General features: G+C 41.0%; 108 protein-coding genes (2 of these 108 only partly in view). 27 read left to right on the top strand and 81 right to left on the bottom strand.

Going from position 1 to position 115,343, the window contains the following annotated elements; translation table 11 throughout:
• The 5 genes from WDA22_03080 to WDA22_03060 form a co-directional block, all read right to left on the bottom strand.
• On the bottom strand, positions 1-578 hold the 5' portion of the coding sequence (locus WDA22_03080; protein ID MFA5832440.1) for a hypothetical protein. It extends 142 nt beyond the left edge of the window; only the first 578 of its 720 coding nucleotides appear in the window; the start codon lies at positions 576-578; its stop codon lies beyond the left edge, outside the window.
• Between the two features lie 4 nt (positions 579-582).
• Complete coding sequence (locus tag WDA22_03075) at positions 583-1,209, bottom strand: DUF5683 domain-containing protein (GenBank protein MFA5832439.1); 627 nt, start codon at positions 1,207-1,209, stop codon at positions 583-585.
• Positions 1,210-1,593 (bottom strand): RidA family protein, encoded by a 384-nt coding sequence (locus WDA22_03070; GenBank protein ID MFA5832438.1) that lies wholly within the window; start codon positions 1,591-1,593, stop codon positions 1,210-1,212. It lies immediately after the preceding gene.
• A 92-nt stretch (positions 1,594-1,685) separates the two neighbouring features.
• Positions 1,686-2,597, bottom strand: a complete 912-nt coding sequence (locus WDA22_03065) for a ParB/RepB/Spo0J family partition protein (protein ID MFA5832437.1) — start codon at positions 2,595-2,597, stop codon at positions 1,686-1,688.
• Between the two features lie 4 nt (positions 2,598-2,601).
• Entirely contained in the window at positions 2,602-3,420 is an 819-nt protein-coding gene (locus tag WDA22_03060; GenBank protein MFA5832436.1) for an AAA family ATPase, read from the bottom strand.
• Positions 3,421-3,528: 108 nt separating this feature from the next.
• Between WDA22_03060 and crcB the strand changes: the two genes are divergently transcribed.
• Positions 3,529-3,903: a fluoride efflux transporter CrcB gene (gene crcB, locus WDA22_03055; GenBank protein MFA5832435.1), complete on the top strand. Its 375-nt coding sequence runs from the start codon at positions 3,529-3,531 to the stop codon at positions 3,901-3,903.
• A 5-nt stretch (positions 3,904-3,908) separates the two neighbouring features.
• Here crcB and WDA22_03050 read toward each other — a convergent pair whose 3' ends face one another.
• The 14 genes from WDA22_03050 to WDA22_02985 all read right to left on the bottom strand — a co-directional run bounded on the left by WDA22_03050 (position 3,909) and on the right by WDA22_02985 (position 15,839).
• Positions 3,909-4,157: a type II toxin-antitoxin system HicA family toxin gene (locus tag WDA22_03050; GenBank protein ID MFA5832434.1), complete on the bottom strand. Its 249-nt coding sequence runs from the start codon at positions 4,155-4,157 to the stop codon at positions 3,909-3,911.
• Positions 4,147-4,383: a type II toxin-antitoxin system HicB family antitoxin gene (locus WDA22_03045; GenBank protein ID MFA5832433.1), complete on the bottom strand. Its 237-nt coding sequence runs from the start codon at positions 4,381-4,383 to the stop codon at positions 4,147-4,149. Before WDA22_03045 ends, WDA22_03050 begins: the two co-directional genes overlap by 11 nt.
• A gap of 21 nt (positions 4,384-4,404) precedes the next feature.
• Positions 4,405-5,346 (bottom strand): methionyl-tRNA formyltransferase, encoded by a 942-nt coding sequence (gene fmt / locus WDA22_03040; GenBank protein MFA5832432.1) that lies wholly within the window; start codon positions 5,344-5,346, stop codon positions 4,405-4,407.
• A gap of 142 nt (positions 5,347-5,488) precedes the next feature.
• Positions 5,489-6,073 (bottom strand): peptide deformylase, encoded by a 585-nt coding sequence (gene def / locus WDA22_03035; protein ID MFA5832431.1) that lies wholly within the window; start codon positions 6,071-6,073, stop codon positions 5,489-5,491.
• Positions 6,074-6,147: 74 nt separating this feature from the next.
• Positions 6,148-6,813, bottom strand: coding sequence for an NlpC/P60 family protein (locus tag WDA22_03030; GenBank protein ID MFA5832430.1), 666 nt, complete (start codon positions 6,811-6,813; stop codon positions 6,148-6,150).
• A gap of 127 nt (positions 6,814-6,940) precedes the next feature.
• Positions 6,941-7,765 (bottom strand): hypothetical protein, encoded by an 825-nt coding sequence (locus WDA22_03025; GenBank protein ID MFA5832429.1) that lies wholly within the window; start codon positions 7,763-7,765, stop codon positions 6,941-6,943.
• A complete protein-coding gene (locus WDA22_03020; GenBank protein MFA5832428.1) occupies positions 7,762-10,200 on the bottom strand; it encodes a carboxypeptidase regulatory-like domain-containing protein in 2,439 nt (812 codons plus the stop codon). Before WDA22_03020 ends, WDA22_03025 begins: the two co-directional genes overlap by 4 nt.
• A gap of 10 nt (positions 10,201-10,210) precedes the next feature.
• Entirely contained in the window at positions 10,211-10,534 is a 324-nt protein-coding gene (locus WDA22_03015; GenBank protein ID MFA5832427.1) for a hypothetical protein, read from the bottom strand.
• A 342-nt stretch (positions 10,535-10,876) separates the two neighbouring features.
• Positions 10,877-11,743 carry an RNA polymerase sigma factor RpoD/SigA gene (locus WDA22_03010; protein ID MFA5832426.1) on the bottom strand — a complete coding sequence of 289 codons (867 nt, stop codon included), beginning with the start codon at positions 11,741-11,743 and terminating at the stop codon, positions 10,877-10,879.
• Between the two features lie 45 nt (positions 11,744-11,788).
• Positions 11,789-11,998 carry a GDCCVxC domain-containing (seleno)protein gene (locus WDA22_03005; GenBank protein MFA5832425.1) on the bottom strand — a complete coding sequence of 70 codons (210 nt, stop codon included), beginning with the start codon at positions 11,996-11,998 and terminating at the stop codon, positions 11,789-11,791.
• Positions 11,999-12,000: 2 nt separating this feature from the next.
• On the bottom strand, positions 12,001-12,384 hold the full coding sequence (locus WDA22_03000; GenBank protein MFA5832424.1) for a PIN domain-containing protein: 384 nt from the start codon (positions 12,382-12,384) through the stop codon (positions 12,001-12,003).
• Between the two features lie 2 nt (positions 12,385-12,386).
• The gene (locus tag WDA22_02995) at positions 12,387-12,686 is read right to left on the bottom strand and encodes a hypothetical protein (GenBank protein ID MFA5832423.1); all 300 of its coding nucleotides are present in this window, start codon (positions 12,684-12,686) and stop codon (positions 12,387-12,389) included.
• 49 nt (positions 12,687-12,735) lie between these two features.
• The gene (locus WDA22_02990; protein ID MFA5832422.1) at positions 12,736-13,920 is read right to left on the bottom strand and encodes a phosphopentomutase; all 1,185 of its coding nucleotides are present in this window, start codon (positions 13,918-13,920) and stop codon (positions 12,736-12,738) included.
• A complete protein-coding gene (locus WDA22_02985) occupies positions 13,920-15,839 on the bottom strand; it encodes a diguanylate cyclase (protein MFA5832421.1) in 1,920 nt (639 codons plus the stop codon). The genes WDA22_02990 and WDA22_02985 overlap by 1 nt, the downstream gene beginning before the upstream one ends.
• Before the next feature lie 205 nt (positions 15,840-16,044).
• On the opposite strand from WDA22_02985, the gene WDA22_02980 reads away from it, so the two are divergent.
• The 10 genes from WDA22_02980 (at position 16,045) to WDA22_02935 (ending at position 27,422) form a co-directional block, all read left to right on the top strand.
• The gene (locus WDA22_02980) at positions 16,045-18,558 is read left to right on the top strand and encodes a sugar phosphate nucleotidyltransferase (GenBank protein MFA5832420.1); all 2,514 of its coding nucleotides are present in this window, start codon (positions 16,045-16,047) and stop codon (positions 18,556-18,558) included.
• 89 nt (positions 18,559-18,647) lie between these two features.
• Positions 18,648-19,118 carry a PTS sugar transporter subunit IIA gene (locus tag WDA22_02975; protein ID MFA5832419.1) on the top strand — a complete coding sequence of 157 codons (471 nt, stop codon included), beginning with the start codon at positions 18,648-18,650 and terminating at the stop codon, positions 19,116-19,118.
• Positions 19,119-19,190: 72 nt separating this feature from the next.
• The gene (gene hisS / locus WDA22_02970; GenBank protein ID MFA5832418.1) at positions 19,191-20,441 is read left to right on the top strand and encodes a histidine--tRNA ligase; all 1,251 of its coding nucleotides are present in this window, start codon (positions 19,191-19,193) and stop codon (positions 20,439-20,441) included.
• A 36-nt stretch (positions 20,442-20,477) separates the two neighbouring features.
• Positions 20,478-20,969 carry a hypothetical protein gene (locus tag WDA22_02965; GenBank protein MFA5832417.1) on the top strand — a complete coding sequence of 164 codons (492 nt, stop codon included), beginning with the start codon at positions 20,478-20,480 and terminating at the stop codon, positions 20,967-20,969.
• Complete coding sequence (locus WDA22_02960) at positions 20,969-21,790, top strand: prolipoprotein diacylglyceryl transferase (protein ID MFA5832416.1); 822 nt, start codon at positions 20,969-20,971, stop codon at positions 21,788-21,790. The genes WDA22_02965 and WDA22_02960 overlap by 1 nt, the downstream gene beginning before the upstream one ends.
• A gap of 1 nt (position 21,791) precedes the next feature.
• The gene (gene rlmB, locus WDA22_02955; protein ID MFA5832415.1) at positions 21,792-22,526 is read left to right on the top strand and encodes a 23S rRNA (guanosine(2251)-2'-O)-methyltransferase RlmB; all 735 of its coding nucleotides are present in this window, start codon (positions 21,792-21,794) and stop codon (positions 22,524-22,526) included.
• Positions 22,527-22,662: 136 nt separating this feature from the next.
• Positions 22,663-24,453, top strand: coding sequence for a hypothetical protein (locus tag WDA22_02950; protein MFA5832414.1), 1,791 nt, complete (start codon positions 22,663-22,665; stop codon positions 24,451-24,453).
• Positions 24,453-25,850 (top strand): hypothetical protein, encoded by a 1,398-nt coding sequence (locus WDA22_02945; protein ID MFA5832413.1) that lies wholly within the window; start codon positions 24,453-24,455, stop codon positions 25,848-25,850. The genes WDA22_02950 and WDA22_02945 overlap by 1 nt, the downstream gene beginning before the upstream one ends.
• Positions 25,851-25,947: 97 nt before the next feature.
• Positions 25,948-26,847, top strand: a complete 900-nt coding sequence (locus tag WDA22_02940; protein ID MFA5832412.1) for a CorA family divalent cation transporter — start codon at positions 25,948-25,950, stop codon at positions 26,845-26,847.
• A 152-nt stretch (positions 26,848-26,999) separates the two neighbouring features.
• Positions 27,000-27,422 (top strand): hypothetical protein, encoded by a 423-nt coding sequence (locus WDA22_02935; GenBank protein ID MFA5832411.1) that lies wholly within the window; start codon positions 27,000-27,002, stop codon positions 27,420-27,422.
• A 57-nt stretch (positions 27,423-27,479) separates the two neighbouring features.
• Here WDA22_02935 and WDA22_02930 read toward each other — a convergent pair whose 3' ends face one another.
• From WDA22_02930 to WDA22_02900, 7 genes are all read right to left on the bottom strand, one after another.
• Positions 27,480-28,202 carry a hypothetical protein gene (locus WDA22_02930; GenBank protein MFA5832410.1) on the bottom strand — a complete coding sequence of 241 codons (723 nt, stop codon included), beginning with the start codon at positions 28,200-28,202 and terminating at the stop codon, positions 27,480-27,482.
• Between the two features lie 54 nt (positions 28,203-28,256).
• Entirely contained in the window at positions 28,257-29,906 is a 1,650-nt protein-coding gene (locus WDA22_02925) for an acyl-CoA carboxylase subunit beta (GenBank protein ID MFA5832409.1), read from the bottom strand.
• Positions 29,907-29,991: 85 nt separating this feature from the next.
• Positions 29,992-31,143, bottom strand: coding sequence for an acyl-CoA dehydrogenase family protein (locus WDA22_02920; GenBank protein MFA5832408.1), 1,152 nt, complete (start codon positions 31,141-31,143; stop codon positions 29,992-29,994).
• Positions 31,144-31,526: 383 nt separating this feature from the next.
• Positions 31,527-32,177 carry an HpaII family restriction endonuclease gene (locus tag WDA22_02915; GenBank protein MFA5832407.1) on the bottom strand — a complete coding sequence of 217 codons (651 nt, stop codon included), beginning with the start codon at positions 32,175-32,177 and terminating at the stop codon, positions 31,527-31,529.
• A gap of 24 nt (positions 32,178-32,201) precedes the next feature.
• Entirely contained in the window at positions 32,202-32,969 is a 768-nt protein-coding gene (locus WDA22_02910; protein MFA5832406.1) for an HNH endonuclease, read from the bottom strand.
• Positions 32,966-33,178, bottom strand: a complete 213-nt coding sequence (locus WDA22_02905) for a hypothetical protein (GenBank protein MFA5832405.1) — start codon at positions 33,176-33,178, stop codon at positions 32,966-32,968. The genes WDA22_02910 and WDA22_02905 overlap by 4 nt, the downstream gene beginning before the upstream one ends.
• Before the next feature lie 233 nt (positions 33,179-33,411).
• Positions 33,412-34,311: a hypothetical protein gene (locus WDA22_02900; GenBank protein ID MFA5832404.1), complete on the bottom strand. Its 900-nt coding sequence runs from the start codon at positions 34,309-34,311 to the stop codon at positions 33,412-33,414.
• 233 nt (positions 34,312-34,544) lie between these two features.
• Between WDA22_02900 and WDA22_02895 the strand changes: the two genes are divergently transcribed.
• Positions 34,545-36,854 (top strand): GH92 family glycosyl hydrolase, encoded by a 2,310-nt coding sequence (locus WDA22_02895; protein MFA5832403.1) that lies wholly within the window; start codon positions 34,545-34,547, stop codon positions 36,852-36,854.
• A gap of 92 nt (positions 36,855-36,946) precedes the next feature.
• Here WDA22_02895 and WDA22_02890 read toward each other — a convergent pair whose 3' ends face one another.
• From WDA22_02890 to WDA22_02830, 13 genes are all read right to left on the bottom strand, one after another.
• Positions 36,947-38,800: an alpha-amylase family glycosyl hydrolase gene (locus WDA22_02890; protein ID MFA5832402.1), complete on the bottom strand. Its 1,854-nt coding sequence runs from the start codon at positions 38,798-38,800 to the stop codon at positions 36,947-36,949.
• Between the two features lie 59 nt (positions 38,801-38,859).
• A complete protein-coding gene (gene meaB, locus WDA22_02885) occupies positions 38,860-39,798 on the bottom strand; it encodes a methylmalonyl Co-A mutase-associated GTPase MeaB (protein MFA5832401.1) in 939 nt (312 codons plus the stop codon).
• On the bottom strand, positions 39,795-40,754 hold the full coding sequence (locus WDA22_02880; GenBank protein MFA5832400.1) for an NAD-dependent epimerase/dehydratase family protein: 960 nt from the start codon (positions 40,752-40,754) through the stop codon (positions 39,795-39,797). The genes meaB and WDA22_02880 overlap by 4 nt, the downstream gene beginning before the upstream one ends.
• A gap of 98 nt (positions 40,755-40,852) precedes the next feature.
• Positions 40,853-42,124 carry a phosphoribosylamine--glycine ligase gene (purD, locus tag WDA22_02875; protein ID MFA5832399.1) on the bottom strand — a complete coding sequence of 424 codons (1,272 nt, stop codon included), beginning with the start codon at positions 42,122-42,124 and terminating at the stop codon, positions 40,853-40,855.
• 3 nt (positions 42,125-42,127) lie between these two features.
• Positions 42,128-43,396, bottom strand: coding sequence for a glycosyltransferase family 4 protein (locus WDA22_02870; protein ID MFA5832398.1), 1,269 nt, complete (start codon positions 43,394-43,396; stop codon positions 42,128-42,130).
• On the bottom strand, positions 43,396-44,481 hold the full coding sequence (locus WDA22_02865) for a Xaa-Pro peptidase family protein (GenBank protein MFA5832397.1): 1,086 nt from the start codon (positions 44,479-44,481) through the stop codon (positions 43,396-43,398). Before WDA22_02865 ends, WDA22_02870 begins: the two co-directional genes overlap by 1 nt.
• Positions 44,482-44,483: 2 nt before the next feature.
• Complete coding sequence (gene guaB / locus WDA22_02860) at positions 44,484-45,944, bottom strand: IMP dehydrogenase (GenBank protein MFA5832396.1); 1,461 nt, start codon at positions 45,942-45,944, stop codon at positions 44,484-44,486.
• 79 nt (positions 45,945-46,023) lie between these two features.
• The gene (locus WDA22_02855) at positions 46,024-46,281 is read right to left on the bottom strand and encodes a hypothetical protein (protein MFA5832395.1); all 258 of its coding nucleotides are present in this window, start codon (positions 46,279-46,281) and stop codon (positions 46,024-46,026) included.
• The gene (locus WDA22_02850) at positions 46,278-46,478 is read right to left on the bottom strand and encodes a hypothetical protein (GenBank protein MFA5832394.1); all 201 of its coding nucleotides are present in this window, start codon (positions 46,476-46,478) and stop codon (positions 46,278-46,280) included. The genes WDA22_02855 and WDA22_02850 overlap by 4 nt, the downstream gene beginning before the upstream one ends.
• A 10-nt stretch (positions 46,479-46,488) precedes the next feature.
• Positions 46,489-47,658, bottom strand: coding sequence for an acyl-CoA dehydrogenase family protein (locus WDA22_02845; protein ID MFA5832393.1), 1,170 nt, complete (start codon positions 47,656-47,658; stop codon positions 46,489-46,491).
• Between the two features lie 184 nt (positions 47,659-47,842).
• Positions 47,843-48,244 (bottom strand): HEAT repeat domain-containing protein, encoded by a 402-nt coding sequence (locus WDA22_02840; protein MFA5832392.1) that lies wholly within the window; start codon positions 48,242-48,244, stop codon positions 47,843-47,845.
• 170 nt (positions 48,245-48,414) lie between these two features.
• Positions 48,415-49,788 carry a sigma-54 dependent transcriptional regulator gene (locus WDA22_02835; GenBank protein ID MFA5832391.1) on the bottom strand — a complete coding sequence of 458 codons (1,374 nt, stop codon included), beginning with the start codon at positions 49,786-49,788 and terminating at the stop codon, positions 48,415-48,417.
• A 39-nt stretch (positions 49,789-49,827) separates the two neighbouring features.
• Positions 49,828-50,199, bottom strand: a complete 372-nt coding sequence (locus tag WDA22_02830; protein MFA5832390.1) for a response regulator — start codon at positions 50,197-50,199, stop codon at positions 49,828-49,830.
• A gap of 145 nt (positions 50,200-50,344) precedes the next feature.
• Between WDA22_02830 and ispE the strand changes: the two genes are divergently transcribed.
• Positions 50,345-51,193 carry a 4-(cytidine 5'-diphospho)-2-C-methyl-D-erythritol kinase gene (ispE, locus tag WDA22_02825; protein MFA5832389.1) on the top strand — a complete coding sequence of 283 codons (849 nt, stop codon included), beginning with the start codon at positions 50,345-50,347 and terminating at the stop codon, positions 51,191-51,193.
• Complete coding sequence (locus WDA22_02820) at positions 51,193-53,157, top strand: putative porin (GenBank protein MFA5832388.1); 1,965 nt, start codon at positions 51,193-51,195, stop codon at positions 53,155-53,157. The genes ispE and WDA22_02820 overlap by 1 nt, the downstream gene beginning before the upstream one ends.
• Before the next feature lie 90 nt (positions 53,158-53,247).
• On the opposite strand, the gene WDA22_02815 is transcribed toward WDA22_02820, so the two are convergent.
• The 5 genes from WDA22_02815 to WDA22_02795 all read right to left on the bottom strand — a co-directional run bounded on the left by WDA22_02815 (position 53,248) and on the right by WDA22_02795 (position 57,966).
• Positions 53,248-53,616, bottom strand: a complete 369-nt coding sequence (locus WDA22_02815) for an MmcQ/YjbR family DNA-binding protein (GenBank protein MFA5832387.1) — start codon at positions 53,614-53,616, stop codon at positions 53,248-53,250.
• The gene (locus WDA22_02810; protein ID MFA5832386.1) at positions 53,616-55,463 is read right to left on the bottom strand and encodes a tetratricopeptide repeat protein; all 1,848 of its coding nucleotides are present in this window, start codon (positions 55,461-55,463) and stop codon (positions 53,616-53,618) included. Before WDA22_02810 ends, WDA22_02815 begins: the two co-directional genes overlap by 1 nt.
• 90 nt (positions 55,464-55,553) lie before the next feature.
• Entirely contained in the window at positions 55,554-56,759 is a 1,206-nt protein-coding gene (locus WDA22_02805; protein MFA5832385.1) for a hypothetical protein, read from the bottom strand.
• An 8-nt stretch (positions 56,760-56,767) separates the two neighbouring features.
• A complete protein-coding gene (locus tag WDA22_02800; GenBank protein MFA5832384.1) occupies positions 56,768-57,415 on the bottom strand; it encodes a hypothetical protein in 648 nt (215 codons plus the stop codon).
• A gap of 17 nt (positions 57,416-57,432) precedes the next feature.
• On the bottom strand, positions 57,433-57,966 hold the full coding sequence (locus tag WDA22_02795; GenBank protein MFA5832383.1) for a hypothetical protein: 534 nt from the start codon (positions 57,964-57,966) through the stop codon (positions 57,433-57,435).
• 460 nt (positions 57,967-58,426) lie between these two features.
• On the opposite strand from WDA22_02795, the gene WDA22_02790 reads away from it, so the two are divergent.
• The 6 genes from WDA22_02790 (at position 58,427) to WDA22_02765 (ending at position 68,057) form a co-directional block, all read left to right on the top strand.
• Positions 58,427-59,563, top strand: a complete 1,137-nt coding sequence (locus WDA22_02790) for a 1-deoxy-D-xylulose-5-phosphate reductoisomerase (protein ID MFA5832382.1) — start codon at positions 58,427-58,429, stop codon at positions 59,561-59,563.
• A gap of 20 nt (positions 59,564-59,583) precedes the next feature.
• Positions 59,584-60,945 (top strand): RIP metalloprotease RseP, encoded by a 1,362-nt coding sequence (gene rseP, locus WDA22_02785; GenBank protein ID MFA5832381.1) that lies wholly within the window; start codon positions 59,584-59,586, stop codon positions 60,943-60,945.
• Between the two features lie 143 nt (positions 60,946-61,088).
• A complete protein-coding gene (locus tag WDA22_02780; protein MFA5832380.1) occupies positions 61,089-62,231 on the top strand; it encodes a hypothetical protein in 1,143 nt (380 codons plus the stop codon).
• A gap of 20 nt (positions 62,232-62,251) precedes the next feature.
• Positions 62,252-63,343, top strand: coding sequence for a FecR family protein (locus WDA22_02775; GenBank protein ID MFA5832379.1), 1,092 nt, complete (start codon positions 62,252-62,254; stop codon positions 63,341-63,343).
• 141 nt (positions 63,344-63,484) lie between these two features.
• A complete protein-coding gene (locus tag WDA22_02770) occupies positions 63,485-65,851 on the top strand; it encodes a hypothetical protein (GenBank protein ID MFA5832378.1) in 2,367 nt (788 codons plus the stop codon).
• Position 65,852: 1 nt separating this feature from the next.
• Positions 65,853-68,057 carry a CHASE2 domain-containing protein gene (locus WDA22_02765; GenBank protein ID MFA5832377.1) on the top strand — a complete coding sequence of 735 codons (2,205 nt, stop codon included), beginning with the start codon at positions 65,853-65,855 and terminating at the stop codon, positions 68,055-68,057.
• 21 nt (positions 68,058-68,078) lie between these two features.
• On the opposite strand, the gene WDA22_02760 is transcribed toward WDA22_02765, so the two are convergent.
• From WDA22_02760 to ettA, 7 genes are all read right to left on the bottom strand, one after another.
• On the bottom strand, positions 68,079-68,699 hold the full coding sequence (locus tag WDA22_02760; protein ID MFA5832376.1) for a hypothetical protein: 621 nt from the start codon (positions 68,697-68,699) through the stop codon (positions 68,079-68,081).
• Between the two features lie 37 nt (positions 68,700-68,736).
• Complete coding sequence (locus WDA22_02755; GenBank protein ID MFA5832375.1) at positions 68,737-69,792, bottom strand: PorV/PorQ family protein; 1,056 nt, start codon at positions 69,790-69,792, stop codon at positions 68,737-68,739.
• A 518-nt stretch (positions 69,793-70,310) separates the two neighbouring features.
• The gene (locus WDA22_02750; protein ID MFA5832374.1) at positions 70,311-70,754 is read right to left on the bottom strand and encodes a nucleotidyltransferase; all 444 of its coding nucleotides are present in this window, start codon (positions 70,752-70,754) and stop codon (positions 70,311-70,313) included.
• Between the two features lie 186 nt (positions 70,755-70,940).
• Positions 70,941-74,612, bottom strand: a complete 3,672-nt coding sequence (locus WDA22_02745; protein MFA5832373.1) for a multifunctional oxoglutarate decarboxylase/oxoglutarate dehydrogenase thiamine pyrophosphate-binding subunit/dihydrolipoyllysine-residue succinyltransferase subunit — start codon at positions 74,610-74,612, stop codon at positions 70,941-70,943.
• Positions 74,613-74,761: 149 nt separating this feature from the next.
• Positions 74,762-75,058, bottom strand: a complete 297-nt coding sequence (locus tag WDA22_02740) for a type II toxin-antitoxin system RelE/ParE family toxin (protein MFA5832372.1) — start codon at positions 75,056-75,058, stop codon at positions 74,762-74,764.
• A complete protein-coding gene (locus tag WDA22_02735; GenBank protein ID MFA5832371.1) occupies positions 75,055-75,279 on the bottom strand; it encodes an addiction module protein in 225 nt (74 codons plus the stop codon). The genes WDA22_02740 and WDA22_02735 overlap by 4 nt, the downstream gene beginning before the upstream one ends.
• A gap of 130 nt (positions 75,280-75,409) precedes the next feature.
• On the bottom strand, positions 75,410-77,083 hold the full coding sequence (ettA, locus tag WDA22_02730; GenBank protein MFA5832370.1) for an energy-dependent translational throttle protein EttA: 1,674 nt from the start codon (positions 77,081-77,083) through the stop codon (positions 75,410-75,412).
• Positions 77,084-77,269: 186 nt separating this feature from the next.
• Here ettA and WDA22_02725 point away from each other — a divergent pair, with 186 nt between their 5' ends.
• Positions 77,270-78,994: an ATP-binding protein gene (locus WDA22_02725; protein MFA5832369.1), complete on the top strand. Its 1,725-nt coding sequence runs from the start codon at positions 77,270-77,272 to the stop codon at positions 78,992-78,994.
• 247 nt (positions 78,995-79,241) lie between these two features.
• On the opposite strand, the gene WDA22_02720 is transcribed toward WDA22_02725, so the two are convergent.
• From WDA22_02720 to hpnC, 6 genes are all read right to left on the bottom strand, one after another.
• A complete protein-coding gene (locus tag WDA22_02720; GenBank protein ID MFA5832368.1) occupies positions 79,242-81,500 on the bottom strand; it encodes a T9SS type A sorting domain-containing protein in 2,259 nt (752 codons plus the stop codon).
• Positions 81,501-81,606: 106 nt separating this feature from the next.
• Positions 81,607-83,847, bottom strand: a complete 2,241-nt coding sequence (locus tag WDA22_02715; protein MFA5832367.1) for a T9SS type A sorting domain-containing protein — start codon at positions 83,845-83,847, stop codon at positions 81,607-81,609.
• A 342-nt stretch (positions 83,848-84,189) separates the two neighbouring features.
• Entirely contained in the window at positions 84,190-85,641 is a 1,452-nt protein-coding gene (locus WDA22_02710; protein ID MFA5832366.1) for a peptidylprolyl isomerase, read from the bottom strand.
• Positions 85,642-85,644: 3 nt separating this feature from the next.
• Entirely contained in the window at positions 85,645-87,024 is a 1,380-nt protein-coding gene (gene hpnE, locus WDA22_02705) for a hydroxysqualene dehydroxylase HpnE (GenBank protein ID MFA5832365.1), read from the bottom strand.
• Positions 87,006-87,845 (bottom strand): presqualene diphosphate synthase HpnD, encoded by an 840-nt coding sequence (gene hpnD, locus WDA22_02700; protein ID MFA5832364.1) that lies wholly within the window; start codon positions 87,843-87,845, stop codon positions 87,006-87,008. Before hpnD ends, hpnE begins: the two co-directional genes overlap by 19 nt.
• Positions 87,846-87,847: 2 nt before the next feature.
• Positions 87,848-88,675, bottom strand: a complete 828-nt coding sequence (hpnC, locus tag WDA22_02695; GenBank protein MFA5832363.1) for a squalene synthase HpnC — start codon at positions 88,673-88,675, stop codon at positions 87,848-87,850.
• A gap of 287 nt (positions 88,676-88,962) precedes the next feature.
• Between hpnC and WDA22_02690 the strand changes: the two genes are divergently transcribed.
• The gene (locus WDA22_02690; protein ID MFA5832362.1) at positions 88,963-89,625 is read left to right on the top strand and encodes an HD domain-containing protein; all 663 of its coding nucleotides are present in this window, start codon (positions 88,963-88,965) and stop codon (positions 89,623-89,625) included.
• Positions 89,626-89,671: 46 nt separating this feature from the next.
• Here the strand turns inward: WDA22_02690 and WDA22_02685 are convergent, their stop codons facing one another.
• Both WDA22_02685 and wecB read right to left on the bottom strand, forming a co-directional pair.
• Positions 89,672-90,820 (bottom strand): metallophosphoesterase, encoded by a 1,149-nt coding sequence (locus tag WDA22_02685; protein MFA5832361.1) that lies wholly within the window; start codon positions 90,818-90,820, stop codon positions 89,672-89,674.
• Positions 90,810-91,979 (bottom strand): UDP-N-acetylglucosamine 2-epimerase (non-hydrolyzing), encoded by a 1,170-nt coding sequence (gene wecB, locus WDA22_02680; protein ID MFA5832360.1) that lies wholly within the window; start codon positions 91,977-91,979, stop codon positions 90,810-90,812. Before wecB ends, WDA22_02685 begins: the two co-directional genes overlap by 11 nt.
• 77 nt (positions 91,980-92,056) lie before the next feature.
• On the opposite strand from wecB, the gene nagB reads away from it, so the two are divergent.
• A complete protein-coding gene (gene nagB, locus WDA22_02675) occupies positions 92,057-92,869 on the top strand; it encodes a glucosamine-6-phosphate deaminase (protein MFA5832359.1) in 813 nt (270 codons plus the stop codon).
• A 332-nt stretch (positions 92,870-93,201) separates the two neighbouring features.
• On the opposite strand, the gene WDA22_02670 is transcribed toward nagB, so the two are convergent.
• Positions 93,202-95,043, bottom strand: coding sequence for a glycosyltransferase family 39 protein (locus WDA22_02670; protein ID MFA5832358.1), 1,842 nt, complete (start codon positions 95,041-95,043; stop codon positions 93,202-93,204).
• A gap of 81 nt (positions 95,044-95,124) precedes the next feature.
• Between WDA22_02670 and WDA22_02665 the strand changes: the two genes are divergently transcribed.
• The 4 genes from WDA22_02665 (at position 95,125) to WDA22_02650 (ending at position 98,071) form a co-directional block, all read left to right on the top strand.
• Positions 95,125-96,036, top strand: coding sequence for a hypothetical protein (locus tag WDA22_02665; GenBank protein MFA5832357.1), 912 nt, complete (start codon positions 95,125-95,127; stop codon positions 96,034-96,036).
• A 216-nt stretch (positions 96,037-96,252) separates the two neighbouring features.
• Positions 96,253-96,957 (top strand): hypothetical protein, encoded by a 705-nt coding sequence (locus tag WDA22_02660; protein ID MFA5832356.1) that lies wholly within the window; start codon positions 96,253-96,255, stop codon positions 96,955-96,957.
• 1 nt (position 96,958) lies between these two features.
• Positions 96,959-97,096 carry a hypothetical protein gene (locus WDA22_02655; GenBank protein MFA5832355.1) on the top strand — a complete coding sequence of 46 codons (138 nt, stop codon included), beginning with the start codon at positions 96,959-96,961 and terminating at the stop codon, positions 97,094-97,096.
• A gap of 159 nt (positions 97,097-97,255) precedes the next feature.
• Positions 97,256-98,071 carry a tetratricopeptide repeat protein gene (locus WDA22_02650; GenBank protein MFA5832354.1) on the top strand — a complete coding sequence of 272 codons (816 nt, stop codon included), beginning with the start codon at positions 97,256-97,258 and terminating at the stop codon, positions 98,069-98,071.
• Between the two features lie 71 nt (positions 98,072-98,142).
• On the opposite strand, the gene fbp is transcribed toward WDA22_02650, so the two are convergent.
• From fbp to WDA22_02545, 21 genes are all read right to left on the bottom strand, one after another.
• Positions 98,143-99,147 carry a class 1 fructose-bisphosphatase gene (gene fbp, locus WDA22_02645; GenBank protein MFA5832353.1) on the bottom strand — a complete coding sequence of 335 codons (1,005 nt, stop codon included), beginning with the start codon at positions 99,145-99,147 and terminating at the stop codon, positions 98,143-98,145.
• Between the two features lie 86 nt (positions 99,148-99,233).
• On the bottom strand, positions 99,234-101,003 hold the full coding sequence (locus tag WDA22_02640; protein ID MFA5832352.1) for an ABC transporter ATP-binding protein: 1,770 nt from the start codon (positions 101,001-101,003) through the stop codon (positions 99,234-99,236).
• Between the two features lie 43 nt (positions 101,004-101,046).
• The gene (locus WDA22_02635; protein MFA5832351.1) at positions 101,047-101,574 is read right to left on the bottom strand and encodes a transposase; all 528 of its coding nucleotides are present in this window, start codon (positions 101,572-101,574) and stop codon (positions 101,047-101,049) included.
• A 44-nt stretch (positions 101,575-101,618) separates the two neighbouring features.
• On the bottom strand, positions 101,619-103,379 hold the full coding sequence (locus WDA22_02630; protein MFA5832350.1) for an ABC transporter ATP-binding protein: 1,761 nt from the start codon (positions 103,377-103,379) through the stop codon (positions 101,619-101,621).
• A gap of 74 nt (positions 103,380-103,453) precedes the next feature.
• Positions 103,454-104,719 (bottom strand): serine--tRNA ligase, encoded by a 1,266-nt coding sequence (gene serS / locus WDA22_02625; protein ID MFA5832349.1) that lies wholly within the window; start codon positions 104,717-104,719, stop codon positions 103,454-103,456.
• Between the two features lie 8 nt (positions 104,720-104,727).
• The gene (locus tag WDA22_02620; protein ID MFA5832348.1) at positions 104,728-105,528 is read right to left on the bottom strand and encodes a hypothetical protein; all 801 of its coding nucleotides are present in this window, start codon (positions 105,526-105,528) and stop codon (positions 104,728-104,730) included.
• Between the two features lies 1 nt (position 105,529).
• Positions 105,530-106,441, bottom strand: a complete 912-nt coding sequence (gene rfbD / locus WDA22_02615) for a dTDP-4-dehydrorhamnose reductase (protein MFA5832347.1) — start codon at positions 106,439-106,441, stop codon at positions 105,530-105,532.
• Positions 106,438-107,343, bottom strand: a complete 906-nt coding sequence (locus tag WDA22_02610) for a carbohydrate kinase family protein (GenBank protein MFA5832346.1) — start codon at positions 107,341-107,343, stop codon at positions 106,438-106,440. The genes rfbD and WDA22_02610 overlap by 4 nt, the downstream gene beginning before the upstream one ends.
• Positions 107,340-107,729, bottom strand: coding sequence for a phosphoribosyl-AMP cyclohydrolase (gene hisI / locus WDA22_02605; GenBank protein ID MFA5832345.1), 390 nt, complete (start codon positions 107,727-107,729; stop codon positions 107,340-107,342). The genes WDA22_02610 and hisI overlap by 4 nt, the downstream gene beginning before the upstream one ends.
• 9 nt (positions 107,730-107,738) lie before the next feature.
• Positions 107,739-108,497 carry an imidazole glycerol phosphate synthase subunit HisF gene (hisF, locus tag WDA22_02600; GenBank protein MFA5832344.1) on the bottom strand — a complete coding sequence of 253 codons (759 nt, stop codon included), beginning with the start codon at positions 108,495-108,497 and terminating at the stop codon, positions 107,739-107,741.
• 1 nt (position 108,498) lies between these two features.
• Positions 108,499-109,263, bottom strand: coding sequence for a 1-(5-phosphoribosyl)-5-[(5-phosphoribosylamino)methylideneamino]imidazole-4-carboxamide isomerase (hisA, locus tag WDA22_02595; GenBank protein MFA5832343.1), 765 nt, complete (start codon positions 109,261-109,263; stop codon positions 108,499-108,501).
• Complete coding sequence (hisH, locus tag WDA22_02590) at positions 109,263-109,859, bottom strand: imidazole glycerol phosphate synthase subunit HisH (protein ID MFA5832342.1); 597 nt, start codon at positions 109,857-109,859, stop codon at positions 109,263-109,265. Before hisH ends, hisA begins: the two co-directional genes overlap by 1 nt.
• A gap of 81 nt (positions 109,860-109,940) precedes the next feature.
• Positions 109,941-110,525, bottom strand: coding sequence for an imidazoleglycerol-phosphate dehydratase HisB (gene hisB / locus WDA22_02585; GenBank protein MFA5832341.1), 585 nt, complete (start codon positions 110,523-110,525; stop codon positions 109,941-109,943).
• Positions 110,526-110,599: 74 nt separating this feature from the next.
• Positions 110,600-111,673, bottom strand: a complete 1,074-nt coding sequence (locus tag WDA22_02580; GenBank protein ID MFA5832340.1) for a TonB family protein — start codon at positions 111,671-111,673, stop codon at positions 110,600-110,602.
• Between the two features lie 9 nt (positions 111,674-111,682).
• The gene (locus WDA22_02575; GenBank protein MFA5832339.1) at positions 111,683-112,084 is read right to left on the bottom strand and encodes a zf-HC2 domain-containing protein; all 402 of its coding nucleotides are present in this window, start codon (positions 112,082-112,084) and stop codon (positions 111,683-111,685) included.
• The gene (locus tag WDA22_02570) at positions 112,081-112,557 is read right to left on the bottom strand and encodes a sigma-70 family RNA polymerase sigma factor (protein ID MFA5832338.1); all 477 of its coding nucleotides are present in this window, start codon (positions 112,555-112,557) and stop codon (positions 112,081-112,083) included. The genes WDA22_02575 and WDA22_02570 overlap by 4 nt, the downstream gene beginning before the upstream one ends.
• Positions 112,558-112,816: 259 nt before the next feature.
• The gene (locus tag WDA22_02565; GenBank protein ID MFA5832337.1) at positions 112,817-113,374 is read right to left on the bottom strand and encodes a DNA-3-methyladenine glycosylase I; all 558 of its coding nucleotides are present in this window, start codon (positions 113,372-113,374) and stop codon (positions 112,817-112,819) included.
• Complete coding sequence (locus WDA22_02560; protein MFA5832336.1) at positions 113,371-113,907, bottom strand: DinB family protein; 537 nt, start codon at positions 113,905-113,907, stop codon at positions 113,371-113,373. The genes WDA22_02565 and WDA22_02560 overlap by 4 nt, the downstream gene beginning before the upstream one ends.
• A 20-nt stretch (positions 113,908-113,927) precedes the next feature.
• A complete protein-coding gene (locus tag WDA22_02555) occupies positions 113,928-114,461 on the bottom strand; it encodes a dihydrofolate reductase family protein (protein ID MFA5832335.1) in 534 nt (177 codons plus the stop codon).
• 5 nt (positions 114,462-114,466) lie between these two features.
• Entirely contained in the window at positions 114,467-114,775 is a 309-nt protein-coding gene (locus WDA22_02550; protein ID MFA5832334.1) for an antibiotic biosynthesis monooxygenase, read from the bottom strand.
• A 224-nt stretch (positions 114,776-114,999) separates the two neighbouring features.
• Positions 115,000-115,343 carry the 3' portion of a GyrI-like domain-containing protein gene (locus tag WDA22_02545; protein ID MFA5832333.1) on the bottom strand. The gene runs 268 nt beyond the window's last position, so 344 of the gene's 612 nt are visible here — the last part of the coding sequence; its start codon lies off the right edge, out of view; the stop codon is at positions 115,000-115,002.

The following is a 115,343-nucleotide window of genomic DNA, read 5'->3' as shown; positions in this document are numbered from 1 at the left end:
GTAACGGTAAACTCTTCATCAAGTCCAAAAAAACTTTGCGGTAATCGAAATTTTCCTTCAACATCTGTTTTTGCCAGCGGACGTGTTTTTAACAAACTCTCCATATCGCCGTGCAGAAGATAGAAGAGTTTCTCTTCGAATATTTTATCAGAGATCAATTGATAGACATACAGGCCATTTGTCACCCTTCCGGCGTCAAACGTACGGCTATACATTCCTGCTTGTAATACTGTATCGGTTAATGTAGCTATCAATTCTCTTGAGCCAAGTCTGTAAATTCTCAGCGATGTCCATCCATCCTTCGAAATACTAAAACTGATTGTTATGCTCAACATCGATCTATTTGGCGCTTCTGTTTTCTCAGGACTGGATTGATGCAGCATGAACATATAGTGTATCTCGGCCCCGACCACCGGTATATTATTTACATCGACAACTTTGCCATCCAACACATAGGGAGAACGTTCGCTGACAAAACCGACCTTCCCGTTAATTGAACTTCCCGTGGAATATTCCTGGCAACTGCTGAGGAAAAAAAATGTTGCTGTACTAAAAAACACAATATTCAATTTCCTCATAGGCTCACTTCCGAAGAGGAATCCTAGCCCGCACCTGCCACTGACTTGTCCCTTGCAAATTTGGACTCACTTCAAAATTGTATAACGCTGCATCGACATATGCATCAATAATATTCAGAATGTATGTTATGGCTAAATACCAGCCGAACTCGTTTCTCTGCCGTTTATAATTATCCCGAAGGCCGCGGTATTGTTCAGCAAGATAGGCAAGATCGCTTTTTATGCCGGCATTACTTGATGTGTCCCGGGAATAGAGAGTACGCTCATACTGCGTTCTTGTCTGTTTGTACAGATCGTCCTGATTTTTGTAGACAGAATAAAAATAGTACCCCAATCCCCATATCACCGGAATTTTTATATATGATTCGTTATAGATTTGTCCGGCACCCGGAATCACCATTGAACTCAGCATGGCAAGCGTCGGAGATTTTGGGGGAAGAATAGTCGTATCGACAATGCCGATTTGTGCGGCAATCAAAGAATCTTCATTCAAATGAATGACCGTATCCGGAATGGGAATAAAAAAAATTGGAGTGCTTATCGGACGTTCGTATCTGGAAATATATTGCGCTGACCCGACCGAGAAGATTAACAGCAAACAGATCAGCGAATATAATGAGAGATGTTTCATTTAGGGAATAAGAGCTACCACTTCGATTTCGACTAACGCGTCTTTCGGTAGACGAACCACTTCAACAGTCGACCGAGCCGGGGATGCTTCACCGAAATATTTTCCGTAGACTTCGTTCATTGCTGCAAAGTCATTAAAGTTTTTCAAAAACACTGTTGTCTTTACTGCATGCTTGAAATCAGTGTGAGATGCCAACAGAATTGCTTTGAGATTTTCGCACACCTGTTTTGTCTGTTCTTGAATCGTTGTCCCGATCATTTGACCCGTTTTCGGATCCAGGGCGATTTGTCCCGCGGTAAATAATAACTCTCCTTGCGTTGCCACTGCTTGATTGTATGGTCCTATCGGAAGCGGCGCTTGTTCGGTTTTAATGATTGTTTTCATAGGTTTTTTTGTGGTTGTTTGTGCGGAAATCAATGTGCAGAAAATGAAAAAGAGAATGATGTGTTTCATCGGTATTTATCGTCTCATGGTATTCAACTATCTAACAGATCAATCAATCGTTCAAGATCGTCTGCATTGTAATATTCAATGCCGATCTCTCCTCCACCGCTCACATTTTTTCTGATACTGACTTTTGTTCCCAACTTGTGACGCAATCGCGTTTCAATCTGTTGAAATCCAACATCACCGCGCAGATTGGACGGCTTCCCTGAAGACTTAGACGATTTTTTTGCATCCCGTCCTTTGATCTCATCTTCAATTTTTCGAACAGACCAGCCATCTTCAATAATCTTATTATAGAGCTTTAATTGTTTCTTGTCATCCAATGCACCCAGAAGCGCGCGCGCATGGCCCATGGAGATTTTGTTCTCTCGAACACCTTGCCGAATCTTATCCGGAAGTTTCAAAAGACGTAAAAAATTGGTAATGGTCGATCGTTCTTTCCCGACTTTTTCTGCGACTTGATCCTGTGTGAGACTACATTCATCAATCAATCGCTTAAAGGACATTGCTACTTCAATAGGATTGAGATTTTCGCGCTGCAGATTTTCGATTAAACCCAATTCCAACATCTCGGCATCGGAATGGACGCTGATGATATATGCCGGAATGGTTTTCTTCCCCAATTCCTGCGAAGCCCGAACGCGACGTTCACCGGAAATCAATTCAAATGTTCCGCCGATAGTTCGTCGTACGGTGATCGGCTGGATAATGCCGTTCTGCTTGATTGATTGTTTTAATTCCTCAAGTGACTTTTGATCAAAATCCAAACGTGGTTGAAAAGGATTCGGAGAGATTTGCGCTACTTCAATTTCTAATGTGGAAGTTGTCTGCACTACTTCTTTGGAGATTGGCATTGCAGATTGAATGCTTCGTTCCGGTATCCGGGGAATGAGAGCGCTTAAACCTTTTCCTAACACTGATTTTGATTTTGGATCGGACATTATTCTATACTGAATGGGAAACGGATTTCAACGATGCATTCCGGTGGGAGGCCCGCTGTTGATCATAATTCTTCATCACTTCTTTTGCAAGATCGATATAGTTTTTACTACCGGACGAAACTGCATCATACAATAAAATCGGCTTGCCAAAACTTGGCGCTTCGCTTAATCGCACATTTCGCGTTACAATCACAGAAAATACTTTTTCGCCGAAATATTTCTTCACTTCATCAACAATTTGATTTGACAAACGTAATCGTGAATCGAACATCGTCATCAGCACACCTTCAATATCCAACGAAGGATTGAATGATTTTTTTACTCCATTGATTGTGTTTAATAACTGTCCAAGACCTTCGAGCGCGTAATATTCACATTGCACTGGGATCAGGACAGAATCCGCCGATGTCAATGCATTTAACGTGATCAAACTTAACGAAGGAGGGCAATCGATTATAATGTATTCGTATTTCTTTCTAATCGACGTGAGAGCATTTCGGAGTTTCTGCTCACGATTCTCTTCGTTCACCAATTCAACTTCCAAACCGACCATGTTGATATGTGATGGAAGAATAGAGAGGTACGGCATTGTTGTTTTTATGATCGCTTCTTCGGCAGGAATACTGCCATAGATCACTTCGTACGCACTTTTTTCCAGCATTTTGCTTTCAATGCCGACACCGCTGGTAGCGTTTGCTTGCGGATCAATGTCAATCAACAGCGTTTCATGTTCGGCAGCAGCTAGCGATGCGGCAAGGTTTACGGCCGTGGTGGTTTTCCCCACACCCCCTTTTTGATTCGCTATGGCTATTACTTTTCCCATGGAACGCTTTTTGTTTACTGAAAAATTCTTATTTTATTTCAAAACGTCTATTAATATACTTCATTTCAAAAATGGAAGCAACGAATTTGCATTGATTATCAATCTCTTATGGAACAGTATTTATTTATCGGTTTAGGTGGATTTTTAGGAAGTATTGCCAGGTTTGGTTTAGCTTCCCTCATACAAAATAGGACGGAGAGCCTGTTTCCTTATGGTACGATGGTGGTAAATATTGTAGGATGCTTTATGATCGGTTTGTTGATGACACTTTTTCAAGAAAGAATTGTTGTCAGCCAAAATATTCGTTTGTTTTTAATCATCGGTATCTTGGGAGGATTCACAACTTTCTCTTCCTTCAGTTATGATACGCTCGCACTAATGAAATCGGGAAATTTTTTAGGTGCAGGATTGAATAGCGGGTTGAGTCTGTTTGGATGTCTTATAGCTACGTGGATCGGGTTTTATATCGGAGAGAATTTTTAAAATATTTATTCAGAAAAAAATTCTGAATGCAAAAAGTTTTCGTTAATATATTTACTAGATTGTTTTATAATTGCTCGAAGTGTGCCCGGATCAATTTCTTTATGGTTTGGGACAATCAACGTTTGTTTTTCACCCTCTGAAATAATTCTTCGTAACTTTATGTGACTGCCACGCTGTGAATGAATAACAAATCCAAATTTCAACAAGATCGAAATAACTTCATTTCCTGATAGCCGTTTTAATTTAGGCGGCATATGCAGGTTCAACTTCCATTGTCACAATCAGCACTGGATTTTTTACAAAACCCATTTCTTCGTGATTTTCTCCTTCGAAATGCAGCGCCACTGCTTCTTGTAAGTTTGAAACAACTTCATCCATCGTAATACCCTGTGTGACGACATTTATTTCAACACATTCTGCCACAAAGTATTTTTCCCCACGACTGATGACAGCAGTAATCATATGTTTTAAGGTTTTCATACAGGTTCCTCCATAAGTAATCTAATCAAATCTACTATTCTCCGCAAATCTATATCCCCGTAAAAATTCTTCGGCGCTCATTCTCTTCTTCCCTTCCTGTTGAAGTTCAAGAATTTCAAGAACTGAATTCTCGGCGGCTACGAACAATTGCTTTTCACTTACCAGTATTTCACCTGCACCATGAATCTTGAATCCTGAATTCTGAATCTCATTTTCTGTTCTTCTGCTCTTGAATATCTTCACCACTTTTCCATTATGACTCGTCCACGCCGCCGGGTATGGTGAAAGTCCACGGATGAAATTATGGATTTTCTCTGCAGATCGACTCCAATCAATTCGGCATGTCTCTTTAAATATTTTCGGTGCTGGTGAAGCAAGTAGATCATTTTGTTTTTGAGGATTTGCTATCCCTTGTTCAATCCTTTGCACAGTTTCCAATACAGCTCTCGAACCGATATCAGAAAGTGCATCGTGCAATTCCCCGGCATTCATCTCATCTGTAATCGTCACCTTCTCTTGCAAAATGATATTTCCAGTGTCAACTTTATCCTGTAGGAAGAATGTTGTTACTCCCGATTCTTTTTCTCCATTGATAATCGCCCAATTGATTGGTGCTGCACCGCGGTATTTTGGGAGCAAAGATGCGTGTAGATTAAACGCTCCTTTATCTGGGATGGAGTACACTTCTTTTGGTAAAATTCTGAATGCAACAATCACAAAAAGATCTGGTTTGAGTTCAGCAAGTTGAGCGATGAATTGTGGATCTTTCAGCGATTGGGGTTGAAAAATCGGAAGAGAATATTTTTGAGCACATTCTTTTACGGGAGTAAAACTGACCTGCTGTCCTCTCCCGCGCGGTTTATCAGGAGCGGTCACCACTGCAGAGATCGTGTAATTGTTCTTCAGTAATATCTCCAGACTTGGAACAGCAAAATCCGGAGTGCCCATAAATACTATTTTCATTCAAACACCAATAATTTTGCGTCATTGCGAGGAGGAGTCCCGATACTTTGGGATGACGACGTGGTTCCGCTTTTTGTAATCCCGTCTTGCGGAATCCCATAAAACGGGATAATCTGCTTGCGCGCGGGGATAAGTATAATTTCTATAAAACAATTTTTTTACTTTTTGTTTTCGATTTATGCTCGCCTGCAATAACAACTTCATATTCCGTCTCTACATGTCCCTTCATAATTTTCTTCAATTTCGGACGAAGCAATGTTTTCTTCGTTGAGGTCAAATGATCGATAAAAAGGACACCGTTCAAGTGATCCATCTCATGAAGGATGACACGGGCAAGCATGCCATCTGCTGTCAACTCAACCTTTTCCATGTTCACATCGTTGTACTGCACGGTGATCTTTTCGGCGCGCCATACTTTTTCCCTAACCTCCGGTATGCTCAAACAGCCTTCTTCCATTTCCCATTCCCCTTCTTCATCCACAATTTTGGGATTGATAATGGCAAGCGGCTTCGTCCCTTTCCCTGCTTCCATATCGGAAATATCCACGACGAGAATCTGTTTCAAATCTCCCACCTGGTTTGCTGCTAAACCGATTCCATTCGACTCATGCATTGTTTCAAACATATCTTGAATAAGCTTAATGTCCGTATCAGTCACTTCGGCTACTTGTTTTGCTTTTTTCTTAAGAACTTCGTTGCCGTATAGGTAGATTGGTAATATTGCCACTGTTACTCCAAAATAAATTGATCCATTTGTTCATTAATACATTGAATCAATTGCACGATGATTCAATGAAAAAATTATTGTAAGACTCTTCTTGCTTCTGTATATCGTTTTTTATAATAAGATGAATATAATGAAGAAAGTGTCACTCCAAAACTAACGCTTGCGTGGGCGAACATATCGTCGCCGATATAAATACCAACATGTGATGGATTCTGTCCGGTTGTATTAAAAAAGATCAGATCCCCAAACTTCAAATTTTCCTGTTGTACGGATGAACCCAATTTCGCTTGATCTTCCGTTGTTCGCGGAAGTTCTTGGCCTGCGCTTGATCTGAAAATTTCTCTTGAAAAAGCAGAACAGTCGATCCCTCCTTTTCCCTCTCCGCCATATTCATACGGAGTCCCCATCCATCCAAGAATTGCATCCATCATTTTCTGTTGTTCAAAGCTTCCGGCGACAGAGCCACTCGGTTTTTTAGAATCCACACTCTCTTTTTTGGGTGAAACCGGACTTGTTGAAGACTTAGCACTACTAAAACGCTGTTCCACTTTTTTTAGGTCGACTTTTTTATCGTCTTCTCTCTTTTCCTCTTCCATTACTTTGGAGGTGAAACGGATGTTCCCTTTATTAGTCTTCTTCGTTTCTTTTTTTGAGCTATCCTTTCCAGCAAAACGGGGTGATGAAGGACCGCAGCCAATTGCCAAAAGAATGAGAATAATTAACGGAATTTGCCATTTCATGTGATATAATCTACAAAAAATTGAAGAATTTCAGAAATAAAAAACGGCTCATTTTATGAGCCGTCAACAAAATCATTATTAGATTGTCTTTTTGAAAATTTCAAAGAATTGGAGTGTCAAAACCCCTTCAAAACGAAATTCCTATATTTATTCCCAATCCATTTTGTCTATTTAAAGTGAATATTGCCGGTTTAATCGTTACGTTATTGACATACACTTTTTCTTCGCTCGAAATCCCATCGATAATGTTATAGACATACAATACACCTGCACCGATAAATGAAATTGTGCTTATTGTGTTAAATGTGTTCGCTTGAGTTTGATAATCATCATTCACTGCCTGTGCATAAAATGGAGATATTTGATTTTCCGCATCTGTCTTTAAAAATGCAAAGACAATTCCTGATGTTATCAAAGCAGCTTCACCTGAAATAAATAAAAATCCTTTAGTGGATTGTCCTTTATAATATTGAGACCATCCCGGAATAAAACTTCGTGTCACATATTCAGATTTTGACGGTGGTTCTGTTTGCATTGAAAATGGTTTCGGAATTTTCACAAGTGTAAATACAGTATACTCACCATTCGAATATTCTGTGAAGTGCTCTTCTTCCTTTAACCCCATAATTGTTTGAGATTCTCCTTTAATAACAACTTCGGAGGTAATTTTTGTCACCTCTTCAAAGTTCACTGATTCACCATTCTTCATCTCTTCTTTTTGACGGATCTGACTAGATTGATTAACCTGCGCATTCATTTTTGCATCACGAATAACGGCTGCAATTGCACTAAACAAAGCTTTTTCTCGTGCCATTAATTCAGATTGACGGCTTGAAGCCTGTCCCACAAAATAGTTGTTTTTGTAACCGGCAGGAATTTCATCGATCCATTTTGGACGATCATTTGATATAAGAATTTGAAAAAAAACAGAAAAAATTAGCAATATTTTCATTTCCAATTTCCTTCACTATAAAGTGCTTGAATTTCAGCTTCAATTAAAGCTTTATTAAATATCCGAACATCATCAATGTAGCTTTTTAGATATCCTTTATTATTATAGTCTCGTCCGAAATATATTGGCGCTCCTTGAGATGGATTATTAATTGTCGAAGCTAATGAAATAATAGGGACTATATTTTTAGATTGTATACCATTTACATAAATAATTGATTGTGTCCCATTAAAGGTGACACAAATAAAGTTCCAGATTCCTTCTGAGAGTGTTTTTTGCATCTTGTTTTGATGGAATACCGAACCTGCATTATCGGCATACGTATCAAAAACAAGTGATTTATTTGATGAATTATCTATTTGGTAGGACAAATCATATTGGTACACTGTACCGGTTCTTTTGTCCAATATTGAAAAATTTGTACCGGCAACTGGTTCCTTATCAAATTTGATCCAGAGTGCAATCGAAAGAGCTGTAGGTGTATGCAGTGTCGAAGTATCATTTCTAAACATGAAATTTGATGAGCCATCAAAATATGCTCCATTACCTAATCCTCCAAAACGATCACTTCCATTTACTGTTATACCGCTACCAGTTGCATCAAGACCATATCCAGATCTATCTTTTAAATTTCCATTGAATGGATAGAACAAAATCATTCCGTCAGTAGGTAGTTTACCAACTAATGTAAAATTAACAGTTTTAGCACTACTAGTAATTGTGACACCTGACGTATCTTTTGTAGTTGTTCCAATAAAATAATTATTCTTCGATGCAACAATTTTGTAGGTACCAAGAGGAATATTTGAAAGTGTATAAGAACCATCGTTGGATGTAACCGTAGACAATGACGTCCCATCAACACTTATATTTACACCTCCCACTTTCAATCCACTTGTAGAATCTGTTACAGTTCCAGATATGGACCCAGTTATTTTTCCTAAAGAAATCATCAGAGAAGTCTGCCCAATTGTAATATTCGATACCGTTTTAGGATAATATGCTGCAACGCTCGCTGTGACATCATAATTCTGAGTCGCTGGAAGATTGGAAATGAAATATACTCCATTTGCATCTGTCGTTGCAGGATTCGCTGAATACTGTACATTATCAATCTTTCCTTTGGCAATTACTGCAACCCCTTGTAGTTTTGCCAATTCATTTGCGGAATCGACAACTGTACCTGAGATCGATCCAAAGTTTCTTCTCAACACAATATTTGCCGAAGTAGAACCGACTACAACAGAAGTAATTGAGCTATCAACAAATTCAGGAGATTTGGAAGCTGTAATTGTATATGTAGAACCTGTTTGAACATTTAGAGTGTACAATCCTCCAGTCGTACTTGTTGCAGAATAATTTCCGGGGACGGCGGTGACTGTCGCGCCAATAATGCCATTGGATGATTGATCTTTAATTGTTCCTTTGATTTCCCCGTTTGTTTTCACAACCAGCATTGACACAGGAATTGTTTGTGTATTTGTCGAACTTGTTAAATTTTTAAATATCAAAGTTCCGGGATGCAATCCTTCTGCTATGTTAGATCTATCAACTATGATATTTATAACTCGCTGCCCTTGGCCTTCAATATTATCTCGTACGATCGAACTAACTGGTAACCATGTCGTTGGATGATCGGAAACAATGTCCCATTGCAATGTCGTTCCTAATGGCCCAACATTTTTTACTGTAAGCGGTAGGGATGTTGCTCCTGATCCAAATTTTAATGTGTCGGCTGGAGTTACGAGAATCTGAGAAGTTAATCCAGGCTTTGCAATAGACACAACTAAGCTAATATTGCCCCCATTAGAATTGAATGTTACTGTTGCCTGATAATTCCCGGACGTTGTCAGTGCGTTTCTATCTGCGGTTGCAGCAACTGTTGTTCCTGTTGTTCCATTGGCAACTGTAATATTTGCTGACCGATCGAATATCAACCAAGCTGGAGTGTTGGCGGGGTAACTTATTCCAATAGAGGTTACCGTCAATGTTCCAAATCCGGATTGATTTTTAAGAGTGAAGTTTAATACTGTATTACTTGAACCAAAATCTTCACTTGAATTGACAATCTGCAAGACCGGTAATTTTTGTACCATAGTGATTGTGGGCGTTACTAACTGTTTCTTCGCGACAAAAACTGAAGCCGTTCCATTCTCATATCCATCCTTCGAGGCAGTGAGCGTATAGCTTTTATTTTCTGGAACATCCTTAAAATTAAACATCCCGTTGGGATCTGTAACAGCAGCGCCATTTCCAATAGGTGGATTAGAAGAAACAGTAGCACCAGAGACAGCTTGACCATTACTTGTTACTGTCCCATTAATTTCTCCTGTCTCTGGCGGACAGCAGTCATCAGCAAATAAACCAAGAAATACATAAGACACAACGAGAATAATATTTACTACCGTCAAGTTTGTTTTGAAGTTGTGGATCATAATGTTACCCTTATTGTTTGTTTTCCTTTTCAGGATATATTAATTGAACGAAATAATTTTCACCGTATTGTTCCACTGTTAATTTTAATCCCTCTTTTTGCAATTCTTCAATGACATTGTTATATGTTAGACTATTATGATTTACATACATAGACTTTTCATAGTCTTTAGATAAGTCCTTTATCTCACTTCTCCCCTTCGTTTCAAATGTTAGTGTATCTTTGGATTTTACTAGTCTTATTCTAATATGTTGAGTGAATACTTTTGAACCCTGATATGCTTGAGATATTTCTTGATAACTTTTTGTTACAGAATGAACAGTAACAAAACACATACATTTCCTTGTTTCATTAAAAATACAGTATTCATTTTATGCAATTTTCGAGGGTGAGAAAAAGGAGAAATTTATCTGATTTTAGACTCCTCTAATCTACTTTTGATGACCAAAATTGTCAAATTATTATTGTTCTACTGGTAGGTAGCTGTATTGATAGGTAAAAAGGTTTATAGATAAGGATTATTACTTTATTCCGCAATCACGTAAATACGTGGTTTTTAAAATAAAACCATCGAAATAGACGGAATTTCAATGGTTAATTTTTATTTTAGGCACGAATAAAAAACCCCTTCAAAGTCTTTGAAGGGGTTTCTAAAAATATATTTGATTAAATGTGGATTATCCAAGATACGAGCGCAGATTTTTACTTCGCGATGCATGTCGCAGTCGACGAATTGCTTTTTCTTTAATCTGACGGACCCGTTCGCGAGTGAGATTGAATTTTTCGCCGATTTCTTCGAGTGTTAACGAGTGTTCTTTGTGCAGACCGAAATAAAGACGGATCACTTCGGATTCACGCTCGCTTAATGTCGCCAGTGCACGTTTCACTTCTTCCTTTAGTGATTCATCCATTAAGATAGAGTCAGGCGCAGGCTGACGCTCGTCTTGAATAACATCAAGCAGTCGGTTATCTTCTCCCTGTGCAAATGGAGCGTCAACGGAGAGATGACGTCCTGAAATTTTTAATGTATCGGCAACTTCAAACACGGACATATCGAGTTCTTCTGCAAGTTCGCTGGCACTTGGTTCGCGTTCGAATTCCTGTTCTAATTGACTGAACGCTTTACCGATCTTGTTCAATGCACCGACTCTGTTCAATGGCAAACGAACGATACGGGATTGTTCTGCAAGCGCTTGAAGAATCGATTGACGAATCCACCACACCGCATAGGAAATGAATTTAAATCCACGGGTCTCATCGAAACGTTTTGCTGCTTTAATCAGTCCAAGATTTCCTTCGTTGATTAAATCGCCGAGTGACAATCCTTGATTCTGATATTGTTTCGCAACGCTCACCACAAAGCGAAGATTCGCTTTCGTCAATTTCTCCAACGACTTTTGTCCGTTGGCTCCTCCCTTTTTAATATCCTTTGCATATTGGATTTCTTGATCGGGAGTTAGCAAATCGACTTTACCGATCTCTTGAAGATACTTGTCGAGCGATTGGCTCTCTCTATTCGTGTATTGTTTTGTAATTTTTACCATTAACGCTTCACCTTACTGATAGAATTCATGGATACGACTAACATCTTAACAACATTCTTTTGCTTCTTGTTTCGGCGGACAGATTTCTGTCCCGTAGCTGCAAAATATACAGCAATCCCCTGCTTTCGGTTTCAGAACTGATTTACACTGTGTACATTCATAAAAAAATTGACATGCACTGATCGGCATTGTTTCTTCTTTTTGAAATCCGCATTCCGGACAAGTAATGATCGATTGAAGAACCATCATACTCATGATCACCTAAAAAGTTCACGCACACGAATAATTTCCAACTTCTTTATTCCGGAAAACCTTTTGGCGTTCATCGTCACGATTGGTAACTTACTTTCAACACAAATGCCAGCAATCAACGCAGCAAAACTGTTCTTCTTATTGGACGAAACAACTGATGCGATATTCTTTGCACTTTTTGGATTTATTCCGAGCACTTTCAAAGCATCCATCGCATCTTGTATCGCTTCTGTCTCTTTTAGACTCTTTGCACTGGCAAAAAGTTCTATAGCGTTGAACACCGTCGTATAGCAAAAGTACTGTTTCGACAATTTCCGCAGATACGATTCAACCTTCGTAGTTGTCAGATGATCCGCAATAATACTTGAATCTACAACAATTTTCTTCACGATCACGTTAACATCCGCCGTATTCGCCCCGAAAAACGCTTATTTTTGCTCAGAATTCCTTGTGATGATAAGAAGGACATTACATGTTCACGATCTTCGTATTGCATTTTACCGATTGTTTCAATCTCTTCTTCCGTGACCTTCAGCTTCGTCAATTGATCGGAGATAACACCTCCGAAAATATTCACTGTCACTTTCGATCCCGGCTTCAATTGAAGTTCGAACACCTGCTTTGAAAACGATACGTTCCCGTTCCCATCTACTTCTGTCTGAAACTGAACACTGTGTTTTGGTTTTTCCATATTCATACTACAATTTTCCAAATCTTTTAGATTTGGAAAATCGCACATCTTACATGACCTTATCCAGGAAACTTGTTCCCTTCAAAACATTCTTTTCAAAACCAAAATATTCAACAACAGATTTACCAAGATCGGCAAAAGTCTGACGAATGCCGAGATTGATATTGTTCTTTCCGTTTGGAGAATAGACAATCAATGGAACATATTCACGCGAATGATCGGTGCTGTTATCAGTCGGATCATTTCCGTGATCCGCGGTGATGATCAACAGATCATCACTATTTAATATTTCAAGAATACGTGGAAGTTGAACATCAAAATATTCCAGCGCTTCTTTCATTCCTTTCGGATCTTGTCTATGTCCGAACAATGCATCAAAATCGACAAGGTTCGTAAAGACAAAACCAATCGGAGTCTTTTTCGCCCAGCTGATCGTCTCTTCAATACCTTCGCTGTTGGATTTTGTGTGAATCTTTTCACTTAAACTTTTTCCGGCAAACAGATCATCAATTTTTCCAATAGCAACCGTTGGAATTTTCTGTTCAAATAAAATGTCGAGCATGGTTGTACTCGGCGGAAACAAAGAAAAATCGCGACGATTCGTTGTCCGTTTATAATTTCCGTTTGATCCCGTAAACGGCCGCGCGATCACTCTTCCAACTGCATGCGGACCGACCAACACTTCATTTCGTGCAATAGTGCAGAGTTCGTACAATCGTTCTAATGGAATCACCTGCTCGTTAGCAGCTATCTGAAATACAGAATCTGCCGACGTATAGATAATCGGAAATCCGGTCTTCTCATGTTCGATCCCGAGTTCGTCAAGGATCACCGTGCCGGAAGCAGCTTTGTTGCCAAGCACTCCTTTGCAGCCGGTCAACGCACAAAATTTATCAACCACATCCTTGGGGAAGCCGTTCGGATAATACGGAAAATCTTTTTCTAAAATGATACCGGAAAATTCCCAATGTCCGGTGGTACTATCCTTCCCTTTAGAAACCTCACGCATCTTCCCAAAGTTTCCCGTCGCATTGGAATTTTTCGGAACGCCGGTGATCTCCGCGATATTTCCGAGTCCAAGTGCTGCAAGATTCGGCAGATGTAAACCGCCTGTAACGGACGCAGTGTTGCACAATGTGTTCGCCGCTTCGTCGTGATATAGATGTGCATCGGGAGCAGCACCAATACCGACGCCGTCAAGAACAATACAAATTACTTTACCGTTTTTCTTCATCAGAATACTCTTACGATATTTCCACCCGCTTTTTTTGCCAGATCGAGCACATGAGAAACATTCTTCACCAATTCATCACCGGTCATTTTGGACGATGCTCCGCTGACACCAATGGTAACAGAAATGGAAAAACTCTTTCTGCCGATTGTCACGATGCTTCCCGCGATAGCCATACGCAGTTTTTCAGCCCACAAAAACGCGTCGTTGGCAATGGTATCCACAAGAATCACAGCAAAGGTTGAGGTATCATAACGCGCAACAACATCATATGGACGAACGCTTGCACGCAAGTGCCGAGCAACATGTATTAACGCAGCATCGGTTCCATCACTGTCATACCGTTGTTGAATATCGGCGATATTATACAACGTAACAAAAACTAAACTTAAATCTTCTTCCCGTTCTGTTGAACGGAACAATTCCTCACTTAACCGTAAGGAGAAATACTTCTTTGACATTGTTCCCGTCAACTCATCAATGGCAATGTGCTCACTGAGAATGGTGTTTAATTCCGTAATCTCAAATTCCGGTGCAACGGTTGAAGAGAGGAACTGGATTGCCGCAATATCTTTTTTGGAATAAGCATTCGCATCTCTATCAGAAACAACAACGGCACCAAAGCATTTCCCGCCGGACGAGAACGGAGCAACCACTAACATACCATGTTTCAATACATCTGATGATCGTTCGTGTTCATTGAAGATCATCTTGGAATTCTGCGCCAGATTTACCGTCTGCAGACTGTTGGATCTAATGGAATGTCCGACAATGCTGTTTTCAAAATCAATCGGCTGTTTTGGTGAAACGAATCGATCATTCCCACGCACTCGCGTTGAAGCGATTCCCCACGTCCTCTGCCCTTCATCATATAAAACCACGCTGATCGATTCCCACGACACAATATTCTCTAATTCTTCCGTCAGCGAATTCATCACGACATTGATTGAAGGATGATCGGAAATCCGGCGTTTCAATTTTGTATCAGCTTCAATTAACTTCACATCGGCAAAAAGATCGTACTTTTCTGTATAGCTAATAAGCATCGACGAGATCAGTTTGGAAACATGCGACAGCATCGCAAATGTTTCTTCGCCATACGCGTCGGGTGCTTTACTATCAACTGTCAGCACGCCAATCGGTTGCGATGATGCCTCTCCCGCATAAAAAACCGGAACGCCGATAAATGATTTTATATCCTGCAGATTCTTATAATAGCAGAGGATGTCACGTTCGGTTTCCGGAAGAATGTTGTTCACTAACTGCGGTTCTCCATTCACGCCGATCATGCTCACCACATCCACACCAAGCGGAAGTTTCCGTTCATGTGTGAATGCTGAAGAATCTGTGATCTTCCCTTCTACAACAAGCTGCCGAGTTTCAGCCTTTACCCAAAAAAAAGTAACGGTGTGGGCAAAGCTGACTTCTTTAACGATCTGTAAAGCTTTTAAAAGTAAATTATTAAATTCGCTCTGCGGTTCTGCCTGACTCATTGATGATGTTTGTTTCTCCTCGAAAAAATCTGTCGCAGTAAAATTAACAGCGGTCCGCTCCGGCTGGCGCATCCTAATTCCCTGTTCACTCTTACTCTCTTGTAAACCCGGACGTTCTATCTTTTTTGATGGAAGTGAACGTAAATCTAATATCGGCTCGCGTTCATTTTCAAATACTTCGCTATTTTCATCCTCAAAATCTTCTTCCTCAAACTCCTCTGGTTTTGTTTTCCCGAATTTGATACGGTATGAATTATACGAAGTGTAGAAAAGGAAAACGCCGATCCCAACGGAAACAATATTGGTCGCCAGCACCGAGCTGAACACTCCCAAAAATACGAGAAGGACTCCAACACCGACAAGAATTATCTCTTCTAATAGTTGTTGAATCTTATTAGAATGGACAAGTTCCCGCTGATTTTCCGGCATTAATGAGTCCTTGAACGTTGAGAAACCGCAAAAAACTTGCTGAATTTACCCATAATTCACTCTAAAGTCAATGAAGAATTCATTACATATTGTTAATCAATGAAATGTTTCGTTGATGTTATTTTACAAAAAAGGTGTTGCGCCAATTTCAATTTTTAGCTACACTAAATCAGAAAACCTCTTTATTGACCAACCGAGTATTCCTATGAAAGCTGTAATAATGTCTGGCGGTTTCGGCACACGTCTCCGTCCTCTTACATGTAATATTCCAAAACCGATGGTTCCGATGATGAACAAACCGATGATGCAACATATCGTCGATCTGTTGAAACAGCACGGAATCACAGAAATTGTTTCGACATTGTTTTACCAGCCGGATATCATCACCGGACACTTTGGCGATGGTTCGAAATTTGGAATTAAAATGCAGTACCGAAAAGCGGAAGCCGATTACGGAACTGCCGGGAGCGTGCGCAACGCGGCAGATTTTTTGGATGAACGGTTCATCATCATCAGCGGAGATGTTCTTACTGATTTCGATCTCACAAAAGCAATTGAATTTCATGAAAAGAAAAAGGCTAAGGCAACACTCGTTCTTACCCGCGCAACAAATCCACTCGCCTTCGGTGTTGTCATTACGGACAGCAGCGGAAAGATTACCCGTTTTCTTGAAAAGCCGTCATGGGGCGAAGTGTTCAGCGATACCATTAACACTGGTATCTACATCATCGAACCTGAGGTACTCAAACTTATTCCCTATCAAAAAGAATTCGATTTCAGCAAGAATCTTTTCCCGGCAATGCTTGAACAGGATATGGGATTGTATGGCTTCATTGCGGAAGGATATTGGCGCGATGTTGGCAACCTGAATGAATATCAGGAAGCACATCTTGATGCATTGGACGACGGCGTGAGACTGCATCACGAAGGAAATATTGTCGGCAGCGCTTTTGTCGGATCGAATTCGACGATCGAAACTTCAGTCGACAATCTTCAAGGAAAAGTATTGATCGGCAAGAATTGCAAGATCGGGAAAAACGTAAAGATCATTAAATCAGTTATCGGCAATGATTGCGTTATTGAAGATGGCACAATAATTCGCAACTCCGTCATTTGGTCCGACACGAAGGTTGGCAAAGGTGCGGAATTAACATCCTGCGTTGTCGCAAAATGGTGTAAGATCGGCGACTATGCAATTATCAGCGATAATGTTTATATCTCCGATAAATGCGTGATCGGCAAGGAAAGCAAGCTGGCACCAAATATTAAATTGTGGCCAGAAAAAGAGGTGGAAGACGGTGCAATTCTCACCCGTTCATTAGTGTGGGAAGATAAATGGCTGAAAGATCTTTTCACTGATGCGCGGATTACCGGACTGTCTAATATAGAGATGAATCCTGAATTCGGCGCCAAGATTGGTGCATCATTCGGTGCATTGGCGGGAAAAGGAAAAACCATTTTGATGAGTCGGGATTCCGACAACGTTTCACGAATGATGAACCGTGCAATCATGTGCGGATTGATGTCCGCCGGTGTAGATGCGGGAGACCTTCGCGCCGTTTCAATTCCAATATTGAGACAAGAGTTACGAAGCGGAAAACACGCCGGTGGTATTCATGTCCGGAAATCACCGGTCGATAAAAACCTGACCGATATTATTTTTTTTGACGGGAAAGGAAAAGATCTTCCGACGAGTAAGACAAAATCCCTTGAACGGTTATTCTTCGGTGAAGATTTTCCAAGAGCAAAACAAGATGAAGTCGGTGCAGTCTCATTCCCGGAACGTGCACAGGAAAGTTATATTCAAAACTTCCTTTCTACCATTAATGTGGATGCAATCACACAGTCGAAATTCAAATTAGTGATCGATTATTCCAGCGGCATCGCCTCCTCCATTTTCCCAAACATCCTTGGTTCGTTCAATGCACAGGTGCTTTCACAAAATGCCTATTTGGATGCAAAAAAAATCACCCGGAGCGCTGAAGAATTTGAGCATAGTGTCAGTCAGCTTTCCCACATTGTCACCTCTCTTGGATATGATGTCGGTTTCATTTTGGATGCCGGCGCTGAGCGTTGTTTGGTTGTTGATGAGAATGGGAAATTTGTTGAGACTGATCGGCTGCTTACACTTGTGACACATCTCTTCCTCACCGTTTATCCTGATGTGAAAAAAATTGCTGTTCCGATCACCGCATCAGCTGAGATTGATCTGATCGCTGAACATATGGGCGTGCAAGTTGTGAAGACACGCGATAGTCATTTGTCATTGATGGAAGCAGCGACCAAAGAAGATATTAAATTCGTCGGCGGCACAAAGGGAGGATTCATTTTCACCGATTTCCTTTTTGCCAGTGATGGAATGTATTCCGTTGCAAAGATTATGGAGATGCTCGCACTTGCAAACACTCGTTTTGGTCAGTTGGACAAACAAGTGCCGAAACTTCATATGAATAAGAAAGTAATTCACGTTCCATGGGATAAAAAAGGAAGAGTAATGCGCTATCTGATGAAAGATACCGACAATCAACAGCATCGCATTCTGCTTGATGGTGTAAAGTTGGTGCTCGATCAAAAAGCTTCCACTTCTGTGTTGATGTGGCCGGACAGAGCATTACCGTCGTTCCATGTTCACGCTGAATCTGCGGATAAAGAAATTGCCGAAATCCTCGTTTCGCAATACGAAGAGAAGATTGTGGAATGGCGCGATACCCGGGATTGAATAATTGTTTCCATTTGCACGGCAAAAACCGTATATTGAATGAACTTTGACAACGTTACCCGATTTGACAGTTTGGAGATTATCAGAAAATGAAGATCAGTGATATTTTAGATGAATCAGTCGTACGAGTTAAACTAAAAGGCAAATCCAAAGACGAGATCATTAATGAAATGATTGCGATTGTCAATCATTCGAACAGGATCACGGACATTGAAAAAGTACGCGAAGCTATTTTTGAACGCGAAAAAATCATGTCCACCGGCGTCGGAAACGGATTCGCAATTCCCCATGGAAAATGTGACGCTGTGCTGGATATCGTCGCAGCGTTCGCCATCACCGAAGAAGCTATCGATTACGAATCGCTGGATGAACAGCCAGTCCATTTAATTTTCCTCTTGATCGGCAAAGACAGTATGGTTGGACCGCACATTAAACTGCTCAGCCGAATCTCCCGTTTAATGAACAAGGAAGATTTCCGAAAAAAATTATTGGATGCAAAAACACCAAAAGAAGTGATCGAAATTTTCAAAACCGAAGAAGCGCAATATTTTGACAATTAGGAACATGGTTTTGATCCTTCTTATTGCATCACAACGCCCGAAGACCCTCTTCTCATTACTATACTGTATCCTGTGAATTACCGTTCAATCAAAGGCACAAAAGATATTCTTCCTTCCGAATCGTCATTGTGGCAGTTCGTCGAATCGACGATCCGTGAAGTATTTCAACAATTCAACTACAAAGAGATCCGGACACCAATTTTTGAATCGACATCCCTCTTTGCCAGAAGCATCGGTGAATTGACGGATATTGTCGGAAAAGAAATGTACACATTTCAAGATAGAAGCGGTGACAGCATCACGCTTCGCCCTGAAGGAACAGCATCTGCTATCCGCGCTTACATTCAAAATAATCTTGGCGAATCGCTGCCGCTTTCCAAAGTCTATTATATCGGTCCGATGTTTCGTCAGGAACGTCCGCAGGCAGGCAGACTTCGACAATTCCATCAGTTCGGTGCAGAAGCAATCGGATCGCCGACACCGGAAACCGATGTAGAGATCATCGCGATGACGATCGAGATCTATAAGAGACTGGGAATCACGAATTATTCTTTACAGATCAACTCCGTCGGTGACGAAGAATGCCGCCCGAAATATAAAGAGATCCTTCGCGAAGAACTGAAAAAGATCGCCGACAAACTTTCTTTTGAAAGTCAAAAACGGATTAATCAGAATCCAATGCGCGTTCTCGATTCTAAAGATGAAAACGATCAGAAACTCACGGCATCGATGCCTCTCATCACCGATCATTTGAATGAAGAGTGTTCCAAGCATTTTGAAAAAGTAAAATCGCTTCTCACAGCATATGGAATTCCATTCACCGTAAATGGACGATTGGTACGAGGATTAGATTATTATACAAAGACAGCTTTTGAGATCACCAGTACCGAACTTGGTTCGCAGGATGCTCTTGCGGGCGGCGGACGGTACGATCTGTTAGTGAAGGAGCTTGGCGGGAAACAAACACCCAGCGTCGGTTTTGCAGCCGGGTTGGAACGGTTGATGATGATCCTGGAAAAAAAAGGATTTCAACCGCCGAAACTTAATCCAAAAATCTTCATCGCGGCAGCAGATGAATCTGCACGCGAATGGGTTCTCAAAACCACGATGAATCTGCGGTCAAACGGAATTGCTTCGGAATACGATCTGCTTGCACGGAGTTTGAAATCGCAGATGAAAGAAGCGGACAGACAGCAGGCGGAATTTTCATTAGTTGTGGGAACAATGGAACTTAAAAGTGGTAAAGCATTGTTGAAAAATCTTACTGACCATACCCAACAGGATATTTTGTTAAGTGAGATCGTCGGATTTTTCAAAAAATAACGGTGCCGCTTCTGCGTCAACCGAATATAGGTTTTTATGACGCAAAAGAAACAATCAATTGAATACCGCTTATTGGTTCAACCGACGTTTGATGAGACATTAAAAAAAGCGGGGATCCTTTTCCTGCTTGAGACATCTAAACAGTTCACGAATTTCAGTTATGTGATTGATGTGAAAGAGGAAGTTAAGGGAGACAGAGTAATTTGGACACTGCGCGGATTGCGCGCTCCTTCAATGAACATGCCGGCGACCGGAACGGCGCAGTTTCACACGGTCTATTTTGACTTGCCGAAAAAAGTTCATTTCACTCTTGTAAAAAAAGATAAGATAAAGGCAGATACGGAATTTACATTTTCCGCAGCGGCATTCAAATCAACAAAAGAAACAAGTTCATTCTTAAGAATTTACACAGACCAACATGAATTCCAGACGAACAGGATCAACGACGTAGTGATGGCAGAACCAAAACCGGACATCCATCGTGACCCGGCAGTTAAAAAACAAAAAATTAAAAAGACGAAACCTTAATGCATCCAGTTATATTCTCCTTTGGCGGTATCACCATCTACAGTTTTGGACTGATGATGGGACTCTCCTTTTTGATCGGCAACTATCTTCTTGCCAAAGAATTCAAACGAAGAAAACTTCATCCTGATCTCGCTTCTAATATTACACTTATTGCACTCATTGCGGGAGTTTCAGGTTCCAAACTGTTGTACCTTTTAGAAAATTGGAATCTCTTCATTCAAGATCCCATCGGAATGACCTTCTCCCCGGGGGGATTGACATTTTACGGCGGATTTATTCTTTCGACCGTTTCCGTCTATATTTACTCCAAGAAAAAGAAAATTAAATTCATTACTATCGGAGATTCCATCGCACCGGCAATCATCCTTGCCTATGGGTTGGCGCGAATCGGATGCCATCTTGCCGGCGACGGTGATTACGGTTTTCCTACGAATCTTCCCTGGGGAACTGATTATTCGAACGGCACTTATCCTCCTTCAGCGGCATTTAGAAATTTTCCGGAAGTGACTTCACTATTCCCGAACGGCATTGTTCCCGATAATACACTCTGCCATCCCACTCCCATATACGAAACGATCATCTGTTCTCTCTTTTTCATGATCCTCTGGAAGAATCGCGAGAAATGGAATGCAGAAGGACAAATGTTCTCAGCATATCTCGTATTGGCAGGTATTGAACGGTTTTCTGTAGAATTTTTCCGATTAAATCCCCGGCTGTTATTTGGATTAAGCGAAGCTCAGATCATCTCTCTCGTTCTTATTGCCATCGGTGCAATCGGACTGAATTCTATTCAACGGATTAAAAAAACATCGGCATTGTAACATGAATCTTATTACCGGTCGAAAACCAGTTCTGGACGCGCTCAAATCGAATACACCGATCGATAAACTGATGATCGCGCAGAATTCCCACGGAGAAGTGGTCGATGAAATCATCAAAATTGCCCGGCAAAAAAATATTCCTTACAAACTTACTCCTGCCGATCAGATTTCGAAAACAGCACAAACTCAAAATACGCAGGGAGTTCTTGCGTTCGTAGGGACAAAAGAATTTTCTGATATCAGCCAGTTGTTCGACGTTGCAAAAGCAAAAAACGAACAACCCTTTTTTCTTATCTTCGATGAGATAGAAGATGTACACAACCTCGGCGCACTGATCCGCACAGCGGTCTGCACCGGCGCACACGGTGGTATCATACCGAAACATCATAATGCACCGGTGAATGAAACTGTCGTAAAAACTTCTGCCGGCGCCAGCATGCAGTTCCCTATGGCGCGCGTAACGAACATTGCTCAGACAATTGACGAATTAAAAGAGAACGGTGTTTGGATTGTTGGGACCGAGATGACCGCACAAAAGAATTTCACGGAAGTAGACTACTCCGTTCCTGTCGCATTAGTGATCGGAAACGAAGGAAAAGGAATGCGTCGATTGGTGAAAGATAAATGCGATTTTCTTGTGAAAATCCCAATGAAAGGGGATTTTGAATCGCTCAATGCATCCGTAGCCGGAGCAATTGTCATGTATGAAGTCTTGCGTAAAAGAAAAATATTTTGAATATTTCCACTGTAGGTAGTTTTCACTCACATCCGATAAGGTAACTCTTCAATATTATTGTTAGAACGAATTCTTTTGTTTAACAATCTTTTCACAGATTCACTTTTTAACCTTGATTTTTTTTACCGGAGACTTTATGAAAAACAGACTGTTGTTCATTATTCTTTCTATTTCGCTTTTATTATTTTTTTCTTCATGCGATCAGACGCCAACCACCGATTCCGTTGACTCGAAGACTTCCAACGAAAAATCTACACAGGCGTACACGGAACTGGAAAATCTCTTTGCTGTACCGGGGGATATTGAAAACAAGAATTTTACCAATGCTGAAAAACTTTATATGGATGCCGTTGCAGCAGATCCATCGAATGCAACTGCAAATTTTGGAGCAGCATTCAGTCATATATTGGCTACACTTTCAGACACGGCGGTGAAAAATACGATTAATCGTTGGCAGGGTGGATCGACAATTAAATATCCCCCCATGTTTCATTTTGGGCTCCCTTCCGGAACAAAAGATATGACCGTACCGACACAATTACTCGGATCTAATCTTGTAAAAATTATTCAAACAGCTACTTCCAATCCGCCGACAATCACCGAAATGCAGAACTTAATGCGCGACAAACTCCTTCCGCGTATCAATTATGCTATTGCACGTCTTGCAGTGGTCGAAACCAATCCTGCATTTGAACTTCGGATCAGTGGAAAAATGCAGGGAGGTGCACTGAAAAAAGATGTCTATCTTGACCTCACCGAAGTATACATCATGGACGCCGCACTTCACAGCATGAAATCCGTTGTTGAACAGTTTCTTGTATTTAAATTTGAACTTGCTTCGTATACGACCAAAGCTGCTGTTGCAGCATTGCAACAAAACAGTACAACCTTTTTCGTTTTGGCATCCGACGGCGCGGCGAGGGCACAGAGTGTAAAATCTTCACTGGTTGGTGCGGTTGGGAAACTGCGGAGCGGAGTCAATTTCCTGAAGAGCGAATCGGACAATCAGGATGATGATATCATTAAACGAGGAAATGACGGCGTAGCAGTTAAAGATCTGGATACGATGTTGGTCTATCTCGGAAAGATTGAAACGGCGTTGACGGGGACATACAGTATAGAGGTGAAAGATGCAGATTCAGACAACAACGATTATACCATTACCGTAAGCTTGAATAATTTCTATAATAACCTTCCGCAAAATCCGAAATCGGCATGGCTCCCAGTGTACACCATCGACTCAACATCCCATGGTGATCTGCTGTTTCGATGGCAGGCGCAGGATTACGCATCATTCACCTTTCCCGATCCCACATTCAGCGGATTGTTTCCCGGAATGACGAATGAAACATTAAAACGGATTATGTATATCGATGAAGCGTTCGCATGGAGAGTTGAAATATCCTTGTTGGATAATTATAACAGTCCCGCCAATACCACGATAACAATGACAATCAACGGGACAACATATTCTCCAAAATCCATGAACAATTGGGGATATTCGACGTTTTATATTGCCAATAATAATACTCAACCTGTTCAAAGTATAAATATTGTCAGAGACGGTCAAAATGTGCCGGTAGAGTTTTTCGGGAAAATACCAACGGTAAAACTAAAATCGTATAGTTTCATTGCTGTCGATCTCACACGTTCACCTCAAAATATTACGGCAACACGAAATACATCACCAAATAGTGTCACTGTCAATCTTCAACAGTATGCAAATTATTTTATAGAACGAGCTGTCAATAACGGATCATTTGTTAAGATCGATTCAGCGTATACTTCAATGTATACCGATCTGAACGTCAATTCCGGAGCAACGTATCAGTATCGTGCCTCTCGAGGATATAATCTGTATAGTCATGACTTTTTTGCACAACGGGCAAACAATTATACGAATACCGTTTCGATCACCATTCCATAATGTTAACACATAAGTCAAAAAAGCGTGCGCCATTTCATCATCGAAATTGTGCACGCTTTTTTTTTCTCTTCATTTTATTGATTGATCCGTTGACAGCTCAATCTGATTCTGGTTATACATTTCATATTTCTTCAGGATCTTCTTATTTCGATATTTTTCGGCAGCGCTCAATAAACTCCAGAACAATCGCCTTTTCCAAGGAATCGTTCGCTTATCTTGCGGCGATGTCGGGCAAAGAATCTCTTTCCGTTGCAATTCGGACATTCGAACACTATGCTGCTGTAAATCAATATCGGTCCAAATTTACTTCTTCCTTCAGCAATGAATTGCAAACAATAGGATTGCTTTACGCAAACTCTCTCTCCTTCTTCAATTACCTTCTGGAATTGACGGCTCCATTAAACACTTCGTCTATGGAAATGAAATACAGGGTTTCTATTGGAGTGGATCCTTTTAACGGTTTACTAGATGCCGGAATTTCATTACAGCGCAATCCCTTTCAATATACAACGGCGTTAACATTTCAGGATTTTATCGTACCGTTTCGCGATCTTCCTCCCATAACAACTGTATCATATACAATTCGAAGTAAACCTTTTTCGGACTTTCGAACTGAGATCGACTATATCGAATCTGACGGAACTGATTTCACTATATCAAATTTGTATGGAATGAATTTTGATTTTCATTCCTTCGGAAAGAAAATTGCAGTGCATTACACATTTCTGGAGTCATCTTCCCTGACTGCGGAAATTGAAACTGAAGAATACCGGACAGAATTAACATTTAAAAAGAATAATATTTCATTCGGTGATTTTGTTGACGGATCAGGAAAACATTCCCGTTATATGGCAGGCATTCTCACTAAAGTGTTCGGTACTCCGATTTCGGCAGAATATTCGTTTGGACAGCTTTCCGTAGCGGGATTAGGACAAGTTGAATCATGGCCATTCACCACCCTCGCCGCTTCCATCATCACCAATAAATTAAACTATCAACTCAGCGGTACATTGAAACATCATGCTTTGGCTACTTCTGCTGATTTTGTATTCGAAACATCGACATTGACGACGAAATTATCTTATCATAGAATTCTGCCTGATGCTGTAATCGAACATTGGGAGCCGGAATTTCTTGTCTTTGGAATGAAAAATTTCACCCGAACTCCCTTCTCAATCAGCGATATCCATTTAGTGGGTCTCGGTGTTCAGTATCAAGTCTCGTTCGACCGTTTTACTATATCAGCACTTCTTGATCAATATATTCCTCTTTCAATTACATACAGGAAATCAATACCGAGTATTACTCCTGCGCCTGGCGTACCATCATCCGTTTCCTCAACACCAAAAACTGACGGTGGACGAAAGGCTGCAATAATCCTCTCCGTTTCGCTGTAACATTATACAAATCTCTTCAGATCGATAAATTTGGCCACCAATCTTGAGATGTTTCTAATAACTTTTAGAAAAAAGTTTCGTTATCTTTGCAGCAGTAATGATAACGCGTTATCAAAATAAGGGGAAAAAGAAATTTGAGTGGCTCGATGTTATTAATCCGACCGCCGAGGAATTACGCAAAATCGCGGATGAGTATTCTCTTCACAGCAATTCTGTTCAGGACAGTTTACAGCCGGAACATCTTCCGAAGTTTGAATGGATCGAAAGCACAATTTTTATCATTGCAAGGATATACGATCACCTTTCTCTTCGTGATGCCGATTCTATTCAGGATATCAGTAATAAGGTGGCGATCTTTGTCGGGAAGAACTTCATTATCACCATCCACCGAGGCGAACAACCGTTTCTTGAAGCCATCAGATCGAAATATTTTGATTCGGCGCAAGTAGCAACACCGAACGATCTGCTGATCAAAATATTGTATTATATTCTTCAATCGTATGTTACTCCATCGCTCACCCTTGAGACGGAGCTCGACCAGCTGGAAACGCTGATTGTCCTGAAAAATCAAACTCACGCTGTGCTGCGAAAGCTGTATCAACTTAAAAGGAAAGCAGCAGTCTGTTTGCGGATCCTTCGGCTTTCTAAGACGATCATTGACAATTTGGATAAGAATACTACTGCACCCGTCCATCAGGATCTTCGTGAATTTTTTCTCAGTCTGGAAACGTCGTACGATCAAACAATTGAAAATGCAAACAACTTATTGAATCTTTACATATCCATCTCATCCCAACGAACAAACGAAGTGGTTCGCGTGCTGACGTTATTTTCTGTCTTCTTTATGCCGCTCACATTTATTGTTGGTATTTATGGTATGAACTTCGAGTTCATGCCGGAACTTCGGACTCCCTACGGATACCCGGTTGTGCTTATAGCGATGGCTCTTATCACTATAGGAATCTATAGCTGGTTTAAGAAAAAACATTGGCTGTAATCATTTCTGTCCCTCCTCAGATACACTCGCTGATAAGAATTGTCACTGCTCAAAAAAATCATTCTTGACACTCACTTTGTGAATTCATACCTTGCGCTCCGAATTCATGGCGGATCAATCCGCCGTTCCTTCATATCTCACAGGAGGTTGTTATGATGAGCAAGAATTACTGGATGGCTGTTGTCATCGCCGGTATTGTAGTAAATATCCTTGATTTTATTGTGCAGGGAATGTTATTTCAGAACATGTTCTACTCCAAAATGTCGGGAATGAGAACAGACGTAAATCCGGCAATATATGTGGCACTGGATTTTTTGATGGTGGCAATCTTTGTGTGGTTTTATGATAAAGTGTATGGAAGTTTTGGCGGAGGATTGCAGGGCGGAATGAAATTTGGAATGTATTACGGCGTTACCATGAACTTCCCCACGATGTTCTTCCCTTATTTAATGTTTCAGGGAATGATGTACGGCTTCGTTTGGGCTTCGATCATTTATGGCATTATTTGGGGAATAGTCTTGGGAATAACGGTTGGGAAATTTTATACCAAAGGTGAGTCAGCACCTGCAGCGTAACTATTATTCAAACTTCCGAAGTCTCTACGACTTCGGAAGTTTATTCTTGACAAGGTTTCATTCTCCCCACAATATATCACTAGGCAGCAGTTGTTCATCCCTCAGTAATCGTAAACCAAATTCTCTCCCTTTTGCATTTGCCAGTTTATCCCGCGGATCATTTTTTCCTCCCAGCACAAAACGATTTTCACCGATTTCCAGAAGATCCCCAATCCATTCTGAGATAACATGAGAATTTGTTGAATATGCCAAAAATGCTGAACCGAAAAAATGCTGCAGCTTATCCTTATCGCTGCTTCGCTGTTTATCATTGAGAAGTTTTTTGGGAAGATTCGTCCGACGAAGCCGAAAGAGTGAATCGTTTTCAAATGTCAGCGGGAAATAGATTGAACCGAAGAGAGGAACATTAATTCCCAATGTTCGATGATCCATAACAGCTAGAGTAGCAATGAGGAGTGCGTGACGGACATCTCCATCGGCAATAAGCATTGCCCGATCATAGATCGCATCAACCGCAAGAGTGTCATCATAAAGTTTGCGAAGTTCAATGAAGCGTTTATTACGAAGATATCGTTTAAGATGGGCCTCGTCGTTAAAAAAAGTGGGAAGAAAATCGGTAAGGTCGATAAACGAAGAATCTTCGGCAGAATAGTACCAATCGTCATTTAACCAAACAGTATCTTCAGTGATCGACTGAGCGTGAAGAGTGAACGAAAATAATATGAAAAAAAGAATCGATAATGGATAATGGGTAATGGGTAATTTTTTGGTTCTCTTCACTTCATCATCTTTTTTTGAATTCAATTTTCAATAACTAATAGCTAACGACCGCTCTTACACCTGCAGAACTCCCGTCTTAAACTCCGGCATATTCGGATTACAATTCGCCATCGCAATTCCACGCGAGATGATATCGCGAGTCAATAACGGATCGATGATACCGTCCACCCAAAGCCGGGCAGCCGCAAATTTTGGATCGAGTTCACTCTCATACTTCGCCTGAATCTCATCCAGCAATTGTTTCTGCTGTTCGGAGGAAATATGCGTTCCCCCTTTTTCCATCGCCTGCACTTTTATGGCAAGCAGGGTCTCACTCGCTTGCTTTCCTCCCATTACAGCAATCTGCGCCGAATGCCATCCATAAATCAATCGCGGATCGTACGCTTTTCCGCACATGGCATAATTTCCCGCGCCGTAGCTGTTCCCGGTAATAATCGTGAACTTTGGAACGACAGAATTTGCAACGGCATTAACCATCTTCGCGCCGTCTTTAATGATGCCGCCATGTTCGCTCCTACTGCCAACCATAAATCCGGTTACATCCTGAAAGAACACTAGAGGAATTTTCTTTTGATTGCAATTCAAAATAAACCGAGTCGCTTTGTCCGCACTATCCGAATAAATTACTCCTCCCACTTGCATCTCCCCTTTTGCTGTTTTGGTGATGGCGCGCTGATTGGCAACAATACCGACTGCCCAGCCGTCTATTCTCGCGTATCCGCAGATGATAGTCTTCCCAAATCCGGATTTGTATTCATCCAGTTCGCTATCGTCGATAATGCGGGAAAGAATTTGATATGTGTCATACGGTTTGTTTCGTTCCGTCGGTAATATGCCGTAAATTTCTTTCGGATCGAATTTTGGCTTCGAAGGCTTTTCGTAATTGAATCCTGCAACCGGAAAATGTCCCAGCTTACTGATGATGCTTCTAATCTTTTTTAACGCCGCTTCATCATTAGCCATCTTATGATCCGTCACACCGCTAATCTCGCAATGGACCGATGCACCGCCGAGCGATTCATTGTCGATATCCTCACCGATCGCCGCTTTCACTAAATGTGAGCCAGCAAGAAAGACAGATCCAGTTTTATCCACAATCATCGCTTCGTCGCTCATGATGGGAAGATATGCTCCACCGGCAACGCATGGACCCATAATCGCAGCGATTTGTGTTATACCCATGGCGGACATCACGGCATTATTGCGGAAGATCCGTCCAAAATGTTCTTTATCAGGAAAAATTTCTGACTGCAACGGTAGAAAAACACCTGCTGAGTCGACGAGATAAACGATCGGCAGACGATTTTCGATTGCAATTTCCTGTGCGCGGAGATTCTTTTTTGCGGTAATGGGAAACCACGCTCCTGCTTTCACAGTCGCATCGTTTGCTACGATAACAACATCATGATTGTGGATTTTGCCGATTCCAAATACTGTTCCCGAGGAAGGCGCTCCGCCATATTCTTCATACATTCCATAAGCAGTAAAAAGTCCAACCTCCAAAAAATGCGATTTCGGATCGATCAGTAAATTGATCCGTTCCCTGGCTGTCATTTTCCCTTTTTTCTTATGCTTCAGCATTGCATCAACACCACCGCCAAGCATAACCTGTCTAGCATAGGATTCCAGTTCCTTCAACGAACGCTTGTGGAATTCTTCGTTGCGCTTAAAATTTTCGTCTTTCTTTATTTCAGAACCGATCATATTCAGTAATCATTTATCAATAAACAATTAACAATGTTTTGCAAAATATGGTAATTGTTAGCTGTTCATTGTTCATTGAGTAAAATTATTTAAGCAAGTTTCTCGCAATCACCATCTTCTGAACCTCGCTTGTTCCTTCGCCGATGGTAAGCAGTTTAACGTCGCGATAGAATTTTTCTACCGGGAAATCTTTGGTAAATCCATATCCGCCGTGTATCTGCACTGCATCACCCGATGCGCGCGTAGCCACTTCGCTTGCAAAATATTTCGCCTGTGCTGCTTCAAGATTTACATCTAAACCGGCCATTTTCATGGATGCCGCTTTTCGCGTTAATAATCGCGCCGCTTCAATTTCCATTGCCATATCGGCAAGTTTAAATTGAATTCCTTGATTATCAGAAATCGGTTTGCCGAACTGCACCCGCTCCTTTGAATATTTAATGCTCGCTTCCAATGCACCTTGTGCAAGACCGACTGACAGTGCAGCGATCCCAATTCTTCCGCCATCTAAGACAGACAATGCTTGTTTGAATCCCTCTCCCACATTTCCAATCAAGTTCTCCTCTGGAATATGCACGTTGTCGAAGATCAACGAAGCAGTTTCACTGCAGCGCATACCGAGTTTATTTTCCTTCTTCCCAGATGAAAAGCCGGGCGTTCCTTTCTCCACAATAAATGCGGAGATCGATTTGTTCTTTGTTTTATCTGTCACCGCCAGTATAACAAACGTGTGGCCGGAGATGCCATGTGTAATAAAATTCTTGCTGCCGTTGATCACCCACTCGTTCCCTTCTTTTACAGCGAATGTTCTCATCCCTCCCGCATCGCTTCCGGAAAATGCTTCGGTCAATCCCCAGCCGCCAAGTTTCCTTCCGCTTAAAAGATCGGGAAGATATTTTTTCTTTAGTGTATCGCTTGCGTGATTAAAGATGTGACTAACACAAAGCCCGTTGTGTGCACAGAGTCCCAGCGCTACAGAGGGATCGATCTTTGCTATCTCTTCGATAATCACGGTAAAATCGAGCGTATTGAGTCCGGCCCCTTCGAGTTCTTCGGGATAATAAGCGCCAAGAAAACCGAGAGAGGCCATTTTCGTAAAGATCTCTTTAGGGAATTCCTGCGATTCGTCATATTTCATAACATGCGGTTTAATTTCTTTTTCCGCAAAATCGCGCGCCATCTGTTGGACCATGGTCATTTGTTGTGTGGGGGCAAAACTTACTGCTGTATCGGACATGCTGATTCCTTCATATGTTTTATGAGGTTTTAAAAAAGATGTTCCCGCAAATATCACTGATGTTCGCAGAAATAATGTTTTTCTGCATAACCTGCGGGATGTTTTCGAAAGAACATTAATGTTTTTAACGTTTCAATCGACAATGTTGTATGAAAATAGAAAAGGTGAGGTTGAAGTGCAAGGAAGAAAAGCATTTACCACAAAGACACAAAGAGAAATAAATAAAAACCTTTTATCACCGTCAGTCTGAGTCCCGATGATTTATATCGGGACGAACCTGCCTGCTGTCAGGCAGGGAAACTGCTTGCTTGCCGGACATGTTCTTTGGCGGGTGCGGAAGGAAAAAGCAACCACAGAGGCACAAAGACACAGAGAAATATAAATTACGTAAAACGTATTTGTAAATTTAACTTTATAAACAACTCGCCATCTTCTTCATATATCCAACCATATTTATACGGTTTTGGTTTTTCTCTTTTTCCAAAGCCATATTTATTTTCATCTTCACTTTTTGAGACTAACTGAAGTTTTACAATATTGACTAAATAATTTTGAAATTCATTCCCATAGTAATTGTGATAGTTAGCTAGTTCTCCATTTTCTTTTACAATTATTGCTCCTCTTGTTGGATTGTAATTACCATTCCACACAACATCAGATTTCATTCCAAAAACAATTTCCGTCAATAATTTTTTAATCTTATGTTTATAAAATGGTTGATTCTTGCTTAGATCAAATCCCAAGGGGTTTGATCTAGTAATTTCAACTAATAAATCCTTTAATGCTGAATTACCAGTTCTATTGGTATAGGAAACGAGATACGCGAGTATTTCAGGTAATTGAGTATCTAATAGTTTTAAATTTAATTCTAGCTTTTGGGGAATGATTTTGTAAAAAAAAATCGTCTGACCATCTCCATTAAACTTAAATATGAACCCATAGACATCATTGTTTTTATATTTATGATTAAGTTCTCTATACTTTTTTCGCGATAATCTTTCTGGAAATGTATTCATCCCTTTGGCATCAAACATATAATGTTTAATCAAATACATATTTTATTGCCTGAAAATATTTTCGTAGTGATAATCTAAATATTCTTTTTTAGGCAAAAATCTATCAGGCATATTTATAGATTTATTATTAAAACTTAAAAAATACTCCTGAGTCAATTTGTCTTTTTTGTAATTTGCAGTCAATTCTTTTGAGACGATAATTTTATAATCTGTTGTGATAGTTATGAAGCCGTGATCAAAAGCTCTATCGTGAAGAGAGTTTAGGCACAAACCATTTCTTGGATCTAATCGGATGTTTTCATTTTTAGACCATGGAACAATATGACTTGCAACCAATAACTGAGGGACAGAGATTCCTGTGATACAGCATTTTTGATTATAAGAAGAAAGAATTGTACTACGAAAAAAGGATTGATTTATTCTCGTTTTTACAATTGCTTCCCTTTCTTTACCCTTGGGCAGGTTTTCCAAGTCTAACCCAATTAATTCTCCCAAGGTCTTCTTGGCATATTTTGCAATTATAGATTCACTTTCAAAAACTAGATTTTCCCAGTTCATATTAAATTCATCCCAAACTTCTTTATCAAGTTTACTACTATTTGATAAACCAACAATTCCTCTTTTTTTAAGTTCTGGATCAAAACTTCCAAAATTCCCAATTTTCATTTTTACAGAATTTGGGCTTCTTCCAATTATCTTTGAGATTTTAAGTATCTCGGGATGATTTGATGACACTTTGTTAAATGGGATTTTACAATATAGATTAAAAGCAACAATAGTTTGCTCTCTAGTCCAAATATTTTGTTTCATAAATCCTCTTTGTTGAATTTTTCTAATTCAAGATATTCAGTCCACCCGATAACTTCAGCCATTCCTCTTAAAAAAATATTAGCTTCTTTTTTATTAAGGAAGGAAAATGTTTTGAGGTTAGTTACCTTTTCACTTTTAGTTAGTTTAATTCCTAAATTGTGTCTCAATATTTCTTCTTTACCAAATAATATATGAATTGTATAAGACATTAATATTTAATTTTCAATTTTGTTTCATAATTGATATAAAATATATTAAAGTCTACGGACTTTAAGTCACACTATTTTAAGAACAGGTAATTGATAGAAGCCTTAGGTAAAGCGCAATGAGTTATTATGAATTGAAGATTTAATATACTTGAGGGTTTTTTATAGTTTCAGACAAAGGGTGGCGAGATGTCTTTACCGTACTTCTCTGTGACTCTGTGGTGAGCTTTTGGAAACTAGTGATGGTTCTTTCTAAACGCTTCCTCTGAAATCTCCTGCTGTTCATCCCTTGAGTAACCGGGACAAAGAGAAATATCACTTAATAACATCTTACTATGTTCAATATCGATCTTATCTGTTCGTAAACGAAGCGGCAGTGTTGAAACTTTTACGAGTAATTCTTTTCCCGCTTCAATATCCTTCTTGTTGTTGCTGTCTAATCCGCGGGTAATCAGAGCAACGCCGTACTCTTTTACAATCTCAATGCGGGTTGGATCCAGTTCGTATGCTTTTTTGCAGTACTGCACCGCTTTCTCTAGATCGCCGCTGATGCCAAATGTCCATTGTAATAAAAAGAATGACGGACAGAGACGGTAATAGACACCAAGAGCAATATTCGCCGATGCTTCAAGATTCTCGCCAATCGGAGTAACATATTCGGATTTCCTGCCGACAGCAATGATCCAATCCTGTTCAATCTGTTTCGCAGAAAAGAGAGACGAAAGAATCCCTTTTGTTGTGGACATACGAGCGTTAGCAAGTCCCCGCATAAAATAACACTCCCCTTTTTCAGGAGCTGCTTTCATACCCTCTTCAGCAATAGTCACCATCTTTTTATAGATGTCGAGTTTCCACTCTTTCTCATCAGACTTCTTCACATCTAATTTTTCGGCAATCTCATAATAATCCAGACAAATCATCGCACGGACGAGGTGGTCATTTGGTTTATATTTTAACGCCTCTTGTGCGCTTTTGATCGATTCTTCAAATTGAAATTTTCCCAGCTGCTCATCCGCTTTCTTAAAATAGATATTGTATTGTTCCTCCGCGTTGAGAGCGTCATTCGGTTTGGCATTTTGAGCAGAAACAAATATCGCGGAAAGCAAAATGGTAGAAAGGAGAATCGTTAATCTCATGAATTTCCTAAATGTGAATAATTGTTGTCGTGGAATATGGAGAATTGAAAGATTTTATGCAAGACAAACTGCATAGAACTGAATAGAACACGGATGACACTGATCATGCGGATCTTCACGGATAAAGCAATCTATATAAATCCGTGATATCTGTATTCTATTTGCGCTATTTCTTCTCTCCTTTTTTATCTCTATGTTCTCAAAAGTTTTCTTCCTTCTCTAAAGGCGCTGTTATGAGAAAAGTATCTCTTCTGTTTGTTTTTCCCATCATCATTTTCGCACAAACAAATTTCATCCAATACGTAAAACCACTCACCGGCACACAGAGAATGGGACATACATTTCCCGGAGCAACAGTTCCTTTCGGCTCTGTGCAGCTCAGTCCGGATACCGATACACTCAGTTACGAGAAGAATGGAAAATATCAGGCAGAAGTCTATCAGTACTGTGCAGGATATCAATATGAAGATAAGACGATTGTCGGATTCAGTCACACACATTTCAGCGGGACAGGACATTCCGACCTTGGCGATTTTTTAATCATGCCGACAACCGGTGAATTACAACTCAATCCCGGCACAGCAAATCATCCTGAAAACGGTTATCGGTCTCGCTATTCACACACAAACGAAACTGCCGAGCCGGCGTATTACAAAGTGAAACTGGATGACCATAACTCCGCCAAAGGCGGATCCGCCTCCGGCGGAATCACGGCGGAATTGACTGCAACTACACGCGTCGGTTTTCATCAATACACATTCCCGCGATCGGAAGAATCACATATCATTCTCGATTTGATGCACGGTATCTATAATTATGATGAAAAGAATGTCTGGACATTCATCCGTGTTGAAAGTGACACGCTTGTGACGGGATTTAGACAGACCAATGGCTGGGGACGGACACGCACTGTCTATTTTGCCATGGCATTCAACAAACCGTTTACATCATACGGTCATGCGAAATTTGATACTTCCATCTATCGCGGTTTCTGGAAAAAATTCGACGTGAGAACCAATTTCCCCGAAATGGCGGGAAAGAATATCAGAGCTTATTTCAATTTTTCAACAGAAGTAAATGAAAAGATCAAAGTAAAATTTTCGTTATCCCCTGTGAGCACAGAAGGAGCAGTAAAAAATCTCACTGCTGAAATTCCGGACTGGAATTTTGAGCGGGTAAAGAAAGAGAGTCAAGATTTGTGGAACGAAGAATTGGGAAAAGTAAATGCCGAACTCCTTTCCCAAAAAGATACTGAGACGTTTTACACTTCTCTTTACCATACGTTTCTCAGTCCAACAGTCTATATGGATGTGGATGGGCAATACAAAGGAATCGATCAGAATATTCATACTGCTGATGGATTTACCAATTATACAACATTCTCACTGTGGGATACGTACCGTGCTCTTCATCCTCTCTTCAACATCCTTCAGCCGAAACGAAACGGCGATATGATTCGTTCAATGCTTGCTCATTACGAACAGAGCGTTCACAACATGCTTCCGATTTGGTCTCATTATGCCAATGAAAATTGGTGCATGATCGGTTATCATAGCGTGTCGGTCATTGCTGATGCATTCATAAAAGGAAATGTTTCTTTTGATGTAGTAAAAGCACTTGATGCAAGTGTAAAGACAGCACAGCAAAAATACTACGACGGCTTGGAATATTACATAGCAATGGGATATATACCGGACGATAAGAACTCCTCATCCGTCTCTAAAACGCTGGAATATGCCTACGACGATTGGGCGATTGCACAGATGGCAAAAAAGCTGGGAAATGAAAAAGTGTATAATGAGTTCATCAAACGATCAGAGAATTTCAGCAATGTCTTCGATGCATCAATCGGTTTTATGCGTCCAAAAATGAGCGATGGATCGTTCCGGAAAAACTTTAGTGTGTTAGAAACCGACGGACAAGGATTTATTGAGGGCAATTCGTGGAATTATTCCCTTCATGTCCCCCACAACGTGCCAAAATTGATTCAATTACTTGGTGGGAATAAAAAATTTTCTAATTACTTAGATTCGCTCTTTACCATGCATCTGCCGGACGAATTCTTTGCACATAACGAAGATATTACTCGCGAAGGGATCATCGGAAACTATGTTCATGGAAATGAACCTTCTCATCATGTCCCGTATCTCTATAACTGGATCGGTGAGTCATGGAAGACACAAGAAAAAGTCCGCAAGATCTTGAACATTAAATATTCGAATACGCCGGACGGGCTGAGCGGAAACGACGACTGCGGACAAATGTCTGCGTGGTATATTTTCAGTGCATTAGGATTTTACCCTGTCGCTCCTGGTTCGGATCAATATTCGATCGGTAGTCCATTAGTGAAGTCAGCAAAGATCAAACTGGAGAACGGAAAAACACTGTCCATCAACACAAAGAATCAATCGCCAAAGAATGTATATGTGCAAAAGATTATGCTAAACGGAACGGAATGGAAGAAAAATTATTTCATTCATTCTGATCTAATGAACGGTGCGGCGATTGTATTCGAGATGGGGGCTAAACCTAATAAGAAATAGAACACGGATTTTTATGTAAATCGGGATGCAATCCCGACTTACATTTGATTCTTTTTATCCGTGTCAATCAGTCTAATTCGTGTTCTATCAAATCAATTTTTTACATCAACTATTTCAAATATCCCACCCGTCATCCCTTCGAGCGTAATTTCTTGTTGATCGATGAGAGAAAATTCTTTTCCCGAAACAAGATCCCGCAGCCGTGTCACACCCTTAAGTTGATGTGTATATGGTGAGAGAGAAATTTTCTGTTCTTCTTTATGATGGTTGATAACAACCATCATACGTTCGTTTTTCAAAATTCTAAAATACACATACGTTTCATGCGATGGCTTGAAATGAATCAATGTCCCAAACTGTAGCGACTTGTGCGATTTACGGATCTGTAATAGTCCTTGGGAAAACTTGAAAAGTTCATTTTCTAACTGCGTCCTTCCCGGTTCAGTGAAAGCATCACGCGTATCGTTCGGGAATCCACCGGGAAAATCTGCCCGAAGTAATCCGTGATCCTTTCCCCCTTTCATTCCAATTTCTGTTCCGTACAGCAGCTGTGGAATTCCCCGCGTCGTTAAGAGAGCAAGCATTGCAAGTTTGAAACGCTTTACATCTCCATTCACATTATACATGATGCGCGTAATATCGTGATTATCTAAAAAGGTAACCAGGTTATCCGGATCAGGATAGAGAAAATCTTTTGCAAGAGTGTTGAAGACATTTCCTATCGTTCCGTTAGAATCGGCAAATGTTTTCATGAATGCATCATAAAGTCCGAAATCCGTAAGAGACGGAAGTTCGGGTTTGACGCTTCGCGGGATAAAACTTCCTCTCTGATACGGCGCCAGGAATGCCGGATCCTGTACCCACACTTCGCCGACAATATTGAACCGAGGATATTCATCCATGATACTTTTGCACCATTCTTCTCGAAACTTCGGATCAATATATGGATAGGTATCCTCGCGAATACCGTCCATTCCGCTGAACTCAATCCACCAAATGGTATTCTGTTTCAAATAGTTTGCTACGAACGGATTCTGCTGATTCACATCAGCCAGGGAACGATCAAACCAGCCGTTCGTCGCCTGTTGTCTGGTCAGCGAATCGCTGTGAATATCATCTAACTCCGGTTTTGAATGGAATGGGCGTTGATGGTTTTCTATCGTTCCATTTAACCAATCTGCTGTCGGAAGATTTTTCAACCACGGATGATTTGTTCCGATATGATTGTTCACATGATCCATGATCACTTTCAATCCCACAGCGTGTGCTTTTTCCACAAATGATGTATACAACATATTTGTGCCGAAACGTGAATCGATTGCATACAAATCCGTTGCGCTGTAACCGTGGTAACTTGCGCGGTTCATATTATTTTCGACAAGTGGATTGATCCACAATGCAGTAACACCGAGATCGTTCAAATATTCCAGTTTGTTTATAATACCCTGAAGATCGCCGCCGTGTCTTCCGAATGGTTCACTTCGTTTTAAGGAATCAAACATTCCGGCGACATTGTCGTTTGTCGTATCGCCATTTGCAAAACGATCCGGAGTGATAAGATACATCACATCAGACTGATCAAAACCCTGGTGTTGGTTAGTCAACTTCTCTCTCTTCAACAGAGGATAACGGAATGAAGTTTTTCCGTTGCGAGATGTTACCGTAAGCTCATAATTTCCGGGTTTTGCTAAGGGTGATATATCAATATCGATGAATGTGTACGAAGGATTGGCTATGGAATGAGTGCGAAGGACTTTGAGATGGGAAGATGATGACGTCACAGTAATATTATTCAGATGTTCACCGTATACCATCAGTTGAACCTTGTTCATCTTCATCCCGATCCACCAATTCGGCGGTTCACACTTAATGATTTCAGGAGTCTGGGCAAGAGAGAATTGCACTGTAAAGAAAATGCAAATTCGGAGAAGAGATTTTTTATCCATAGGAATTCCGCCTGAATGACATTTGTAGGATGGGATGTCATCCCGTCCTACAAGTGGATTTATTTTTTCAATAATTCTTCCGCCACCTCGTACGGCGTGCGGTTACGAGTTATAATTTTGGAAAGTTCACGGTCAAGCTGAAGTTTCCGTTCAGCATTCCAAAATGTTACGGTAAACTTATCGCTGATGATCTCTTCAATGCGGGCTTTCATCTGTTTACTTCGGCGGCGTTCAAACTCACCGGATTTTTTTAGATATTCTTGATGGCGGGTGATTTCGGATGCGATCTTATCAATGCCGATCCCTTCACTTGCAGTGGATTTCACAACATCGGCCATCCAGGAATGTTCGTCGTGGGGACGAAAACCGAGAATCATCTTTATCGACATTACTGCCTGTTCCGCTCCCGGTCGATCGGATTTATTCATCACAAAAAAATCGGCAATCTCCATCAAGCCAGCCTTCATCGCCTGAATACCGTCGCCCGATTCTGGCACCAATACAACAACTGTCGTATCCGCAGCACCGGCTATATCAAGTTCAGATTGTCCGACACCGACCGTTTCAAACAAAACAATATCAAAACCGGCTGCATCAAGAATGTCCGCCGCTTCACGGGTCTTTTTGCTCAATCCTCCGAGCGATCCGCGCGATGCCATCGATCGAATGAATACACCTTCATCCATTTCCACTTCACTCATTCGCACCCGGTCGCCAAGAAGCGCACCACCTGTAAACGGACTTGTTGGATCGACAGCAATGACGCCAACTTTTAAATTCTGTGAGCGGTAAAATTTTGCAAGCTTATTCGTTAAGGTGCTTTTTCCAGCTCCGGGCGGACCGGTGATACCAATACGATAAGCTTTACCGGTGTGTTTGTAGATCTCCGAAAGAAATTGTTCTGCACCTGTATTCTCATTTTCCACAAATGAGATTGCACGGGCTACACTTCGTCTGTCACCTGATAAAATTTTTTGTATATCGATGGATTTTATCATATTTTTTTGGGAAGGTCGGTGTTAACGCTGACCTGCTGGTGCTTATTCTTAAAAAACTCCACCGTCTTCTTCAACCCTTCTTCAAGAGTTACCGTCGGCTTCCACCCAAGCATCTCCCCGATCTTTTTAGAAGAAATCACACTCCGCATCTGTTCTCCTGCTTTTGCCGGAATATGTTTCTCCTCACATTTCGCAACGGTCAACGATTTGATATGATGAAACAGTTGGTTTACATCTGTTTCAATCCCGGTGCCGATATTAAAAATATTTGAGCCAGAGTATTTCAATCCCAATAAATTTGCTTGAACAACATCACCAACGAACACATAGTCGCGGGTCTGTTTCCCTTCGCCGTTGATAATCGGTTGTTCCCCTTTTAACATTTTTTGAGTGAAAATCGCAACAACACCTGCTTCACCGTGAGGGTTTTGCCGAGGGCCATAAATGTTTGCATAGCGAAGAATGACATGATCGATGCCATAAATCTCTTTATAGAAGAAGAGATATTTTTCCGTGACGAGTTTTGTAATGCCGTATGGTGAAAGTGGTTGCATCGGATGTTTCTCGTCTGCAGGAAAATAATCCTGCTCGCCATAAATCGCTCCACCGGTTGACGAGAAGAGAACTTTTTTCAATCCGTATTTCCTCCCCTGTTCCATCAAATTCAAAAATCCCAACACGTTCACCGATGCATCAAATTTCGGATCGGCAACCGAGCGGCGGACATCCATCTGCGCGGCATGATGACACATCACTTCGATCTTCTCATCCCGGAAAATATTTTCAACCGCAGGATCCTGAATATCCATTGTATACACTTTTGCTTTTGGATTGACATTTTCCTGTTTTCCGCTGGAGAAGTTATCAACAATAATAACGTTATGACCTTCTTTGATGAATGCATCAGAAACATTCGAACCAATAAATCCGGCACCGCCGGTAACGAGTATATTCATGTTTGCCTTTAATATATTTGATAAACGCAGATGTAGAGCTCCTTAAAAATGTCCTACATCTTCTGTTTTGATTAGTTTAACGATTAATTTATTCTCTTTTATTTCTGTAATCCTTTTCGTCCAATATCGCCGCGATAGTATGCACCATCAAAACTGATTTTCTTCACTGCCGCATATGTACGATCGATAGTTGTTTTAAGTCCTTCACCAAGCGTCGTCACACCCAAGACGCGTCCTCCAGAGGTAACCATCTTTGCATGTTCCTTCTTCGTCCCGGCATGAAATATCATCGCATCCAATCCGGCTTCGGCCAAACCATTAATCTCAAACCCTGTCGCATACTCATCGGGATACCCTTGTGATGCCATCACAATACAAACGGCAGAAGCATTCTTCAACATGAGATTGTATGAAGAAAGATTTCCTGTTGCACACGAAAAGAACAGATCGAATGGATCACTTTCTATCAGCGGCATTAATACCTGTGTTTCCGGATCACCAAGACGGCAGTTGTATTCAACTACTTTCGGTCCTTCGTTCGTGATCATCAGACCGACATAAAGACATCCTTTGTAGGGATATCCTTCCGATTTCATTCCTGATAAAGTTGGCTGAATAATTTCTTTTTCAACTTTCGCTAAAATTTCTTTTGTCACAATCGGTGCCGGTGCATATGCACCCATCCCGCCGGTATTCTTTCCGGTATCTCCTTCACCAATCTGTTTATGATCCTGTGCCGATGAGAGCAGAACATACCGTTCGCCGTCACACATAGCGAAAACTGAAGCTTCTTCACCTGGCATAAATTCTTCTATGACAATATTGTTTCCCGCTTCGCCAAACACTTGATCTTGAAAATACTCTTTTAGGACAACAACTGCTTCATCGCGCGTCTGACAAATAGCAACACCTTTCCCAGCTGCTAAACCATCCGTTTTGATCACAAATGGAGAAACATTTTCCGCAATATATTTTTGCGCTTTTTCAAATTCCGATTGGTTGAAGGTCTCATATCGCGCTGTCGGGATCTTGTGTCTCTTTAAGAAATGTTTCAGGAACATTTTGCTTCCTTCAACTTGCGCAGCCGCTTTCGACGGACCAAAAATTTTCAGTCCCTTCCCTTCAAAGTGATCAACAATCCCTTTCACCAAAGGAACTTCACTGCCGACAATGGTAAGATCGATGGTATTGTTGGAAGCAAATTGCAACAAACTGGCGAGATCATCCGCTTTGATCGATACACACTCTGCATCTGCGGCAATACCGGCATTCCCGGGAGCACAAAATATTTTCGTCACTTTTGAGCTTTGCTTTAATCTCCAAACGATGGCATGCTCACGTCCGCCTGATCCGATCACTAATACCTTCATCGCTTAGACCTCAAGGAATTTTGTAAAGATCTTCACCAATTCACCGGTCAGTTTTACACGATTGTATTTCTCAGCAATTTCTTTTTTTGCTCCAAGTAACTCGTTGTGTTCATATTGATGATACAGATCAACGATCGCCTTTGCAATGACATCGACATTAGTCGGTTCAACGCAAAGCCCTCCTGCTTCTTCAATGATCGAACGAATGTACCCTTTCGGAACACAGCCGAGAATCTTTTTCCGTGTGCCGATGTATTCAAATATCTTTCCGGGTGTCGTCCAATCATCCTGCATCATCACCCAAACTACATCTGATGCGAGAAGATATTTTACCGCTTCTTTGTGCTCCAAATATCCGAGAAGATTAACAGAGTTTTGTAATCCAAGCTGATTGATAAGATTGATATGTTCAGGACGGAACAAACCGACGAAACATGCTTCAATCCTTCCACGTATCTGCGGATTTTCTTTGAACACTTTTGCCAGAGCTTGAAGAAAATAGATAGGAGAAATGTTTCCGTAGAACATTCCCGAATATGTGATTCTCATTTTTTCAATATGGGGTAAAACACCGGGGTTTTCAATCGCGATATCTTCCGGATCGAAACCGTGTGGAAGAATCGTTACATCTTCATGCCGAAGAAATTTGTGGCGGGTTAGAATCTCTTCTTTCACGCGCCGGTGAGTCACGGTAATCATATCGGATTTATGTACTACATATTTCTCTTTCCGATAATGGATATACCGGTGAAGAAGTGTAGGAAAATTCTTAAAAGGATAACTCAGCCATGAATCTCTGTAATCAATCACAACCGGAATCTTGAATCGTTTCTTCAGCTCAATACCAATAAGAAAATCAGTCGCAGGTGGTGCCGTTGCGAAAATCACATCGAACTTTTCTTTAGCAATCACTTCTCCCGCAGCCTTCAACGCATGCCTCTTCCAGCCGATTTTATTATCAGGAATAAAGAAGGTGTCGCTGATGTAGTTTAAGAACCGGCGTGTCCGTTCTTTCGGCATCTTAATGACATCCTTTTTTTTATGAACAAGAGAGAGCGGATCAGTCGATTGAGTCCGTATGATCTTGATATCCAATTGTTCTATCTCTTTAAGGAGCGACTCATCTTTTACGTAATACGCAGTGTTTCCCACCGTAATCACTGTCGGCTGCCAGCCGAATTGCGGAAGATACTTCACAAATTTCAGAATGCGTTGAACCCCGCTTCCGCCTAGAGGTGGAAAATAATATGCAATGATGAGAACTTTTTTCATTATATCGTAATCAATTCTTTTGGTGAACCTGACAGCACTTCATATCCTTTTTCTCTCACAACAAGTGTATCCTCTATCCTAATCCCGAATTTTTTGGGAAGATAGATTCCTGGTTCGATAGTGATGACATTTCCGGTGACAAGTTTATCGTTACTTTTAGGAGCGACTCTCGGCAATTCATGGATCTCTAATCCAACACCATGGCCCAACGAATGACCAAAATATTTTCCATACCCTTTCGACGCAATATGTTTTCGCGCCACACTGTCGATTTTTTTTGCAACTGCTCCGTTTTCAACCGCTTCGCTTGCCCGTTGTTGGGCATCAAACACTACTTGATACACTTTCTTCATCTCAGTTGTGGGTGAACCGACACAGATGGTTCGCGTCATATCGGAATGATATCCGCCGGTAACGCAGCCAAAGTCAAGCGTAATGAACTCTCGTTGTTGTATTTTCTTATCCGAAGCTGTTCCATGTGGAAGGGAACCACGCACACCGCTTGCAACGATCACATCAAATGAATCGTTCTCTGCGCCATATTTCTTATGCAGGTATGAAATTTCCGCTGACAGCTCCAGCTCACGTATTCCGGGTTTTATCATTCCCAGAATTTTTTCAAATGCTTTGTCCGAAATCGCAAATGCCTTTTTTAGCATTTCAATTTCCGTCTCATCTTTGACAGATCGAAGAGCTTCAACAATTCCGGATGTGGCTGTCAATGTTTTCGCATCGACGAACCGTTTCAAGATGTCATAATCCGAAACAGTTATTCGATCCTTTTCAAAACCGACGGCTTTTAATCCTGCAAAGATTTTTTTTTCCGCTGCAATCTTTAGCAGGCTTCCAGATCCGATACATTTTGAATCGGCAACTACTTCAGTTTGAATAATTTCTTCATATCGAAAATCGGTGAAGAAGAATGTCGATCTATTTGTTACAACCAATAGCCCGTTTGAACCTGAATAGCCAGAAAGGTAACGCATCGTCGGGAGAAATGACGAAACGAATGCATCAAGTTTATGATGAAGCAAGGATTTTCTTACGGCAACGATCCGGGGATGATACAACTCATTTTCCTGCATTTTTATCCGTGATAGTTCGGTGCTTCTTTGGTAATATGAATATCATGCGGATGGCTTTCGCGTAATCCCGCATCACTCATCTTCACAAACTTTGCCCGCTCCTGCAATGCAGCTACATTTTCTGCACCACAATATCCCATTGCCGCTCGGAGACCGCCGACCATCTGATACACAGTTGCACTCAATTCACCTTTGTACGGAACACGTCCTTCAATTCCTTCAGGGACAAGTTTTTGTACGTCATCTTCCACATCTTGAAAATAACGATCTTTGCTCCCTTCTTTCATTGCGTCAATCGAACCCATGCCACGGTATAATTTGTAGGTTCGCCCTTCATACAACACTTTTTCACCGGGACTCTCCTGCAATCCGGCAAATAAACCGCCGATCATTACACAGTCCGCACCGGCAGCAATTGCTTTCGCAATATCACCGGTCTGCTTAATACCGCCATCCGCAATCACCGGTACTCGATATTTTTTTGCCATAGACGCACATTCCATGACTGCTGTTACTTGAGGTACACCGACACCTGCTACAACCCGCGTTGTACAGATTGAACCGGGACCGATACCAATCTTTATGCAATCCGCTCCCGCTTTAATGAGATCTTTCGTTGCTTCAGCTGTACCAACATTTCCGGCAATAACATCTATCGTAAATTTTGATTTCACTTTTTTTAACATTTCGATAACACCCTTGGAATGTCCGTGAGCAGTATCGATGATCACCACGTCAACCCCGGCCTTTACTAAAGCATCAACACGTTCAATCGTATCTCCGGTTACCCCAACCGCAGCCCCCACACGCAGCCTGCCGTGTTTGTCCTTACATGCATGCGGGAAACGTTTCTTTTTTTGAATATCTTTAAAGGTGATAAGTCCTTTCAATTTTCCATTCTTATCAACAACGGGGAGTTTTTCGATCTTGTGCTTTTGAAGAATCACCTCTGCTTCTTCCAGTGTAGTTCCGATCGGTGCCGTAATAAGGTTCGTGGAGGTCATGACATCCGCTACCTTCAGCGAACGGTTCGGTTGAAATCGCAAGTCACGGTTGGTAAGAATTCCGACGAGTTTACCCTCCGCAACAATGGGTATACCGGAAACGCTGAATTTTGTCATAAGATCCAACACATCACCTACCGATTTATCAGCAGTCAAAGTAACCGGATTCATAATCATACCGCTCTCCGATCGTTTCACTTTATCCACTTCTTCCGCCTGACGTTCAATCGAAAGATTTTTGTGAATGATTCCGATTCCCCCTTCGCGTGCCAGTGCAATCGCCATTTCGGATTCTGTCACAGTGTCCATCGCGGCGGAAAGGAGGGGAATATTCAATCGAATGTTTTTCGTAAGCTGAGTGGAAACATCTACGTCGCGCGGTAAAACAGATGACTTTGCGGGGACGAGCAGCACATCGTCATACGTGATTGCTTCGCCAATTATTTTCTTTGATTTCATAACGGTCCTTTTGTGTCAAAACAAGCGAAGGATGCAGAGTGCATCCTTCGAATGTTCAGACGTTCGTTCTGTGTGAGTTTCACTGAAGAAATAATGTTGTATAATGTTTATGTTTCCCAATCCAAAACCAGATAATGGTATCCTTATCTTCGACCGCTAATGCTCTATACCGGCTCCCAATCCGCATCGACCAGATTCCTTCAACCTTCAACAGCCGAAGCAATGGATGATCAGGGTACTCTTTAATGATAGAAAAATTATGATCGGCAAACTTTCGGACCCTCAGCGGAAGTGTATCGTATAATTCCGAAAATTGCTCCACCACGACATGCTTCATAACTCTTTAAATTTACCGTCAGAAAAATTCTTTTTTGCTTTGGACACTTCCCCGTCGAGTTTTTTTTCTTTCAAATGATCGTCAAAATCTTTGTCCCACGAATCACCGTCAAATTCATCGAACCACTCACGCAATCGCGCACGTTCTTCTTTGGAGAGTTCGTAAATCTTCGATTGGATTTGTTCCAGCAGATTCATTTACCAGCTCCTACATGAATGCAGCATGACCGGTAATGTCTTCACCAATGATCAACGTGTGCATTTCATGCGTTCCTTCATAGGTGATAACTGATTCCAAATTCGCCGCATGCCGCATAATCGGATATTCATCAAGAATCCCATTCGCGCCGTGAATCGATCGTGCCATCCGTGCAATCTCCAATGCTTGAAACACATTGTTCCGCTTTGCCATGGATATCTGCGTGAATTTCATTTTTCCTTGATCTTTCAATCGTCCAAGCTGCAAACATAACAACTGTGCTTTGGTAATTTCTGTTACCATATAAACCAGTTTTTCCTGCGTCATTTGGAATGCTGCGATCGGTTTACCGAATTGAATACGTGACTGCGCATACTGCAGCGAAGAATCATAACACGCCATTGCGGCGCCAATCACTCCCCACGCAATTCCATATCGCGCCTGACTCAAGCACATCAACGGTGATTTCAGTCCATCTGATTTAGGAAGTAAATTTACTTCAGGGATCCAGCAATCTTGAAATACCAGTTCAGAGGTTACCGATGCTCGAAGTGAATGTTTTCCATGCATCTCAGGTGCAGAAAATCCTTTCGTACCTTTCTCAACCAAAAATCCTTTCACCACTCCATCCAGCTTAGCCCAAACAACGGCAACATCCGCAAGTGTTCCGTTGGTAATCCACATCTTTGCTCCATTCAATACATAACCGCCATCCTTTTTCTCAGCGTGAGTAATCATTCCTCCAGGATTTGAACCAAAATCCGGTTCGGTCAATCCAAAGCATCCTATCTTTTCACCCTTCGCCAGTTTTGGCAACCAAAAATCCTTCTGTTCTTCACTTCCGAATGTATAGATTGGATACATTACCAATCCACTCTGCACCGATGCAAAACTGCGAATACCGCTGTCTCCTCGTTCCAATTCCTGCATCATCAAACCATAAGCAACATTGTTCAATTCAGCGCAACCGTATTTTGCGGGAAGCGTTGCACCAAACAATCCGAGATCGGCCATTCCTTTGACTAAATGCATTGGGAATGTTCCGGCGCGATTATGTTTTTCTATGATTGGGATAACTTGTTCATCAACAAATTCACGGACGGTATTACGGACAAGTATTTCATCTTCGAAGAGGAGTGAATCTATATTATAGTAGTCGACACCTTGAAACTTTGCCATGAAAAACCTCTAGAGTTGTACAGTGTAGGCGGAAAACTTTGTGACCAAAAATACCAAAATATGAGGGCATTTTCAAGGTAAGAATTTCGGGGCGAAGGGGTTTAAAATACGAAAGTCAGATGCAACGGACCCCACCGAACGCTGCAGTCTGACTTTTCGTTTTGAGAGAATATCTCTCTCGTTGTTACTTCAAACTTAATTCCTGCGATGTTGCATTGATTAATTGTTCACAGAACTTTGCTACTTTTTCGCTGCCATCATATATTGCTGATTCTTTGACGGCTTCAATTCCAGCTTTGTTCCCTAATTGCATGAGCGCAATTGCTGCTGCCATTCGCAATTGTTCAACCTTGTCATTTCGAAGAACTTCTATCAGCGGTTGAACGCCTCCTGCTAATCGATATTCTGCTAGAAAGCTTGCTGCACTTTGGCGTAATCCTATATTCTCGGACGATAGCGCGGCAATGTAATTTTTTTCTGCCTTTAGCCAATCAACTTTTGAATAATTTGATGTTTTTGGTGTTGTTGCGAATGCGGACAATACAATTGATAATGTTAAAAGAGTGGTTGTGATCGTTTTTTTCATGACTTTTTTCCTTCCTGTTCTCAATGTGTGACCATCAAGTATTCGTAAGGCTTATGAAAAAGTTTCACCGTTCGCACCTGATGAAGAGCGAAAATTAAGAGGATTGTTAAGGAAAATAGACGGAGAAAGAAAAAAATTATTGCTTGAGTTGGATCAACGGCATTGAAGTATTATTCTATATCCTGAGTGGATATTTTGTACCGTTTAATCTTGTTATATAATGCCCGTTGCGTGAAACCAAGAGCGTGCGCTGTTTTACTTCGGTTGTATTTGAATCTTTTTAGAATGAATTCAATATGCATTTTTTCAACTTCATTCATTGTCAGAATCGAGGCATCATGACTATCCATTGGGGAAACATTTTGCGCAACATTCGACTGTGTCAACATAAAATCTTTCGAAGTAATTGTCTCTTCATGGGACAAGAGCATTGCACCTTCCATAGCATGTTCCAGCTCCCGAATATTTCCAGGCCAATCATATGCCAACAACGCCTGCATTGCATCGGAGCTGATTTTCTTTTGTGATTTTGTCTTAGAATTTTTTTTGAGAAAGTATTCTATCAAAAATGGAATATCTTCTTTACGATCTTTCAACGGCGGGATCCGCAGAGTAACAACATTCAATCGATACAGAAGATCTTCGCGAAATCTTCCCGCTTTCACTTCCAATTGAAGATCCTTATTTGTCGCCGAAATAATTCGCACATCCACTTGCATAGAGGTATTACCGCCGACTCTTCGGAATTCTCCGGTCTCTAAAAATCGCAGCAATTTCGGCTGGACAATAGGACTGATGTCCCCCACTTCATCCAAGAATAATGATCCGCCGTTGGCAACTTCAACAAGACCCTGTTTCAATTGGTGAGCATTGGTGAATGCTCCCTTCTCATGACCGAATAATTCACTCTCCAGAAGTGTGTCCGGAAGTGATGCACAATTCACAACCACAAATGGGCGTTCGTGACGAAGACTTTCAGTATGGATCAACTGAGCGACAAGTTCTTTACCTGTTCCGCTGGCACCATGAATATGAATGATTGAATCGCTTGCGGCTACTTTTTTTGCCGTGGCAAGCATGGATTTCATTGCAGGACTGCGCGCAATAATTTCTTTTTCTCCGCCCTTTCGGGAAAGTTCGTACTTCATCAATTCAACGTCAATCGTCAACCGCCGATGTTGAATCGCTCTATTAACTGTAGCAAGTAACTCATCCCGTGAGTATGGTTTCCCAACAAAATCGTATGCTCCAAGTTTTGTCGCTTCGATCGCCGTCTTCACGTCGGCATAATTAGAGAGCATAATTACTTGAGTTGTGGGATGATGTTCGGTGATAAATTTGAGAACTTCCATTCCGCCAACGCGTGGCATTTTTACGTCGAGGAGTACAACGTCGATTGGACGCTGCTGTAATGCATTCATAGCAGCAACGCCATCGTTCGCGGTAAAGACGTCGAATTTTTTCTGTTCGGAGAGTTCTTCTTTAAGGAGAAAACAAACGGACGGTTCATCATCGACAACGAGAATGGAATGATTACGAACCATTGTGGACCTTCGCTTCGGGAAAAAAAGAAACAGGAATGATTATTCAGCGGAAAGAACACGTTCGATCGTCGTAAGAAGATCGACGAGATCGTACGGTTTGCTGACAAAATCTTCTGCGCCGAGTTTTTTCGATTCAATGGCATTCTTCAAATCGGCAAATCCGGTGAGCATAATAACTTTTGCATCGGGACGTTTCTCTTTGATGAATTTCAAAACTTCAAATCCGTCGACGCGGGGCATTTTAATATCGAGCAGTACAAGATGAAAAGATTTTTGTTCGAGAATAGAAATTGCTTCATCTCCGTCCGCAGCAGAAACAACAGAATAACCCTCCCCCTGTAATTCACTGCTTAGTACGTTGCGAAGTGCATCTTCGTCATCAACAACAAGTATATTAAACGGCTGTGCCATAAATGCCTCTAGAATAGTGGGATATTGTTTTTACCAAACAATAACGATGAAATAATAGCCAAACCTCCATAAAAAATCAACAAGAAAGTTATTACAAACTACAAATTCTTGCTCATTCTGCAATCTTCTTGTATCTTGGAACACAATGGATGTAAAAGCATACGCTAAAATCAACTTAGGACTGCATATCGTCGGGAAAAGACCGGATGGTTTCCATAATATCGAAACCCTCTTTCACCGGATTAATCTCTTTGATGAAATCAATATAGAAAATTCGGATGACATATCCATTTCCTGTACCAATCCTTCCATACCAATTGACAAGACCAATTTATGCTGGAAAGCGGTTGAATTGCTTCAAAATGAATGTGGTAATGCTAAAGGCGCTTCAATCCAAATTAAAAAGAATATTCCTGTTGGCGCGGGACTGGGTGGAGGAAGCAGTGACGGAGCCTCAGTATTGAGATTACTCCCCTTACTATGGAACGTAACCATTCATGAGTCTGCATTACAAAAAATAGCACTTCAACTCGGCTCCGATGTCCCATTTTTTCTCATGAAATCCTCCGCTTATGCTGAAGGTCGCGGAGAACTTTTACAGCCCGTAGAACTGACACTTCCGTACTGGATCGTACTAGTGAATCCAAACATTCACATCTCAACTCCCTGGGCATACAATAGATTAGCAGAGAAACGGAATGGATCTTTTCCCACACGCCCAAGATTAGTGGAACAATTATCAGCTACTCCGTTGCAGTCCGTTTTGGCATCGGAGAATGATTTTGAAGAAATTGTCTTTGAACAACATATGAAGATCAAAAAAATAAAACTGCAATTAACGGAACTTGGCGCAAAACTTTCTTTAATGTCCGGCAGCGGTTCTTCGATGTTCGGATTGTTCGACGATATGATATCCGCGTTGAAAGCGGTTGAGTTCTTCAACAAAGAACATTTTGTTCATTTGACTGAACCTAATTTTTCCTTTCAAAAATAATGAACAGAATCCTCCTTCTGGTATCCTTCACGATATCAAGTTCTTTTATGGTTGTCGCACAATCTCCGGATTCGACGCAGGCAAAAAAAAATTCGATCATACGGGTCATTCCTGTTCCTGAACTCGGTTCTATTGAACCGTTCGGCGATACTTCTCTCCACATTTCTCAGAAAGAGATTACATTTACTGAGTACCGATCACTATACGATATTCTCTCACGAAAACCCGGCGTATTTGTACGGGATCTTGCAAGCGCAGGACAGCAAAATCAAATTTTCATTAATGGGATTGATGATAAAAATATTGCTGTCATGGTGGACGGAATACCATACAACGATCATTATACCGGCAGTTATAATCTGTGGAATATTCCGGTTGATGCTATTGAACGAATAGAATTGATCACCGGATCTGAAGCAATGTTTTACGATGGACGATCTGCAGGCGGTGTCATTAATATTGTTACGAAGAATTTCAACAATAACCGCGCCTCTACTCATTTGCGGTATAGTCAAGGAGTATCCGGATATACACATACTGATGCGATGTTTGCGCAGAATGTCGCTTCCGGTATAAATCTTTCTTTTGCTTTAGCGCATTACGGATTCGGATCGAACAAGGAGAGCCAAAGTTATTTTGCACGATTTTACAATTCGAACGACGATGCATGGCTTATCCGCTCAACGGTACGATATAATGCAACATCTTGGATGAACATTTCTCTATCGTATTCCTATGACAGAAAATGGACCGGCCTAAACGGAGGGGTCGATTATTTTAATACATCTTCCATCTTCGATGGATTGAGCGCCGATGTTAAAAATCGAGAATCATTCGAAAAACATTATAATAGTCATTATAACCTAACCGCTTCATTTTATCCATTTGAAGATTCAACACAATTAACGTCGTTATCATTTTATTCGTTCGATCGACTGCGCGAATATCGGGATGAAGAAAACCGCAGCGTAACGTTGAATGGCATTTTTACAAAAAGGAATTTTGCTTCCATCGGCAGGGGGCTCAAATGGAATATCCTTTCACAGTATTCCAACATCCGGTTCATAGGCTATGCCGATCTCGCAAGAATCCAGTCGACTGACATTATCAGTGCAGGTTTAAAAGCTGAAATTCTCCCTCAATCAATAGTAACCGTAACGCCGTTCGTCACTGTTAAAGAATACGGTGACCAATTCATCGCCAATGGAGGTATACAGGGCAAGCTCAAAGTAAGTCCTTCCTTCGAATTATTTGCAGGGATTGCTCAAAATATTATCAACGATCAAACCTCAATTCCGCCAACAAAAATATTTTCTTCAGGCAGTGATTATTCATTTACGTATTCAGATAGACTGAAAGAAACTTTTTCGATACTCGAAACCGGGTTTCGATTCTCCATCCCATCTTCATTCTACTCTTCAATATCGTATAAAAGAATGCAACAGGGTTCTACCGTCTTCTTTGATACAATACGATACCATGAAGAAAATCGTGATTATAATTCAATGAAATTCGATTTTGACGCTGTTTCAATGTCTGTACATTTTATCTGGGGTGACTTTCATCTTGAAGGCGGCGGAAATTACGTAAACTGCCCGGATATACTGAGCCGCGAATTTACTGATATGATACTTTATCCAGAAATTTCCGCTAACGGCTCAATCTATTTTCAGGGATTGCTTGCGAACGGAAATCTGAATATTAAATTCGGATTGAGAGGAAGTTTTTATTCCAAACAAACCGGCATGAGGCCGTATGACGAATTCGGTGTGTGGATCCCGTCATCGGAATTGACGTATGGCCCGAGCGGCTCGATAGATTTTTTTGCGGTGGGTAAAATTGGTGATGCCTACGTCCATTTCATCTGGGAGAATCTGACGGGAAACGAATACCTGCTTGCTCCAGTCTATCCGATGTACAACAGAAATATCCGCTTTGGACTATCGTGGGAGTTTGTGGATTAGGAAATCAAGATAAAAAGTAAAAAGGAGGAAGTAAAAAGTAATCTGAACAGTTTTTTTGACGTCCACATTATAACTTTTGCCTTTTTACTTTCAGCTTTTTAATTTGGCCTTTATTTTTTCTCTTATCTTCTTCGGCAGCTTCTTTACTACTTCGTCATACGAATGATCGATCAGTTCATACACAAGTTTTTCCGGTATGGAACCATCCGCATCGACAGTATTCCACCATTTTTTATTCATGTGATAACCAGGCTGTATGGCTGGGTATCGCTCCCTTAATTCCACTGCCCGTTCGGGATCGCATTTAAGATTCATGGAAAGAGGTAGTTCATTGAGATTGGTCAGAAGGAACATTTTCCCAAAAATTTTGAAGACAAGTGTTTCTTCATCGAATGGAAATTCCTCCGTGATTTTCCCTTGTTTTTGCAAACAATAATTGCGGACTGATTCAAGGTGGATCAAATTGCATCTCCACGCAATTGCCGAATTCGTTTGCGAGCTTCTTCAACAAAAAGTGAAAAAGGATATTTCACCAAGATCTCTTCGTATGCGGCAATGGCTTTTTGTGTATCCAAAAGATTGAATTGATACACTTCGCCGATTTTAAAATACGTCCTGTCTTTCTCTATGCTCTCTTTGTAATCTACAAGCAATTTTTGATATGCCGCAAGAGCATCCGGAAACTTCTTTAACTTCACGGAATATTCAGCTTTCTTCAAAAGCGCATCATCCGCCAAAGGCGCAGTTGGATAAAGATTGATGATTGAAGTATACTCCAATACCGCTTCGCTTAATTTGTCCTGACGGGCAAGTAATTCTGCATGGGAGAATTGCTTCAACGCTTCAACAAATTGGAACATATTTTCCGTCACGAAATATTGCAAGATCAATGCATCGTTGGATTCATCCGCTTTCAAATTTTCGGTAAGAGGTTTCAGAATAGCAAGTGTGCTGTCGAAATTCTTCCCAAAAAACTGAATCTCAGCGAGTCGAAATTGGGCAAATGACCGTTGATCTTGATTAGCATATGGCGAAACACTCATCGTTTGAAATTTTTTCACAGCAACATTCAAATTATTTTGTGCAATATAAATATCCCCAATTGTCGATAGCACCGTCGGCACCATTGGCCCAGCCGGGGAAATAGTCAATACCGAATCGAAGATCTGCAGCGCACCATCGAGGTCGAACATATGCTTATAACGAATCCAGCCGATGCGATAAAGGGAATTTGCACCAATATTCGTAAAGGGGTATTCTTTCACCAGTGATGCAAAAAGATTGATAGCACCGGAAAAATGCGGCTGAGTTTCGAGAGATGAAATATTCTTCTGTTCGGTTTCCGTGAATGACTGTCCGCGTTGGCTCAATTCCTCAATACACCGTGCATATCCAAATCGGGCTGATGGCGCAAACGGTGCCTTTGAACCGGATTTTATTGCTTGTTGATACGCTGTTGCAGCAAGAGTGAATTCATTCTCTTTAAAGATTCGTTCAGCAAATGCAAATAATTCCTGACCGTTGGAGTTGACCAATTCTTCCAGCGTTTGAGTTACTGTCAACGCATCGTTGTAGCGGTTTCCTTCCATATATAACCACATTTGAAGACGAAGCAACGGGATTGTCCTTTTTTTTTGCACTTCCTGTTCCACAACAACTGTAATTGCTTTTAGACCTTCTGGTCGTGCAACTGCCGATGCAAATCGTGATTGAACAAAATCAAATTGCTGTTCGTTTTGTTGCAGCATTTGCAAATATTCCCGGGTCATATTTGCATAGTCCATCATAAACGAATAAAGATAGCCGAGTTCATTGGAAAAAATGTACGGATCTCCGATATCCCTTCTGCCGCGAAGATATGTTGCAATCGCTTTATCGAACAAACGCTGATTCACTTGTTCATTGGCTACCGCCCGATAACACATCTGATTCTTATTGGCAAAACTCACTACTACACTCCATACTGAGTCCGCTTGCTGCTCTTTTCCAGCGACCGAGTAAAGACTGCCGATATTTGCCTGTAAATTGAAATCAAACGGCATCAACCGTAAACGGCGAAAGCTTAATTGTATTGCGTAATCGTATCGTTTTAACTGTACTTGCATCCGGCGTACTGATTCAAAATAGATATAGTTGTTCGTATCGGATCGAAAGAGATCAGAATACATTTGCAATGCACGTTCGTAATCAGCCTGTTGTTCAAAAGCCTGCGCCAATCGAAATATGTTCTGACTCTGATCCTGCTGAGAAAACAGTGAACAGGCAGATAGTGCAATGATGAATATGGAGAGAAACAATTTTGTCATGTAAGAATATAAGAATTTGATCGAGTGAATACCAAAAATAAAAAAGGCGCAATATGTGCGCCTTAAAAGAATGTATGTCATGATGTGAGTTCATTCAAACCATGATAAGATCTCATATTTTCCCGTTGAAGGAAAGTTATCGGGTGAATCATTACTAAATCGTTCATCAAAGTGAAGACTCAAATTGTATCCTTTGCGGGCAGAACCTGATGCGCCATTCGAGGTTCCATAAAGTTTTTCAACCATCATTCCGCCAAAAATACTTAACACTCCTGCCGGACGAGATGTTCCATTCTGAACTGCCAGACCGCCTTTATAACTATATAATGTTCCTTGTACATCAAATTGTGTTGCTCCGTTATCGGCAATAGTAATATCGCCATTACTCACAATTCCAAGCATATCGTTGGATTCCGGATTCGTTTTTGGATTATCTTTCATCACTATACTATTGGTAATAATTGTTGTTCCACCGACTGTTCCGGAGGAACGGAGTGATGCTAATGTTACTCGTCCATCAACCGTTCCCTCCACATAAAGCGTTCCTTTATCAATTGCAATTATTCCATTATGCGCAAAACTAGAAAGTGCAACGGTAGTATATGGATCAGAGACAGAAGTTTTCCAACTCACTGTTCCATCGGTATTAAACTTTAGATATAAACTCCCGCCGACTTGGCTTCTCCCATCACTCGTTGCCGCATCCATAATAGTATTGTAACTCGTAAGACTCGGCATAGTAACACTTACGCCTGATTCAAAACCACCAAGAAATTGCGGAGTCGCCGGTGAACCTGACTTTGTTAGTCCTGTATTTGATGTTGCTTTACCCAAAAAAACAGGAGAACCAAATGTTTTCAATTTCCCTTGTGTGTGGCTCGGTCCACCGATTGTATCACCAGTTTCCCAGGCAGCGGCTGATGCACTTGTTCCGCCATAATATGCAAATTTTGAAAAACTACTCGGCTTCATAATGATTGTTACTGTTTGCGATATATCACCATACGTTGCAGTTGAGACGATTTCTTTTTTCCCACCGCTTAAATTAGTTACTGTAGCGCTAAATATTCCACCGTTATAATCAACAGATGAATAACCGGCTGTCCACGATCCATCCGCCCAAACTTGTGAGCAGACCAAATTTGCTGCTGATACGGCAATTGCATATCGCTGAGTATTTTCGTAATAGTCTAATGAGTTATCCAATGCTTGAATACCCACATTGGACATATTTTTCCCAGTCAACAGGAACATTGCACTCACACCGATGACCATAAAAATAGATGTTCTTCCCATACGTTACCTTATCGATTCCTTAAATTTTTTGCGACTAAACGAACCTGACGCCAATATGCAGTCTGGTACGGTCTGTCGAAGTTTGCCAAATTTACATTTAAAGTATCAGAAGCCGCTAAATTTTCAACCTGTATCGTAATTTGCATAAATTGAATCAATCTGCAATTGGAAACTGGTGATGGTAATGTATCTTTGAATGCATCTAAATATTTTAACTCAAACTGTGTAATACCAAGATTCACTCCAATCGGATCTGCATTATTTTCCACTCGATATAATAATCTGTCCCTAGTATTTGGAGTTGCACTCGCTTCACTCGTTGGACCTACATAGTATGTCATTGAATCAAGATTGCCATCTCCTTTTGGGTATAAATCCGTCGGAAAATCTGTATAAAATATTATTTTGGATGAATCAGCATATCGTATTGCTAGAGAAGGATCGGAAATTTTTGTGGGGTCTTGGCAATAACCGATCTTTTTAAAATCATATTCAAGTAGTTTAGTAACTTCAACAAGATTTTGTTGCACCAGTAAATCTCCTTGGTACATTTGTAAGTTTTCAGCCACACCCATATTGATACGCAATACGATAATCAGCAAACTGCCGAATACCATTGTTGAAGCGATTAAATCAAGAATCGTTTGCGAGCCCATACTTTAACTACGTTAGATTATCGAAATGACCAATAACTAAATATTTGTTCGAAACGCAGCGTATCAGGTCGTGCCGGTGATACTGAATAATCAACCAAATAATCACTCGTTATATTTACAACTACTTGTTTACTAAAACCTTTTGTGGTCGTTGATACGATATCGGACCCTGAAACAGCAACGTAAGAAACAGTTACTCTCGTTTGAAAGATTGCAGAATGTTCCAACGAGTCTATCGTTATATAGTTATTATAATCGTCTATATCATCGTATGTATTTACCGATGTTTCTCCACCATCTCTACCAAGCGATATCGAGTTTGTTAAACTTGATGCTTGTAAAGCAGTAAGAGATGTATCGACTGTCTTTTCATCAAACGCAAGCGCCGAAACTTGCTCAAGCATAGATGTACCAAGCGATGTACCCGTAATGCGATATTCCGCCATATCTTTGGTAAAGCCGACATCAAGCGTACTGGTGTTGATAGAAAGAATTATTCTTCCCATCAGCATTAACGCCATGATCGTTAACATTGTTTGACCTAGTCCCATACCATCTTACTCTTTTTTTAATATTACTATAAAGTAACAAAAATTTATTGATACAAAACACATTTAAATAAAAAAATGTATTAGAAAATCATAATATTTTTTTCACGGATTTAGAATACACCAAAATAACTTTTACACAATGTTACTGTATTCATCTTCAACTTCTATAATCTGTAACGACTAGTGAGAACAGATGCAAAGTTGATGATCAATTGTTGATAATTTCCACAATTTTGACAGATAAAAAACACGTTTGATTAAACAAACATCTCTCAATTACTTATACTCTCTTTCTTACTCAAATTGGAGGCCTATCTTAGATTTTTTTTTATGGTCAGTCGTTCATTTGAAGTGAATTTTCGTTGAATTTTATCCCATATATCCTATCCGTTGAATCAATTGCTTCCCAGCGGCACATTAAGTATTTTACAATACATTAAATTATATTTGAGATTATCGATTGCAAAAACGTATCGCTATCCTAGGTTCCACAGGTTCCATTGGCCAACAAACATTAGAAGTCATTTCGCATTTCCCAAAAGAATTTGTAGCGTCATATCTTACCGTCAACAATAATACCAACGTATTACTAGAGCAAATTCAGCGATTTAAGCCAAAAGGCGTTGTTATTATTGACAAAAAAATTGGCAAGGAAATAAAAAAGATTGTTCCGAGTTCGGTTGAAGTTCTTTTCGGAGAAGAAAGTCTGCTGGAGATCGTTCAACGCGATGATGTGGATATTGTTGTGAGCGCACTTGTAGGATTTGCCGGTTTACGTCCAACGATTAAGGCAATTGAGGCGAAAAAGAAAATTGCACTTGCCAACAAAGAAACGTTAGTGGTTGCCGGGGAGATTATTATGCCGTTGGTAGAACGATATAAAGTCGATCTGCTTCCGGTTGACAGTGAACACTCCGCAATCTTTCAATGCCTCGTGGGAGAACTCCCAAACAAGGTGAATAAAATCATCCTTACCGCTTCCGGCGGGCCATTTAGAACTACATCAAAAGAAGAGTTACGGAGTGTTACTCGTGAGGAAGCATTAAAACATCCAAATTGGACGATGGGAAGTAAAATCACGATCGATTCCGCAACATTGATGAATAAAGGCTTAGAGGTGATTGAAGCTCATTGGCTTTTTGGTATGCCGGCTGAAAAAATTGAAGTCGTCGTCCATCCGCAGTCTATTATCCATTCAATGGTGGAATTTGTTGATGGTTCCATAAAAGCACAACTTGGCATTCCTGATATGAAATTACCGATTCAATATGCGCTCACCTATCCGTCACGGTCTATCTCAAAATTCCCTCGCATACACTTCCCAACATTGAGCGAAATGACATTCTTCGAACCGGATCATGATAAATTCCCCTGTCTTCAATTGGCGTATGATGCACTAAAAGAAGGTGGAACAATACCGGCTGTGATGAACGCTGCAAATGAAGTGGCAGTTGCTCAATTTTTGAACAATAAAATAGCATTCCTGGATATACCAAAGATGATTTGCGCAGCGATGGAAAAACATTCAAATGTGGCGAACCCTTCGCTTGAAGAAGTTGTTGAAGCAGATAGGGAAACGAGAAACATTTTACAATAATCACAAAGGCACCTAACGTAATGGAAACGATCAGCACAATAGTTTATTTTTTAATCACCATTGGCATTCTTGTTTTCGTCCATGAACTTGGGCACTTTCTTGCAGCTATTGCCTGCGGCATGAGAGCAGATGTGTTTGCACTCGGTATGGGTAATAGAGTGTTCGGTTGGAACAAGATCACGAAATTCACTTTTGGCAAATTAAAAGATGACCTTGATCTTTACGGCAATACCGATTACCGAGTCTCAGCATTTCCCATCGGTGGATATGTGAAGATCGCAGGAATGATCGACGAAAGTTTAGACACCGAAATGCAAAAAACCGAACCGCAGCCGTGGGAATATCGCTCCAAACCTGTCTGGCAGAGAATGATTGTTATTTCTGCCGGCGTGATCATGAACATTCTTTTAGCAATTGGAATCTTTTGGGGAATAAACTATGTGCAGGGTGAATCGTTCATGCAGACGAACGAGGTCGGCATTGTCATTAACGATTCCCCCGCAGCAAAAGTCGGATTGCAAGCCGGTGATAAGATCATCTCCATCAACGAGAAACCAATGGAATACTGGGAAGCAATCCAAACTTCCATCTATTTTGATTTTCTTGGGAACGATATTTCAATGGAGATTGAACGTGCAGGTAGCCGTCGAACTATTTCCATTTCTCGCAACGATATCCCAGATGTTTCCCAAATGACCTTCGGTATTTTTCCTAACAATACGGAAGCATTAATTAATGAAGTCATGCCTGGCAAGCCGGCAGACAAAGCAGGACTACTCTCCGATGATATTATTGTGTCCATCAACGGATCTCCGGTCTACAATCAGGAACATGTCATAAAAATCATCAGTGGAAATTCGGAAAAAGAAGTAGCAATGATTGTAAAACGAAATAATGAATTGAAAACAATTTTGGTGACACCATCGTCCGAAGGACGTATCGGCATTTCGGTAGGAAGCAGATATAATGGACCGATCCTGACCAGACAATATGGATTGTTTGAGTCCTTTCCTCGCGGCGTACGACAAACGATTAGCGCTACGACATTGTATGCTCATTCCATCTGGCAATTGATTGTCGGAAAAGTTGAGTTCACAAAATCGGTCGGCGGCCCCGTGAAGATTGCGCAAATGGCAACACGGAGCGCAGAGAGCGGCATCATCAGTTTTCTGGCTTTCACTGCACTGCTCAGTATCAGTCTTGCTGTGATGAATATACTTCCCTTTCCGGCCCTGGATGGTGGACATTTGATTGTTCTTATTTATGAGGCAATCGCTCGAAAACCGTTGCCGAACATAGTACAAATCAGAATTCAACAGGCCGGAATGGCGATTCTTCTTGCATTCATGGTTTTTGTCTTATACAACGACATTTTTGGTTAGCAGTCATAGGTGACTATTGAATTTTCAACTCTTCATTCTGCATAAGGAAATATTAAATTAATCGAGAATACAGTTAGTGATGATTAACACAATGAATTTGAGAAAATCATCTATTTTGCAACAAGCATTATAGGAGAACAACAATGAAAAAGATTTTAACACCGTTTGCACTGATCATCTGTTTATTCTCGATCAGTTCTAGTCAGTCGGTTACCGTCGAACCCATCATCACAGATGCAGACATTATTAATGCATCAGTTCTTGTTGATCCTTTTGCTGAAAAAATAAAAGATATTGCTCCGACGACATTTTCTTTACGATTTATTAATGCCAATCCAAGCAACCTCGTCAAAATCACAATGATTTTTGAAGCCTATGTTACACTGGAAGAAGACAGACAAAAAGTAAGGATCGCTTATGGAAAGACTAAGCCATTTTTAGTGTCAGGTGCTTATCGGGAATTTACAAGCAAAGATGCTGACAATCCTAGTTCCGATATTGATTTCCTGGAGCAGGATATCAATGAAAGTATGAAATCGAAATTGAAGGATAAGGTTATTGATCCATCTAGCGGAGGACGAGTACCTTCGGGTTTGTATGAAATTTCAATTCGCGTAAAAGTGGATTCAATTAACGGTCAAGTCCCGACGAACGAATCCCCCATACCTCAAATTGACCGTTCTATAAATATTACAAATCCTACTTCAACTGTGCTGGATGTGCCGTTTACAAATGGATATATTTATCCTACACCGTTTCCGCAATTCCAATGGACATACGATACCCGGACAATTATGCTTTCTGTCTACGAACTCCGTCCGGAACATCAATCGTTGGAGGATGCAATTACCGCTTCAGATCCGTATCTGCAGGTTAAGATTGACCGTCGGCTTTCTGGAAATCTCAGTTCATTCACCTATCCTCAAAGCGTTGCCAGCCGTCCGGGAGTAGAATACCTTCGCGGACCAAGACAGCTTGAGCGCGGGAGAATGTATGTCATCGTTTTGGATGGAATTGCTACGGCATTCGGATTTGATGTAGAACCTATTCGCACAATACGATCGTTTGCAATTGCCGATCCTCAAGGACAGGTAGTGATCAATATTTTACAAACAACGTTCGGGGGAAGCGAATTTCAAAACGTGTTCAATGTCATTCAAGATCTCAATCTTCAATTAAATGTTAACGGCATTACGTTAAATGGCGTAGCACTGAGCGCGCAGGATCTTCAAAAATTGTTGCTCGAAAAAAAGGATAAAATCATCTCAGTCCGTTTTGAAGACTAAGGGGGATGAAAGGAAAAATTATGAAGCAGACTATCTCCATATTCACTATTCTCTTCCTCTCTTGCGTGGTCGTTGGGTTGTCACCGGCACAGAAGAAAAAAGCGGTGGCGACAATCTTTAAACCGGTTGGCGTTGTTGATTACAAAACGGGAGAAAAGGATTGGACAAAAGCGAAAGCTGCCACCCCGCTCACAACGGGTGACGTTATACGAACGCAAGAAAATTCTTTTGCGATCGTAAAATTCCTAGAGAACTCTATTATCCGTGTTCAAGAAAAATCAGAAGTAACCATTAGCGGAGAAATTGAAAAGGGTCAATTCTCAAAGAATGTCTATTTACAGCGAGGCGAAGTTGGATTTCAGGTGAAGAAACGCCCTAACGAAAAATTCGAATTCTCCACACCAACATCTGTTGCTTCTATCCGAGGTACTGCTGGATTGCTGATTGCCGGACAAGATAGCAACGATGTACTTATTCTTGGGACCGGGAATATTGATTTTAAGAACCTTATTTCAAATACAATCCTCAATGTAAAAGCAGGACAGACGGCATATTCGATGTCGGACGGATCAATTAAAGTTGAGGAATCTTCAAAAGAAGACCGACGTCTGATGAATCAGGGAACAACTGACAGCACAAAATCCGAAGGAAGCAATCAAGGGGGGACAACTACTCCCGATTCGTCAACTTCATCGGCTGGAATTACACTTGGTTTAGCAATAAATGCTTCTGTTGGAAAAGAGAATCAAGATCTTGTGGTATCCGTTGAATTGACACAGGCCTCTATTACACTCGATTCGTTGAAAAAATCAACGACTGATCTCACATTGTATTATCGGCCAAAACAGGATCAAGTGTTCAAGTTTCTGAAGACACAATTCAACGAACGGGTAACAAAATTCACAATCCCGGCTGCCGATGTATTTGCGCCAAGTATTTCTGTCTATGCTGTCTTAAGACTAAAAGACGGATCGGAGTTCAGCGCACCAGCGGCATCTCCGGAAACAAATCCTCTTAGCTTACCTATCCAAGCCGGACAAAAAAATGAATTAAAGGTACCGTTTACTGATCCGACCGGTAAACGAAAAACGATGATTATCGAATTTAAATAACACATCATTTACATGTTTTGAATGTCCGACACAACACCGGTGTCGGACATTTTTTTTACCCAATTTCAATCCCTACGCTTGCAACTCTTTCACACATTTGATAGATTGCAAGCGATTTCTTTTCCCAACCAATTATTCTCAATGAAATCTATCTCTCGCTTCTTTCTTTTTTTCCTTTTGTGCACGTTGCCGCTTGCGGCTCAGATTAATACATATCTTAAAGGAATTCGTCCATTAACTGTCGTTGAACGTCAGCCAATCTCCCTTTCAGTGGAATTGCAGCAATCATCTGAACTTTCGCGAATCGTCCTGTATTATCGCCAGTTTGGCCAGTCGGAATTCCGTTCTCAGGAAATGCAGATGATGCGTGATTCAGCAGTTGCAGAGATTCCATCGGCGGATGTTATGGCACCGTTTATTGAAATTTACATTGTTGCCACAACACAGAATGGTATTGTGGAATCATTTCCTTTGGAGAATCCGCAGGTGAATCCGACAAGGATCACGGTAAGTCCTATCACCGAAAGTGAACCTGAGATCATCATTTTGAGTCCGGATGAGGGCGAACAAGTGAAAGAAGGCGAAACATACATTTCCATCTCGTTTGTGTATGCTGATACAACGATCGATAAATCGAAAACGAAGATCCAATTGAATGGTATCGACCTTTCGGGAAGCATGGTCTTGTATGATGATCTGTTAATTGTTCCAAGCGATGCAATTCCGGCAGCAGCGATTAGCGGCGGTGCTAATCTTTCTATTACAACATTCGATATGAGTGGAAAAGAGCTTTCAACAGTAAGACGCGGATTCGCGGTTGTAACTGAACAACAAGCAGAAGAGATTGAAAGTGCATTCCAAGGAAACGGAAATGCTCAAGCCGAATCGCGCAATGAAAGTATCAAAGGAACTAAAAAAACATATAACCGATTGGATGCCCGTGCTTATGGATCATATGCCAAATTCCTTCGCACAAATGCCCAATTGACTATTACATCGGAAGAAAAACCGGAAAACCAGCCGCAGAATAGATATTATTTAGGAATCGATGCTCGATATGCAAAGCTCGGACTCGGAGATGCCTATCCAAAATATCCCTACTCTATAATGGATGGCAGGAGAGTACGCGGTTATACGCTTGACCTTCTGTTGGGCGGATTTAACATGAATGTAGCGAACGGCGAACTTCTTCGACGGGTCGATTTCAACGGAACGCCATCAACACTGAAACGAGATATGATGATTGTTCGTCCAAGTTTTGGCAAAGGAGAAAAGTTCCAGTGGGGCTTCACCTACATGAAAGCAAAAGATGCATTCGATGCAACGAAAACAATCGTAGTTCGTCCGCAAGAAAGTGTTGTCTTTGGTTCGGATATTTTAATAGCACTCGATGACCGGAGAATTGAATTGACAGCACAAACGGCGGTCAGTTTAAATAATGTGGATATCTCAGTTCCGGAATTCAATAAAGACAGCATTGATGCCGCAATTAAAAAAGGGACATTTTCGCAGAGCGACGGTGATCAATTGAAGAAATTCCTCCCGATTTTAAAATTGTTCATCACGCCAAACGAAAACCTTATTCCAATCAACCCCGTCGGCGGAACGTCACTCGTGTATGAATCCGGATTATCGTTTAATTATTTTGGCAATTACATTAAAGCATCGTACGTTTTTCATGGAAAAGATTATAATTCTGCCAGTGCAACATCGCTTCGAAAAGATATTAAGGGATTTAATGTCATCGACCGGTTGCGGCTTTTTGATAATAGACTATTCTTAACTGGTAGCTTTGAAAAATTAACGAACAACACCGCTAATGTTGAAATTGCCACCACAACATATAAGACGATCAACACGGCTATCTCTTTTTATCCCGCCCGTGATTTTCCGAATGTTACTTTGGGTTATGGATTAAATACCAATTCCAATCCGCTGAATCCTAAACCAGTTGATTCAACAAGTATTTCACAGCAAATTGCCTTAAGAGCGGTGAACGATAAAACGACGAGATATTTTCTTCAAAGTTCTTATGATTTCTCCTATTGGGGTCGGCACACTGCATCCGTAAATCTTGATATATCGGACAAGAACGACTTAACGCCAAAAGAGCAGGATGTTTCAACATTCAATATTTTGACATTGATCAGCACTGTTCACGATCCGAAATTGGAAAGTACTATCGGCTTATCGTTTAGTAATTTAAACTTTCCGCAGGTAGATTCATTGGGAGTGCTCTCACAATCTTCACTTTCATATCAAACGGTATCACTGAGCGGACGGTATAAAATTTACGAAGATATCTTACGACTCAGCGCCACATTTGCACCGACATTTGGCGATCTTGCACGAACAGTTTTTGAAACAAGCATACAATATAATATCACTCAGCGACAAATCACCGTGTTGCAATATCAATTTATTGCAAATTCTTCTTCTGCACTTTCAACAACAGCAACCTCTAAGAATGATTCGTATATCAGTCTGTTGTATCGTATAGATTTTTGATATGTCTTCCTCTCAATCGGAACAGCGGCTGCACACTTGGTTAAATCGTTTCTTTGTTAGCACGGGGATCGCACTCATCGTTATCCTCTTTGTACAAGATCCAATCTTTCATTTTGGTTTCTTTGAGAGGACTTCCCTCACTTTTCTTGATCGAGCATTCCAAAAAAGAGGCGCCCTTCCTTTTCCCAAGGAATCGCTTGATGTTATCATCGTCTCAATATCGGACAAAACGGAAACATCCGTGCCAGACAGATTTCCATTCCCGCGCAGTTATTATGCCCGCGCAATCCGCAATCTGAATCGTGCCGGGGTGAAAGCAATCGGCATCGATCTTACATTTGAACAGACCGATCTCAATGGCCCTCATCATGATGATGAATTATATAAGACAATCCAGCAATACAAAAATGTTGTGGTAGCGGGCAAAACGGAGATTCGAGATGAAGGGGTAACGGTTACACGTGAGGATGAAAATTTTCATTCAATTTTTTATTCCGCTGATAGCGCAGTCGGAAGTGTATTCGTCCCAAACGATGTTGACGGGGTATATCGTCGTTACATGCCGTTTGCTAAAATGCCAAATCAGGAACGATATATTCCCTCCTTTGCTTTTGCCGTCTTAAACAAAGCAATCGACTTACGCTCCACAGCATATGCGGAAAACACAAACGGTCATTTTATCATTGGAAATCATCTCGTGCCAAAGTTCGATGATATTTCTATGTTGATCAATTATTACGGATATGCCGGGAATACATTTCGCAAGTACGATATCGTTGATATTCTTGACGACTCTACATTCGAAACAATTGAAGAACGTGAATTTCATGTTCAATTAAATGGATTCGACGACCCGGATATTGGAGTGTTGCACAATGGCATATTTAAAGAAAAAATCGTTTTAATCGGTCCGTATTTTGCCGAGTCAAAAGATCTGTTCAATGTTTCGGTATCGGAACCGGGAGCAAGTGAGCGAAACCAAATGTACGGCGTTGAACTTCACGCCAATGCATTACAGACACTGATCCATCAAAATTATCTTGTAAAACTTTCGGTATGGAATGAAACGTTCCTCATTATTTTCCTTTCCATGCTCACATTCGCGGCAGTGACATGGCTGAAACTGATTAAAACACGATATGCATTTATTATAGAAATTGTTGCCGTGCTTGTTGTTGCAGGATTTATCGACCTCATTCTTACTCTTTTCTATTATTCATTTTCGCATCACAACTTGGTGCTTCCGGTTGTTTCTCCGATTTCCGCGGTAATCCTGAACTATGTTGGAAGTGCTGTTTACCAATATCTGACTGAACGAAAACAGAAAACGATGATTAAAGGAATGTTCAGTCAATATCTGAACCCTTCTGTTGTGAATGAATTAATAGCGCATCCGGAAAAATTGCGGCTTGGCGGCGAGAAAAAAGAATTGACCGTTTTCTTCTCCGATATTGCTTCGTTCACTAATTTCTCGGAAAAGCTGGATGCAGTGGATCTTGTTGGAATTCTGAATGAATATTTGAGTGCGATGACAGACATTATTCTGAAGAATGACGGAACGCTTGATAAGTATGTCGGCGATGCGGTGATGGCAGTGTGGGGAGCTCCAATGCAGCTGCCGAACAATGCCATGAATGCCTGCCGTGCTGCACTTCAAATGCAGGAAAAGGTGAAAGAAATTGCTGCGCGATGGGAACATGAAGGGAAACCGAAGCTTGTCGTCCGTATGGGAGTGAATACCGATTTTATGGTCGTCGGAAACGTCGGCGGATCCAGCAGATTTGATTACACGGTAATCGGGGACGCAGTGAATCTCGGTTCGCGCATGGAAGGTGCCAATAAAACATACGGCACTCGAATGATGATCAGTGAACGGACTCAGGAACTGGTAAAGGACGAGCTATTTTGCCGTGAGCTTGATTATCTGATTGTGAAAGGAAAGACGAAACCAATTCGAGTATATGAACTAGTCGGAGAAATAAAAAACATTTCTGTAAAGACAAAGGAATTAATTGAAATCTACAATCGAGGTCTGATATTTTACCGGGAGCGTAAGTTCAAAAAAGCGATCGAGGAATTTCTTTCGGCTCTCAAGATCAATTCAGACGACGGCCCTTCACAACTCTATCTGCTTCGTTCTCAGGCATATCTTAAAAAACCGCCACCAAAAGATTGGAACGGCGTGTTTGAATTAAAAACCAAATAATTTATGAACGGTGAACGTGCATCACCGTTCATAAATCTTTGTTGCAAACAAATATAGCTCTTCCGTTAAAGAATCAAATTCTACATTCTGTTGTTCCTGTATCAATTCAATTTCCATGAACCTGTTCTGCTTCTTAAAGAGAAGAACACGTCTCAACAATCCCTTTTCCGAATACGCATAGGACGTAAAGTTTCGTTTCACATCGACCATTTCGGGCACTCGTGTAACACGGTAATCCGGATCGTTTTCCGGAAGTTTAGCGCGTAGTGAAATCGTTGCAATCAGATTCATATCTTCTTTTAGCAGACTTTTTTGCGTTGCAGAATCAGCCAGCAGTTCTCGCAATACCATGGTCGCAGAATAATCCCTATTGACGAGCCACAGTTTGATCTGAGGTTGTTTTGAACGGGATGTAATATCTGCCCAGCCATCCGGTAATAACTGTTTTGCCGCTGATAGCGGTTGTGAAGGTTTTTTTATGGAAGGTGCCGCGTAACGTGGTTCGGGTATTGTTGTACCACAGGAAGAGAGGAATGCACTCGCTATAGCCAATCCTAATGAAATCCTGTATGAACTCGCGAGAAAATTATCAATTTTATTATGCCCTGCAATGAACATTTCGCGACGCTCTTTCGTGATCATGAACGACGCTTTTCCAAAGTACGAAATGTGATCCCTCTTATTCCGCGCCACGACGGTATTTGTCTTCCTGGAGTGTTATTCGTAGAGATATGCGATGTGTATTTCCAAGCTGATCAGCAGCATCAAACTTGGCAAATGAATAGTCAATATCAAGTTTTCGCAAATGAATACCGGCACCGAGCGTTACGTTGCCAATATCATTATATCCGGCCCTTACGGCGACAATATTCTTGTAATCATATTCAATTCCCACTTGAGGATCGAAACTGATAGGACCAAAATGAGCGATAGCAGAAAATCTTCTGTTTTCAAAGCGAACATCCGTTCCAAGAGCGGGAGTACACCTTCCATCAAAAATTTCCACAGTATATGCTGTGCCAAGTTTTAATGTGGGTGAGATTAATTCGTTCGTACCGGTATTCCAAGAAACAAGCGTCGTTGTGGCGTCCTGAAGATTTGCTCCTAGAACAAAATTTTCTGAAACAAGATATTGTGCGCCGATATCAAAACCGATTCCGGTTCCATGAAAACTTCCCGCATTGCGCCGAATCAGTTTTACATTCGCGCCATAGAAAAAATTCTCGGAATATTGTTTTGCATATGTTCCATACACAACCCAATCACTCCAATTGAAGAATGTGATTGATGTGTAATCAGGCCTCATATTTTCATCGTAGAGACTGTTACCGTTACTGTCCGCCCACGCTTTTCGTGTATCAGGAATTCCATCGACGCCAAGACGAATAACACTGATGGCGTATGATTCTGCGTTATACTCCTTCTCCTGTGATTCTAAGTTAATTGAATTCACTCCGGATGGAAAAGCAAAAGCAGCATAGTCATAATTAATGAGATTACCGAAGCGCTCGTCATGAGATATGGCAATCTGGGGATATTCTATTCGAGCAAGTCCTGCCGGATTCCAGTATCCTGCAGTGACGTCGTTTGCCAGTGCTGCATATGCACTTCCGACTCCAAGTGCACGTCCACCAATGCCGATTGCCATAAACTCACCGGAATATTTACCAAATGTCTGGGCAAGCGAAATGATGGGAAGAACTATTACAATGAATATTACAAATCGTGTTTTCATACAACCTCACAGATCCGCGGTAAGCGGATAAAATGAAAAAACCGAATCCCTCTCTTATGCCAACAGATGAGTGAAATTCGGTTGATATTGTTAGAGAAAATAATTGAATGATGCATTATTATTATTGAAAATCTCTAACAAGTGTTCTGTGCTTTTTCTCCTTTGTTCTATTCAAAGATACTGCTTTTTCGTGGAATGTCAAATAGCGTTAACAACATTCAACAGTTGAGTAATCCAGTTATTGATATTTACTCCAGACTACTGCGCTATCACAGTTTTTTTCCGATGTAACTCCACTGAGATTCGCAGCACTAGTTTTCCAGAAAATGGCTTGTCCGGTTTTATATTTTCTTTTTTACAAAAAACCAAATAATCTTCAACAGATTCACGGAACATTTTCTATTTCTTTCAAAGATTTACCTTAAAACGTAATACATCTTTTGTCCCAACTACATCACCTGAAATAGTTTTGCCTCATCGTCAAATAGTATTGATATAGCATCCCTCCGCCTGTTCCATTAAGAAAGATTTTCCAAATCATTAAGGTCTTTATGACGACCGCTTGCTTTTTTATTCAAAAGGAGATGTTTCAGATTTATCATTGATATTTTCACGCCTTCAATGTCAACAATATTCTTTTCCCTGAAGCATTCTTCAAAAGTAACACCGGAAATTGATGTAAATATTTCAATTCTCATTGGGGGTATACCCATACGAACAATTTTATTCTCTTGCATAAAATTTTGGGCAGTATCAGTATCAATCGTAAATCCAAAATCTTTAAGTGCAAGAGAAATTTTTTGCGAGTTGGAAGAATTGATTGCGATCCAGATATCGATATCTCCTGTCACGCGTGGATAACCATAATAACCGACAGCATACCCGCCGATAAGGAGATATTCAGCTTTATGGAAATTTAGCAAACGTAAGAATTCTTTGAAGTCGTTTGGAAGTTGCTGCATAGCCAAAATTCCTTTGGCGAAGAGTTTCGACCATGAGTAATCGGTCTTCGGGTGTTTGTTTCAACCAATATTCCTTCTCATCGGATTCATCATGAAGAGAAGCAGTCGATACTTTTGTTTTGTCTATGTGGTTCAAAGTATCCATATGTTTTTAAAGATCAGAATTTATTATTTGAATTGCAAACACTACATTAATGCATCTTTGAGCAATTCTTCCTGTTCCATTTGATGACGTTTGAATGAACCGGTCGCGGTGCTTCCTGAACCCGCGCGTCCTGCATAACGGACTTTTTGTAGCGACAACACATCTTCGCGTAGTCTATCAGCAAGGAAATGCCATGCTCCCATATTTTTTGACTCTTCCTGCAGCCAAACAATATCATTTGCATTTTTATATTTCGCGAAGATTCCCTTCAATTCCTGCTGCGGATATGGGTAAAACTGTTCAACACGGACTAAGGCGACATTGTCAATCTTGTTTTCGCGCTGCATCTGCAAAGCATCATAATAAACTTTTGCGGAACATAACACGACCCTCTGAACTTTTTCCGGAAATGCTTGTGCGTCATCTATTACAAGATTGAATTTTCCGTCGCTAAATTCTGTCGGAGAAGAAATAACCAGCGGATGACGCAAGAGACTTTTTGGAGTCATCATGATAAGCGGTTTCCGCTTCGCATCGCGCATCTGTCGGCGAAGCACATGAAAGTACTGCGCCGGGGTTGAAACGTTACAGACTGCCATATTTTCTTCAGCACACAGCTGGAGATACCGTTCTAATCGCGCACTGGAGTGCTCCGGTCCCTGACCTTCATATCCGTGCGGCAACAAAAGAACAAGATCACACGGCTGCTGCCATTTTGCTTCGGAGGCGGCAATGAACTGATCGATAATCACTTGAGCACCGTTTGCAAAATCTCCGAATTGTGCCTCCCATATAACAAGCGACAACGGATCGGAGACGCTGTATCCAAATTCAAATCCCAGAATTGCATATTCGGAAAGCAAGCTATCAAAGACATACACTTTCCCTTGTCCATCACGGATATGTTGAAGTGGAACGTACTCCTCTGCTGAATTAGCATCATACAAAATCGCATGCCGATGGCTGAACGTACCACGACCAACATCTTCACCACTCAATCGGACATCGTTTCCTTCGTGGACCAATGTACCAAATGCCAATGCTTCAGCAAATCCCCAATCAATTTTTGTTTCACTGTTGAAATTGCGGCGCTGCTCCAGCATTTTTACCAATTTTGAATTGACGGTAAAGTTATCGGGAACAGTGCCGAGTCTTTCTGAGACTTCACGCAATGTAGCAAAGGAAACTTTAGTTTCTTTAAATGGCTGCATTGCCTCCAATTGTTCCTGTGTAACGGCAAGTGCGATCTCCGCCTTCATATGCATCTCACGTCTGTGAGAAGCTTCATGCGCGCGTTCGTATCGCTCTTTGGAATCATGCTGTATCTGTTCGTATTCTTCGCGTGTCATCTCCTTATCCAAGATGAGTCTTTCACCGTAGATTTGATGAACAGTCGGATGCGATTTAATTTTTTTATAAAGCAATGGCTGCGTGTAGCTTGGTTCGTCCCCTTCGTTATGCCCGTATTTACGGAAGCAGAACATATCAATCACAACATCTTTCTTGAATTGATTACGGTAGGCAATTGCCAGCGAAGCAACACGGGCGCATGCCTCAGGATTATCGCCGTTCACATGGAAGATCGGCGATTGGACCATCTTTGCAACGTCTGTACAATATGGTGTGGAGCGTGCATCATCCGGTGATGTTGTAAAACCGATTTGATTGTTGATGATGATATGGATTGTTCCACCCGTGCGATATCCTTTCAATTGCGATAGGTTCAACGTTTCAGCAACAATCCCTTGTCCCGCAAATGCTGCATCGCCGTGAACAAGAATTGGAATAGCTTTTTCCCGTTCTGAATCACCTACACGATCCTGCATGGCGCGAACCATTCCTTCAACCACAGGATTCACTGCTTCTAAGTGACTGGGATTCGGTGCGACTTCAACCGTAATCTCTTTGCCATTTAATGTCTTATGAATACCGTGTGCACCAAGATGATATTTCACATCTCCCGAACCTTGAATTGTTTTTGGATCGACATTTCCTTCAAATTCCGAAAAAATCTTTGCGAGCGATTTACCGATGGTATTGGCAAGGACATTCAGTCGTCCGCGATGTGCCATACCAATCACCGCCCGTTCTCCGCCATAATCCGCTAATTCGTCCAGCACAACATCAAGAATAGTCATAAACGATTCCGCTCCCTCTAATGAGAAGCGTTTATGTCCGATAAATTTTGTGTGAATATAATTTTCGAATCCTTCGGCGTGGATCAGCTTTTTCAATAATTGAATCTTCCGTTCACGCGGCAGCGGCGGACGGTTTCTTGATGGCTCCATCTTTTGAATAAGCCATTTCTTCTGTTCAGGATCTTGAATATTCATGAACTCAACGCCGATGGATCCACAATACGTAGCGTAGAGAATATCCAGAATTTCACGCAGCGTTGCTTTTGAATATCCTTCTTTATTCGAGAAAAGGAATTCACGATCAAGATCCCACACGGTCAATCCGTAGTAATTCGGATCGAGTTCAGGATGATTTTTCGGTTCATCAACAAGCGGATCAAGATGGGCGATCAAATGCCCGCGAACACGATACGCATTAACCAATTGTTGAACCCGCGCCTGTTTTTCGATGATCTCTTGATTTGAACCTCCGCCCAATCCAATAGACGTTACATCGCTGGACCATTTTACTGATGTGAACGGGATATGTAAATCAGCATAGAGATCATCATAAAATTTTTCGTCACCGTTCAAGAGCGTGTGAATGTATTGTAAGAATTGTCCTGACTCTGCCCCTTGAATAACGCGGTGATCGTAGGTGCAGGTAATATTCATAACTTTACTGACGCCGAGCGCAGAAAGTGTTTGCGGAGACATTCCCTGATGCGCGGCATCGTATCCAATAGCTCCGGTTGCAATGATAGAGCCTTGACCCGGCATTAGCCGAGGAGTGGATGAAACGGTGCCCACCGTTCCGGGATTAGTCAATGTAATGGAGGTCGATTGAAAATCTGAAGGATCAAGTGCTGATTTGCGTGCTTTTTCAATAATGGAATCGTATGCAGAAAGAAACTCTGCAAAATTCATCTTCTCAGCATCTTTAATATTTGGAACAAGAAGCGAACGCGTTCCATCTTTTCTTGTCATATCAACGGCAATACCGATATTGATCTGAGTTTTTTCATCGCGGTATGCTAGCCCTTCTACACGCGCAAATGATGCGTTGATATTCGGATACTTCTTTAACGCTTTTACGATGGCCCATGCAACAATGTGCGTATAGGATACTTTCCCGCGTGAACGTGAGCCAAGATATTTGTTCAATAATGATCGATTTTCATCCAGCACTTTCACCGGAACGATGCGCAACGACGTTGCGGTTGGCAACGTGAGAGACGCTTCCATATTATCCACAATTTTTCCTGCCACTCCACTGATCGCAGAAAGTTGTTTCTGCACTGCTGCAAGTGTCGGCTGAGTCTTAGGCTGTTGTTTCGGTTGAGCTTGAACTGTTTGATGAGTTGAAGGTGCGGCAGCAGGTTCACTATGAATAACAGAAGATTTTTTTGATGCTGATTTTTTGGGAAGGTCAACTGATCCTGAAGCGACCACTTCTGCAAACAATTGCTGCCACGTTTCATTCACAGAATTAGGATCATCGATATATTGCTGCAATACATCCCATACGTAACTTGTATTGGGGCCGAATGATTCTAAGACTTGCTCAAATTTTTCTGAAATACTATTTGCGGACATACAGACTTTCTACAATTACATTTTTGAACTGATTGTGGAGTAAAATATACGATTTTTAACGTATTAACGAAAGATGCTCATTTCCATAAAAAAAAGCACAATTGCGTGATACAAATTGTGCTTCTGGGAATCACTTTGGGAACAACTTTTTATTTTCTGCTATGCCAATAATACGGGCGCCGTTTTTGATGCGCAACGGATAAAATTCGGACAGAGTCACCGACAATAGAATACATAATGCTGTAAGGAAAATTACGAATGACTTTTTTACGGATTACATTCAAAATTTGAGGTGATGCTTCAGGAAATTGTTGAATAAATTTAGTAGCTCTTTCAACTTCAGCAAGGAATGTTAACCCTAATCCTTTTACTTTCGATTCATAAAAATCTATGGCGTCATTCAACTCTGACTCAACTAATTCGTGAATTGAAACCGAACGTATCATCGGATTCTATCACGAATATTTTTAAACACGGCTGATGCGGGTTTTGATTTTGCCTTCCCTATTACGAGAGCATGATGCCTTTTCAATGATTCTTCGGCCCATAATGTTTCATTTTCACTCTCAGAAAGGTCTTCCAAACTTGACAAAAGAATTCCTGCCAACTTAGCTCGCTCACTGGCATCCAATTTTAATAGATGTTTTTCAATGCTCTGAACAGTCATGTATGTATCATCCTCCTGCTCGAAATTACGAAAACTATACTTCGGATGCCAATTGGCTTTTGACGCTCAAGAAAATCTAAAAATACACCAACGAGTGTTCACCCATCATGAAAGTGGTGGATAACATCAGCTAACTACGCATCAGCTTCTTATACCGAATACGATGCGGCTGGCTGGCATCAATTCCAAGCCTCTTCTTGCGGAATTCTTCGTATTCCGAATAATTGCCGTCAAACCACTGAACCTGACTCTCCCCTTCAAACGCCAAAATATGCGTAGCAACACGATCTAAGAACCAGCGATCATGGGAGATGACCACGGCACAACCGGCAAATTCGGCCAATGCTTCTTCCAACGCACGAAGTGTATTCACATCAAGATCATTCGTTGGTTCGTCAAGCAGCAGAACATTCGCTTCCTGTTTCATTGTCTTTGCAAGATGAACACGATTTCGCTCACCGCCGGAAAGCTGTCCGACCAATTTTTGCTGATCGCCGCCGGTAAAATTGAATCGAGCGACATATGCGCGCGAGTTTACTTCGCGTGTTCCGAATCGAAGAATTTCTTCTCCTCCGGAGATCTCTTCCCAGATATTTTTATTTGGATCAAGTGGACGATTCTGATCAACATAGGCAAGTTTTACTGTTTCACCAATAATAATTTTCCCGGCATCCGGCTTTTCTTGACCGGTAATCATCCTAAAGAGAGTTGTTTTTCCCGCACCGTTCGGTCCGATAACACCAATGATACCTCCCGGAGGAAGGACAAAATTCATATTTTCATAGAGAAGATTATCTCCGTATGATTTCGCAACTCCTTCTGCTGTGATTACGACATCACCCAGACGAGGTCCTTTCGGAATAAAAATTTCTATCTCTTCATTTCGTTTCTCATGTTCTTCTGACAACATCTGTTCATAGGATGAAATACGTGCTTTGCTTTTTGCATGGCGTCCTTTTGGATTCATCCTCACCCATTCCAACTCTTTTTTCAACACTTTCTGTCGTTTGGATTCTTGTTTCTCTTCCACTTCAAGACGTTTCGATTTTTGTTCCAGCCACGAAGAATAATTTCCTTCAAACGGAATTCCTTCGCCGCGATCAAGTTCCAATATCCATCCAGCTACATTATCCAAAAAATATCGATCATGCGTTACGGCAAGAACGGTCCCTTTGTACTGCGCTAAATGTTGTTCTAACCATGCTACCGATTCCGCATCAAGATGGTTTGTCGGTTCATCCAGAAGCAATACGTCCGGTTCCTGTAACAATAATCTACATAACGCAACACGACGACGTTCGCCTCCGGAAAGCACTTTTACAGATGCATCTCCGGATGGGCAACGCAATGCATCCATCGCCTGTTCCAGTTTGCTGTCCAAATCCCATGCACCGATCTGATCAATCTTTTCTTGCAACGATCCTTGCTTTTCCAATAGTTTATCAAAATCAGCATCAGGTTCTGCAAATTTTGCATTGATCGCTTCATATTCCTTAAGAAGATTCACGGTATCCTGAACGCCTTCTTCAACAATTTCCTTTACCGTTTTATTCGGATCAAGTTCCGGTTCCTGCGAAAGATATCCAAACGTAATCCCCTTTTGTGATTGGATCGTACCGAGATAATCAGTATCGACACCTGCAATAATTTTTAACAACGTGGATTTACCGGCACCGTTCAATCCCAGCACACCTATCTTGGCACCATAATAAAATGATAAATAAATATCTTTTAAAACCTGTTTATTCGGCTTGTGTACTTTGCCAACACCAACCATCGAAAAAATAATCTTCGTATCGCTCAAAAGTTTTCCTTTCTAACTGCCCTCATGTAGATGAAAATATAAAAATAGCTTATGAATATACCGAAAAAATAAGTGAAATCGAACCAATTTCGTGTATATGACTCTTTCCATTCAACAACAAAAATATTCCTTCTCATCTGTTTATTGTTGTCTTACAACGCTTCCTTGACATCTGTATTTCACGGTATGAGATTCAGCACACGTTATCTTGCTTCTCTTACATCTGTTGTGTATTTTCTGCAAGTATATTACTTCACTTTTCCACTATTGACCATGGAACAATCACTTCTTACAGTAGAAAATCTTCGTTTCAATTCCGCGTTCAAGTATGTGGCAGATATGAACTTGAATGCCATCCTGAAAATGTGCAAGGAGGAGAAATTTGCACCGAATACACAAATCTTTCAGGAAAATACGCGCGGTGAGCGCCTTTATTTTGTTCTGGACGGCAGAATAAAGATCTCCAAAGTGACAAAGTATGGTGCTGAAACAGTATTGGCGTACTTGACCAAAGGTGATTTCTTCGGCGAGATGGAATTATTAGACGACCAGGTTCGATCAGCCCGCACCACAGCAGTCGAACAGACGACATGCGCTAGTATCAGCAAGCAGGATTTCGACAATATGTTGAAGTCAAACAACATTATTCAGTTGAACATCTTGAAGAGCGTTACAAAAAGATTGCGAAGTGCTGATCAGACAATTGTGAACGAACTCGACCGCACAGTAGAAATCTCCAAACAGCATATCAGTAAGTTAAATATGCTGATTGACGCAGCAAAGACTATCAACTCCTCTCTCGACTTAGAGAAACTTCTCGATATCATTTTAGAAACAGCAATAAAATCGATCACTGCAGACCGCGGAACGCTTTATGTTGTTGATGAACTCAAAGGAGAAATTTGGTCCAAAGCATTACGCGGAAGTGAAGTGATTGAAATCCGTCTGCCGTTAGGAAAAGGACTGGCTGGATATGTTGCAAAGACCGGCGAAATTGTCAACATACCGGATGCGTACAATGATCCGCGATTTAATCCTGAAGTCGATAAAAAATCGGGATATCGAACGAACAATATGCTGACGATGCCAATGCGAAACCGCGACGGCAAAACGATCGGTGTGTTCCAAATGTTAAATAAAAAGGGGGGACCGTTTACCCCTTCCGATGAAGAGTTCCTGAATGCTCTCTCCATCCATGCTTCCGTTGCGATTGAAAATGCGCGTCTTGCACAGGAGATGGTACAAAGCGAACGACTTTCAGCGGTGGGTAGAATGGCTAGCACCATCATCCATGATATTAAGAATCCGATGGGAACCTTGCGCGTGTATGCGCAGGTGATGAAAAAGAAAGGTGGAAACGAGGAAGTTTCGAAACTTGCTGACGAAATGATTCATCAAGTAGATCGTTTTGTTAACATGGCTCAAGAAATTCTCGATTTCAGCAAGGGAGTCAGCTCGACGAATATTGAAGAAGTGCAGTTTGAAGATGTGATGGAAGGTGTTTTAATGTTCATTGAAAAAGATTTGACCAAAAATAACATCAAACTGGAAAAGAAATTAAGTTTTAGAGGGAAAGTAAAGCTCGATCAGGATAAGATGGTGCGCGTATTTTATAACATCGCCAGCAATGCACGCGATGCAATGCCTCAGGGAGGCTCGTTAACAGCCGTGACCGAAGATATTGGCGGAATGGTGAAGATCGAATTTATCGATTCGGGAACAGGTATGCCTGAAGAAGTCAAACGGAGAATCTTTGAACCATTTGTTACTTATGGAAAAAAGCATGGAACTGGTCTCGGAATGTCCATCGTGAAAAAAGTGGTTGACGATCATAAAGGAAAGATCGAAATTGAAAGCGAAATGGGAAAGGGAACAACCATCCGCATTATGCTGCCGTCGATGCAGGCGTAAGATTTAGAATTAGCTGACCGTCACTTTGAAAGTGACTGCCAGATTAAAAATAAAAAACCAAAAACCCGAGTGATGAACTCGGGTTTTCTACTTTAAACAAATGTTTTCAATGGATCTTTACAAGAGAGGTCCCATTGTCGCAACGTCTATAAAGTGGCTTCGTTTTTTTTTGCAGAACGGATGGTCAATCCCTCTTGCCAGATACTAGCCCACCAAAAAAATAGTGGGTAAACTGACCGTTCCGACATCACTTCATCAATAACATTTTCTTTACGCTCACAAAACTGCCCGCTTGACTCCCTTCTATTTGGTGCGCGCGCATTTCATAAAAATACAGACCGCTAGCAAAAAACTGTGCACTAAAAATTGCATTGTGCAATCCCGCATCTTTTGTCTCGTTCACAACCGTTGCTACTTTTTGACCAAGTGTATTATAAATAGAAATGGTTACAACACTTCGAGTTCCAACACTATATTCGATTGTTGTGAATGGATTGAATGGATTGGGATAATTTTGTCGTAACGAAAAAACTGCTGGTACATTTGTTTCCTCTATTCGAACGCCTGTTACAGCATCCAAAAATACATTTGCAAGAGACTGTACATCAACAATCCAACGATATTTCGGATCATCGGTAGCTTTGGTTATAGATGTATCGCTGCGGAATTGTAACGAACCGGCATCAAGCGCCATAAACATTGTATTGAAATTCGTTCCTGCATTTCTAACAGCATAAACATTTTGATCTAAGCCATCCTTGAAAATTGGTTTTGCCGACGCGGTTGGCGTCATAAAGTCCGGATAAGCTGCAAATCCTAGTTCAAATGTTGGATGATGCCACAATGTTGTTGCACTATCTACATTATACTTAATAATATAGTTCGTGATTGAATCTGCCTGGGGAATGATCTTCACAGGACGATTTGTTGGTCCCTGGTCTTGCGGACCAAGTGTTTTTATTCCCAGATATTTTTCTTCAAATGATCCTGAAGGAAATGTTGTATCTGCACAAATTGGTTGGATGTAGCAGCCATAGTCTTGACTGGTAAAAAAAAGATTCTTTTTGTTTTCCGGTGTTCCTGTATCAAGCCATTTTTTTAGCGTTTGATAAATATTTCGCGAAGGAAATGATCCATCGGCAAGGATGACGTGATCAAATAACGAAAACAGTTGATCGAGTTCGACTGTTCCATCATACGGTGCAGACCAGCGATCGTATTTGTTCAATTTACTTGTGTATATTAATGTTCCTGTTTCAAGGGGAAATTGTGTATTGTTATAGATAAATAATCGAGGTTGAGTTTTTTTGAAAATTTTATAGCTGCGAACGCTTAATTGTGTCACATTCCCATGCTTATCGACTGCACGAATGTACCAATATATAGTATCACCCGGTTTACCTCCCGGTAACTGTAAACAATATTTTTCCATGAATGTACAAAACTGGATTGAATCATATTTTGCAGGGCTTCCCTTTTTAAAGAAAACGGTAACACATTCTAACGAATCAAAAAAACCATTGCAGCCTCCTGGGATGATTTCAAAACAGAGATCACGCGGTTTCGTTGAAAGAGTAGTATTAAACGAAGTAGGGGTAAGAATTCTGAAAGTAGGGGGTCGGCACGTTGTATATTCAATCACAACATACATTCCCCATTCGTAATCACCTCGCATATGCCAACCATTATCAAGGCCGGGGGATAAACGGCCGGTTTCATACCATTTGTACGAATGATATGGAGGTGTATTTGCGTTAGCCCAAGAAAGTATTTCCATTCTCTCATCGTTAAGTGTTAGTATATCAGATTTTTTTGTGTCATTGGAAATTGTAAATCCAAACAATTCCCCCAACCTTACGTTCATCGAATCTCCCCAATCCTTTAATTTGATACCTTGCCATACATTGGAATCAATAGTAAGTTGGACACCCCCGGGATACCAACCGGCAACTTCGGTTCCTAACGGATCAAAATTCCATGTGGCCGAGTCTGCTCCACCATTACCATAGAACCAGGTGTTTCCTGTTGTCGGTTTGAAAGGGGTCACCATTCCATCACCATCATTAGGATCTTTGTAGTGCCCTAAAAACTTGGTCTGCACACTTGAAGGACGAGTGGCTAATTTAGGATCCACTCGCCAAGCTCGGATAGTCGCTTTACGAATGGTTCCTCCTCTTTCATAATTTCGCCACCAAAATTCCGTCACTCTTCCTCCCGCGGCGGGTGTATACCATTGTAAAGCAATATCTTGATGAGTCCATCCAAAATTTGTTGTTAACGATGATTCATTCGGATAATACCGCAATGTATCAACCAGACCCAGTGATTTGTCCGGGCTTATCATTGAAGTTTTTTCATTTTCGATCCGTGCGATAACATCTTGGGCACGTTCCCCTTTTTTGAGAGGAATCGCTTCCTGTTGTCCATTTCGGCCGATATGAAGAAGAACGCGCTCTTGCGCGTTGAGAGAAAATGAAAAGAGCAAAATAAGGAGGATTGTTTTCATATTTTGAATAGAATAGAATTCCGAAATCTTAAAGATTTCGGAATTCTGATATTTTGGAACAGCCTAGCCTGCCAAAAAACTGGCGGGTAAACTGTCCGTTCCGACATTACTTCATCAATAGCATTTTCTTTACGTTCATAAAATTACCACTGTACATTTTATAAAAGTACACCCCGCTAGCAAGAGATTGCGCGTTAAATGTTGCGCTGTGCGATCCCGCTTCTTTTGTCTCGTTCACTATTGTTGCTACATTTTGGCCGAGCGTGTTATAGATTGAGATATTCACACTACTTTTGACTGGAATGTTATATTCAATTGTTGTTGATGGATTAAAGGGATTAGGATAGTTTTGTTGTAATGAATACGCCGCTGGTAATTTTGCTTCGTCTATTTTCACATCGGTCACAGCATCCATAAATACATTAACAAGAGAATTCACATCACCCAGTAATCGATATTTAGGATCTGTAATTTTTGAATAATCCGAATTATGAAGCGATGTATCACTTCGAAATTGTAATGAACCGACATCAAGTGCAAAAAACATCGTATTAAAGTTTGTTCCGGCGTTTCGTATTCCATATACATTTTGACCGGAAGCATCTTTAAAAACCGGTTTTGCTGAGGCGGTTGGAGTCATGAAATCGGGATATGAAGCAAATCCAAGCTCAAACGATGGATAATACCACAGAGTTGTTGCACTATCAGCATTATATTTAATAATATAATTCGTGACGGTGTCAGACTGAGGAGTGATCTTAATTGGACGGTTTGTTGGCCCCTGGTCTTGAGGACCGAGCTTTTTAATACCAAGATATTTTTCTTCAAAAGCACCTATTGGAAATGTTGTATCACCACAGGCTGGTTGAATATAACAACCATAATCTTGACTGGTGAAAAAGAGAGTTTTCTTTGTAGTTGAACTTCCTGTTCCAATCCATTCTTTTAGTTTTGTATAAACATCTCGAGCAGGAAAACCACCATCGGCAATCAAAATATTATCGTACAAAGCATAAAGTGTTGACAATTCTTTAGTCCCATCACGTGGTGCAGACCATTGATCATATTTCGATGGACTGCTCGTATAGATTAATGCTCCCGTCTTAAGGAAATATTGAGCATTATTATGAACAAAAAGGCGATCATTATACCGTTTGAAAATTCTGTATTGGTAAAGTGGAGAAGATTTTCTTGTTGAACGATTCCCAGTAGCAATCACTTTGAAAAATATAGTATCTCCATAATCAAAACCGGGAATTGTTCCAACATAATTTGGAAAACTTTCACGTATCATTAACGTACTATCAAAGATTCCACCTGATCCTTTCCTATAAAACAATGTAGTATAATCAACCGATTCATAAGGAATTCCACATCCTCCCCAACCATCAATTGTTGCAGTCACTTTTACTGGAAACGTACCGAAAGTTGTAGAAACAGGATTGACAAAAAATCGAGGTGGTCGATCTGTACAATAATCAATTACTACATACATTCCCCATTCATAATCACCGCGCAAGTGCCAGCCATTATCCACTCCTGGAGCTGAACGACCGTTTTCATACCATTTATACGAATGATATGGTGCAGGATTTAAATTAGTCCACGAAAGAATCTCCATCCTTTCGTCTGTCTCTATCAATATATCGTTTTTCTTTGTTTCATTTGAAATTGTGAAACCGAACAGTTCTCCTAATGAAACCACAATTGTATCGCCATAATCTTCAAATGCAATTCCCTGCCATTGATTGGAATCTAAAAAAACCTGTAAACCATTTTTAAATCCCGATGCTTCCGTCCCCAATGGATCAAATCTCCACGTTGATGAATCAGTACCACCATTACTGTAAAACCATTGATCGCCATTTTCAGGTTTAAATGGTGTAACATGTCCATCGCCGTCATTGGGATCCTTATAGTATCCTAAATGTTTTGTGAGCACACTTGATGGGCGAGTTGCAACTTTAGGATCTACTTTCCATGCACGGATTGTTGCCTTTCGAACAGTACCCCCTTTTTCATAATTCCGCCACCAAAATTCTTTTATAATGCCACCCGCAGCAGGAGTATACCACTGCAAAGCAATATCTTGATGAATAAAACCAAAATTTGTTGTCAGCGATGCTTCGTTAGGATAATATTTTAATGTATCGATGAGACCGTTTGGTTTTTTGGAATTGAGCAAATGAGATTTCTCATTTTCGATCCGTGCGATAACATCTTGCGCACGCTCCCCTTTTTTGAGGGGGATCGCTTCCTGCTGTCCATTACGATTGATGTGAAGAAGTACGCGCTCTTGCGCGTTGAGAGAAAATGAAAAGAGCAAGATGAAGAGGATTGTTTTCATTTTTTGAAAAGAATAGATTCCCGAAATCTTAAAGATTTCGGGAATCTGATATTTTGGAACAGCTTAGCCCGCCAAAAAACTGGCGAGTAAACTAATCGTTTCGACACAATAAAATGGATATCATTATCCAATTTGTAAAGCAATTACTGCAAAGTAACTAATTGACCAAACTTCTGCAATCACGTAAACACGTGGTTCTGAAAATTAGACCTTCTAATAGTGGCTAAATCGCTTTAAAAATGAACATCCCGCAATGAAAATATCAATGCGGGATGAAAAAGAATTCTTATTTCCAAAAAAGACTCCTCGACCGTCTTGTCAAACGGTTCGAGGATGAATGGATTATTTCATCAAAACTAGTTTTTTCGTCTGGACAAATTCACCGGTCTTTAATTGATAGAAATAGATGCCGCTAACTAATTTTGAAGCATCGAATTTCACTTCGTATGTTCCCGATTCTTTTACTTCATCAACAAGTGTTGCAATCTCTTTTCCCAAAACATCAAAGACCCGCAGCGTAACGTGTTTCGATGAGCCGTTCGAAGGAATGCCGAATTGAATTGTGGTTGTCGGGTTAAAGGGATTTGGATAATTTTGTCCTAACGAAAAATGAGAAACAATCTCATTTGATTGAACAACTTCCGTTGAAGTACCCGTGGTAAAATTAAATTGAAATGTAAACGCTCCTTCATATTCCGGAGTCTCTGCCGCAACGCGCCAGTAATGTTTTTTGGAAAGCAGAAGTCCTGACATCTGTTTTGTAGTGTCCGTAATTCCCTTTTGATCATACACAGTTGATGTCTGCGAAAAACTTGCCGAGGTGGCAACGTGTACATGGTACGAAACTGCGCCGGAAACTTTATTCCATCCTAATTTCACATTCCCTGGTTGATTCACCGATCCGCTGGCAGGAAATTGCAACGTTGGAATCGAAACAGCAGTAGTGAATGAACGGATAGGAGAAAAAATACTACGATGTCCACCATTATTGGCAGAAACACGCCAAAAATATTTCTTCAGTCCCAATTGCACACTCGCCAATCGATACGATGCACCGCCAATCTCCGTAGAAAATACTTTTGTCGTAAAATTAGAATCCGTCGCAATCTCCAAATGATACAATACGGCTCCACTCACCGGCGACCAGATCACATTGGAATCGAGCGTTATACGATTTGCATCGTTAAGTGGCAGAATCATTGTGGGAACTGACGGGACTGAATCGTTTGTGCCGATCTTCGTCACGAACATATCAATCTTTTTTAAAGGATTGTCATTTGCATCACGCGGTGAAGCAACAATGGAATCACAAATATTCATACCGGAAATAACTTTTCCATATGCCGTATATTGCGCATTCAACGAAGTAGCATTGGCCACACAGATAAAGAATTGCGAATTGGCACTGTTCGGATCGGTATCGCGCGCGGCACCGAGGATTCCCCGAAGATACGAGACATTATTAAATTCAGCCGGAACATTGGTCTGACTCGGATCTCCATTCCCCCATGTTTCCCGCGGAAGATGTTTTGAATTCGGGTCCCCTCCTTGAATGACAAATCCGGGCACAACACGATGAAACGCCGTGGTATCATAAAATTTTATCGCCACAAGACTGTCAAAATATGCGACCGCCTTTGGAGCAATCAGCGGGAACAGTTCAACGTTAAATGAACCGATCAAAACCCCTTCCCGTTTTGTCTCGATTTTATAGATTGGTTTTGCAGATTCTACCTGAGCATAGGCGGGAAATGCATACAACATTAAAAAAACCATGGTCACAAATTTTTTCATAAATCACCTTTTTGAAATGAATATTTTATCAATTGCGTTTGCGCAGTCAAATCCGCTTTGCACTGCTCCTTCAATCGTCGCCGGTAATTTTGTATCGGTCCAATCGCCGGCAAGAAAAAGATTGTCAACAGCTGTTTGATGGCCGGGACGAAACTGATCGAGCCCAACCTTTGGAGAGAAGGTTGCACGTTTTTCCTTAATAATCAACGAATGAATCACTTTTGCCACCGAAGCAGTGGGATAAAAGCGTTTCAATTCACAATGAGCAATCTCTACAATCTCATCTTTTTCTTTCTCTACAAGATCGTGAGCACCGCTGACGACCAACGCAAGATACATCAATCCTTCATTTTCCCGCCCATAGATCTTGGATTTGTTAAAGACCCAATGAATAGGTGAATCGAGCAGCGCGGCAAATTGTTCCTGCATAAAATGGGCATCCAGCCAGAGATGGATAGTGATGATGGGTGAAGAGACAAATTTATCGATGTTGTTCAGTCCGATCGATTCAGCATTTCCAAACAACTTTGGAATATCGAAATACGGAACCGCGGAAATTACCATTGTAGGTTTGATCACTTCACCCGATTCGAGCGTAACGCTCTCAAGATGCGATGCACGAATGGAAATTTGTTTCACGGAAACATTTGTCAAAATCTTTCCGCCCCGTTTTTGAATATACTCAACAGCACCATCCACCAACACGGAGCTCAACCCTTTTTTCGGTATTACCATGGACGAGTTCTTCCTGCTTCCAAAGAATGCACTTTTGAGCACTTTCACAAAAAGTGAAGCGGAAATTCTATCGGTGGAATCGTTCAGTGCACCAATGGCAATAATGTCCCACAAATATTTTTTATTCTCAATTGGCTGTTTCAACTCATCAAGCCATTGGGCAACGGAAATTGATTGTAAGTGTTTATCGGTATCAGGATTCTTAAACAATAGCGATATTCCAACGCGCAACAATGCAAGTCTGTTCGAAAACGAAAGAGTTTCCAAGTTCAATAATCCAGCTAGGACGTTGAATGGTGCGGGAAGTGAAATTGTTTTCAGACTTGACGAAGATTTTTTGGGATCACGAAAAACGATGGAGAGATTTGGTTGGATTTCAACAAGGGACAATTTGTCAATCATCCCAAGATAGTTAAGCGTTGAGTGATAACATCCCATCATCAGATGCTGTCCGTTGTCGACTTCGTCACCAGTTTCGGGATGAACAAATGAATACGTTCGTCCGCCGAGACGCTGGCGTTGTTCAACAAGAAGAACTGAATAACGTTGGGAAGTGAGGGCAACGGCTGCTGAAAGTCCGGCAAGTCCGCCGCCGATAATCAGTACATCGGGAGTGCTGGAAGGAGTCATTACTTTCTGTGCTTCCACCAAACATTTGCTGTAATCAGAAGTTTTTTCGCATTAGATATTTTAATACGGCGGGTAAAGACATTGTAATCAGCTTTTTCAATATCCTGCAGAAGACGGAAATAAATTTCCTGCATAATTAGTGCGGCGAGGAAGAGTGGTTTATCCTCTTCGGAAAGGTGTTTGATGGCTTCGGTGAAATACGATCGTGCACGTTCCGCCTGATACATCATCAATCGTTTGAACTTTACATTGTATTTACCGGCGAATAATTCCTCTTCACTATAACCAAAATAATCAAGATCACGCTGCGGCAAATATATTCTTCCCTTGTTCGCATCCGAAGCAACATCACGTAAAATATTTGTCAATTGCAAGGCAATGCCGAGATTCTCCGCATACTCTTTTGCTTCTTCATGCTTATAACCGAAAATTTCTGTGCAAATTAATCCAACGGTAGATGCTACGCGATAACAATACATTTTTAGATCATCGAACGTTTCATATCTGGTCTTCACCAGATCCATTTCCATTCCTTTAATCAGCTCATGAAAATGGTGAAGCGGAATCTTGAATCGTTTAATAATCTGCGAGAGTTTGTTGACCAGTTGATACCGGGATGTTCCAGCCAAACCAAGTTCAAATTCTTTTGCCCACTGCAGCAAATGAATCCGTTTGGCGGAAACACTCTCTTCTTCATCAACAATATCGTCCGCTACTCGGCACCAGGCGTAAACAATGTTGATCGCTTCCCGCTTTGGTTTGGGAAGCAGCAAGAAAGAATAATAGAAATTACTCCTTTTGTTCTTATCAACAAATTCAACTGTCAGTAACTGTTCCATATTTATCGGAATAACGCCCTTAAAAATATTTTTGCAAAATCAATTGAATTCAATTTCGGACGATGGGTGCGGGTATCAAACTGTTGTTGTTTAATCTTTTCCAAGATTCTCATTCCCCCGTGCCAGATCATTCTCAGTTCAAAACGAAAATCATTTGCCACAAGCAGGAAGAGCGGTTTCCCTTCGTAAAACATCGCTTCAGCAATGTTTACCTGCTTTTTCATTAATGCACGAAAAGCACTGTCATTTCCCCCAGAGAGAAGATTCTCTTTTACGATGTTAAATTCTTGCAGATCAGCTTTGGGAATATAGAAACGATTTCTGCTTGTATCAACAGAAATATCCTGCCAGAAGTTCGTTAATTGTAAAGCAGTGCAAATTTTATCGGATAATCTTACTGTTTCGTCGTTTGAACAGTTAAACACTTGAAGCAATAACCGTCCGATAGGATTTGCGGAATATCGGCAATACTCAAGGATTTCATCAATAGTGTTGTACGTCGGATTTGAGGAGTCCCGGCGAAATGCTATCAATAGATCTGTAAATAATTCCGGAGAAAGCTTATGGAAGCGAATGATAGAAGCAAGCTCAATAAAGAACGGATTATCACTTGTTCCATTCAAGCCATTTTCTAAAAGTTTTTGCCATTCATCTAATCTTGCAATCCGTTCTGATGCAGAGATCGACCCTTCATCGGCGATATCATCCGCCGTTCTGGCAAATGAGTAAATCAGGTGAATTGGTTTTCGATACTTTTTAGGAATGAATAGAGAACCGACCGGAAAATTTTCGTAATGGTGTTTCGCAAGATGTTCCAGAGAATTATTCATGAACAAGTTTTGACAGAGTATCGCGAGACCGGATAAATGAATCCAACAGTCCGAATTTGCATAATTATCACTTTATTTCACAGCACTTTCTGATTGTTCCTTATTATGATATTGTTTCACTCAAATACCTTCTGTATCGTAAATAGGCAATCTATTTTCACAAGAGCTCTTTTGAGACAAATATCACAACTATCGTAAAACCGGACATTTGTCCTTTGACTCTCTACTTCTCTTATTGTACTTTCACCAATGCAATATATTGAACTTCGATATACGGATTAACATTCATGACCAAAAGTAATTCTGTTCTTCCAAGTGTAAGCAAATTTGTCAATGATTTATTTGACCGTAAAAGTACAATTGCGGCAATGTATCATAATTTTGACCACACACTTGATGTTGTTGCAAATGTAAAAGAAATCGCGAAGGCGGCAAATCTTAGCAAAGAAAAAACAGAGATCATTGTCATTGCAGCATGGTTCCACGATACCGGTTATCTCTTTTCGCCGGAGGAACATGAAGAACGCAGTATTGTCATCGCCACGGACTTCTTAAAAAAAGCCGGTTACCCAAGCGAAAAGATAAAAGATGTGGCGGGATGTATTCGAGCAACTAAAGTACCGCAGCGACCAAAAAATTTAATCCAGGAAGTGATGGGAGACGCCGACCTCCTCTCCTTGGGAAAATCCGACAGCATTGAAAAGGGAGAATTGTTGCGCGCGGAGATCGAAAGTCTTTCCGGCAAAACAATGAGTGAACGGGAATGGATTAAACAAAGCATCAAGTTTTTTCAGGGACACCACTATCACACTTCGTACGCTGTTCAACGATACAGTGAGAGTCGAAATAAAAATCTTCACGACCTGGAACGGCGTTTGGAAAAACTTGAACAAAGGAAAAAACCGTCGAAGAGCAGCACAACGAAGAAAAAATTACGTCCAAAATCCTGAAGTGCAGACTAACAACCAAAAGCCGGACATTGTTCGGCTTTTTCATTTACGGCAGCATCATCGAAAAAATTTCTATCCCATCTTCCCCTTGTGTATCTATAACACTTAGTCGTATAGATTTATTCACAAAAAAATCCAACCGCATAAATCCTTGAAACGGCGATGCGAAGATTGTGTTATCACCGTACGTTAATGCCTCTTGATGTTTTTGGATCCCTTTTCCGCTCACCAGATAGAGATGGCTTGCTTTTTTGCTGAGCACTTGAAGTGTATGCTCATGCCCGGAAGCATAGGCTGTTACATTGAATCGAGAAAGCACACTATCAATGGCATTTCGCATTTCTCTATTTTTTGAACCTGAAAGATCTTGATCTGAAATCCCCCATATCCGTGAGAGAGGATAGAGAGAACCGATCCCTGGCAGCGGCACCCACAGCCACGGGACAATTTTTCGTAATGGGAAGATATGATCTTTCCATCCAAAAAAACCGCCATGTTCCCCATGTGTTTCAAGAGGATGATGTGCTACTACAATTACATTTCGATCTTTTCCAGATTCCAATACGAATGAAAGTGAATCGAGGAAACGCTTCATTGTCTGACTCTCAATGGAATCATGATCATACAGCGGTTTGTTGAATGAATGCAGCCACCATTCAGTATCGATAGCAATAATTCGAATGTCGTTCCCAATTTCTACTACAGTCGGTCCAGGTAAACCGTGTTTCGGAAGCAATGTGACATGCGAAAGATTTTTCGAATCGATGAACTCCTCTTCTCGTTGAATGGTCTTCCAACCGTTCTTCCCCTGATATTCCCAATCGTGATTTCCCGGGATGAAGATTGTCTGAGCTCCGCTCTCTGTTCCAATCTTGATCTGCTCTTCCAGTCTTCGCTCCATCTCTTTCCGTAAAGGATCATTAATTTCCGGAAGTCCTCGCGGATAGATATTGTCGCCAAGAAAAATGATCGTGGAGGATTTCGGTGATTGTGAGGCTTGTTGCGTCAATATTCGAAACGTCGGCTCGACACCATCACTCACAGGTTCACCTGCATCTCCAATCAAAAACAACGAGTGAGTAATCGAATCTTGAACAATGTTGGAAGAAGAAGGATAATGATTATTGATGTAAATGGATTGGATGCCGCATCCGCTAAACACTACAACAAGCAGAAGAAGTGATTTAGTTACCATGGACAGAAAATTCCATCACTTTTTTCTTACGATATCCAAAATGACGAAGCAACGATTGAACGATACGCTCTGATGCTTTTCCATCGCCATAGGGATTCACTGCTGTGGACATAGACCGATATACTTTTTTATCGCTTAATAATGAATCCGCCACTTTTACAATATTTTTGGATTCAGTACCGACAAGCTTCACTGTCCCAAATTTTACTGCTTCAGGACGCTCAGTCACCTCGCGTAATACAAGAACTGGTTTACCTAATGATGGAGCCTCCTCTTGAAGTCCTCCGGAATCAGTGATCACGGCGTATGAACATGCGATGAGATTAATAAAATCCGCATAATTTAACGGTTCCATCAAAACGATGTTGGGAATCTCTTTTAACATTTCAAAGACAGTTTCCCGTACAGCAGGATTTAGATGGACCGGAAAAAGAAAATTAACACCAGCATGTTTGTGCGAAAGCAGTTTCAGGGCAGAACAAATCCTAAGCATTGGGTTTCCTAAATTTTCCCTACGGTGAATCGTTACAACAACAATCTTTTTCTTTTGCGCAATAATCTCATTCACTTGTTTCGAAGCAAATGCATATCCCGGTTTCACCGTTCGCTGCAATGCATCAATCACCGTGTTGCCAGTACAAACGATTGATGTTTTTGGAATACCTTCTTTCAGTAATGCTTTCGTAGCATTTTTTGTTGGAGTGAAATGAAAATCGGCAATGTGAGAAGTTAATCGGCGATAAATCTCTTCGGGGAATGGATACATCTTTTCATTCGTGCGCAGGCCGGCTTCAACATGTACAATCGGTATCTTCCGGTGAAATGCTGCAACACTGGAAGCAAATGTTGTTGCAGTGTCACCTTGCACAATTACCATATCCGGATTTTCCATTGCCAGCACGTAATCCAGCTTTTCTAAAATATTTTGCACGAGCAACGATAATGATTGTCGTTGTCCCATCACGTTCAAATCATAATCCGGTTTGATCTGAAAAACCGCGAGAACATCATCCAGCATTTCACGGTGTTGGGCTGTCGTGATCAGACAAAGGTTGAAATATTGTTGATACTGCTGCAGTTCCTGAATAACCGGAGCAAGTTTAATCGTGTCTGGGCGGGTGCCAAATATGACCGCTATTTTTTTCTTCTTGATGTTCACAGTGACGTCAAGATAAAAATAAAACTGAAAAGAATCCTTCTATTTTTTATATTGCAGTATTCTTTGAAAGGACTCACATGCGCGTCATCATTCAACCAAATTATGATCTGGCCAGCAAGTGGACGGCATCATACATCGTCAAAAGAATTCGGGATTTTAAACCTACATCAAGCAAACCGTTCGTTCTTGGACTCCCCACAGGTTCTTCACCGATTGGAACATATAAAGAATTGATAGCTTTGTATCGAGAAGGGCTTGTGTCGTTTAAGCATGTTGTCACCTTTAACATGGATGAATATGTCGGCCTCCCCAAAAACCACCCTGAAAGTTACCATTCATTCATGTGGAACAATTTTTTCAGTAAGGTAGACGCGAACGAGAAAAATGTGAACATCTTGAACGGCAATGCAAAGGATTTGGAACAGGAATGCGATGATTACGAAAAGAAAATAAAAAAGGTCGGTGGTATTAACCTCTTCCTTGGAGGAATAGGCCCAGACGGACACATTGCATTCAACGAACCGGGTTCTTCCCTTGCCTCACGAACACGTATTAAAACGTTAACGTACGATACTGTAGTAGCCAATTCCCGATTCTTTGACAACGACGTCGCCAAAGTGCCGAAAACCGCATTAACAGTTGGCGTAGGGACAATTCTTGACTCAAAAGAGATCTTGTTGATCATTTCCGGACACACAAAAGCGCGTGCGCTTGCTCATGTTGTAGAAGCAGGGGTAAATCATATGTGGACGGTCAGTGCACTGCAGCTTCACCCAAAGGGAGTCATAGTGTGTGATGATGAATCGACCTATGAATTAAAAGTCGGCACTGTTAAATATTTCAAAGATATTGAATCGTTACATCTTGATCCGAGATCATTGTTGAAATAACTAGAAGTGGTCTCAAAAATATCTAATCATTGTCATTTCGAGATGCGAAGCATCGAGAAATCTCGATTTTGTCTTCAATTATAAAAACGAGATTCCTCACTTCGTTCGGAATGACAATAAAATTCATTTTTGAGACCACTTCTACCTATCTGTATGAAGAATAAAAAACCGGAAGTCTCGATGAGCTTTCCGGTTTTTTTTGGAAGCTTTTCTTAAGTCATTCTGAATCTGAGTTAAAGTTTATCCATTTTTTAGTGCGATTAGATTCTCTGACCATCCCGGAAAACGGATGGCCTCAGAATACCTGGGTGTTTAATTTAGGCCAACAGAGGTTATTTTTTTTCTGAAGCAATAATCTGTTTTAAATTCTCTACATCACGTCGAACCGATGCTGTCTTCTCCCGATCTGTTTCCATCGAAAGATATTGTTCAAGATTTGTCAGCGCAACCCGATAATTCTCTTTGTACCAATAGGAAAGACCAGCGTTAAGATATGCCGGGGGAAAATGGGGATTGATGAGTTTGGTTTTTTCAAAATAGATCAACGCAGAATCAAATTGTTGTGCTCGAACATAAGCCGTTCCCATAGAAAAAGCAGAGATTGCCTGGCGGGGATTTAATACTTCACCTCGTTGATACTCTTTCATTGCGGCTGGGATGTTGCCGACAGCTGCATAAACATTCCCGATGTTGTTGTGAATATGGAACGATTCTTTGTACCGAATCGCCTGCTGATATTCATATAATGCTTTCTCATACAGTTTCATATTAAAATAGTTCATTCCGATATATTCATGTTCCATAGAAAATTCATCGTCAATCTGCACATTCAGAATAGAGGTGAGAGCTACAGAAAAAGCCACGCATCCGGCAGCAATCGCGAGTGCTTTGTTGTTTCGCGTTTTCCACTGCACTATCATCCAATCAATTCCATAACCCGCAAAAAGAATAAAAAAAGGAATTGAAGATAATCGGAATCTATCCGTTACAAAAAATAAAACTACGGAGAGAATCTGTGCACTCAAAAATCCAAACAGCAGTAAATGTTCCTTCCAATTTTTTCGTAAAGCAATGATACCAACAAACGATAATGGGAAAAGAATGGAAAATGAAAGCAAATAGCCTAACATTGGCACGGCATTCTGAGAAATGAAGTGATAATTATATCCAAGCTGACCTATTTCTTTATGATGGAAAAACAATACTGTTTTTTGGAAAATAAGAGTAAGATACTTCACAGGTTGTTCGGTAATATAAACCAATGCTTCCTTCATCCAATGGGAAGAAGCTTGCCCCGCCGTAAAGCGTTTCCCGGTTGTTGTTTCCAAAAAAACTCTGCCATCCGGATCGTTTGCAAGATCGAGACCATCAACATTATAATAGACCCCAACCGCTTTTGGGTTATTTCCCAAATAGAAATTCAGCCCACCATTTGACGTTATAGGTATCAGTTCTTTAGAAACCGCATAATTCCTAATGGTTACAGGAAGAACAATAATAGAAACAGCAGCAACAAGTACAATAACTGTACGTGCAGGAGACAGTCTTGTTTTATCAATTGATAAGAATATCCACAACACTGCCGCTCCAATCACCAGAATATCCGTTGGACGGCAAAGAATGCTTGCGCCAAGAATAAGACCTGAATAGATCCACCATCGTAAATTTTGTTCATCCTTAGCTCTCATCAAAACATAAAACGAAAGTATCAACAAAAATACTTTTACCGTTTCCACTAACAAAAGATTTGCAAAGAGATAGAGCGGACCATACAACGATGCAAGAAGAGCCGCAAAAAAGGCAGCTCTGCGATTAAATATTTTTTCTGCCGACAAGAAAATTAAAAGAGTCGTTCCAATGCCAATTGCGTTTTGGATCAGTCGGACAATATCAAGACTCTCCCCCGTTATAGAATAGATGACGGCGAGAAAATACGGATAGAACGGAGTCATGAGAAACGGTTCTTTCCCGATCCAATCCCCTGTCGTAATGATACTTCGCGCCCATTGGTTATAGGTAGAAGCATCCGACCAGACGGCATAATGAAAAACCGATGCATTCCACTGATTAAGAATAATAATCCTTAAAACCACACTCACACCGATGACAATCGATAACAGTTGACCACGGTTTTCGAAGAAAGTCTTTTGCTGTTTTGGTTGTTTCTTTTTCATCGCCCAAACATAGCATAAAATACCCGTTCAACGCAAGATTTCATTTGCACGAAAGCGCATCATTTTCTAACTTCGTTCATCATGGCTGAAACGTTTGACATTGGACTGGCATGGGATTGGGAATTTGATAAAGACTTTGTCTTTGGCATTGAGAATGAATGTATTGCCATTGGCCTTTCCACTTTTCGGATTGAGCCTCATAACATTGAATCCATCACACGGCTTGTCCGAACAAGAAAGATCTCGTTCCGGACATTTTTGGACAGAGCGTCTGATTCCGATGAAAATTTTCTTCCCTTAGCAAAAACTTTGACGCGATCGAAAACGTTAGTTTTCAATGAGTATGCCAGAGTTGAATACGCAAAAGATAAAGCCAACATGCATCTTGCGTTGATGGGCGAAGGGATCAATGTTCCATATTCCATCATCATCTCACCCTTTAGTAAGAAACGGGAAGTAGAATTAAGTCTGACGGAACTTGCACATTTGGGACGACCATTCATCATAAAACCGGCAAACACCACCGGGGGGGGACTTGGCGTTGTCCTTGGTGCAGAAACGTTAAAAGATATCCTTGAAACGAGACAACATCACAAGAATGATACCTATTTGCTGCAGGAGACGGTGCAGCCTGCCAATCTGGGTGGAACGATCGGTTGGTTTAGGGTTTTTTATGCATTTGGCATCACGATAATCTGTTGGTGGGATCACCGAACGCATATCTACCGGGAATTGAGCAAACAGGAAGAACGAAAATTTAAACTTCAAGAACTTCGTGCTATTATGCTCACCCTTTACAAGATCTGCAAACTTGATTTTTTCTCTTCCGAAATCACGTTGACAGAAGATGGGAAGTTTGTTGCTGTAGATTATGTCAATGAAATCTGCGACATGCGTCTACAATCGAAACATTTCGATGGGGTTCCAGATGGCGCGGTAACTCAAATTCAGCAACAATTTGCAAAATACGTCAAATCACAAATAAAAAAGTAATTATTCACGTGACAATACCAGATTTAATTTGAAACGCTGTATTTTTGGTACTTACAATCAAGTTAACTCTAAGCATTTAGATAGATATGTTGATGAATTTGAATTTAGGTTTAATTCTAAGCATGTTAAAGACACTATAAGATTTGGCTTAATGTTAAATTTGTGCAATGGACGATTGACGTATAAAAACCTTATTCAAAAAATACTAAGTGAATTATGGATAAGAAAGAAAGAAATCCAAAGCCCCAAAAGACAGCCAATAAGAATACAAAAAATTCTATGCCTGTGAATATTGTTGAAATTCAAAAGGTAGAAAATTCCAGCGGTAACAAATCAAATACTAATAAACCCAATGATGAAATAAAAAATTCTCTGTGGAATAAAATTAAGGAAAAACCCGACCAATGGCTTTTGGTGTTTTTGACCTTCTCTATTGTTGTTACCGGGGTAGTTCAAACCTGCGTTTATAGGGACTCTACCCATGTTGATTTGAGAGCATATATTGGAATTGATAAATTTAGACTTAATCAATTTGCTGCCGATCAAGAGCTTGTTGTTGCTTATGATATTATTAATACCGGGAAAACACCTGCAAGGGAAACTAAATATTGGGGGACGATAAAAATTGGGGGTACCGGGGTTTATGAATCTGAATTTGATGCTATGAAGCGTGGAAAATATACAGGCACATCATCTCCCAGCATACCCAACGGTGTCCCAGTCCCAGCGACGATTAATTCTAACATCATTTTGAACGCATCTCAAATAAGCGACATTAAAGACGGGAAAATGAATATTTTTGCTTATTCTCGATGTGAGTATATTGACATTTTTGGAGAAAAACACTTCGCTGATTTTTGTTATTCTTATAAACCCGGTAGAGGATTTTATATCTTTGGCGAATTCAACGGAGCAAACTAACATGAAAAGACAACTTACACCCAAACCCAAAAAGGACAACGTCCTTAAATACGAGAAGCCCTTGAAACTCGATATGAGTTTTGAGGAAGCTATCAACCGTATCGTCCGCGTTGATCCTAAAGAACTACAAACCAAGTAAATCTTTTTAATGAGAGATTTTAACTCGCGCCAAAAACCGTTATTTCGTGGTATTGTCATCTATATAGCTCCCAATAAAAAAGTCGGCTTGACTTTTCAGCGAGCTATTGATACATTCAATAGGGTTTAACTCTATTTTGAACATATTCCGGAGGAATTCATGTTTCGTTCATCTTTGTTACGATTTTTTCTTATCGCTTCTCTTTTATCAATCGGTCTCATCGGTTGCGGCGGCTCGGAAGAGGCGGTGTTGGAAGACGAATTGGTAACTGATACTGGAGTTACAGAAGAAACACCGCAGGAAGAAACACCCACAGAAGAAACTCCGACTGAAGAACAGGCACCAGTTGAAGAACCCGCACAACAACCTGCTCAAGAGCAACCTGTGCAACAAGAAGGCCCAACAAAAGAACAATTGCAAACCGATCTGGATGCCATTAAATCTGAAAACGTTCAGTTGAAAGATGAAAACTCCTCTTTGCAACAATCAAACAAAGATCTTGCGAGTAAAATCTCGGATTTAGAAGCTGCAAACGCTGCTCTCGCCTCTGCTCCAAAAAAATCTGAATCAGTAAAAATTGAACGACGGTCTTCCGCACCAGGTTCGTCATCTTCCGAAGAGATCAGAGCATATGAAGGTGCTGTTAATCAGGCGCGCAGTAGGAATTACCGCGATGCAATGAACGAAATGCAGACTTTATTGAATAGCGGAATTAAAGATGATTTTGCAGATAATTGCCATTATTGGCTTGGCGAATGCAGTTACCAGTTGAGAGAATACTCACAAGCAATTCAGCATTTTATGCACGTACAAGGATATCGATTCTCAGAAAAGAAAGATGATGCTCAGTTAATGATCGCTCAAAGTTATGAACGACTCGGCGATAAAGCGAAAGCTCAATCAGAATTCCAGAAATTAGTCGATATGTACCCCACAAGCGAATATGTAAAACGTGCACGAGCCAAATTGAAATAGACAAATACAAATTCGACCTGGCAAAAAAATATCCCTCGCATTGCGAGGGATTTTTTTTTTCTTTCCAACGTTCAACCTTCACGTAAAAATTTTTCACATAGCGTCACATCTTCTTCACTGCCGATAAATAGAGGTGTACGTTGGTGAAGTTCCGTCGGAACAACATCAAGAATACGCTTTTCGCCGTCGATTGCCCTCCCACCTGCCTGTTCGCAAAGATACGCAAGGGGATTATTTTCGTACATTAAACGCAGTTTTCCATTTTTATTTCGAGAGTCACCCGGGTATAAATAGATTCCTCCATATAAAAGATTGCGATGGAAATCCGCAACAAGGGAACCGATATACCTGCTTGAATACGGACGTGATGTCGCTTTATCTTCATCCTGCAGATATTTAATGTACTTCTTTACACCATTGTCCCACCATTTGTAGTTCCCCTCATTGACGCTGTAGATCTTCCCCCGTTTGGGGATCTTGATATCCTCATGCGAAAGAAGAAATTCTCCTATACTCGGATCAAGCGTAAATCCATGAACGCCGTCTCCTGTTGAATAAACCAACATTGTACTTGAACCAAACACAACGTATCCTGCCGCAATTTGCTTATATCCTGGCTGCAAGACGTCTTCTATTGTTCCATTTCCATGGTTCGATACTCTGCGATAAATGGAAAAGATTGTTCCGATGCTAACATTGGCATCGATATTTCCCGAACCGTCAAGCGGATCATACAGCAGCACATATTTCCCTTTTGGATATTGATCGGGAATGCCGATGATTGACTCATGTTCTTCCGAAGCCATCACGCAGAGATGGCCTCCATGATCCATTGCTCTAAAAATTGTTTCATCAGCAAACACATCTAACTTTTTTACTGTGTCACCAGAAACATTTTGTGTTCCGGCAACTCCCAAAATGTTTACCAATCCCGCTTTGCTCACTTCACGCCAAATGATTTTAATAGCAAGAGTCAAATCCCGTAGAACATTTGAAAAATGTCCTGTCGCACCGGGATGCTGGCGTTCTATGTCAATAATATGACGTTCTAACGTAACGATTTTACTTTGCGGCATGAATTTTAAACTCCGAAACTTTGTGAATTAAAATACTATTTCACAAAAAGTAGGAAAAATGAGGTGAAGGAGCAAGGAGAGAAAATTTATGCAGCTTCTTGTTCTTTATACTGCAGCAAATACAATTTGTGATAAATCCCTTTGTGCAGCAACAATTCCTGATGCGTTCCCATTTCGCGGATCTCACCTTTATGCATGACAACGATTGCATCCGCATTTTGTATGGTCGATAAGCGGTGTGCGATAACAATTGCTGACCGATGAGCAAGCAGTTTTTGAATAGCAGATTGGATAAGGATTTCCGTCTCCGTATCTACACTGGATGTTGCTTCATCAAGCACAAGGATCTTCGGATTGAAGGCCAGAGCTCGGGCAAACGAAAGAAGTTGTTTTTGTCCGACAGAAAGCGTGGATCCGCGTTCCTTCACTTCCTCATCATATCTCTTTGGCAATGAATCAATAAATCGATCAACACCCACAATTCGGCAAGCCTCTTGTATCTGTTCCAGTGATATCTCTTCATTTCCCAGATTGACATTCCCTTTGATATCTCCGGAAAAAAGGAAAACGTCCTGCAACACAACGGCAATATGTTTCCGCAAATCAGAAAGTGCAACCTCACGGATATTTATCCCGTCAATAAGGATCTCCCCTTTTTGAACCTCGTAAAACCGTGATAACAAATTGATAATTGTTGTCTTCCCTGCACCCGTATGACCGACAAATGCAACGGTTTCACCAGGATTGATTGTGAATGAGATATCCTTGAGAACCCAATTTTCATCATTATACGCAAACCAGACATTCCTAAATTCGATCTTTCCCGCAATATTTTCAAATTGCTTCGGTTGTTCTGCTTCTGCAATGAATGACGTATCATCCAACAGTTTAAAGATCCGTTCGGACGAAGCCATCGCTGTCTGCATGATGTTATATTTTTCCGAAAGGTCCCGAATGGGACGCCAGAACATTTCGTTGAATTGGAGAAACGCCATCACCGTACCAATGGTGACTGTCCCTTGAAGTGCGTTTCCACCCGCATACCAAATGATCAACCCAACAGAAATAGCTCCAATGAGATCCACTCCCGGATAAAAAATTGCGTAATAGAAGATCGATTTAATGTTTGCTTCGCGATGTCCCGCATTGTGTTGTTCAAATTCGCTGAACGCCTTTTTTTCCCGATTGAAGATCTGATCGACCAGCATACCGGTAATATGTTCCTGCATAAACGTATTGATTCTGGCAATGTACAAGCGGACTTCACGATATGCTTCGCGCGCTTTTTTCCGGAACAGGAATGTCCCATAGATCAAAAATGGCAGCACGCTTAGCGAAAGCAGAGCAAGTTCCGCATTCATAGAGAACATGAACCAAACGATACCGATAATCATGAAGACATCACTGAAGACCATCACAATTCCAGATGAAAACATTTCGTTCAGCACTTCAACATCGTTCGTCACACGCGTGATCAATCGACCGATAGGATTTTTATCGTAAAATTTTAATGACAGTCGTTGCAAATGCCGGAACAGTTCCATACGAAGATCAAAGATTGTCTCCTGTCCGATCTTTTGGGTGATGTAGGCATTATAATATTGAACGACACCGCGAATAATCAGCAACAGTAAAAAAAGGATCGTGGTTGTTAACAATCCGGCACTGTCCTTATTTGCAATGTTAACGTCTACGGCAATCTTGGTAAAATACGGACGAACTGCTTCGAGTCCCGATACGGCAAAAGATAAAAATATTGCCAACGCCACCTGCCACTTATAAGGGCGCAGATAGATGACCAGTCGCTTCATCAATTGAGCGTCGTATGCTTTCCCTAATATTTCGTCATCTTGCATAAATCAAGTCAAAAGTATTATGGCACGTCGCCCTTCAGGGCGACTATAAAATCCCATTTATCTGTTTTACAATATTTTCTAAAGAATACTTGTCAAAATCTTTTACGACAAGGAGAGATGAACCAATTTTGGATACATACGTCTTTGCTGATGAAAAGCTATAGTTTTCAGGATGTACAACAAGCCCCGCTTTTACCGGATTGTTATGGATGTAATTCACTTTAATTGCAAAATCGATTGCTTCGCGTAGAAAGACATCGTGAAACCCACCCTGCCATAATTTTTCTCCAACAGTATTTTGCTGCTTATTAATTTCTCTTGCAGATGCACCGTTGATATGGTTCATCAATTTTTCCAGTGTCATTTGTTCCGGCTGTTGTAATAGTAGATGAACATGATCCGGCATAACAACATACCCAAATAGCTTTATCTCTAAATCGACAACTTTTTTCTTCAGCACATTCAAATACGTTGTGCAGGCTCGCTCATTTGTAAACGGTTTGATACCTCGTGCACAATGCACAGATAGAAAGAATAATCCGTTTGGAATTGAAAAATGTTTCGGACGCATTGTTTATACGATTCGTCGGCGTAAACGCCGACTTTCCAGAAATATTACAATCCTTCAAGTTCCTTTTCCAATAATTGCTTCTGATATAATCCAGCATAAATTCCATTCAGCGTCACTAATTCGTCGTGTTTTCCTTGTTCAACAATCTTCCCCCCGTTCAAGACAATGATATTATCTGCATCTTTTACGGTAGATATTCTGTGAGCGATGATAATGCTTGTTCTTCCTTTCATCACAGTGCGCATCCGTTCAAGAATTGTTTCTTCGGTATAGGTATCAACCGCCGAAAGAGCGTCATCGAGAATCAGAATATTCGGCCGGCGCAAGATTGCACGGGCAATACTTGTCCGCTGTTTTTGTCCTCCGGAAAGGGTGATTCCGCGTTCACCCAGCATCGTTTCGAACCGCTGAGGGAAATCGGCGACATCCTTTGCAATCTGAGAAACGTCGGCTGCTTCATGAATTAATTCTCGCTGCGCTTCATCATCGCCATATCGAATATTTTCTGCAATCGAATCAGAGAAAAGGAATGTCTCCTGCGGAACGTATCCAATGCTTTTTCTTAACACCTCAATAGGTATTGTTTCAATATCAATGCCATCAATCAATAACTGACCGTCGGTAATATCATATAATCTTGGAATAAGATTTACCAACGAACTTTTCCCGGTACCGGTATAGCCAACAATCGCCAGTGTTGATCCTTTCGGGATTATTAAATTGATATTTTGAAGCGTCGGATTTTTTGCTGTTTCATGTGTAAAGTTCACATCCTTAAATTCAATCTCACCTTCGATGGACTCTATCGAAAAATCCGTTGAGTCCGTATTGCGAATATTCGGCACAGTGTCAAAGATCTTTGCGAGGCGTTTCATAGAAGCTGCTCCCTGCTGCCACATATTCGTGACCCATCCAAAGGCAATCATCGGCCAAATAAGGAGCGAAAGGTACGTCATAAATGCCGTCAGCGTTCCAATGGTCATTTCACCGCTGATTACTTTTAATCCACCAATATAGATCGTAATAATAATCGACAGTCCGACTAGAATGAACATCAACGGCCACATAATCGATTGCGCTTTTGCCAGAACGAGATTTTTTTTGAAATAGTCCCAGCTTGCTTTACGGAATTGTTCTACCTCATATTCCTCCCGTACATACGCCTTCACAACTCGAGCTCCCGAAAGATTCTCTTGCGCTTTCGTCGTCAAAATGGAGTACTGTTCCTGACGCTCATTGAACTTTTCGTGTATCACTTTCCCCAGATAATATACAGCGTAGGAAACGAATGGCATGGGAATCAACGCAAGCAATGTCAACTGCCAATCTTTTACAAACATCAGCACCAGAGACATAGAAAGAGTCATTAAAGTATCTGAAGGATACATAATCCCCGGGCCAAGAACATTTCGCACCGAACTGATGTCATTTGTAGCATGTGCCATCAAGTCGCCGGTGGGAGTATTTTGGAAATATGATAGTGGAAGTTTTTGAATATGGGAAAGGAAATCGTTTCGGAGATCGTATTCAATCTTTCGCGAAACAACAATAATCGTTTGTCGTGTAAGGAACAGCATAACACCGGCGATGAGAGCAAATCCCACAACGAGTCCAGAATACCACAGCAGATCTGTATGTTGAATTGATCCCTTCTCTAGTCCACGCTTTAATTCGTCAATCGCCTCGCCAATGAACCACGGAGTTGCCACAGTGAAAAGGTTACTCACAATCACAGTGACCAATCCTAAATACAGAGTGGTTTTGTACTTTGCTAAATATGGCAGAAGTCGTTTAAGGGATCCCATGTGTTTAAAATATCGAAACGGTCAAACGACCGTTCCAGATAAATAAGGTATTTTTGTCTTTTATTTTTTTGCCATTAACCGATCACGGAAAATTTTGTATACTGCTGTAACACTTTCGGAACAATAATTTTCCCTTCCGGTGTCTGATTGTTTTCGATAATCGCGGCCACAATTCTTGGAAGCGCAAGACCCGATCCATTCAGCGTATGAACAAATTCCTGCTTACCGGTCTCTTTTGACTTGAACTTAATGTTCATTCTGCGCGCTTGAAAGGTTTCAAAATTACTGCACGACGAGACTTCCAACCATTTCTGTTGTCCAGCAGCCCAAACTTCCAGATCGTATTTTTTCGTCTGCGTAAAGCCCATATCTCCTGTGCACATTAACAGAACACGATATGGTAAACCGAGAAGTTGTAATAAACGTTCCGCATCGGTGCGCAATGATTCAAGTTCGTCGTACGACGTATTTGGATGAACGAATTTCACTAACTCCACTTTATCAAATTGGTGGAGCCGATTCAATCCGCGAACATCCTTCCCATACGATCCCGCTTCGCGGCGGAAACATGGTGTATAACCAGCATATTTGATCGGCAGATCTTTCTCCTCAAAAGTTTCCTTGCGATGAAAATTGGTTACCGGTACTTCCGCAGTCGGAATCATATACAATTCGTCCCGCGTTGCAACATACATCATATCCTCTTTATCCGGAATTTGACCCGTACCGCGAGCACTATCCTTATTCACAACGATGGGCGCCTGAAGTTCGGTATATCCGTGCTCTGCCGCTTGATCTAAAAAGAAATTGATTAATGCTCGTTGAAGCGTTGCCGCTTTCCCAACATAAAACGGAAACCCCGCGCCGGAAACTTTTGATCCGCGGTCAAAATCGATAATTCCAAGTTTGTTGGTAAGATCCCAATGCGGCTTTAATTCAAAATCAACTTTGGGTTTTTCTCCCCATTCGAAGATAGATTTATTGTCATCGGGAGTTGATCCAATCGGGACTGAAGGATGAGGAACATTAGGAACCGTAAGAAGTAAATCTTCCAGCTTCTCTTCAACTGTTTTCAATTCGTCATCAATTTGTTGAATGCGAGTCTTGACTGAATTCATCTCTTCAATTACAGCACTAGCATCTTCGCCAGATTTTTTCATCTGGCCGACTTTTGCGGAAACTTCATTTCGTTTCGCTTTTAATCCTTCACCTTCACCGATAAGAGTCCGTCGTTGATTGTCCAACGCAAGAATCGCATCGATGTTGTCGTCTGTTTTTTTTAATTTGATACCGTCTTTAACAACATCAGTATGTTCGCGAATAAATTTTAAGTCTAACATAATATTTCCTATTGGATTACTTCAATGGTTACAAGCAAGGCGTACGTATGTAATGTTTTATTGAGCACTTTTTCAATTGAAACAACATTCAATTTCCCATCGTTCGGTAAATAGACATGTTGTTCCATTCCGGCGGTCTGATCGGCAGAACTATTGGCGCAGGCATAACGTTCCAGCATTTTTGCCGGTGCTTTCCCCTTGGAAGATTCTCCGAAGTTACCCGCTACAATAATCGGATATTCCGGCATCGTTTTTTGTATCGATAAGATTTCATACACCTGTTTCACCCGTTCACTCAAATCTTCATCATCCAGATCGGTGGATGCAAATGCTAATGATTTCAATCCCATTTCAAAAACACCGAACGATAGTGAACGACGAGTTTTCCCTTTCCCGGTCGGAAGCATGTATGTATTCGATTGAAGAATTGGATACATAGAAAAAAGCGCATTTCCGGAATCCCATCCTTGAAAATAACGAGCCTTCGCGAATGTACCGCGCATATCCAACCGTTTCAATAATTCTGAATATGCATCAAACTCCGGTTTCGAATCCGTTGCGCGAATGATTTGCTGTACTGCAACAACTTCTGCCCCTGTTGTCTTGACCCAATCAGCAAATTTTTTCACTTCGGCTTTATCTTTTAATCCATGTTGCGCATTAACCGTCAACATTTTGAATTGACTCGTCAATGCTTTTGGTGTTCCCTTTAAAGCGTCCGCTGCATCCGTTGTTTTTTCGGAAGATGCGCACGATGCATAAAATAATGCGATTGATGCTGTGCAAATAATTAGGATTAGTTTTTTCATATTAATTAAGATGGATTCCTGTCAATTCTTCTTGAAGCAATTTTAATCCTTGCGTAATATTCAAAGGATTGTAATTGAATGTTCGTTTTGCTTTTTCGGTAATGAATGTAGTATGCAAAGGACGCTGTGCCAATTGATTCAGATCGTTGGATGTTTTTTTTTCGATCAAGGAAGTATCATAACCAAAAATTTCCGCAGCCCTTACGGCAAAATCATAACGACTGACATGTTCGGCACCAGCAACATGGAACAGACCTTTCGCATCACAATCAATACATTGTCTCATGGCAACAGCAAGATCGTGAACATACGTTGGATTACTGATCTGATCAGAGGCGCAGCGAATTGGTTTATTCTCCTGCAAATTGTTGATCACCCATAATGCAAAATTATTTCTGACGTTGACACCTGTTCCATACACTACGATTGTTCGAAGAATTGCATAGTCGATTCCGCTTGAAACGATAACATTTTCTCCGGCCAATTTCGTTTTACCGTAATAGTTGATAGGATTAACGCGATCGTGTTCAGTATAGTTTCCCGCTTTGCCGTCAAAAACATAATCGGTGGAGACATGGATCAATTTTGCGCCGATCCTTCTGCTGACTTCAACAAGATTCTCAACTGCAACAACGTTCATTTTCCAGGCAAGTTCCCGGTCGCGCTCACAGGCATCCACATTCGTCATCGCCGCCGCATTCAAAATCACATCCGGACGATAACTTGTGATGAGGCTTTTTACATCACCGCGAATGGAAATATCAAGTTGCGTATAGTCAATTAAAATTTCCGGTTGAGCGAATGATCGATGATGAGAGGAATGTAATACTTCATATTCATCGTCTGAATCCAATACTAACGCCAATCGCTGCCCAAGCAATCCATTGCTGCCGCACACTAACACTCGTTTCATAGCAGTTCCCTCATCGCCTTTAACTGCTGATGTTTTTCCGACAATGAAAATTTTGTGCTATACGCAGCCGATGTTTGTGCGAACATGGACGCATCGGTATAATTTTTCTTTTTAAGATATGCGTAGAGAAATGACACTCCAAAGATATCACCGGAGCCGAGAGTTGAAACGGGATCAGGGTTCTTCTCGTTCGGAATTTCCGTCGTCAACAATTGTTTATGCTGATCCTGATAGATGGTAGCACCTTTTTCTCCGCGTGTGATTACCAACGCTTTCACCATTAATGGCATCATCTGTTTTGCAAGGAGTTCATCGCTATAATGTTCCAGGGAAAGTTCGATCGCCTCTTCCTCATTCATCTGGACGCTATCGGTCATAAAGCACCAGCGGCGCCAGTCAGCCAGTGGTTTGCGAACACGAGTACCATCCTCCTGAACAGCCAAGGTGAGACAATGCATATCCAGATGTATAGGTATTTTTTTCCCGCGAACTTCCAGGCGTATTTCGTCGATGGTATTGACCGTAATATCGTTGCCGGAGATCATGTTGATATACACAGCATCAACATTCAAGAATTTTTTTATCTGCGAAAATGGAATTGGCTGCGAAACATTGAGTGAACATTCGTTTGGGCTGTCGCTGTAATAATGTACACGATTGGATTCGCCGGGAAACTGAAACATACCCGAGATGTCTACATTCTTAAACTGCGATAACGTTTCACGGAGCGTTTGAAAATCTTTTTCACCGACGCCAAAAAGCGGAAAGATCGTATCACGATCCGAAGCTAAATTTGCCAATGCCGCAATAGAATGGTATATCCCTCCCAATTTTGTTTCTTCAGAACCATCGGGAAGATGGAATACATCCACGCAAAAATGTCCAATCACGGTTAGTTTCATTTCTTATAAACCACCTTTGGATCGAACATGATGTCATTTTTTTCTTTATACTGGTTTCCACTTTCAATAACTTCACGATAGAAACAGGTGCGATGTCCTGTATGGCAGGCAGCTTCACCAATCTGATGGACTTTCATCAAGATAACGTCAGCATCACAGTCGATATGAATCGATTTCACTTCCTGATAATTTCCCGACTCTTCCCCTTTGCGCCATAATTTATTTCTGGAACGACTGAAATAGACTGCACGGTTCGTCTTCACCGTCTCTTCAAGACTTTCACGGTTCATCCACGCCATCATTAAAATATCGCCAGTCTTGTCATCTTGCGCGATGGCGGGAACCAGTCCGTTAACATCATATTTTACATCATCAAGGAGTTTCATATGTTTGAACTACACCCTCACTAAAATGTTTTTCGATTTCAAAAATTCTTTTGCTTGACCGATAGTGAACTGCCGAAAATGAAAGATAGATGCAGCAAGTACAGCGTCAACATCTGCATCTGCAAATGCCCGATATAAATGATCAAGGGTTCCAGCTCCGCCGCTCGCAATTACTGGAACTCTTACTGAACTTGTAACTCGCTTAAGCAGTTCTGTGTCATAACCGTCCTTCGTCCCATCCCGATCCATACTGGTCAGCAGGATCTCTCCGGCACCGCGCTGTTCACATTGCTGCGCCCATTCTATAACATCAAGTTCCGTTTCCGTGCGCCCGCCATGGACAAACACTTTCCATCGATTATCCGCTATCTTTTTTGCATCGATCGCGACCACAATACACTGGACTCCAAATTTCTCTGCACCATCATTAATCAACTGTGGCTTATTAACAGCAGCTGTATTGATACTTACTTTATCGGCTCCGCTGCGTAACATTTCACGCATATCGTTGGTAGTTCGAATTCCTCCTCCGATAGTAAATGGTATGGAGACCTCTTCTGCGGTTCGTCGCACAACATCAAGCATCGTTGAACGATTATCCGATGAAGCGGTGATATCCAGAAAGATCAGTTCGTCTGCCCCTTCTCGATCGTAAAAGCGGGCTTGTTCAACCGGATCACCTGCATCGATAAGCTCAACGAAGTTCGTTCCCTTTACGACTCTTCCTTTATCAACATCCAAACATGGAATAATTCTTTTGGCAAGCATATCAGATTCTTCTTGTTGGACCGAGATCATCCAACTCTTTTTCGTTGTCTCGCCATAATGCTTGGCAAGAAAAACGATTTTCATACAACGCTTTACCAACGATAACAGAATCCACACCGTATTTTTCCAGCGCCTGTAATCCAATCAAGTCCTGATAACTTGAAACTCCTCCGGATGCTGTCACTCGTAAACCAGTTCGTTGAGCAATATCCTGTATCGCGACAAAATTCGGTCCCGCCAACATACCGTCTCTTGTAATGTCAGTATAGACGATCCTGCAGACGCCGAGTGATTTCATATTCAGTGCAAGCGAAACGGCTTCAATACCGGTATTCTCCTGCCACCCTTTGGTCATTACGATACCGTTCTTTGCGTCAATGCCAACGACAATCTTCCGCGCACCAAAATCCTTCACACATCGTTCAACAAGTTCCGGGTCATCGATTGCCGCAGTTCCTAACACAACGCGATACAATCCGATTTCAAACAACTGTTTTACCTGTTCATAGGAGCGAATACCTCCGCCAATTTGAATCGGAATATCGACCGCTTTCATCATTCTACGAAGGACATCCAGATTTTTCATTTTTCCGTCAAACGCACCATCGAGATCGACAACATGAAGCGTTTTGGAATTTTCACCGCGCCAAAGAATTGCCATCTGCACAGGATCGTCGGAATAAATCTTTTCCGTTCCCGGCGCGCCCTGAACAAGACGAACACAACGTCCGTCCTTAATATCAATTGCTGGTAATATCAATAACATTATATCTCTGCAAAATTATGTAAAAGCTGTAATCCGGTAGTTTGACTTTTTTCCGGATGAAATTGTATTCCAAAAATATTTTTCTGTTGTATGATCGACGTAAACCGTACACCATAATCTGTCACAGCTAATGTGACATTTTCTTTTGGTTGGACATAATAAGAGTGGACAAAATAGACAAAACTGTTTTCTTTCACATTGTTTAGCAGTGGTGATTGTTTCACCATTTCTACCTGATTCCATCCCATATGTGGAATCTTTACCGTTGAAGGAAACAATCTTACATCACCCTTCACAAAGTCCAGTCCCTCAAACTCACCTAACTCATAACTCTTTGAAAACAACAGCTGCATTCCTAGACAAATACCAAGTAATGGCTGTTCGGACGCTACATGGTCGTTCAGCAATCGATCCATTCCAAGAGTGCGGATGTTTTCCATTGCCTGACCAAACGCACCAACTCCCGGAAGCACCAGTTTTGTCGCTTTCCGCAATTCTTCCACCCGGTCTGAAATAAACGATTCCACTCCTGTTTTTTCGAACGCTTTTTGAACGGAACGCAAATTATTTAGGTGATAATCTATTATACCAATCATTATCAATTATCATATCTCAATGAACAATTACCACAACTGATATATTTTATTGGTAATTGATTATTGTCCATTGTCTATTGACTACAGTTTCCCTTTAGTGGAAAGGACACCTTTTACCCGTGGATCCAGTTCACACGCTAGGCGCATTGCACGTGCAAACGATTTAAAGATCGCTTCAATTTTGTGGTGCGTATTTTTTCCATATAACACTTCAATATGGATGTTCGCTTTCAGATTTTCAGCAACCGATTGAAAAAAATGTTCGATCATTTCCGTGGAAAGATCTCCCACTTTCTTACGATTGAACTCAGCTTTAAATACAAGTGCAGAACGTCCGCTGAGATCCACGACGCAGCGCGCAAGAGCTTCATCCATTGGAACATAGGCCGTTCCGTATCGTGCAATCCCTTTTTTATCCCCTAGAGCATCGGTAAATGCTTTTGCAAGTGCGATACCGACATCCTCTGTTGTATGATGATCGTCCACATGGAGATCTCCCTTGCATGAGACAACGATGTCAAACAGTCCATGCTTTGCAAACAGATCTAACATATGATCCAAAAAACCGATACCGGTCGCAACGGTTGCTTTTCCACTCCCGTTCAATACAATCGATACGGAGATGTCAGTTTCTTTCGTTTTTCGTTTAATTTTGGCTTTACGCATAAGAAAAATAGGGACGCAAGTGACGTCCCTACTTCAAAATGCGCATAATTTGGGAGAGTTTCAAGAAAAGGGGGTCACTTCTTCTTTTTTGAATTGAGGGAAAATTTGACCGGAACCGTCAGGCGAGCTTTGACAGCATTCTTATTCTTCGTACAGGGAGAAAATTTCCATTGCTTAACAGCATTCACAGCTTCATTGGACATTTCATTAACCGCAGCGTAAGCTTGTTCAGATAATTTCATTTTCAATTCTTCAGATAACGTGTCAATTATTGTTTTCTGATCAGTGACATACAGTCGATGAACAAATGCTCCCAGGACATTCCCTTTTTCATCAATGGAAACATTCAACCAAAATTCTCCTTCCAAATTCTGCTTTCGTGCACTTGCAGGATATTTAGGTGGTTGGGATGATATGAGCTGCGGCAACTTATCCAACTCTTCTTCCTTAAAATACTCTCTGAATTTAAATGGAATGGAAACCCAGACTGATACCGGCACTCCTTTTAGCATTGCAGGTTCAAATTTCCACTTCATCGCCGCATCAATACTTGGTTGAATGAGTATTTCATTATCAGATTTTAAAACCGACGTCTTCCGTACTTTGCCTTCAGTGTCTACCCATAGCTTAAGCCACACTGTTCCCTCAACACCGGCCCGTCGAGCAATTTCTGGATACACCGGAGCTGCCATACTTTCTTTAATCGGTGTAGGCTGTTTTTCTACGGGAACAAAATCAGCAGGTTCTTGATCCGCCTTTTTTAATGTGAAAAATTGATATTCCGTTTTCTTTCCATCGACAAGATAGACATTATTGATGATCTGTCTTTCGTACGATTCAGCTTCCGCTTTTAATTGATAGATCCCTTCTGGAACCGACTCAATTTTATATTGTCCATCAGCTGTAGTTGTCGATACAAATTTTGTCCCGATGATTGTTACTTTTGCATTAGCAATCGGTTCACGGGAAGATTGATCGATGACAGAACCTAGAATTGTAGCCGAACCTTTTTGAGGTTCTTCCGGAAGAACATTTTCGGAAGCATGAGACTCTCTCGTAGAGTTATCCATCGATGAAAGAGAAGGAATATTTTGAGCAACCATTGTACTAACGGCAAATAAAAGAAGACTACAGCATAGTAATTTCATAAAACAACCTCAGTTAGATTTGAAATTTGTGGTAGAATTGATTTTGGCATATACTGGTGGAAATGAAGTCATATACACATACTCCGTCTCCGTTTTTTCAACAACTGTCGGGGGCTGCGTCATTTTTTGAACAAACAAAACCGCAGAAACAAACATCATCATAACAATCACGGCGGCGACAGGATAGGAAATAGTAATTTTGTTTTTCCAAAAACCATTCTTCTGATCCCCTTTTGTAATGGAAGTTTCCGATTCGTGCAATGTAGAGCGCAGACGGAGCATCAACTTCATCATTGCTCTACATTCTGAACATTGACCAAGATGGAAAAATAGTTCCGCTGTCTCTTGGTCGTTTAATTCGTCATCAGTATACACACTGATTAATTCCTGATACTCTTCACACGTCTTCATAATTCCCTCTCGGTTAAATACGGTTTCAATTTTTCTATCAATGCTTTGCGCGCTTTAAATAATCGCGTCTTTACCGTTGGCATTGTCGCTCCGGTTATTTGAACAATCTCAGCATACGATAATTGTTCATATTCCCGAAGAATAATCACTTCACGGAAGGTTGGATGCAGCAAGTTTAATGCAATTTTGACTATTTCCTTTCGATCTTTTTTTGCCAACTGATCATCCGGTAGTTCTCCTTGCCAAATAATTTCTTCATTCAGCGCCTCTCCTTTTTTTCTTCGTAATTCTCCAAATGCCTCATTTCGTGCGACTGTATAGATCCAGCTTTTTACTGATTCCACATTTCGAATAGCTGTATGGTCTGTTTGGAGTTTAACAAATACATTCTGAACGGCATCTTCTGCCATTTGTTCATCATTGAGCAGACGAACACAAAACAATAGCAATTGTTTTTGATAACGTAGATACAATTGTGAAAGAGCTGATTGATGCCCTTTGCACAATTGTTCCAGGAGAACTGAGTCAGAAGCTGTTTCCAGAAAATGCCTTTGTGTGAACAAATGTGACGCTATCTGTAAGATGGGAAAAGATGCGGAAAGTTACCCTGAGAATGAAGAATATTTTCAGTTTACGATAAGGCTACATAGTGAGAATTGTCAAAAAAAAAGTACACATTCAATTAATGATAGAGCGAGCTGCAAAATATGTGTGTTATTCTGTTGTATCTTTTTATGGCTTGTATCGAAAACATTTTAGCTCATGATCATTCACCAATCCACATGCCTGCATAAATGCATAACAGATGGTGGAACCGACAAATCGAAATCCGCGCTTTTTCAACTCTTTGCTCATGATGTCAGATTCGGGAGTTGTGGGGGGAATATCTTTAATAGACTTTCTCTTGTTAATGATCTGTTTGCCATTCACAAACTGCCAAATGTATGAGTCAAAACTGCCGAATTCTTTCTGGACTTGTAAAAATGCTTCGGCATTGGAAATAACTGAAGCAATCTTCAACCGGTTCCGGACGATCCCTTCATTTCCAAGCAGTTGTTGCACTTTGGCAGCATCATATTTGACGATTTTTTTTGCATCGAAATTGTCAAACGCCTTTCGATAATTTTCCCGTTTCCGGAGAATGGTGATCCAACTTAATCCCGCCTGCGCCCCTTCAAGATTCAACATTTCGAACAATTTTCTGTCATCGTGGACAGGAACACCCCACTCTGTATCGTGATATAAATTGTATAAAGGATCTGTTCCAGACCATGCGCATCGGTGTTTCATATTGTTATTCCTAAATAATGATTGAGTCGCTTTTGCTGTCTTCTATGGTGATGATAATGCATGAGAATCAATTGATACCACTCGCGAGCGTTTAGATATCCAAATGCCGGATGTTCAGTTTTTTGTTCCGATGGTGCTTTTTCCACCATGGGAACAATCTCTTTTACAGTGTAAACTAATTTCTTCAACTTTTCCAATACTTCTTCTTTATTCTTTGGCTGTTGTGGTGTATATGACGGTGAAGGAGGCACTTTAATTCTTATTGGGGGAAACGCTCCTAAGGTAAAGGAAATAACCCCAGGTAATTTTTTCCCGCCGTTCATTTCCTTTCCATTTTTGTTGGAACAGAGCTGTATCTGTTTTAAATGAAAATTCTCAGCCGATTGAATAAGGTGTACATATACTTGCCCGATGGACCATTGGAGTTCGTCCGGTTTTCGAAGGAACTGTTCTTCTGTATAGAGATTCAGATCTTCAATCCAACGAAGTGCAATCTGCTCAAATTGTGAAAATGCTTTTTGTAATGACAACATTTTTTTTCCTCAAATATTTTTTAATGGTTAACGTGATAATGAATTTGCACGAGACCGGAATTATAATGTTTACACTCAACACAGGTTACTTGTTGTTCAGGACGATTATCTTGGAATAATCTGATGCCATCGCCAAGCACGATAGGAATGATCGATATGATCCATTCATCAATCAGATCCCGTTTCATTAATTCGTTGACGATTTCTGCTCCTCCATCCACAAAAATATTCCTTCCGGCTTTTCCTTTGAGTGCTGCAATTAATACTTCAACATCCCCGTCATAAAATGTGATGTTTCCCAACGTTGGACGTTTATTTCGTGTTATGACAAAACATTCCTTATCAGCGTGTGGGAACCCGATACCGAACGTCATTACTTTGTCGTATGTCTTTCTGCCGATAATTACCGTATCAATCGATTTGATAAAATTGCTATAACCATAGTCTTCACCCGATTGCTCAACAAAGGAAAGCCAATCAATATCGCCGTCCGGACGGGCGATATAACCGTCCAGACTCATGGCAATATAGACAATGACATGTCGATCATTCATACGAATTAATTCTCAGTACGCAGTTCCGAAGCATAATGACCGAATGAGATGATCCCGTCCCCGAGTTCAAAAAATATTTTCAATTCAGGACGATTCATTGCATCTTCATTAGCCTTCACTGCATCATCGTGCGATTCCCATTCACAATAATCAACAAAAGTATTGGGTGATTCCATTGAGCGTAACGAATGGAGCGATTTGAATCCTTTGAATTGCCTTATTGTATTATGCGCCAAAGGTTGTTGTTTCAAAAAGTCCTGAAGCTTTTCTTCTTTTACTTTATAGACGACAACTTCAAAAACTGGTGTTTGCATGTTTCTCCTTGATGATTGTGAGATGATGAATGTATTATATGATGGAAGTAAGACAACGTTATGTCAGCAGATTAGATTCTAAATCACTAGAGACCTCTGAAAAAGTCATTGCGAGGAGCGAAGCAACGAAGCAATCTTCATTAAACAAGCAAAAAAACGAGATTGCTTCGACAAAAAACGTCTCGCAATGACCCACTCGAGAGTTTTACAGATGTCTCCACTATTTATATAATTGGCTGTCGTATAATTGTTTTTAATTTCTCCGGAGCTGACTTGCGAGGATCATTTAAATAAATTTCATGATGCTTGCCTGTTCTCTTGTATCCTTGCTGAGAAATACCGTTATGCAATCGATCAATTGTTGGGCGTTCATCCCGGTATGGTCCGAAATGCATTATTTGTGCACATTTCCCTTCGTTAAATGTCTCAAAAGAAAGCTTGTGTATCGCTGAAAGGTTTTTTTTCTTCTGCACGGCTTCAATAGCATCGTCGAACAATCCTTTTGTCACAAGGTTCGGCTGCATCATCATCATTTTCCAGAGCCAAGCATCTTTACGTTCTGTGCTAA

It is taken from the genome of Bacteroidota bacterium (assembly GCA_041658205.1).
In the GTDB taxonomy this organism is placed as follows: Bacteria; Bacteroidota; Ignavibacteria; order UBA10030; family UBA8401; genus UBA8401.
The sequence above is the reverse complement of the archived record's forward strand: the minus strand, read 5'-3'. Positions and strand labels throughout refer to the sequence as shown.

Bases quoted from the DNA above. Each gene is read 5' to 3' on its own strand.
- WDA22_02910 (MFA5832406.1), bottom strand. From the start codon at position 32,969: ATGAAACAAAATATTTGGACTAGAGAGCAAACTATTGTTGCTTTTAAT.
- WDA22_03075 (MFA5832439.1), bottom strand. From the start codon at position 1,209: ATGAAACATCTCTCATTATATTCGCTGATCTGTTTGCTGTTAATCTTC.
- ispE (MFA5832389.1), top strand. From the start codon at position 50,345: ATGGATGTAAAAGCATACGCTAAAATCAACTTAGGACTGCATATCGTC.
- WDA22_02665 (MFA5832357.1), top strand. From the start codon at position 95,125: ATGGCTGAAACGTTTGACATTGGACTGGCATGGGATTGGGAATTTGAT.
- WDA22_02830 (MFA5832390.1), bottom strand. From the start codon at position 50,199: ATGGCACAGCCGTTTAATATACTTGTTGTTGATGACGAAGATGCACTT.
- fmt (MFA5832432.1), bottom strand. From the start codon at position 5,346: ATGAAAATAGTATTTATGGGCACTCCGGATTTTGCTGTTCCAAGTCTG.
- hisI (MFA5832345.1), bottom strand. From the start codon at position 107,729: ATGAAACTCCTTGATGATGTAAAATATGATGTTAACGGACTGGTTCCC.
- WDA22_02630 (MFA5832350.1), bottom strand. From the start codon at position 103,379: ATGGGATCCCTTAAACGACTTCTGCCATATTTAGCAAAGTACAAAACC.
- WDA22_02855 (MFA5832395.1), bottom strand. From the start codon at position 46,281: ATGAAGCATGTCGTGGTGGAGCAATTTTCGGAATTATACGATACACTT.
- WDA22_03050 (MFA5832434.1), bottom strand. From the start codon at position 4,157: ATGCCGCCTAAATTAAAACGGCTATCAGGAAATGAAGTTATTTCGATC.
- WDA22_02845 (MFA5832393.1), bottom strand. From the start codon at position 47,658: ATGGCAAAGTTTCAAGGTGTCGACTACTATAATATAGATTCACTCCTC.
- WDA22_02905 (MFA5832405.1), bottom strand. From the start codon at position 33,178: ATGTCTTATACAATTCATATATTATTTGGTAAAGAAGAAATATTGAGA.
- WDA22_02990 (MFA5832422.1), bottom strand. From the start codon at position 13,920: ATGAAGAAAAACGGTAAAGTAATTTGTATTGTTCTTGACGGCGTCGGT.
- WDA22_03020 (MFA5832428.1), bottom strand. From the start codon at position 10,200: ATGATCCACAACTTCAAAACAAACTTGACGGTAGTAAATATTATTCTC.
- WDA22_02820 (MFA5832388.1), top strand. From the start codon at position 51,193: ATGAACAGAATCCTCCTTCTGGTATCCTTCACGATATCAAGTTCTTTT.
- WDA22_02725 (MFA5832369.1), top strand. From the start codon at position 77,270: ATGAGATTCAGCACACGTTATCTTGCTTCTCTTACATCTGTTGTGTAT.
- rfbD (MFA5832347.1), bottom strand. From the start codon at position 106,441: ATGAAACGAGTGTTAGTGTGCGGCAGCAATGGATTGCTTGGGCAGCGA.
- WDA22_02655 (MFA5832355.1), top strand. From the start codon at position 96,959: ATGAAAAGACAACTTACACCCAAACCCAAAAAGGACAACGTCCTTAAA.
- hisF (MFA5832344.1), bottom strand. From the start codon at position 108,497: ATGCTTGCCAAAAGAATTATTCCATGTTTGGATGTTGATAAAGGAAGA.
- WDA22_03025 (MFA5832429.1), bottom strand. From the start codon at position 7,765: ATGAAAATATTGCTAATTTTTTCTGTTTTTTTTCAAATTCTTATATCA.
- crcB (MFA5832435.1), top strand. From the start codon at position 3,529: ATGGAACAGTATTTATTTATCGGTTTAGGTGGATTTTTAGGAAGTATT.
- WDA22_02640 (MFA5832352.1), bottom strand. From the start codon at position 101,003: ATGCAAGATGACGAAATATTAGGGAAAGCATACGACGCTCAATTGATG.
- hisB (MFA5832341.1), bottom strand. From the start codon at position 110,525: ATGCGTAAAGCCAAAATTAAACGAAAAACGAAAGAAACTGACATCTCC.
- WDA22_02865 (MFA5832397.1), bottom strand. From the start codon at position 44,481: ATGCAGGAAAATGAGTTGTATCATCCCCGGATCGTTGCCGTAAGAAAA.
- WDA22_02775 (MFA5832379.1), top strand. From the start codon at position 62,252: ATGAAGCAGACTATCTCCATATTCACTATTCTCTTCCTCTCTTGCGTG.
- WDA22_02800 (MFA5832384.1), bottom strand. From the start codon at position 57,415: ATGGGCTCGCAAACGATTCTTGATTTAATCGCTTCAACAATGGTATTC.
- WDA22_02650 (MFA5832354.1), top strand. From the start codon at position 97,256: ATGTTTCGTTCATCTTTGTTACGATTTTTTCTTATCGCTTCTCTTTTA.
- WDA22_02685 (MFA5832361.1), bottom strand. From the start codon at position 90,820: ATGGTAACTAAATCACTTCTTCTGCTTGTTGTAGTGTTTAGCGGATGC.
- WDA22_02840 (MFA5832392.1), bottom strand. From the start codon at position 48,244: ATGAAAAAAACGATCACAACCACTCTTTTAACATTATCAATTGTATTG.
- WDA22_02940 (MFA5832412.1), top strand. From the start codon at position 25,948: ATGATAACGCGTTATCAAAATAAGGGGAAAAAGAAATTTGAGTGGCTC.
- WDA22_03010 (MFA5832426.1), bottom strand. From the start codon at position 11,743: ATGGTAAAAATTACAAAACAATACACGAATAGAGAGAGCCAATCGCTC.
- WDA22_02880 (MFA5832400.1), bottom strand. From the start codon at position 40,754: ATGAATATACTCGTTACCGGCGGTGCCGGATTTATTGGTTCGAATGTT.
- WDA22_02555 (MFA5832335.1), bottom strand. From the start codon at position 114,461: ATGAATGATCGACATGTCATTGTCTATATTGCCATGAGTCTGGACGGT.
- WDA22_02735 (MFA5832371.1), bottom strand. From the start codon at position 75,279: ATGACTGTTCAGAGCATTGAAAAACATCTATTAAAATTGGATGCCAGT.
- WDA22_02975 (MFA5832419.1), top strand. From the start codon at position 18,648: ATGAAGATCAGTGATATTTTAGATGAATCAGTCGTACGAGTTAAACTA.
- WDA22_02795 (MFA5832383.1), bottom strand. From the start codon at position 57,966: ATGGGACTAGGTCAAACAATGTTAACGATCATGGCGTTAATGCTGATG.
- hpnC (MFA5832363.1), bottom strand. From the start codon at position 88,675: ATGAATAATTCTCTGGAACATCTTGCGAAACACCATTACGAAAATTTT.
- WDA22_02710 (MFA5832366.1), bottom strand. From the start codon at position 85,641: ATGAAAAAATTTGTGACCATGGTTTTTTTAATGTTGTATGCATTTCCC.
- hisH (MFA5832342.1), bottom strand. From the start codon at position 109,859: ATGATTGGTATAATAGATTATCACCTAAATAATTTGCGTTCCGTTCAA.
- WDA22_02985 (MFA5832421.1), bottom strand. From the start codon at position 15,839: ATGCCGGAAAATCAGCGGGAACTTGTCCATTCTAATAAGATTCAACAA.
- WDA22_02560 (MFA5832336.1), bottom strand. From the start codon at position 113,907: ATGTTGTCATTACAAAAAGCATTTTCACAATTTGAGCAGATTGCACTT.
- WDA22_03045 (MFA5832433.1), bottom strand. From the start codon at position 4,383: ATGAAAACCTTAAAACATATGATTACTGCTGTCATCAGTCGTGGGGAA.
- WDA22_03065 (MFA5832437.1), bottom strand. From the start codon at position 2,597: ATGTCCGATCCAAAATCAAAATCAGTGTTAGGAAAAGGTTTAAGCGCT.
- WDA22_02765 (MFA5832377.1), top strand. From the start codon at position 65,853: ATGTCTTCCTCTCAATCGGAACAGCGGCTGCACACTTGGTTAAATCGT.
- WDA22_02895 (MFA5832403.1), top strand. From the start codon at position 34,545: ATGAGAAAAGTATCTCTTCTGTTTGTTTTTCCCATCATCATTTTCGCA.
- WDA22_02715 (MFA5832367.1), bottom strand. From the start codon at position 83,847: ATGAAAACAATCCTCTTCATCTTGCTCTTTTCATTTTCTCTCAACGCG.
- WDA22_02805 (MFA5832385.1), bottom strand. From the start codon at position 56,759: ATGGGAAGAACATCTATTTTTATGGTCATCGGTGTGAGTGCAATGTTC.
- WDA22_02620 (MFA5832348.1), bottom strand. From the start codon at position 105,528: ATGAAAAAACTAATCCTAATTATTTGCACAGCATCAATCGCATTATTT.
- WDA22_02810 (MFA5832386.1), bottom strand. From the start codon at position 55,463: ATGACAAAATTGTTTCTCTCCATATTCATCATTGCACTATCTGCCTGT.
- WDA22_02575 (MFA5832339.1), bottom strand. From the start codon at position 112,084: ATGAAGACGTGTGAAGAGTATCAGGAATTAATCAGTGTGTATACTGAT.
- WDA22_02900 (MFA5832404.1), bottom strand. From the start codon at position 34,311: ATGAGATTAACGATTCTCCTTTCTACCATTTTGCTTTCCGCGATATTT.
- WDA22_02720 (MFA5832368.1), bottom strand. From the start codon at position 81,500: ATGAAAACAATCCTCCTTATTTTGCTCTTTTCATTTTCTCTCAACGCG.
- WDA22_02770 (MFA5832378.1), top strand. From the start codon at position 63,485: ATGAAATCTATCTCTCGCTTCTTTCTTTTTTTCCTTTTGTGCACGTTG.
- serS (MFA5832349.1), bottom strand. From the start codon at position 104,719: ATGTTAGACTTAAAATTTATTCGCGAACATACTGATGTTGTTAAAGAC.
- WDA22_03030 (MFA5832430.1), bottom strand. From the start codon at position 6,813: ATGAAATGGCAAATTCCGTTAATTATTCTCATTCTTTTGGCAATTGGC.
- WDA22_03005 (MFA5832425.1), bottom strand. From the start codon at position 11,998: ATGAGTATGATGGTTCTTCAATCGATCATTACTTGTCCGGAATGCGGA.
- nagB (MFA5832359.1), top strand. From the start codon at position 92,057: ATGCGCGTCATCATTCAACCAAATTATGATCTGGCCAGCAAGTGGACG.
- WDA22_02750 (MFA5832374.1), bottom strand. From the start codon at position 70,754: ATGCAGCAACTTCCAAACGACTTCAAAGAATTCTTACGTTTGCTAAAT.
- WDA22_02965 (MFA5832417.1), top strand. From the start codon at position 20,478: ATGACGCAAAAGAAACAATCAATTGAATACCGCTTATTGGTTCAACCG.
- WDA22_02950 (MFA5832414.1), top strand. From the start codon at position 22,663: ATGAAAAACAGACTGTTGTTCATTATTCTTTCTATTTCGCTTTTATTA.
- WDA22_02870 (MFA5832398.1), bottom strand. From the start codon at position 43,396: ATGAAAAAAGTTCTCATCATTGCATATTATTTTCCACCTCTAGGCGGA.
- rlmB (MFA5832415.1), top strand. From the start codon at position 21,792: ATGAATCTTATTACCGGTCGAAAACCAGTTCTGGACGCGCTCAAATCG.
- hpnD (MFA5832364.1), bottom strand. From the start codon at position 87,845: ATGGAACAGTTACTGACAGTTGAATTTGTTGATAAGAACAAAAGGAGT.
- WDA22_02935 (MFA5832411.1), top strand. From the start codon at position 27,000: ATGATGAGCAAGAATTACTGGATGGCTGTTGTCATCGCCGGTATTGTA.
- WDA22_02890 (MFA5832402.1), bottom strand. From the start codon at position 38,800: ATGGATAAAAAATCTCTTCTCCGAATTTGCATTTTCTTTACAGTGCAA.
- fbp (MFA5832353.1), bottom strand. From the start codon at position 99,147: ATGCCGCAAAGTAAAATCGTTACGTTAGAACGTCATATTATTGACATA.
- WDA22_02960 (MFA5832416.1), top strand. From the start codon at position 20,969: ATGCATCCAGTTATATTCTCCTTTGGCGGTATCACCATCTACAGTTTT.
- guaB (MFA5832396.1), bottom strand. From the start codon at position 45,944: ATGAAATCAAAGAAAATAATTGGCGAAGCAATCACGTATGACGATGTG.
- WDA22_02610 (MFA5832346.1), bottom strand. From the start codon at position 107,343: ATGAAACTAACCGTGATTGGACATTTTTGCGTGGATGTATTCCATCTT.
- WDA22_03070 (MFA5832438.1), bottom strand. From the start codon at position 1,593: ATGAAAACAATCATTAAAACCGAACAAGCGCCGCTTCCGATAGGACCA.
- WDA22_02920 (MFA5832408.1), bottom strand. From the start codon at position 31,143: ATGTCCGATACAGCAGTAAGTTTTGCCCCCACACAACAAATGACCATG.
- WDA22_02745 (MFA5832373.1), bottom strand. From the start codon at position 74,612: ATGTCCGCAAATAGTATTTCAGAAAAATTTGAGCAAGTCTTAGAATCA.
- WDA22_02670 (MFA5832358.1), bottom strand. From the start codon at position 95,043: ATGAAAAAGAAACAACCAAAACAGCAAAAGACTTTCTTCGAAAACCGT.
- WDA22_02945 (MFA5832413.1), top strand. From the start codon at position 24,453: ATGTTAACACATAAGTCAAAAAAGCGTGCGCCATTTCATCATCGAAAT.
- WDA22_02565 (MFA5832337.1), bottom strand. From the start codon at position 113,374: ATGAAACACCGATGCGCATGGTCTGGAACAGATCCTTTATACAATTTA.
- WDA22_03015 (MFA5832427.1), bottom strand. From the start codon at position 10,534: ATGTGTTTTGTTACTGTTCATTCTGTAACAAAAAGTTATCAAGAAATA.
- WDA22_02550 (MFA5832334.1), bottom strand. From the start codon at position 114,775: ATGCAAACACCAGTTTTTGAAGTTGTCGTCTATAAAGTAAAAGAAGAA.
- meaB (MFA5832401.1), bottom strand. From the start codon at position 39,798: ATGATAAAATCCATCGATATACAAAAAATTTTATCAGGTGACAGACGA.
- WDA22_02780 (MFA5832380.1), top strand. From the start codon at position 61,089: ATGAAAAAGATTTTAACACCGTTTGCACTGATCATCTGTTTATTCTCG.
- WDA22_02995 (MFA5832423.1), bottom strand. From the start codon at position 12,686: ATGGAAAAACCAAAACACAGTGTTCAGTTTCAGACAGAAGTAGATGGG.
- hisA (MFA5832343.1), bottom strand. From the start codon at position 109,263: ATGTTATTGATATTACCAGCAATTGATATTAAGGACGGACGTTGTGTT.
- WDA22_02635 (MFA5832351.1), bottom strand. From the start codon at position 101,574: ATGCGTCCGAAACATTTTTCAATTCCAAACGGATTATTCTTTCTATCT.
- WDA22_02835 (MFA5832391.1), bottom strand. From the start codon at position 49,788: ATGGTTCGTAATCATTCCATTCTCGTTGTCGATGATGAACCGTCCGTT.
- WDA22_02580 (MFA5832340.1), bottom strand. From the start codon at position 111,673: ATGAAATTACTATGCTGTAGTCTTCTTTTATTTGCCGTTAGTACAATG.
- WDA22_02690 (MFA5832362.1), top strand. From the start codon at position 88,963: ATGACCAAAAGTAATTCTGTTCTTCCAAGTGTAAGCAAATTTGTCAAT.
- WDA22_02850 (MFA5832394.1), bottom strand. From the start codon at position 46,478: ATGAATCTGCTGGAACAAATCCAATCGAAGATTTACGAACTCTCCAAA.
- WDA22_02925 (MFA5832409.1), bottom strand. From the start codon at position 29,906: ATGATCGGTTCTGAAATAAAGAAAGACGAAAATTTTAAGCGCAACGAA.
- WDA22_02660 (MFA5832356.1), top strand. From the start codon at position 96,253: ATGGATAAGAAAGAAAGAAATCCAAAGCCCCAAAAGACAGCCAATAAG.
- rseP (MFA5832381.1), top strand. From the start codon at position 59,584: ATGGAAACGATCAGCACAATAGTTTATTTTTTAATCACCATTGGCATT.
- WDA22_02755 (MFA5832375.1), bottom strand. From the start codon at position 69,792: ATGAAAACACGATTTGTAATATTCATTGTAATAGTTCTTCCCATCATT.
- WDA22_02915 (MFA5832407.1), bottom strand. From the start codon at position 32,177: ATGTTTGATGCCAAAGGGATGAATACATTTCCAGAAAGATTATCGCGA.
- WDA22_02740 (MFA5832372.1), bottom strand. From the start codon at position 75,058: ATGATACGTTCGGTTTCAATTCACGAATTAGTTGAGTCAGAGTTGAAT.
- WDA22_02980 (MFA5832420.1), top strand. From the start codon at position 16,045: ATGAAAGCTGTAATAATGTCTGGCGGTTTCGGCACACGTCTCCGTCCT.
- WDA22_02760 (MFA5832376.1), bottom strand. From the start codon at position 68,699: ATGATCACGAAAGAGCGTCGCGAAATGTTCATTGCAGGGCATAATAAA.
- purD (MFA5832399.1), bottom strand. From the start codon at position 42,124: ATGAAGGTATTAGTGATCGGATCAGGCGGACGTGAGCATGCCATCGTT.
- WDA22_03060 (MFA5832436.1), bottom strand. From the start codon at position 3,420: ATGGGAAAAGTAATAGCCATAGCGAATCAAAAAGGGGGTGTGGGGAAA.